Source organism: Pusillimonas minor (assembly GCF_014237865.1).
Lineage (GTDB): Bacteria > Pseudomonadota > Gammaproteobacteria > Burkholderiales > Burkholderiaceae_B > Neopusillimonas > Neopusillimonas minor.
Window position 1 is genome coordinate 1 of the sequence record NZ_JACJUU010000010.1, and the last position, 95,004, is coordinate 95,004.

A 95,004-nucleotide genomic window follows, 5' to 3' on the forward strand; every position below is an offset into this window, starting at 1 on the left:
CATGCTCTGTATCAGGCTGCTCGCGCCCATCACCCTGCACGCTGGTCGGGAAAAACGCGCAACTGGCAACCCATAGGCAGCGTCTGGCTGAATCCAGAAAAGGAAACGACCGTTATCCATGTGCATAGTGAACTAGAAGCAGCATGACTCATGTTCCAACTACATTGACAGACGCCGGTACATTTACGGCAATACTGCTTTTGCTACCAAGTTTCCCGGTAAAACACTGGCCGACTTCAACGGCAAAAAAGTACGTGTACTGGCCTCGCGCATTGAGCGCAAAGGCGCCGAGCTTATGGGGGCTACCGCCGTACCCGTTGACTTTAGCGAAATTGTGACCGCACTGCAGCAAGGCACCATTGACGGCATTAAAAGCTCTCCCCCGGCATTTACGTCGCTTAAGCTGTACAACATTGTCGACAATGTAACCGCCACAGAAGACGGCGTTATGGGCGAAGTAATGCTGGTAAGCAAGGTATGGTGGGACACCCTGCCTAAAGACCTGCAAAAAATCCTGAAAGAGGAAGCCATTGCCCTTGAGCCCGAACTGTACGACTTCGTTTTGCAAGACCAGGCCAATGCTTACAAACTTTGGGCAGAGCAGGGCGGTACCGTTTATAAATTGCCCGAGCAAGAACGCACCGAGCTGCTGGGTAAAATGAAAGCCGCCACCATTGAACTGATGAACGAAAACAAGGCCACCGCCGAAGCCATGAACATGACGCTTAAGGTGGCTGACCGGGTTAAATAATGCATTAACAAGCAGGTGGTTAAAGCAAATTCCGGCAGCGAGCCTAAAGGCCTGCTGCCGGAATTTGCTTTGGTTCTCTGCATGCGCGGTCATATGCCGACGTAACCAATAGGCAAATAGGTTTCCGGCTTACAATGGCCCATGTCTATCTTGCGAGCTTATTGACTAGTCTGCGCATTAGAATAGCCGCAGCACTCCGTCCGTCAAATACTTTCTTTGTCATGCTACCCAATCTGATCATAGCACTTTATGTGCTGCTTCCTATCACTCTGCTAACTAGTTACTCCCTGCCCAGTGGTGTGTTTTATGCTCTTGTTGCGTCCTGTTTGGCGTTGCTGGTGCAAATGCGTTTTGCCGGCGCTGCCCAGCAAACCTACCGTTACCGGTGGCTTATTGCCAGCTACAGCGTGTTGTTTCTAGCCGTGGCGGCGTCGTCTATTTATTACGGTGACTGGGCTGGGGCAAACAGCGAAGGAGCATTGCGATTATTTCTGGGGCTGTGGCTACTGATATTGACGCTACCGCATATTGATCAAATTAAATTACAAAATGCTTTATGGGGCCTGCTTGCGGCAGGCTTGGTTGCAGTTGGGATTCTTTCTTGGTTGATAGTTAGCACCGATGTAAGACCGTCAACTCCTGGGAGGATCCTTACCACTTATACAAGTATTATGCTGTTGTTAGGTGCGATTTCGGTGTTTTCATTGAAGTGGGATTTAACGGCAAGCTCGAAATTAGAGAAAGCAATCAAAATACTCATTGCGCTCGGTACTTTTATTTCGTTTCTCTTCTCCGATACGAGAACCGGGCTGTTGGGGTTGCCTATATTTGTACTAATAGCGTTAATTCTGTTCGTTGGCATAAAGAAGCCAAAACAAGTGGTTCTATTATTCAGCCTTTTAGTAGCATTATTAACCGTGGCAGTAAGTTCCAATGACTCACTACGCTCGCGCATAGCTCAAGGGATTCACGAGGTTGAAACTTGCCATTTAGAGGAAGGGCCGCACTACAGCTCAATGTGCATACGATTGCAGTTGTGGCGCTCGGCAATCGATGCTGGTGTGAATCATCCGTGGCTTGGTTTAGGAGACGGTGGGCGATACCCAGAGTATTTACAAACGGTTGCTGCAAAGAAAGGCTTGGTGGCACAAGGTGTAATTGCTGAAGGTTTTGGTGAGCCTCACAATGACTTGTTGCTGTATTTCGCTGGGTTTGGACTGCCAGGAATGATTGGTCTGCTGTTGGCCTACCTTGTGCCAGTATTTTATTTTCTACCTCGGTTGCTAAATGTTGATTCTAGTCCGAAAGCGAAGGCAGCTGCTGCTATGGGTTTAGCGGTTTGCTTGGGATTCTTGCTATTTGGACTAACGGAAACCATGTTTAGACGAATGAATACCGTTGGATTTTACGTCGCTTTAGTTGCATTGTTTATGACTTTGTCAGGTGATAAGGTCGAATACAGTAACTCTTCGCGGCAACGGTCCGGAGGCCGTGAGACGGTTTAATGTACGTTAGAGTGCTAGCAGTTATTCATACAAATTGAATAGTTCGACTGACTTCTTAGGTTTTTATAGTCGTTGCCTTTGCGTTAGGCCGAACAAGTCATTAAATAAGAGTGTTTGCTAAGAAATTGAATTTTTATGTCACATGCTAACGGTTCCTGCACGCAAGCCACACTTAATCAGCGTCGTCATACAGATGTAAAGGAACCGAAAATTACCATAGCTCTGCCGGTGTTCAATGGTGGGCAAGACTTGAAGCTAGCTGTCTGCTCAGTTTTGTGGCAAACCTTTGAAGACTGGCGTTTGTTAATACTTGACGACGGGTCCACAGATCACGCCCTGGATGCAATTGCAAATTTGAATGACCCTAGAATAGTCATAATTCGTGACGGATTAAATAAGGGGATATCGGCCAGGCTTAATCAGGCGATCAGCTTGGCGGACAGCGAATATTTCGCGAGAATGGATGCTGACGATATTTGTCATCCGGAGCGGTTGGAAAAGCAGATCAATTTCTTAGAAGCTAATAAGAGCGTGGATTTGTTGGCAACGAAATGTATAACAATAAATGAGAGCGAAGAAATAATAGGTTATATAAGTCCGCCAATTGCACACGATGAGATTTGTCGGCGCCCTTGGCGCGGGTTCTATATGCCGCATCCCACCTGGATGGGGAGGCTGTCTTGGTTCAAGAGAAACAAATATAAAGAACCGGCGCCTTATTGTTGCGAAGATAACGAGTTATTGTTGCGAGCGAGTCAAGAAAGTGTTTACTGCGCATTACCTGAAGCTCTGTTGGCATATAGAGTGAGAAGTGTAACGCCATACAAAAAATTACTTAGAACTAGACTCTCAATGTTGAGAACGCAAATTTCATATTTTTATAAGCGAAGTGACCTTAGTTGCTTGTTGCTTTCGAGCATTACTGCCTTAGCTAAGATAATAAAAGATATTCATCTTTTTAGATGTGCAGTATTTGTGGCCGGGAGGCGTCCTTCGGAAAACGGCTCTAAGAATATTGAGTGGAAAAATCTGATAGTTAAGCTAAAAAAAGGTGAGGCTCCGAAAAATTAACAGTTTTATATGATTTGAAATTTACCTTAATTTTTAATTTTTTAATTAATATTGGAATCCTCAAGAAAGAAGTCGCTGCTGTTTATGGCCACCAATCTCGCGGGAAAGGGGGCGGCTGCATTTGCTCAAATATATTCCATATTTGTGTTCACAAATATTCACTCTGCACGAGAAGCGTCGCTGTTGTTCGTGCTTCTGGGTTATGCAATATGGATACAAGTTTTTGAATTTGGCTTTTCGCAAGCGTTACAGAACAGGCGTAATACACGGGATATAACATCATCAGATGCTTATCTTTTTGCGTTTGCTCATTACCTTCTGGTGATGCTGGTTGCTATTGGCATTTACCTCTTTTCTGGCCCCACTGACCTTCTCTTTCCGGGCGCGACAGGTCATGCCGAGCTTGCCGCATTTTCGCTAGGCATAGCGTTAATGCTTTTGGCTACAAACAATTTGCTGGTTCAACGGCTTATGTTGGTACAAGGCTTGGGGCACGTAGCCAATCTATTATTGTTTCTGCAGGCTGTGCTATCAATTTCCGGGTTGTATATTTATTCTAGTTATTGGGAGCCTAAGTTAAGTCGATCAATTTTGGTCTATTTACTGCCACCATTGATTGTGTATTTTCCAGTCTTGATCAGTTGCTCGGTACGAGCGCTGCCTAGTTTTAGGTTCATCAAGCCAAAAATCAAGCTAATGCTCAAAGACTCGTTTCTATATTGGGGGCTTGGTGTTTTGTCTTCGATTTTTCTTGGTGCGGATTACATATTTGTTGCGCACTTCCTCCCTGCCGAAGAGGCTGTCGCTTATCACTTTTCTGTAAGATTTTTCTTTATTTCTTATGTGGCATATTTTGCTTATATTCAGCATCAGGCAAAATTTATAACTAGGGCCTCGCTAACTGGTCGTAATGAAATTAAAAGAGCTGTTTTTGAGTCTATTTTGATAGGGCTGATTTCGGTGTTGTTGGTCGCGATAAGCGTCTTTAGCCTCGACTATTATGGTATCTTTCATTATGTAACAAACCAGGTGGTACTGGTTAATACTATTTTTTTTGCTGCCACTTTTTACTTTTCAATTAGAGTTTTTAGAGATATTGGGTTGGTGGTGCTGTTGAATATGGGTATGAAAATTGCCTTATATAAGTTGTATGCTTTTGAGGTCTTTTTTGGTATTCCTATGTTATATCTCTTGACTAAAGAGCTATCTGGGCTTGGGATTTTTATTGCAATGGGGTTGACCGTGCTGATTAGTACCGTGGGAATATATTATTCGCTTCACTTGCTATTGAATAAAAAGTTTAGTGCAGATACGTCTGCACTAGTTGAGTAATGTGAGGCAGGAAGTGTATTTGCTAACTATTGTAACTGTTTGTTATAACGATGTGGCGCGACTAAAGAAGACGGTAAATAGTTTGCACCTTTTTTACGGCGATATGCGCTATGAACATGTAGTAATGGATGGTGGCTCAACCGATATCCCGCATTCTTTGTTAAGCAAGCTTAGGCAGCATAAAAACTTTAAGTTCTATAGTGGCAAGGATGCCGGAATTTATGATGCGATGAACAAGGGTGCAATGATGGCCTCGGGTGAGTATCTGTTATTCCTTAATTGTGGCGACATGATCGCCGCAGCTCCGGAGGGTTTGGCGGCTATCCTCACTGAAAAAGTTGCATTCCTTAAGTCAGACATTGCAGCATTTCCGTATGCTTTGGATGGCCATTCTCCTGCGGTTGGCGTTACCGTTTCTCCACGTCTATCTATACATAAGTTGCCAACATCTCATCAGGGTATGATATTTAAGCGTGGCTTTGTGTTAGACGAACCGTATTGCACTAAGTATAAAATTGCCGGCGACTATGATTTGTACTTGCGTGCTGATCAGTCGAAAATTTTAGTGTTGAACACAGAGTGGCCTTTGTGCGTATTAGAGGCGCACGGCGTCGCTTCTGGGAACCCCTATTTGGCTTATAAAGAGTACTTGGCAATTGCGCGCTCACGATTGAGAGGCCTAGAAAGGGTGCTAGCTGTGGCTCGGATTATTGTGCGAGGTTGCCTGGCTGTGGTAGCAAAAACGTTACTGCCAAGAAGATGGGTAGATAAAGTAAGAGGAAGGTCATGAATTTCGAGAAGTTTTCAAAATATGAAGTAAGTTGGCCTTCAGCACTTGTTTATATAATTATTATTAAACTTTTCGGTGCATTTTTCGCAACTGAAGTTTTCTCTAGATTCTCACCTTTGATTGATGCAAATTATTATTTGCAGGGTTTCTATTACGATGATGCTGCGCTCAGAACGCGATTAATTCAGCATATCGTTGGTTTATTGAGTTACACGGGTGGTGATTTTTTTTCCCACTTTATGTTCGGCCTGGTTTCTTCAGTAGGAATTTTTTACTTCTATTTTTCTGGTGGTCGTGGCTGGCTAGTAATGAGTGCACTGCTTTTTCCAAGTGCTCTAATTTGGACATCAATAATTAGTAAGGAAGCAATATATTTTGGATTTTTTTCGCTTTCTTTAGTTATCTGGTCTCGGTTCTGTATTGATAAGTTATCGCGGATAGATTATTTTTTGTTGGCTATTGCTGTAGTCGTATGTGGCTTGCTCAGGCCCCACTACACAGTTGCAATTTTCTGGCTGTTTGGTAGTGCCTTTTTGCTAAAAAAAATTGGATGGAAATCGGCGTTTATTTTGGCAGCCACTATGGCGGTATTTGCTGTTTGCGTTTATTTTACCGTGTGGGATTCTTTGCTGTTGCGCGGGTTTGGGGGTATCGAGCCTACGGCTCGTTCAAGTCGATTTGAGGAGTTTGGCATTTCGCAAGATACGGGCAGCGGATTTGAGCGTTATAAGAGCTTAGTACCTTTGGGTGTGCTGTATGGCGTGGTTGGGCCCATGCCTGGCGAGGTTGTTAATCGAATCGAATTTGCGCCATTCTTTGTTGAAGGTGTTTTAATCATGTTTGCACCTTTGTTAGCAATGTTGCTGGTGCGTAAACTCAACGTCAATTTTAAGTTAAGGTATTTCTTGTATTTTGTTATATGTATCATTCCTTGCTGTTTGTTGTTAATGGTTTTACACGCGCCCTTTGGGCTGATGAATCCTGGTTCGGCGGTTCGTTGGCGAGTGAACTTTGAAGCGGCATTTTATCTTGCGCCCATGCTGCTTTATCTTCAATTTAAGGATGCCCCGTCGTCGTGAAGATACTGCACTTTCATCCAGATGGTCGAATGGCTGCGAAATTCGTAGACCCGCTCGTTGATGCCGAGCGTAAGTTTGGTTTCACGGCAAGGTTAATCACGTCGATTCGCTCATCAAAGACGAGTGATCAAGCGATTCCTTATGATCTCTCCCTTCGAAACTTGCTGTTGTTGCCAGTTTCTTTCTTTAGGATATGCGGTGTAATTTTAAAATATCGTCCTGATATTTTAATTAGTCATAACACTAAATCTTCGATTTTGCCTCTGTTTGCTGGGTGGCTGCTAAGGGTCAAATCTCGAGTTTATTATAACCATGGTGTGCCGTATATTGGTTACCAAGGCGTATTAAGGGTAATTTTAAGGCTATTCGAGCGCGTTAATTGTTTTCTGGCGACGGATGTCGTTACGATCTCGGGCGATATGGTTAGCTTGCTAAAAAATGTGAGTTCCAGTATATCGCCTAAAGTTATAAATAATGGGTCCGCTTGTGGGTTGGATTTGAGCGTTTATTCACCGCTAATATATAAAAACTCTTCTTGGAGGGCTGATAATAATATTAAGGACGCAGACTTGGTCGTGGTCTTTGTGGGCAGGCCCGAAAGACGCAAGGGTTTCGAGTTGGCCTTGCGAATCTGGGTAGAGAACTTTAAAAGCCCGCATTTTAAATTGGTTTTGTGCGGTCCAGATGTTTCAGATGTATTGAAGTATTTGCCTAAGGTGCCTTCTAATATTTTGTGTAAAGGTTTTGTTGACAATATTCCCGAAGTGTTGTCGGCCTCGGATGTTTTAATACTGCCTAGCTTGCACGAGGGGCTTTCTTACGCATGTATGGAGGCCCAGGCTTGTGGGGCTGTTGTTGTTGCAAACAAAATCGATGGTGTGCGTTCGATAGTGCAGGACGGTGTTTCAGGTTACTTGGTTGAGAATAACTTGGCTGCTGCGTATGTGAAAATAATTAATAATATTAATGATAATAGAAAATCTATGTCGGTGGTTAAAAATAACGCATATATTAGCGTTCAAAAATATGCCAGGGAAAGTTTCATTTCTTTTTATTTAGATTATATTTCGACGCTTAGTGGGAAAAGGCGCCGATCCTGATGTTGGTCGTATTATTATGAAAAAATTTTATAAATCATTTTCGGTCGCTGGGTTTGGTTTGCTGCGTCAGCGTCATCTAGAGCAACTCGAGAAAATTGAGGCCGATGCGATAGGGCTTCTTCGTGAGCTCGCGGTTCGTCACGGTGCTTCAATATCCAATATAAAGTCGCAACTTGGGCAAGACCTTTTTGCTTTGTTCCAGTTGGGCTGGAAGCGAAATGGTTTTTTTGTGGAATTTGGAGCGACAGATGGCGTGTTGCTTAGCAACACTTATCTTCTAGAGAAAGACTTTGGCTGGACGGGGATACTGTCCGAGCCGGCAAAAGTTTGGCACAACGATCTACAACAAAACAGGACTGCTAGTCTAGACTTTGATTGTGTGTGGGTGGAAACGGGTAAAGAAATGCAGTTCTCGGTTGTCGAGGATGCTGAGCTCTCTACCTTAAAGGATTATGTTGGGTCCGATAGCCATTCGGCGTCGCGTAAGGCTGCATTAACGGACACGGTGCGTACGGTGTCCTTGTGCGATTTGCTTGAGCGACATAATGCCCCAAAGTCAATCGATTATTTGTCAGTAGATACCGAGGGCAGCGAGTACGAAATTCTTAGGGCGTTTGACTTCCAGCGTTACACCGTATCGGTGATAACCTGCGAGCACAATTTTATGCCTAACCGTGAGAAAGTTCACGCGCTATTGGTTTCTAATGGCTTTGTTAGAGTGTACGAGGGGCTTTCGAGGTGGGATGATTGGTACATCAACACGCAGCATTTTAATGGGTGATCTTGCGGTCTCGCGTTTGGCCGTATAATTGTTCAACTTCGAACAAATAAAAAAGCTTGTTACACTCCTTGCCCAGTTGGAATATAGGCTTTCTTTATTGCATAAGCGCGCTTGCCGATCGTGATACGGCACGGCGGTAGCGTGTCTAAAGCGGTGCGCTGCTAACCCGACAAACTTGATATTTTGCCAAGCCGCCAAGCCCAACAGCAAGAAGACACCACGTTTCGTGTGCTTCGCATTTTAGAGCAGCAGCCCGAACTTAGTCAGCGTGAGCTGGCCAAGCAGTTGGGTGTGAGCGCCAGCGGTGTGAATTATTGTCTTAAAGCGCTAGTTGAAAAAGGCTGGGTAAAAGTACAAAACTTTTCTCAATCTAAAAATAAGTTGGGCTATGCATACGTTCTTACGCCTTCGGGCGTGGCGCACAGGGCTGGCCTTACGGGTAGGTTTTTGAAACGTAAAATGCAGGAATACGAAGCCCTAAGGGCAGAGATTGAGGCGCTTAAGTCTGAGCCCAGTGTGGCACAGCTGGCAGAGGGCGCTAAACAACATGATTAATATTGTTCCCGTTATTCTTTGCGGTGGTTCGGGTACGCGCCTTTGGCCGCTTTCGCGTGCGGGTTTCCCTAAGCAGTTCCTATGCCTCACCGGTAACAATAGCCTGTTTCAGCAGGCTGCGCAGCGGCTTTCTGGTTTAGGGCAAACGCACCGACTGTCTCCGCTGTTGTTGGTCTGTAATGAAGAACACCGCTTCTTAGCAGCGGAACAATTGCGCGAAGCGGGCTTGGCGCTAGGTGCTGCCTTACTCGAGCCTATTGGGCGAAATACTGCCCCGGCGCTGACTTTAGCCGCTTTGTCGGCCCTGCAAAGTGGGCAAGACCCCGTCATGGTTGTGACCCCCGCCGATCAGGCTATTACTGATGATCATTCCTTTACAGAAGCGATTGGTTTGGCTGTTGCCAGGGCCGCCCAAGATGAGATTGTGATTTTAGGTATAACGCCCGACCGTCCCGAAACGGGTTACGGTTATATCCATGCCGTACCCGCGCAAACGCCACACTCGGATGGCGGACAGCAAAGCGTTCTTCAAGTTCAGCGTTTTGTTGAAAAGCCTGACGCAGAAACCGCTCAGAGTTACCTTGAGAAAGGTGGCTACTATTGGAATGCGGGCATGTTTGTGCTGAAAGCTTCGGTTTGGTTAAAGGCCTTAACGCAGTTTCGGCCTGATATTTTACGGGCCACAGAAGAGGCTTGGGAGCAGGGCAGTGCAGATGGGGCATTTGTTCGCCCACATAAAGACTTGTTCGATACTATTCCGGCCGAGTCCATTGACTATGCGGTAATTGAGCATTGCCCTGGTACGGTACCAATAAGTATGGTACCCCTTAACGCGGGTTGGAGTGACTTGGGTGCTTGGGATGCGGTTTGGAATGTGTTGCCCAAAGATGAAAATGGCAACGCATATGCGGGCGATGTGTTAACGGCCAATAGTCGCAATACACTTGTCCACGCAAGCAGCCGCTTGGTTGGGGTGGTGGGTGTTGACGACCTTATTGTGGTAGAAACGCCCGACGCAGTATTGGTGGCGCATCGCAATCAAAGTCAGCAAGTAAAAAACATTGTTAATCAACTAGATGCCCAGGGTCGCGAAGAGCATACCTTGCATCGCAAGGTGCACCGCCCCTGGGGGTGGTACGACAGTGTGGATGAAGGTGGCCGTTTTAAAGTAAAGCGTATACAAGTGAATCCAAAAGCCAGCTTAAGCTTGCAAAAGCATCATCACCGGGCAGAGCATTGGGTGGTGGTAAGTGGTACCGCCGAAATTACTTGCGGCGAACAAATTGTGCTGCTTACCGAGAACCAGTCCACTTACATTCCGTTGGGCGAGGTGCATCGGCTGGCCAACCCCGGCAATATTCCACTAGAAATCATCGAAGTACAGTCAGGTAGCTACTTGGGTGAAGACGATATCGTCCGTTTGGAAGACGATTATGGGCGTGGTAAAGAATGAGCATCCCAGCGAAAATTTATGTTGCCGGTCATCGTGGCATGGTCGGTTCGGCCATTGTTCGCCAGTTGTTGGCCTCTGGCCACCCGGCCGAGCGTATTGTGACCCGCAGCCATGCGGAGTTGGACCTTACAGACCAGGCTGCAGTGCGTGCTTTCTTTGCTGTTGAACAACCTGATCAGGTTTACTTGGCTGCGGCTAAAGTGGGCGGCATCCATGCCAATAACACTTATCCTGCCGAATTCATTTATCAGAACTTGATGATGCAGGCTAACGTTATTGATACGGCCTTTCGAAACGGGGTGAAAAAGCTGTTGTTTCTTGGCTCTAGTTGCATTTATCCCAAGATGGCTCCACAACCCATGCGTGAAGACGCTTTGCTCACCGGCACCCTGGAGTCCACCAACGAGCCGTACGCCATCGCTAAAATTGCCGGCATAAAGCTATGCGAAAGCTATAACCGTCAGTACGGCAATAGCCACGGGGTGGACTACCGCAGCGTTATGCCTACCAATCTTTATGGTCCGGGTGATAACTATCACCCGGAGAACTCCCACGTAATTCCTGCTTTGATCCGTCGCTTCCATGAGGGCAGGGTCAACAATTCACCTACAGTGATCATCTGGGGTACAGGTACCCCACGTCGCGAATTTCTGTATGTCGACGATATGGCCGCCGCCTGCGTGCATGTCATGAGCCTGCCCAAGGTCAGCTACGAGCAGCATACTCAGCCTATGCTCAGTCACATCAACGTGGGTTGCGGGCACGACATCACTATCAGGGAGTTAGCCGAAACGATTGCCGGGGTTATTGGTTACCAAGGCGAAATCCAATTCGATCCTGACAGGCCCGACGGCACCCCGAGAAAACTTATGGATAGCGCCCGTCTCCATGCGTTAGGCTGGGAAGGGCAGGTAGGGTTAGAGGTGGGATTAGAAATGGCCTACCACGACTTTTTAGCCCGTTGTGCAGAAGATAATTGAAGGAAGAGCAGTGTCTACTTTACCCAGAGTTGCCCTAATTACCGGTATTACAGGCCAAGATGGCTCGTATCTCGCTGAGTTTTTGCTAGAAAAAGGCTACATTGTTCACGGCATTAAGCGTCGCGCCAGCTCATTTAACACCCAACGGGTGGATCACATTTATCAAGATCCGCACGTTGATAATGCTCGGTTTAAGCTGCATTATGGCGATTTAAGTGATACCAGTAATCTCGTACGCATTATCCAGGAGACTCAGCCTGATGAGATCTATAACCTAGGCGCCCAAAGCCATGTGGCCGTGTCGTTTGAGGCCCCCGAGTACACCGCCGACGTGGACGCGATTGGCACCTTGCGCCTGCTTGAGGCTATCCGCATCCTTGGTCTGGAAAAGAAAACTCGCTTCTATCAGGCCTCTACCTCCGAGCTGTATGGCCTCGTACAGGAAACTCCGCAGAAGGAAACCACCCCTTTCTATCCACGCAGCCCCTACGCCGTAGCGAAGCTGTACGCCTACTGGATTGTGGTGAACTACCGCGAAGCCTATGGCCTGTATGCCTGTAACGGGATTCTATTCAACCACGAAAGTCCGCGCCGTGGCGAAACCTTCGTCACCCGCAAAATTACCCGGGGCTTGGCCAATATTGCTCAGGGGCTCGAAGCATGCCTGTACATGGGTAACCTCGACGCCCTGCGCGACTGGGGTCACGCGAAAGATTACGTACGCATGCAATGGATGATGTTGCAGCAAGACCAACCCGAAGATTTTGTTATTGCTACAGGCCATCAGTACAGCGTAAGGCAGTTTATTGACTGGACTGCGGCCGAACTAGGTGTCACCTTGCAGTTTCAGGGTGAAGGGGTAAACGAGGTTGCTGTGGTTACTCATATCCAAGGAGACAAGGCGCCGGCACTCAAGTTGGGACAAGTAATAGTTAAGGTTGACCCACGCTACTTTCGACCTACCGAGGTGGAAACTCTGCTGGGTGACCCAGGCAAAGCAAAGCAAAAACTTGGTTGGGAGCCGGAAATCACAGTTCAGGAAATGTGCAGCGAGATGGTTGCCCACGATCTAGAAGCAGCCAGAAGGCACGCTTTGCTAAAGCAGCACGGCTACAAAGTTCAGGTGAGTCTCGAGTAGGGTGCGGCGCAATGCTGCGGCAGAAAACACTCTTTCAATCGATTGCCAGTCTATGGGGCCACCTACAAAGGCGCCGCCAGATCCAGTTTTTTATGCTCCTGGTGATGATGCTGCTGTCCTCTATGGCGGAAATGCTTAGCATAGGGGCAGTTGTTCCCTTCCTGAGTGCGTTAGTCAATCCCGAGAAGGTTTTCAACCATGTTTCGGCGCGGTCGTTTATCGTCCTCTTCAGCATTGACCGTCCGCAGGATATATTGTTTCCGTTAACTGCCATTTTCTGTGTGGCTGCGCTTGTCGCTGGGCTTTTTCGGTTGGCGCTTTTGTACGCAATTACACGGTTTTCTTTTATGGTTGGTGCTGATTTCAGTATTGATGTTTACCGTCGTACGCTCTACCAACCATATTCGGTTCACAGTCGCCGAAACAGCAGCGAAATCATTAACGGCATCACGGGCAAAGTCGCGATGTTGGTTGGCAGTGTTCTTATGCCGCTACTGACGTTGACCAGCTCGACCATTTTGTTGGTAGGTGTGTTGTGGATGCTGCTGCTGATCGACCCTGTAATTGCGCTCGTTGCCGGGTCAAGTTTCGGATTTCTTTACGTGATTACGGCATTGATTTCGCGGCGCAGTCTGCGTGAGAACAGCGAATGCATTGCGCGCGAGTCTACGCGCGTGATCAAGGCGTTACAGGAGGGGTTGGGCGGCATCCGCGACGTGTTGGTTGATGGGACGCAGGAGGCTTATTGCGTCATCTATCGCAATGCAGATTTGCCATTGCGCCGTGCCCAGGGGCGTAATGCTTTTGTCAGCGCCAGTCCGCGCTACATCATGGAGATGCTTGGCATGATCATGATCGCTGTGCTGGCTTATAACATGGCCCAGAGCGAAGGCGGCGTGGGTGCTGCGCTGCCTGTACTGGGTGCGTTGGCGCTAGGTGCGCAGCGCCTGTTGCCAGTGTTGCAGCAGGGCTACAATGCACTTGCCACGATTTTCGGCGCAGAGGCATCGATGCGCGATGGGCTAGAATTACTTGCCCAACCAATGCCCAAGCAATTCGGCGACAAACTTGCTCCACCTTTGCCCTTTACTCGCGCCATCCGACTAGAGGGCATTAGCTTTCGTTACTCTGCTGATAGTGCCTGGATCTTACGCGATGTGAATCTCGAAATCCCCAAAGGCAAGCGGGTGGGCTTTGTAGGCACTACCGGCGCCGGCAAGAGCACTCTACTGGACATGTTGATGTCTCTGCTGACGCCGAGTGAGGGTGTGATGCTTATCGATGGGCAGGCTGTTGGCGAGCATAACTATCGCAATTGGCAGGCGCATATCGCGCATGTGCCGCAGAGCATTTATCTGTCTGACAGCAGTGTCGCAGAAAATATCGCTTTCGGGTTGCCGCGTAAGGAGATTGATCCGGAGCGTGTGCGTCAGGCTGCGAAACAGGCCCAGATCGACGACGTTATTGAAAGCTTGCCTGAGAAGTACCAGACTACGGTGGGCGAGCGCGGCGTGCGTATGTCTGGTGGGCAGCGCCAACGTATTGGCATTGCGCGAGCGCTTTACAAGCGTGCAGATGTGATTATTTTTGATGAAGCCACTAGCGCACTTGATAACGAAACAGAGAACGCAGTCATGCAGGCCATAGATTCGTTGAGTCCGGACTTAACCATTCTGATCGTAGCGCACAGAACTACCACACTACAGAAGTGCGACTTCATTGTCGAGATCGACAATGGTCGTATATTGCGAATTGGCTCGTACCAAGAAATTGCTAACGATTCACAGGCATAAGAATGCTAAATAATTCCTCCATCCTGGTGACAGGCGGAACCGGATCCTTCGGGCATACCTTTGTGCCCATGACGCTTGCCAAATACAACCCTCGTCGTCTGGTGATTTTTTCGCGCGACGAAATGAAGCAGTGGGAGATGGCGAAGCTTTATGGTGATGACGAACGGGTGCGTTTTTTCATCGGCGATGTGCGAGATAAGGACAGACTGGTGCGTGCCCTCGACGGCATTGACTATGTTGTTCATGCTGCGGCGACCAAGATCGTGCCCACGGCAGAATACAACCCATTTGAGTGCATAAAAACCAACATTATCGGTGCAATGAATTTGATCGATGCCTGCATTGACAGCCGCGTCAAAAGAGTGATTGCGCTCTCCACTGATAAGGCTAGCAGCCCGGCCAACCTTTACGGTGCTACCAAGCTAGCATCCGATAAGCTTTTTGTTGCTGGTAATTCCTACGCGGGTGGACACGACACCCGATTTGCCGTTGTGCGCTATGGCAACGTGATGGGCTCACGTGGTTCTGTTATTCCGTTTTTTGCTAGTCTGGCCAGTAAGCGCAGCCTGCCAATCACCGACGAGCGTATGACCCGTTTCATGATTACCCTCGAGCAGGGGGTGGAACTCGTGTGGCACGCTTTTGAGGATATGGTCGGTGGTGAGATTTACGTAAAGAAAATTCCGTCTATGAATATTCTAGACATCGCACGTGCTATCGCGCCAGATGCCAAACATGAAATCATCGGCATTCGTCCCGGCGAAAAGCTTCATGAGCAGATGATCGGCATCGAAGATGCGCTCTATTCATACGAGTATGCCCGCCACTTCAAGATCCTGCCGGCCATTCATGGCTGGAGCAATGATCCCGCTCGCATTAAAGATGGCGTGCGGGTCGGCCCGGACTTCACCTATTGCTCGGACAATAACTCTGAGTGGATGGGCGTGGAGACTCTGCGGCGCTGGATCGAGCAGAACAGAACGAAGATTGGTGCCATCTAAGCCATGATTCCCTACGGCCGTCAAGATATTACCCAGGATGACATCGACGCCGTTGTCGCCGTCTTGCGATCGAATTTCCTCACGCAGGGTCCGCAGGTGCCACGCTTTGAGGCGAAGCTGGCGGCCTATTGCGGCGGTGCCTATGCCGTGGCTGTGAACAGTGCTACCTCGGCCCTGCACGTCGCCTGCTTAGCCCTAGGTCTTGGCGAAGGCGACTGGCTATGGACCACGCCGAATACTTTCGTGGCTTCGGCCAATTGCGCGCTCTATTGCGGCGCGCAGGTCGATTTTGTCGATATCGACCCGCATAGCTGGAACATGTGTCCGCAGGCGCTGGCGAAGAAGTTGGCGGTGGCGGAGAAGGCAGGCAGGTTGCCAAGAATCGTCGTGCCGGTGCACCTGTGCGGCACCTCGTGCGACATGCTGGCGATCCACGAGCTCGGCCAGCGCTACGGCTTCAAGATCATCGAGGATGCTTCGCATGCGATCGGTGCGCGCTACCGCGGTGAGCCTGTGGGCAATTGCCGCCATAGCGACATCACCGTGTTCAGCTTCCATCCAGTGAAGATCGTCACCACGGCCGAGGGCGGCGCCACGCTGACCAATCGGGCGGACCTGGCCGAGAAGATGGCCCTGTTGCGAAGCCACGGCATCACGCGCGACCCCAGGCTGATGAGCAAAGCGCCGGATGGCCCTTGGTATTACGAGCAGGTAGGCCTCGGCTTCAACTATCGCATGACCGAGCTGCATGCGGTGCTGGGCGTAAGCCAGATGGACCGGCTGGACGAGTACGTTTCCCGCCGTCACGAAATCGCCACCCGCTACGACGAGCTGTTGGCGGGGCTGCCCCTGCGCATTCAGCAGCGCGCCGACTACTCGGCGCTGCATCTGTACGTGATCCGCCTCAATCTCGAAGAGATAAAGAAGTCGCACCGCGAAGTGTTCGTCGCCCTGCGCGAGCGCGGTGTTGGCGTGAACCTGCATTACATCCCTGTGCATACCCAGCCCTACTATCGTGCGATGGGTTTTGCCGAGGGTGATTTTCCCGAGGCCGAGCGCTATTACAGCGAAGCGATCAGCCTGCCCATGTACCCCGGCCTCACCGAAGCGGATTTGCTCAAGGTGGCCGGCGCACTGAAGGAAGCGATCCAGGGATGAACGCCGACCCGCAAGCCATGGCCGTAGGCAGCGGCGCCCAGCGCCTGGCGCTGGGCACGGTGCAGTTCGGCGTGCCCTATGGCGTGGCCAACACCGGCGGCCAGGTGCCACTGGAAACGGCGCGGGCCATGGTGCAATTCGCCCGCACGAACGGTATCGATACTCTGGACACGGCTATCGGCTACGGCGAGAGCGAGCAGGTGCTGGGCAGCATCGGCATGGAGGACCTCAAGGTGGTGAGCAAGCTGCTGCCGCTCCCGGCCTCCGTCGCCGATGCCCACGCCTGGGCGTTGAGCAAAGCCGAAGCCTCACTGGCGCGCCTCGGCGTAAAGCAACTGCACGGTCTGCTGCTGCACCGGTCTTCCGACCTGTCCGGCCCGCAGGGCGCAGCACTTTACGCCGCCATGCGTGAATTGCAGCAAGCAGGCAAGGTTCGCAAGATCGGCATGTCGATCTACGCATCCACCGAGCTTGACGCGTATTACGGCACTTATGCCTTCGACCTGATCCAGGCGCCGTTCAATCTAATAGATTATCGTCTCGCTAGCAGCGGTTGGCTCAGCCGCTTGAAGGAGCAGGGTTGCGAGGTGCATGTGCGCTCCGCCTTCCTGCAAGGCCTGCTGCTGATGCCTCGCAACGCCATTCCCGCCAAATTCGCGCCGTGGAGTGCGCTGTGGGACCGCTGGCATGCCTGGCTCGCCGAGCATGATACGGACGCGGTGCGGGCCTGTCTAGCCTATCCGCTGTCCTTTCCGGAAATCGATCGCGTCGTAGTGGGTGCGCTCGATGTGACCCAGTTGCGGCAAATCACACTGGCTGTTGGAGACGCACTCGCCGCTTCTCTTCCTGACCTTGCCTGCGAAGATGAGCATCTGATCAACCCTGCCAAATGGCTGGCTCTGTAAGGCCGCAACACCCCGCAACACGATCAACCTTTACGAGAGATAAATATGGGTACTGGCCAAGACCTCTGGCAACGCGCCAAGCAAATCATCCCGGGCGGCAACATGCTGCTGTCGAAACGTGCAGAGATGTTCCTGCCCGACCTGTGGCCGGCGTACTACAGCAAGGCCAAGGGCTGTAAGGTGTGGGACCTGGACGGCAAGGAGTACACCGACATGTGCATCATGGGAATCGGCACAAACACGCTTGGTTATGGCCATGAGGAAGTTGACGCCGCCGTGCTGGCCAATGTGCAGGCGGGCAACATGTCCACGCTGAATGCGCCCGAGGAGGTCTATCTCGCCGAGAAGCTGATCGAGATGCACTCCTGGGCAGACATGGCGCGCTTCGCGCGTTCCGGGGGCGAAGCCAATGCGATTGCCATCCGCATCGCGCGCGCCGCTTCGGGCAAGGATAAGGTCGCCATCTGCGGCTACCACGGCTGGCACGATTGGTATCTGGCCGCCAACCTGGGCGACGACAATCACCTTGCCGGCCACCTGCTGCCAGGCCTGGATCCAAAGGGCGTGCCGCAGAACCTGCGCGGCACGGTCTACCCTTTCAACTACAATAATTACGCTGAGCTGGAAGCGATCGTAGCTGAGCACGATATCGGCGTTATCAAGATGGAAGTAATGCGTAACCAGGGCCCGCAGGATAACTTTCTGCAGAAAGTTCGCGACCTGGCGACGCGGCGTGGCATCGTGCTGATTTTCGACGAGTGCACCTCGGGCTTCCGCCAGACTTTTGGGGGCATCCACAAGATGTACGGCGTCGAGCCGGACATGGCGATGTTCGGAAAGGCGATGGGTAACGGCTACGCAGTTACAGCCACCATCGGCCGACGCGAGATCATGCAGAGCGCGCAGTCCACCTTCATCAGCAGCACGTTCTGGACCGAGCGCATCGGTTCGACCGCGGCACTCAAGACGCTGGAAGTGATGGAGCGCGAGAGGTCGTGGGAGCGCATTACCGCAATCGGGACGGGGATCATGACGCGATGGCAGAAGTTGGGCGAAAAACACGGCCTGAAGGTGAATGTGGCCGGCCTGCCGGCCATCTGCGCCTTCGGCTTTGAGAGCCCCAACGCGCTGGCCTACAAGACCCTTATTACCCAGGAAATGCTTGCCAAGGGTTACCTCGCCAGCAACCTGATCTTCTCCAGCCTGGCGCATACCCCGGAGATCGTAGACGGCTATTTCGAGGTGCTCGATCCTATTTTTGCACTAATCAAGCAATGCGAAGAAGGGCGCGACGTGTTGTCCCTGCTCAATGGCCCGGTGTGCCACGCCGGCTTCAAGCGTCTAAACTAGAGCGAGCGTAAAGCCTGCATGCCGCCTGAGACTACCTCCCGCATCCTGTTTGTTTGCGCCGCCAGCAACGAGATCGGCTTCGGCCATTTGGGCCGTTGCCTGGCACTGGCGGCACATTGGCGCAAGCGACGGGCTGATGTGAGCTTCCTGGTATTCGGCAGTTCAACAGCGCAGACGCGGGTGGATAAAGCCGGTTTCGGCTGCGTGCTGCTGGACGAAGCGGCAATGGTAGAGATGAACTGGCCACAGGCCGCGGATATCCGGACAGACGCGATCATTGCGGACCTGCTGTATCCGGGCTTTTTCAGCGCGAGCAGGCCAGCGGCACTGTTCGGACGACTGCGTGAGATGGCGCGTCGTTTGGTGGCGATCGACGTGCTCGGCGAAGAGTCGATCGTGCGGCAACTGCCTGAATTGGACGCCGACATCGTCATCAGCCCCTACGTGGCGCCGCTGGCGGATGTGCAGCAAGCACGCTGGCGCCTACTGGAAGGCGCTTCTTATGCAATGCTGGCACCGGAATACGTCGCCCTGCCGACACGGCAGCAGCGCGTAAACGCGAATCGCTTGCTTGTGAGTTGTGGCGGTGGAGATCCGAAAGGCTACACCGTGGATGTGTTGCGAGGCCTGGAGGAAGTGCCTGAGCGCCTGGAAGTCCGTGTGGTGGTCGGCCCGATGTTCGGTGGCGAACTACGTGCGGAGATCGAAGGCCTCGCGGCGCAATCGAAGCATGCCGTCGAACTGCTGACCGCCCCGTCCACGTTGCTTGATGAAATGCTTTGGTGCGACCTGGCGATCAGCGCGAGCGGCCTGACGAAGTACGAATTGGCGGCAAGTGCCACGCCCGCCCTGATGTTCTCGATCGACGCCTATCATGACGATGTCAATCGCCCGTTCGCGCAAATGGGCACGGTGGTGGATCTGGGCATCGGCGTCGAGCCGCAGGCGGTGGCACGCGAGGCACAACGATTGTTGAATGACGTGGCCCTGCGCGCGGATATGGCCGCGCGTGGCGCCTCGATGGTGGATGGGATGGGCGCGCAGCGCCTGGTTGACGAGATCGAGAAGGAGTTATCTTGCTGAAAAATGAATTGAATATAGGCGGCACGCTTGTGGGCGGCGCCGCGGCTCCTTACGTGATCGCGGAAGTCGGATCGAACTTCGACAAGAACCTTGACAAGGCTCGTAAGCTGATTGATGTAGCTAAGGAGGTCGGCGCCGACGCGGTCAAGTTCCAGCTTTTCCGTGCCGACACACTCTATCCGAACCGCGACGGCTTGTACGACATCTTCAAATCCATTGAACTGGATGCCGAGTGGGTGCCGCTGCTTGACAAGCACGCGCGTGAGCAGGGGCTGCACTTCATGGCCTCAGCCTTTGATATGGCCTCGGTTGACGTGCTCGAAGCGGTGGATACGCCGGCGCATAAGGTGGCATCCTCAGAAACCACCAACCTCGGTTTCTTGCATAAGCTAGCGTCGACCGGAAAGCCTATAATCATTTCAACCGGCATGTGCGATATGGTGGATGTCGAAGAGGCAGTGAACGCCTGTCTTGGCGCCGGCAATAATCAGGTTGTTCTGCTGCAATGCGGCGCTATGTATCCCTTGCCCAACGAACAGGTCAACCTTCGGGTGATTCAGTCTCTGGCGCGACGCTTCAACTGCCCGGTCGGTTTTTCCGATCACACACTGGGGCAAGTAGCGGCAACTACCGCCGTGGGCCTGGGCGCCACCGTGTTCGAGAAGCACTACACGCTGGACAAGAAGGGCGCGGGCCCTGACCACTTCTACGCCCTTGAGCCGGACGAGCTGAAATCCTACATCGCCGCCATCCGCGAAGCGCACGAAGCCCTCGGCTCAGGAGAGAAGCAGATGCTGCCCAAGGAGCGTGAACTGGGCCGCCGCGAAGGCCTGTACCTGGCGCGCAACATGGCCAAGGGCGAAACCATCACCCCCGCCGACATCGTCGTCAAGCGCCCCGCGGTCGGCCTGCGTGCCCGCTACGCGAGCGCGGTGGTCGGCGCCACGCTGACGCAAGCGGTGGAGAAGGACCAGCCGCTGAACTGGGATGCGCTGAGCTTCGGAGGCGCCAAGTGAGCGCGCAGAACCCCAACCACGCCACCGACGAGTGGAACAAGGAAATCCAGCGCGAGAAAAAGGAGCGCAAGTATCCGAAGTGGCCCAACGAGGTGATGCTGAAGATCCTCTTCGGGGGTAGCGACTACCTGAAGGCCCCGTTTCGGCCCCAGCCTGAGTGGCGCGTGCTCGACGTAGGCTGCGGCTTCGCCAACAACCTCGTGCCTTTCGCCGACATCGGCTGCGAATGCCACGGCGTGGACCTCACGCCGGAGATGGCGGCCACCGTCCAGGAGATCATGGACGATCGCGGCTACAAGACCAAGATCCAGGCCGGCAGCAACCGCGCCCTACCCTACCCGGATGCGCATTTCGACCTGCTGCTCTCGGTCAACACCCTGCATTACGAAGGCACGGAAGAGAATTTCCTGGCCGCGCTGCGCGAGTTCCGCCGCGTGCTCAAGCCGGGCGGCGGCCTATATATTTCCACGGTGGGCCCCGAGCATGAGATCTATCGCCGTGCCGAGGTGCTGGGCGGCCATCGCTACCGCGTGCGCGATTTCGATTTCCGCACCGGCGAGCAATTTTTCTTCTGCGATACCGAGCGTTACCTGCAGCACTACTGCGAGCAGGTGTTCGAGACCGTGGAAACCGGCCGCGTGACGGAAAAGCTGATTAAGCTGCCGCTCGACTTTCTCGTCGCGCTTTGCCGCTGAGCACAGGCACACGATGAGCAAACCCCTGGTGATCTTTGGTTCTGCTGAAATGGCGGAACTGGCGAAGTTCTATTTCGAGCACGACAGCAGCCGCAAGGTCGTCGCGTTCACGGTGGACGACGCCTACGTCAAGGAAGACCAGTTCCAGGGCCTGCCGTTGGTACCGTTCAGCGAAGTGGCCAGGCGCTACCCGGCCGACGCCTATGACATGCACGTGGCGCTGTCGTACGCCAAGCTGAACCGCCTGCGCCAGGAGAAGTACGAGCAGGCCAAGGCGGCCGGCTACACGCTGGCCTCCTACGTGTGCAGCAAGTCCGCCACTTGGCCGGACCTGGCGATCGGCGACAACTGCTTCATCCTGGAGAACCAGACCATCCAGCCGACCGTGCGCATCGGCAACAACGTGATGATCTGGTCGGGCAACCATCTGGGCCACGGCACCGAGATCGGCGACCATACCTACATCGCCTCGCACGTGGTGATTTCGGGCCACTGCAAGATCGGGCAGCGCAATTTCTTCGGTGTAAACTCAACCTTGCGCGACTTCTGCAACATCGGCGATGACTGCTTCATCGCGATGGGCGCTTCGGTGGCGCGCGACATGCCCAGCGGCTCGGTCGCGCTCGCGCCGCAGGCCGAGGTTTACGAGGCGGACGACCGCCGCGCCAAGGCGCTCAAGCGCATGTATTTCAAGATCTAGTGAATGACGGGAGACGCATCATGTCCAGCGAGAAGGACTTCGGCTACACCATGGAAACCAAGGCAAGCGCGCAGCAGCTTGCCCATCGTGAGCTGCTTTACCAGATGTTCAAGGACCGGCCCATGCCGGACGACCAGTTGCTCATCTGTCCGGGGCTGTTCATGCGCAGTTCCGCGCTGGCGAAGATCCTGTTCGTCAACGAGGCCTACCAGCTGATCCTGAACCAGCCGGGCATCATCGTCGAGTTCGGTACCTGGTGGGGCCAGAACCTGGTGCTGTTCGAGAACTTGCGCGCGATCTACGAGCCCTTCAACCAGAGCCGCCGCGTGATCGGCTTCGACACCTTCCAGGGCTACCCGGAAATTTCCGACAAGGACCGCGGCAGCGAGACCATCAAGATTGGCGGCTACAAGGTGGCGGAGAACTACCGCGAGTACCTGGAGAACCTGATCGACTACCACGAGAAGAACAACGTTCTCGCGGCGGTGAAGAAGCACGAGCTGGTGCAGGGCGACGTGAGCAAGACCGCGCCCGCCTACTTCGCCAAGAACGACGACGTAATCATTGCGCTGGCCTACTTCGACATGGCTCTGTACGAGCCCACCAAGGCCGCGCTGGAGGCGATCAAGCCGCACCTGGTACCCGGCAGCGTGGTGATGCTGGATGAGCTGAACAACAAGGACTACCCCGGCGAGACGCGCGCGTTCAAGGAAGTGTTCAAGGGCATGAAGTACCGCGTGAAGAAGTCGCAGTTCATGACCGACCGCACCTTCATCATCCTCGAGTAAGGCGAATATGCAGGACAGGAAGGTGCAACAGTGGCGCAAGCTGGGCATGGTGATCCGGCCCGACAAGCGCCTGTTCTGGGCGCAGACGCATTGCATGGTGCCGACACCGCAAAGCCTGGGCAATGGCCTGGTGCGCGTGTTCTTCTCCGGCCGCGATGGACTGAATCGCTCGCACATCGGCCATGCGACCGTGGATTTGAACCAGGACGGCCGCGTCGTCGACTACACGGCCGAACCGGTGCTGGCCCCCGGCGCGCTGGGCTGTTTTGATGACAACGGCGTCACGCCCTCCTGCGTGGTCGACCTGCCGAATGGTGAACTGGGCCTGTACTACATCGGCTGGAACCCGGGCTCGACGGTGCGCATGCACATCTTCGGCGGCCTGGCGATCAGCAAGGACGGCGGCAAGAGCTTCGAGCGCTGGTCGCGCGCGCCCATCCTTGAGCGCAATCGCACCGACCCTTACCTGAACACCGCCCCCTGGGTGGTGAGCGATGGCGACGGCTACCGCATCTTCTACGTCTCCGGCCACGAATGGCTGCACAAGGACCTGCCGCGCTACAACATCAAGACCGGTACCTCGAAAGACGGCAAGAACTGGGTACGCGAGGGCCATGTGTGCCTGGACTTTCGCGACGAGACCGAGCACGCGCTGGCACGACCCTACGTGGTGAAGGAGGATGGCCTGTGGCGCATGTGGTTCTCGTACAAGAGCACCGACTACCGCATCGGCTACGCCGAATCGCGCGACGGCCTCACCTGGGAACGCCTGGATCACCTCGCCGGCATCGAGGTGAGCCCCTCCGGCTTCGACAGCGAAATGGTCGAGTACGGCGCGGTGGTGCGGCACGACGGGCGGCGCTTCATGTTCTACAACGGCAACAACTACGGTGTCGAGGGCATCGGACTGGCGGTGGAGGAATGACGCGAGTGGCGATCATGCAGCCCACCTATCTGCCCTGGAGCGGATACTTCGGGCTGATGCAGTCCGTCGACGTATTCGTGCTGCTCGACTCGGTGCAGTTCGCGCGCCGCTCCTGGCAGCAGCGCAACCAGATCAAGACCGCGAACGGCGCGCAGTGGCTCTCGGTCCCGGTGCAATCCAAGGGCAAGCGTGACCAGTTGATCTGCGAAGTGGAACTGGACAAGAGCTCGGGCTTCGCCGCCACGCATCGCCGCAGCATCGAGATGAGCTACGCAAAGACACCGTACTTCAGGCAATACGCGGACACACTGCTGCCCCTGCTGGACAATAGCAGCCCCCTGCTTGCCGACATGACCATCGCCCTGATCCTGCAACTGAAGGCGCAACTTGGCATAGAAACCCGGGTGATGCGCGCCAGCGAGCTGGACGGTAGCGGTGCCAAGGCTGACCTGCTGGCCTCGCTGTGCAGGCAGATCAGCGCCACCGCCTACGTCTCCCCGCCGGGCTCGAAGGGCTATCTGGATGAATCGGATGCTTTCGAGCAGATCGGCGTGCCGGTGCAATATTTCGAATTCAAGCATCCGCAATACCCGCAACCCTTCGGTGAGTTTCTTCCCTATATGTCCATCATCGACATGCTCTTCAACTGCGGCGAACGCAGTTCCGCCCTAATCCAGGGCGCAAGCGAGGTACTGCAATGAAACGTCTGGCCATCATTCCCGCGCGCGGCGGTTCCAAGCGCATTCCGAACAAGAACATCCGCGATTTCTGCGGCCAGCCGATGATCACGCATGTGCTCGGCGTGGCGCGCGCAAGCGGCCTGTTCGCGAAGGTTCACGTATCCACGGAAAGCGAGAGCATCCGCGACGTGGCGGCGCAGTTCGGCTTTCCGCCCGACTTCCCCCGCCCCGCCGAACTGGCCGACGACCATACGCCCATCATGCCCGTGCTGCGCCACGCGGCGCAGGAGTACGCGAAGCGCGGCGAGCGCTTCGACGAAGTCTGGCTGCTGATGGCTTGCGCGCCGCTGATCCACGCCAAGGACTTGAGCAGCGCGGCCAGCTTGTTCCAGCAGGCCGGCAGCGAGCAGCCCCTGCTGGCGGTTTCCGAATATCCCGCCCCGATCGAATGGGCCTTCAGTCGCGGCGAAAATGGCGCGCTCACCCCGGTGCAGGCCGGCATGTTCGCGGTGCGTTCGCAGGATCTGGAGAAGCGCTATTTCGATGCAGGCAGCTTCGCGGTGTTTCCCGCCTCGCGCGTGCTGGAGTCGCAAGGCGCCGGTTCCGACAGCGGCTTCATCGGCTACGTGCTGCCCAAGGGTACGGCCATCGATATCGACGATGAGCAGGACTGGCAACTGGCCGAGGCGATCTATCGCGTCAAGGCCGCCCGCGCCGCCGCTTAAGGAAACCTCATGAAGATCGTTGCCACCATCGAAGCGCGCATGACCTCCTCGCGCCTGCCCGGCAAGGTGATGTTGCCGGCGCTGGATCGCCCCATGCTCGCGCATCTCACCAGCCGCCTGAAGGCCGCCCCCTCGATCGACGAGATCGTGCTGGCCACCACGGTGAATGCCACCGACGACGTGCTGGTCGAGTTTGCCAAGCAGGACGGCATCAAGGTATTCCGCGGCAGCGAAGAGGACGTGATGTCGCGCGTGATCGGCGCCGCCGAATCGGCCCAGGCCGACGTGGTGGTGGAGATCACCGGGGACTGCCCGATCATCGATCCGGATCTGGTCGAGCAGACTATCCGCGTGTTCAAGCGCAACGAGAAGGCCGTGTATTGCGCCAACTCCTTCATCAGCAGCTATCCGGACGGCATGGATACGCAGGTGATGACGCTGGAGGCGCTGAAGAAGTCCTTCTCGATGACCGACGATCCGCTCGACCGTGAACACGTGTCGCGCCACATCGTGCAGAACCCGCAGCTGTTTCCCCACGTCTACCTGATCGCGCCGCCCTCGCTGCACTGGCCCGGCCTGGGCCTGACGCTGGATGAGCCGGGCGACTACGAACTGATCCGCACCCTGATCGAAAACCTCGGCAAGGATAATCCCCTGTTCGGCTGCGGCGACGTGATCCGCTTCCTGCGCGCCAATCCGCAGGTACTGAAGATCAACGACATGGTGCAGCGCAAGGACGCGCGCCCGACGTGAAGCACAAAGTCCTCCTGATCGGCCTGGGCCAGGTAGCCATGGGTTACGACTTCGACACCACGGATCCCGGTGTCATGTCCACCCACGCGCGCGCTTTCGCCAATCACGAGGATTTTGAATTGGCCGGCGGCGTCGATCCCGATGCAGGCGCTTGCGCGAGATTCCGGCAGCGCTACGGCGGCTGGGCCGGCGCGGACATGGCCGAAGGCTTGCGCACCTTGAGCCCCGATGTGGTGGTGGTCGCTTCGCCCACGCAATATCACGCCGAAGCCGTGCAGATGGCCCTGCGCCACGCGAAGCCGAAACTGATCCTGTGCGAAAAGCCCCTCTCCTATTCGCTGGAGGATGCTCGCGCGATGGTGGCCGCCTGCCGCGAAGCCGGCTGCCTGCTCTACGTGAACTACCTGCGCCGTGTCGAGCCGGGCGTGCTGGAAGTCAAGCGACGCCTGCAAAGCGGCACGATCGCCACCCCGCTCAAGGGTGTACTCTGGTACACCAAGGGCCTGCTGCATAACGGTTCGCACTTCTCCAACCTGCTTGAGTTCTGGCTCGGCCCGGTGGAGAAATTCAGCGTGATCAACGCCGGCCGCCCCTTTGGCGAAGCCGACTTCGAACCGGATGTTCAGGTAAAGTTTGCGGCAGGCGAGGTCACCTTCCTGGCGGCACGGGAAGAGCATTTTTCGCATCACGAAATACAGCTGGTCGCGCCGAACGGCTGCCTGCGCTACGAGCAGGGCGGCGGCAAGATACTCTGGCAGGGCGCGGCGCGCGACCCCGACTTTCCCGAATACACGGTGCTGTCCCTTCCCGGAGAAAGAATCGCCACCGAAGGCGCAAAGCTTCAGTGGCACGTGACCGACCACGTGAGCGCCTGCCTGCGTGGCCAGAGTTCGAGTTTGTGCAGCGGCGATGACGCGCTGCGTACCCTGAAATCACTTTTGGAAATGAAGGCGGCACTATGAGCAAGCAAAGTGAGAACGACACCCTGGCCATCCTCGGCGGCCCCAAGCTGATCAACCACACTTTCGGCCGCTACAACCCGCTCGGCCCGGAAGAAGTCGAGGCCGCCAAGAAAGTGGTCGAGAGCGGCGTGCTCTCGCAGTTCCTCGGCTGCTGGGACCCGGACTTCTTCGGCGGCCCCAAGGTGCAGGAGTTCGAGCGCCAGTGCGAGAGCTACTTCGGCGTCAAGCATGCCGTTACCTTCAACTCGTGGACCTCGGGCCTAGTGGCGGCCGTCGGCGCCATCGGCATCGAGCCGGGTGACGAGGTGATCGTCAGCCCCTGGACCATGGCCGCCAGCGCTACCGCCATTCTGCACTGGAACGCGATTCCTGTGTTTGCCGACATTGAGACGGAGACGTTCTGTCTGGATCCAGTCTCGGTCGAGAGGAGTATAAGTGAGCAGACGCGCGCGATCATGTCCGTGGATATTGCCGGCCATTCGGCCGACATGGACGCGCTACGCAAGATTGCCGACAAGCACAAGCTGAGGATCATCTCCGACACCGCCCAGGCGCCCGGCGCCAGGTACAAGGGCAAGTTCGCCGGCACCCTGGCCGACATCGGTGGCTACAGCCTGAACTATCACAAGCACGTGCATACCGGCGAAGGCGGCATTGCCGTCACCGACGATGACGATTTCGCCGACCGCCTGCGCCTGATCCGCAACCACGCCGAAGTGGTGGTGGAGGACAAGGGCGTGACCAACCTGAGCAACATGATCGGCCACAACTTCCGCCTCGGTGAAATCGAGTGCGCGATGGGCATCGAGCAGCTCAAGAAGCTGGACAGGATGGTGAAGTCGCGCCAGCGCATCGCCCAGAAGCTCGACGCCGGCCTGGCCGGCTTGCGCGGCCTGCGCACGCCGGTGGTCAAACCCGACTGCACCCACGTCTACTACGTCTACTCGATGTCCGTGGACGTCGTGGCCCTGGGCATCAACCGCCAGCGCCTGCACCAGGCCCTGCTCGCGGAAGGCGTGCCGGCACTCGGCGCGAGCTACCAGAACCTGCACATGCTGCCGATGTACCAGAAGAAGATGGCCTACGGCAGCAAGGGCTTCCCGTGGACCTCGGAAATCTGCAAGCGCGAAGTCAGCTACGCCAAGGGCATCTGCCCGGTGGCCGAGCGCCTGCACGAGGCCGAGTTCCTCGGCTTCGGCATCTGCTCGCATGAGTATAAGGACGAGGAGGTGGACATGATCATCGCCGCCTTCCGCAAGGTGTGGCGCAACCTGGAGGCGCTGCGGTGATCCACCAGCTTGCCGACGGCTACCACGTACGCGGCCTGCGCGAAAGCGACCTGGCCGGCCCCTACCCTTCCTGGTTCGAGGACCAGGAGGTGTGCAAGTACAACTCCCACGGCAAGTTCTTCCGCAACGCCCAGTGGTTCCGCGAGTTCTACGACGGCCTGAACCGCGAGGACCAGGTGGTGTGGGCGATCTGCCACCAGGACGACGGCCATATCGGCAACGTCAGCCTGCAAAGCATCTCCGGCATCAACCGCAACGCGGAATACGCCATCCTGATCGGCAACCGCAATCACTGGCGCAAGTCGGCCGGGCTCAATGCCTCACTGGCGCTGCTGCGCCACGGCTTTGAAAAGCTCAACCTCGAACGCATCTACTGCGGTACCGCCTCCGGCAATATGGGCATGCAGCGCCTGGCCCTGCGCATGGGCATGATCGAAGAGGGGCGGCGGCGCAAGCACCTGTTCCTCGATGGTGGCTGGCAGGACATGGTCGAGTTCGGCGTGCTGCGCGACGATTTCCTGGGCATGCAGAGTTCCGCGAAATGATAGGCGTGGTAGGCCATGATGCCGGCGCGATGGAGATCATCTCCAGCCATATCCGCCGCCAGGGGCTGGATTGCGGCTTCTGCCTCGAAGGCGCGGCCGTGAATGTGGTCGCGCGCAAGCTCGGCACCGTGCCGCTGCTGCCGCTGGAGGCCCTGGTGGAGCAGTGCGAGTGGCTGCTGTGCGGCACCAGCTTTCTCTCCGACCTGGAGTGGCGCGCCATCGGCCTGGCACGGCGGGCCGGCAAGCGCTGCGTGGTGGTGCTCGACCATTGGGTCAACTACCGCCAGCGCTTCACGCGTCACGGCCAGTGGCACTGGCCCGACGAGGTGTGGGTAGGAGACGAGACCGCCGCCCGCATCGCGCAAGAAGACCTGCCAGACCTCAAGCAAACCCTGGTGCCGAACGCCTACTTCATGGACATCCAGGACGAGATCAAGGCCATCCCGATGCCGCCGCGCGCGCCTGGGGCCGGACTCAACATTCTCTATGTCTGCGAGCCGCTGCGCGACGACGGCGTCGCCCTGTATGGCGACGAGCGCTACTGGGGCTATACCGAGGAGGAGGCGTTGACTTACTTTCTCTCTCACGTGCGCCTGCTCGCCGACGAGATCAACCGCATCGTGGTGCGCCCCCATCCCCAGGAACCCCTGGGCAAGTACGACTGGGCCGCCACGCAGTTCGACCTGCCGCTCATCTGCGGCGAAAAAAAGACCTTGCTCGAACAGATCGCCGCCTGCGACATCGTCGCCGGCTGCGCCACCATGGCCATGGTGGTGGGCCTGCTGGCCGGCAAGCGCGTGGTCAGCTGCATTCCGCCGGGCGGCAAAACCGTACCCCTTCCGCAACGCGAGATCGAGGACATGTTGCGCCTGATCCTCGTTAGCCAAACGCAACACTAAGTTTTTATCGGAGTAGCTGCAATGCTCAAGCACTGTAAGGCCTGTAACCTGCCTGAAACCTACGAGACCATCGAGTTCGACGAGGAAGGTGTCTGCAACATCTGCCGCCAGAAGGAATTCAAGGACACCGCGATCGACTGGAACGCCCGCAAGGAACAGCTCGTCAAGCTGGTCGAGCAGTATCGCGGCAAGTATGCCTACGATTGCATCGTGCCCTTCTCGGGCGGCAAGGACAGCACCTTCACCCTGCTCTACCTGATGAAGGAATTCAAGATCAAGCCGCTGGTGGTGCAGTTCAACCACGGCTTCATGCGCCAGGGCCTGCTCAAGAACAACGAGCGCACTTTCCGCAAGCTGGGTGTGGACGTGATCAGCTTCACGCCCAACTGGCAGGTGGTCAAACGTCTGATGCTGGAGGCTTTGGTACGCAAGGGTGATTTCTGCTGGCACTGCCACACCGGCATCTACTCCTACCCCATGCACCTGGCGATCCAGCAGCAGGTGCCGCTGATCTTCTGGGGCGAGCCCTCCTCCGAATACACCGCCTACTACGATTACCGCGACGATGAAGTCGAGGAAGTCGACGAGGAAAAGTTCAACCGCTCCACCAACCTGGGCATCACCGCCGAGGACATGGCCGGCATGATCTCGGGCGATTTCGATTTTGATCCGCGCGACCTCAAGCCCTTCTCCTATCCGCCGATGCGCGACTTGAAGAAACTGGGCTACCGCTCCGTGTGCCTGGGCTCCTATATCCCCTGGGACGTGAAGAAGCAGGTCGGCATCATCCAGACTGAACTGGGCTGGCAGGGCGACCAGGTCGAGGGTATGCCGTGGAGCGAGTACCCCTACGAGAAGATCGAGTGCCACCTGCAAGGCGTGCGCGACTACATCAAGTATCTCAAGCGTGGCTACGGCCGTGTCACCCAGATGACCGCGCTGGACCTGCGCAACAAGCGCATCACCCAGGAAAAAGCACGCGAGCTGATCGACGAGTACGAAGGCCGCAAGCCGCCCTCGCTGGTGCTCTTCCTCGAATACCTCGGCATCACCGAAGACGAGTTCAACGCTATCGTCGCCAAGACGGTGGTGCCGCCTTACGAGCCCAACTTCAACGCCGAGTTCGCGCCCAAGACCGCGGACTTCAGCAACTGGTATCGCGAGCCGGAAGACAACCGCGGCATCCGCCGCAAGGTCGTTCCGATCGTGAAGGCCTAAGCCCAGGTCTGCACAGGCAACCTGATCATGATCGGCATCCTCGATATAGGCATGGGCAACCTGCGCTCGGTGCATAACGCCGTTTACCAGAACGGCTTCGACCCGGTGGTGGTCCATGCCGCGGCCGAGTTTGACGATCTGACCCATCTGATCCTCCCCGGCGTGGGCAACTTCAGTGCGGCCGTGCCGGAGATCGACACACGCCAGCTGCGTCAGCCCATCCTCACCTTTGTGGCCAGCGGGCGGCCGCTGCTCGGCACCTGCCTGGGCATGCAGCTGCTGATGGGCGTGGGCGAGGAAGACGGCATCCACGCCGGCCTGGGCCTGATCCCCGGCCGGGTAACGCGCTTGGCGGGCGAAGGCCTGCGCGTGCCGCACGTGGGCTGGAACGTGCTCAACATGACGCGCCCCCACCCCATCTACGAGGGCATCAAGAAGGGCCGCGATTTTTACTTCGTGCACAGCTACGCGGCTGTGTGCGAAGACGGGAACGACCTGCTCGGCAGTACCGAATACGGCGGCCCGGTAACGGCGGTGATTGGCCGCGCCAATGTGGTCGGCATCCAGTTCCACCCGGAGAAGAGCCAGGTGAACGGCTTGCGCATGATCGAGAATTTTTGCAACTGGGACGGCCGGTGCTGAAGCGCCGCATCATCCCCGTGCAGTTGCTGGTGAACGGCCGCCTGGTCAAGACCCGGCAATTTGCCGACTGGCGCGACGTCGGCGACCCGGTCAAGAGCTCGGCCGTGTACAACTCGCAATACGCCGACGAACTGATTTTCCTCAACATCGCACGCGACCGCGCCTCCGTGCAGCCGCTGGCCGAGCTGATGCAGAAGGTCTCGCAGGAATGCTTCATGCCGCTTGCCGTGGGCGGCGGCATCCACACGCTTCAAGACGCTGCTTACCTGATTCAGAACGGCGCGGACAAGGTCGTCATCAACAGCGCGGCCTACAGGGATCGTGAAGCGATCAGCCGCATCGCCGATCGCTTCGGCACGCAGGCGGTGGTCGTGGGCATTGATGCAAAACGTGAGGGCGCGGGCTACGCGGCGGTATCTGCCAGCGCCAGCCGGCATGAGCCTGTCCCTCTTGATGAGCACATCCGCGCCTGCGAAGCCGCCGGCGCCGGCGAGTTCCTGATCCAGTCGGTTGACCAGGACGGTACGATGGAAGGTTTCGACCTGCCCCTGCTGCGCCTGGCCTGCGCTGTGGCTAAGGTGCCGGTGATCGGCTGCGGTGGCTCCGGCCACTACAACCACCTCAAGGAGGCCTTCCTTGAAACGGAGGTCAGCGCACTGGCCTGCGGCAGCCTGTTCAATTTCTCCGACAGCAACCCGCTGCGCGCCAAGGCGTTTCTCAGCAACTACGGCCTGCAATTCAAGGTCGTCTGAACCCCATGATTCTCGACAAAACCCTGCAAACCCCGCGCCTGAGTCTGCGCATGATGAGCGCGGCCGATGCCAGCGAGGCCTACCTCGGCTGGATGCGCGACCCGGTGGTGAACCAGTATCTGGAAAGCCGCTTTTCCGTGCCCGCAAGCACACAGGACCTAGTCCGCTTCATCGAGTACGTCAACGCCAGCTCCGACAGCCTGTTGCTCGGCATCTTCCTGCGCGAGGACGGCAGCCATATCGGCAACATCAAAATCGGCCCGGTGGTTACGCGCCATGCGCGTGCGGAACTGGGCTACCTGATCGGTGACCGCAATGCCTGGGGCAAGGGCTATGGCAGCGAAGCGATCCGCGAAGTGGCCCGTTACGGTATCGAGGAACTAGGCATGGCGAAAATTACTGCAGGTATCTACGAAACGAACATTGGCTCGGCGAAGGCGCTTCTCAAGGCGGGCTTTAAGCTTGAGGCGACTATTTCATCACACGTCATCTGTAATGGTCGGCGCCTTGCCTCACAGCTATACGGTCTGGATGCGCCGGTGCGCACGTGAGCGCAGCAGGTAAGATGGTCCACGATATTGGTTACACCGTAAGAATGTCCATAAATAACATCCATTGGAAGCGTCATGCAGTGCTGATGCATGGCATGCCGGTACCAGCATAGAAGAGCCTAAACCATGTTTTCGAATATTTCACAGAAAGTGATGTGGCGCTTGCGCCGATTGGCTAACCTGCCCGTCTTACTTCGCTTCCGTGCACACAACCGCAATGTGTTCGGCGCCGGCAGCAACCGGGGTGGCGACGCCCCCATCATGCTGATGGAGCTGAACACTATGCACTCGGCGCACATCGCCTATGCCTATCTCGCCGACGAAATGGCAAAAAGTCGTGGCGCTCAGATCAAGGCTTACGCACCGCGCGCGCTCAAGGGTATCAAGCAGAAACTGTCCTTCCGTCTTAAGGCCCTCTTGGGGTGGGCGCATTTCGGCACCTACAAGTCTTTCGGGGCAAACGAATTCCTTGAGATCAATCTTACGGGCGACCAACGTGAGCGCGCGAGGCTTCTGTATGAAGAGACCCTGCCGCGTCTGCAAAGTACACGTGACGTGGAAGACATGCATATCAAGGGCGTATGGATCGGCGATCTGGTATACGACACTTATCTGATGTCTCAGCTCAAGCCCACCATTAATCCGGCAGGAGAGGACTTCAAGCAGTTTCTGCTGGAGTCCCTTGAGCTCTATACCTTCTGGGATGATTACCTCAACGAACACAACGTGTGTGGCGTCAACGTCAGCCACTGTGTGTACAATCTGGCCATCCCTCTGCGCCTGGCCGTGTACCGGGATATTCCGGCTTTCCAGGCCAATGTAACGCACGTCTACCGCCTGAGCCGTGACAATCTCTTTGCCTACAACGACTTCTTCCATTTTCGTGAGCGCTTCGCCGAACTCCCTGAGGACGTGCGCGAAGCAGGCCTCGCCTTGGCACAGCGGCGCATCCAGCGGCGCTTCTCCGGAGAGGTGGGCGTGGATATGGCCTACTCAACAAAGTCAGCTTATGTGGCGCCCAAACACTCGCGCCTGCTGAGGGCATCGGACAAGAAGAAGATCCTCATCGCCACGCACTGTTTCTTTGATAGCCCGCACAGCTACGGAAAGAACATCTTTCCCGATTTTTATGAGTGGCTGGAGTTTCTGGGCAAGATGACTGAATGTACTGACTATGATTGGTATGTGAAGACTCACCCCGATTTCCTGCCCGGGACTAAGGAAATCATTGACAGCTTCGTTGCGCGCTATCCCAAGTTTACCTTGCTGCCAGCAGACGCTTCACACCACCAGATCATCGCCGAGGGCATTAACTTTGCCCTTACCTCGTACGGCACGATCGCGTTTGAGTACGCGGCCTTGGGCATCCCGGTTATAAACGCGTCGATGAACAACCCGCACATCGCTTATGATTTCAACCTGCACCCGCCAGACCCGGACACCTACCGTAGTATGTTGCTCGATCTGGATAAGCTTGACTTTCACATCGATACGCGCCAAGTCTACGAATACTATTTTATGCGACACATTTATAACACTGAGGATATCTTCTTCGAGGACTACGAAAAATTTATTCAAGATATCGGCGGCTACAACGCGCAATTCACTTACTTGGCGTACAAAAAGTGGCTCGCTGAGTGGACACCAAATAGGCATGAGAAGATTGTGAGCGCATTGCACTCATTCGTGGCATCTGGCAAGTTCCGCATGGACTACACGTTCTACGGCCAGGAGTTTTCGGTGGTATCTCTCGGAGACAAGTAATGATCGCAGTAATCCTCGCCGGTGGCTTAGGTACCCGTATCTCCGAAGAGACGCATTTAAAGCCCAAGCCGATGATAGAGATAGGCGGCAAGCCCATTCTTTGGCACATCATGAAGACCTACTCGGCCCATGGGGTTAACAACTTCATAATCTGCTGCGGTTACAAGGGCTACTTGATCAAGGAGTACTTTGCCAACTACTTTCTGCACATGTCCGACGTCACTTTTGACATGCATAACAACCAGATGGAAGTGCACCAACGTAAGGCTGAGCCGTGGCGCGTCACCCTTGTCGACACCGGCGACGGTACGATGACCGGTGGGCGCTTGAAGCGCGTGGCTGATTACCTGAAGAATGAAGAATTATTCTGTTTCACTTATGGCGACGGCCTCTCAGATTTGGACATCTCTGGTGAGATCGCTTTCCATAAGCAACACGGCAAGCTCGCGACAGTTACTGCAGTGCAGCCCCCCGGTCGCTACGGCGCGCTTAGTATGCAGGACGATGCTGTGACCGGTTTCACAGAAAAGCCACGTGGCGATGGCGCACGTATCAACGGCGGGTTCTTCATTCTCTCGCCCAAGTGCCTCGACCTAATCGCTGATGACAAGACCAGTTGGGAGGGCGAACCCCTTTCAGAGCTCGCCGTCCGGGGCGAGCTAATGGCTTTCCATCACGACGGATTTTGGCAGCCTATGGACACTCTACGCGAGAAGAACTTGCTTGAAGAGTTGTGGGCCTCAGGCAAGGCGCCTTGGAAGGTTTGGCAATGAATCGTGATTTCTGGCGTGGCAAAAAAGTTTTCGTGACCGGGCATACTGGCTTTAAGGGTGGGTGGCTTTCGCTTTGGCTCACCGATATGGGCGCGCAGGTATATGGCTATGCCCTAGCGCCGGCAACTACGCCAAATTTGTTTACGACAGCGAAGATCGCTAATCGTCTGGCCGCCAGCACGATTGCAGACATCCGCGATGCCGCAACCCTGCAGATAGCGTTGCAGGCGGCACAGCCGGAGATCGTTTTTCACCTTGCTGCTCAACCGCTGGTACGCCACTCCTATCAGGCGCCGGTCGAGACCTACGCAGTCAATGTCATGGGCACGGTCAATTTGTTTGAGGCGGTGCGTAACGTTGCCAGTGTGCGTTCGGTGGTGAATGTCACCACCGACAAATGTTACGATAATCGCGAAAGGAAGGAGCCTTACGCCGAGGAGGACGCGCTCGGCGGTTACGACCCTTATTCCAGCAGTAAGGCGTGCTCCGAATTGGTTACCTCGGCTTACCGAAGCTCTTTCATGGAGTCACTCTCCGTTGGCCTCGCCAGCGCGCGTGCTGGCAATGTAATAGGTGGCGGAGATTGGTCGAACGATAGGCTCTTGCCGGACTTTCTGCGTGCTATTGATATGGGCAAGACCCTTGTGGTCCGTTATCCTGGTGCGGTACGCCCTTGGCAGCATGTGCTGGAACCGCTATCTGGTTATTTGTGCGTTGCTGAGCGCATGGCTGTCGATGCGCATTTCGCCCAGGCTTGGAATTTCGGTCCGGACGAAAAGGACGCGCGGTCCGTAGGGTGGATCGTTGACAAGTTGTGTCGTAGTATTCCGGGCGCCGCCTGGCAACGAGAGACGGCGCCGCAGCCGCACGAAGCGGGTACGCTTAAGCTTGATAGCGCCAAAGCCCATAAAATGCTTGGTTGGCGGCCACGTTGGTGCCTAGATACCGCGCTGGATCAAACTGTGGCCTGGCATCAGGCTTGGAGGGGCGGCGACGACATGCGGGCCTTCAGCCTTGCACAAGTGCGTGAATACCTAGAGACGCCCGTACAATGAGTGCGCGTTTCGATATTGCTGCTACAGCATTGCCCGGCCTAAACGTGCTGACACGTACGCATATTGGTGACAGTCGGGGTTGGTTTGAACGCATATTCTGCGTCGAAGAGTTGCAAGAGGTGCTGGGCAAGCGCAGCGTAGTACAGATCAACCGTACCCTGACGCTACAGAGGGGCAGCGTGCGCGGCATGCATTTCCAGCATGCGCCAAGTGCCGAGATGAAGTTCGTCTCTTGTCTGCATGGCGAAGTCTTCGATGTGGCCGTGGACCTGCGTCCGGAGTCAGCCACTTTTTTGCAATGGCATGCCGAGTTGCTGAGCGCCCACAACCGCAAGACGCTGGCGATCCCCGAGGGATTCGCCCACGGTTTCCAGACCCTTACAGACAATTGTGAAATGTTTTATCTCCATACTGCCGCCTATAACCCCTCTGCTGAAGATGGGCTGAGCCCGAAGGACCCAGCGCTGGCCATTGCGTGGCCACTGCCGCTGACCGAGCTGTCCGCGCGCGATGCCGGCCATCCTATGATTGCTGCCGGTTTCAGGGGGGTGCGGCTATGAAATGCCGCCACTGTGCAAATGAGCTCAACCTGCTGTTGGTTGATTTGGGCAGCGCACCGCCATCAAACTCCTATCTGACCGAGCGTGCACTGCATGCGCCCGAGAAGTGGTTCCCGCTGCGTGTGTTGGTGTGTGATCAATGCTGGTTGGCCCAGACTGAAGATTTTGCTCAGGCTGATGAGTTGTTCGATGCCGACTACGCCTACTTCAGTGGCTTCTCCGCCAGTTGGTTGGCGCATGCTGAGCGCTACGTCACCGATATGACGGCTTTGTTGGGTTTAAATGCGAATTCTCATGTGGTTGAAATTGCTGCCAATGACGGCTATTTGCTTCAGTATGTTCTGGCGCGCGGGATCCCGTGCGCCGGCGTTGAACCGACTGCCAGTACCGCGGCGGCGGCGCGTTCCAAGGGCATTCCTATTATCAAGGAGTTCTTCGGTGTGTCTCTTGCGCAACAAATGGCAAGTCAGGGTAAGCAGGCCGACTTGATGGTGGCTAACAATGTTCTGGCGCATGTGCCAGACATCAACGATTTCGTGGCTGGCTTTGCCGTTTTGCTCAAAGATGATGGCGTAGCGACCTTCGAGTTCCCGCACTTGCTGAAATTGCTCGCGGAGGCCCAGTTCGACACCATTTATCACGAGCACTTTTCCTATCTTTCCCTAACCGCTGTGCAACGTATCTTCCGCGCTAATGGGCTGGAGGTGTTTCGTGTTGATGAGCTAAACACGCATGGCGGTAGTCTGCGCGTGTTTGCCCAGCGAAGCGATATGGGAGTGCGTGCCATCGAAGCTAGCGTCGCCGCCGTGCTGGAGCAGGAAGTCGCAGCCGGCATGCTACAGGCCGGGTACTATCGGGATTTTCAGGCTCGTGCGGACCGTATTAAGCATGAGTTAATGCACTTCCTGATTAACGCGGAGCGTGCGGGCAAGACTGTTGCTGCCTATGGGGCAGCCGCTAAGGGCAATACCCTGCTCAACTACGCGGGCATCCGTCCAGATCTTGTGGCCTTCGTGGTGGACCGTAATCCGGCCAAACAGGGGAAGTACATGCCGGGCAGCCGAATTCCCATCGTTAATGAGAACACGCTTAAGGCGTCGAAGCCCGATTACGTTCTAATTCTTCCATGGAATCTCAGGACCGAGCTTGCACAGCAGTTGGCCTACACCAAGGGTTGGGGCGGTAAGCTCGTCACCGCTGTGCCGAATCTCCAGATCGTATGAAGAAGCGTATCCTGCTCACAGGTGCAACTGGATTTGTTGGCCGACAAATTTTTGCCGCGCTTTGCAAGGCAGACATCGACTTGATTTTGGTAGTCCGCGACAGTAGCGAGTCGCGCTTACTGCAGGCCGGTGTGGCGGACATTGTGCGCACTGCGGATCTCTTTAAAGAAAGCGTCGAGTGGTGGGCCGCCGCCTGCCAAGGCGTGGATATAGTGATACACGCCGCTTGGTATGCCGAGCCGGGTGTGTATATGCAGTCACCGAAGAATCTGGATTGCCTTGCCGGGACATTGAACTTGGCGGCCGGATGCGCGCGGGCTGACGTGCGACGCTTCATCGGTATCGGCTCTTGTTCAGAGTACGATATGAGGGGCGGCCATCTTTCGATCGACACACCTTTACGCCCCGTCACGCCGTATGGGGGAGCTAAGGCTGCAGCCTTCTTGGCCTTGTCTACAATATTGCCGCAGCAAGGCGTCGAATTCGTTTGGGCGCGGCTTTTCTATCTCTATGGCGAAGGTGAGGATGTGCGTCGCTTGGTGCCTTATTTGCGCGCTCGTCTATCCGCTGGTGAACCGGTAGAGCTGACTAGCGGTACGCAAATCCGCGATTATCTTGATGTTGTCGATGCCGGTGCGCAGATTGCGTCGCTTGCATTGGGAACGGTGACTGGATCTGTCAACATTTGCTCCGGACATGCGCAGACCGTGCGAGAGCTAGCCGAGCGGATTGCCGACGAATACGGTCGCCGCGATTTGCTGCGGTTCGGGGCGCGTGCTGACAATCATTTCGATCCGCCCTGCGTGGTCGGCATACGGAGTGCAGCATGCTGAGGCCGCTCTATGAACAAACCAATTATCCGGTATTCCAGAATCGCATGTACGATTCTGCGCAGGAAGGCAAGGACTGTCCCAAGGGCGATATTCGTCTGGTTGAGGATGGAGCGACCGGGCTCGTATACAACGTCGCTTTCCGCCCTGAGTTGATGAGCTACGATGGTAACTACCAGAATGAACAGGGCGTGAGCAGCTATTTTCGCCAGCATCTTGAGGCGGTGGCCGACATCGTCGACTGTTATCTCGGGCGTCAACATCTAGTCGAAGTTGGCTGCGGCAAGGGCTTCTTCCTTGAACTACTACTCCGGCGGGGTAGCGAGATTACCGGGTTCGACGAAACCTATGAGGGTTCGAATCCACGAGTACGTCGTCAGTACTATGGCCCTGGCGTTATTGATCGGGCCGAGGGTTTGGTGCTACGTCATGTGCTCGAGCATGTGCAGGATCCCTTTTATTTCCTGCAATTGCTGCGCGACGCGAATGGCGGTAGTGGCCGTATCTATATCGAGGTCCCGTGTTTTGATTGGATTTGCAAGCGTAAGGCCTGGTTCGACATCTTCTACGAACATGTGAATTATTTCCGTCTTGCCGATTTTCGCCGTATGTTCGGCCAGATTCTCGATTGCGGCCACCTCTTTGGCGGTCAATATCTCTATGTGGTGGCGGAGCTTTCTTCCTTGCGTTCACCGGTCTATGACGCTGCTGATCCGGTCTGTTTCCCAGCCGATTTTACGATTAAGGTAGATGTGCCGATCGCCGCAGGCAATCGTAGTGTCGTTTGGGGGGGGGCTTCCAAGGGAGTTATCTTCACGCTGCTGAAGGCCAGGGCCGGTTATGTGGTGGATGCCGTTATCGACATCAATCCGGCCAAGCAGGGCAAGTATTTGGCTGCTACTGGAATACAGGTATGTTCGCCGGAGCAGGTGCTGCCGCAGTTGCCGAAGGGCTCCACCGTATTTGTTATGAATTCGAATTACTTGGATGAGATTAAGAGAATGTCCAACAATGCATACCACTATATCGGAATAGATAATGAGTGATTTTGATAAAGAAGTTGCTGCGCGCATTGCTGCAGTGGCGAGTAACAAGGAGCTGCGGGCAGCCTCCCAAGAGTTTTTGTTGAAGACTATCGAGGCCCGCTACTCTTATAACTTCGCGTGGCAGGGCCGTCCGATTATTCAGTATCCGCAGGATATAGTGGCCATGCAGGAATTGATATGGCAAGTAAAGCCCGATCTCATTATCGAGACAGGCATTGCCCATGGCGGCTCGCTAATCTTAAGTGCTTCCATGCTAGCGCAGCTTGACCTCTGCGAAGCGATTGAATTGGGAGAAAAATTCGATCCGCGCGTATCGAGACGCAAGGTGCTGGGGGTAGATATCGATATCCGCGCTCACAATCGTGCCGCCATCGAAGCGCATCCGATGGCTTCGCGCATTCAGATGATTCAGGGGTCGAGCATTGCGTCTGAAGTCGTGACACACGTGAAGGCCGTTGCTGCTAATTACAAGCGGATCATGGTCTGTCTCGATAGCAACCATACGCATGACCATGTGCTGGGCGAGCTCGAGGCGTACGCACCACTGACCAGCATGGGCAGCTATTGCGTCGTGTTCGACAGCGTTGTTGAAGATATGCCGAAGGAAATGAGTTTTGATCGTCCATGGGGGCCAGGGAATAACCCTAAGACCGCTGTCTGGAAGTATCTTGAAACGCACAAGGAGTTTGAAATCGATAGGACCGTTCAGGACAAGCTGCTGGTTACGGTAGCTCCAGATGGATATCTGAAGCGCGTCCGTTGAGCGGGCTGCAGCGCAGAAGTTCGATGGGTAGCGGGAACTCCACCATGAATGCACCTTTGATCACCATTGGCATGCCGCTGTTCAATAGTGAGGCAACCGTGGTTGCTGCGATCGAATCCGTTCTCCGTCAAACCTTAACGGATTTTGAACTGGTCATTTCCGACAATTGCTCTACAGATGGGACCAGCGAGATCTGTAGGCGCTATGCGGACCAGGACGCTCGTATCCGTTACACTAGGCAGACAGACAATATCGGTGCGAGTCCTAATTTCCGGTATGTTTTGGAGCAGGCAAGAGGTAGATACTTTACTTGGGCTGCAGCAGATGATGTTCGATCCCTCGATTTCCTTGAGGTCAACGTCCATTTCTTGGAGCGAAACTCGGATTACGTTGCCTCGACCAGCCCTAATTGCTTTGAAGGGCAGGAGCACGAAAGAGGGGCTTGGATAAGCTTCGCCATATGCGGCGATTTCGAGGATCGCGTCATGCAATTCTTGGACAATTGCTGGCAGTCGCACGCGATTTTCTACAGCGTGATACGTACCAGTGCCATTCGTAAGTGCGGTTTTCTAGGTGAGCATTTCCTGGGGTTTGACTGGGCTGTAGACCTTTTTCTTACACGGCAAGGCCTGATCAATCGCACCTCGTGCGGCCAGTTGATTCTCGGGCGCAAGGGCATGAGTAACAGCGGCAATCCGTGGCGGACATTTCGCAAAAGTTTGCTAGCTTGGCCCCTGCCGTTTTACCACTTCAGTTTTTATGCTTGGCGCCTGACTGTTGGCTGTGCTTGGCGTTGGCGCGTTAAGTTGCTTGCGCGCTTGCTGAGGTTGAATGCTCAGTCCGCTTACTACCAGTTGTATGCCGAACTGTTTCCCTATTACCTAAAGTATTTCAGACCCTGGATCAAGCGGACGTAAGTTTATGATATTGCCGTTTTTGAAGACACGTATTGTCAGAGCGCTGATGCGGGCACAAGCGCCGTCGAAAGAGATGCTTGAGCGCAGTATGTTGCTGCATGCAAGCTTGCTGGACAACGCAAATTTGTCCAAGCCGGTGTTGCGGTCGCTTCATGCCGCCGAATACAGGGTGTTTTCCCAGTGGGGAGAGGACGGTATTGTTGCTTGGCTGGTCGAGCAACTGGAAGGAATTCCGCGCAGCTTTGTCGAGTTTGGTGTGGAGGACTACCAGGAGTCGAATACTCGTTATCTGCTTCAGTCGCGCAACTGGCGTGGCCTAGTCATTGATGGCTCTTCCGAAAACGTCGCCGAAATACGCCGACAGGACTTTTGCTGGCGCCACGAGTTGACAACGGTCTGTGCATTCATTGACCGCGATAACATCAATGCTTTGATCGGCAACAACGGGTTCAAGGGTGACATTGGGCTATTGAGCGTCGATATCGATGGAAATGATTACTGGGTATGGCAGGCGATTGATGTCATCAGCCCGGCCATCGTGGTGTGCGAATACAACGCCGTGCTGGGCGACCGTCTTGCATTGACGGTGCCCTATAAGTCAGATTTCCGGCGTTCGGTTGCTCACCACTCCTGCTTGTATTTCGGTGCGTCCATTCGAGCCATGATCCAGTTAGGGGAACAGAAGAGATACACTTTCGTCGGCACCACTTCGACCGGCTGCAATGCTTTTTTTGTGAGGAATGATTATGCCCCTCGCATCACATCGAGACTCGATTATGTCTCGATGTTTCCGTCTAGCATTCGGGAAGCCAGAGATCAGACCGGGGCATTGCAATACACTTCCGGAACGGAGCGGGCAGATGTGATTGCCGGCCTTCCCTTCGTCGAGGTCGAAACCGGCCATATCACAACGCTTGCTGCGCATCGCATGTTGTACTCTCCCGCGTGGGCCGCTGGGAATCCAGTTGCACAGCCGGTCAGTGTCGAGAATGTGTCTAAATGACAAAGCGCGCCCTTATCATTGGCGTTTCTGGGCAGGATGGCGCCTATCTGTCGCATCTGCTATTACACAAGGGTTATGAAATTCACGGTACTTCGCGCGATATCGAACGGGCTGACCTAAGTCGGCTTGATCAGTTGGGGGTTCGCGACAGCATCCGCTTGCATTCAGCAAATCTTATAGAGTATCGCAGCATTCTTGAGGTGTTGCGGGCCACTGAGCCCGACGAGATCTACAATTTATCGGCCCAGTCCTCCGTCGCCTTGTCCTTCGAGCAGCCTATCGAAACCTTGAACAGCATCGTGACCGCAACATTGCAGTTGCTGGAGGCAATTCGTCTGGTCGGAGGGAAACCTCGTTTGTACAATTCGTCGTCCAGCGAGATGTATGGCAGCACTGAGGGTGGTGGCCGCGCCAATGAAGACATGCCTTTTCGTCCTCGCAGCCCCTACGGCGTTTCAAAGGCTGCCGCGCATTGGTTGGTGGAGAGTTATCGCAAGTCCTATGGCATCTACGCATGCTCTGGCATCCTCTTTAATCACGAGTCTCCGCTGCGACCTGAGCGCTTTGTTACGCGGAAGATCGTGCGCAGCGCCGTTGACATTGCCCGTGGTGGTAAGCGCCGCTTGCGGCTTGGGAATTTAGACGTCGTGCGCGACTGGGGCTGGGCTCCGGATTATGTAGATGGCATGTGGCGAATGCTTCAGCAGGATACAGCGAGAGACTTCGTATTGGCCACGGGTGAGCCCTTTAGCCTCAGGGAGTTCACCGAGGCAGCTTTTGCCCAGCTTGACCTTGATTGGGAGAGGTACGTTGATTTCGATAGCCAGTTGCTGCGTCCTTACGATGTTCAATGCACTGTCGGTGACCCGTCGCGGGCAAACACTGAGCTGCGCTGGTGTGCAACAACGAAAGGGTCGCAGCTCTTGAGAAAATTGGTAAAAGCAGAAATCGCTCGGTGCGAGGCTGCTGAAAGAAATGAAGGGCAAAGTATTGAAAGTCTATTTTGATGGGCAGATATTCATTGAGCAGGTTGTCGGCGGCATCAGCCGTTACTACGCGAGTCTTGCCGAAGCATTGAATAACACGCCAGGGGTGCAAGCGCGCATCATTGCGCCGTTTCATCGTAACGAACATCTTGATAAGTTGAAAGGTAAAGCCGAGATTGGCATGCGCTTCCCGCCGCACTGGCGCGTTGGTCGCATCAGCTGGGTGATGCTGCGTGCCAGCTCGCCAGCTATCGCTCGGTTCGGTCGACCTGACATTGTCCACGAAACCTACTACGCTGATCGACCGTACCTTACACATGCACGTAAACGCGTGGCTACTGTGTATGACATGATTCATGAGCTTTATTTTCCGGGTAGCGAAACTGCAGAGAGGAAGAAGCGGACGCTTGCGCGCTGTGACCACGTCATGTGTATCTCGCACAACACGCAAAAGGATTTGTGCGAGATGTACGGTTTCCCTATCGAACGTACCAGCGTGACGCATCTATCGTACAAGGACTTCGGTGCTTATGCCGATGTGGAGCCTCCCCCGTCGCTGCGGGGTGCGCCCTATTTTCTTTTTGTCGGAAATCGCAGCGGTTATAAGAATTTTTCGTTGTTGCTTGAAGCGTTCGCGTCTGACTTCAGGTTGCGCAGTGATTTCCGCATTGTGACTATAGGCGGTGGTGCATTCAGTACCGAAGAGCTGGCTCTGTGCGCGCGATTGAATCTAGCGTCAACACAGGTTGTGCAGGTGTCAGGTGGTGATGACGTGCTGGGATCTGCTTACGCGCATGCAACCGCTTTTGTTTACCCGTCTTTGTACGAAGGCTTCGGTATTCCGCCCCTTGAGGCTATGTCCGTTGATTGTCCAGTATTGTCAAGCAATACTTCGTCTCTGCCTGAAGTGGTCGGCGACGCAGCTTTGCTTTTCGACCCGAGGGACGTAGAAGCCTTGCGTGCAGCAATGCTTCGGGTTGCAGATTCTGAGGTGCTACGTTCTGAGCTTTCCGAGCGTGGAAAGCGCCGCTGCCTCGAGTTTACTTGGCAACGCTGTGCTAGCAGCACGTTGGCTGCCTACCGCCTTATTTTGTGATGTGGATATGACGAACACTTTGATTAGCGTCATTATCCCGACCTGGAATCGCGCGTACACCATTGAGGCGGCTATTCGCAGCGTCCTGCAGCAAACTATGCCAGTACACGAGGTACTGATTTGCGATGACGGATCCAGCGACGACACGCGCCAGCGCGTCGAGGCAATTGCTGCCGATGCTCCCTGCGTGATTTGGCTCCCCGGACCGCGTGGCGGGCGACCGGCAGTTCCCAGAAATCGAGGCATTGCCGCAGCCCAAGGCGAGTGGATTGCCTTTCTGGACAGCGACGATACATGGTTACCTAACAAGCTTGAACGCCAGCTTGCAGAAGCCAGGGCGCAGAACGTTGACGCCGTTTGCTGCAATGCTTGGCGTATTACCCCGGGCAGCGAATCTCGGGCTGTGTTGATGTCATGCACGGACTTGCGCGTCACCACAAGTGGTCTGATGCGTCGGAACCTCATCCCGTGCAGTTCGGTTTTATTACGCCGACATTTGTTCGCACAAGCCAAGGGCTTTCCGGAGTCGACAAGACTTAAGGTCGGCGAGGACTACGCATTATGGCTGCGCATTGCTACTCAAACTGATTTTGCTTATATCGGTGAGCCGCTGATGGTCTATATGGATGATGCTGCAAATAGCGTGCGCGCTGATTCGCTGGATGGATGGTCGGAACGCCTTGCTGTATTCGGTGATTTCTGCGCGTGGGCAACCGAACGCAAGACCGTTCCGGTAGCTTTGCTCCTGCGTGCGCGCGCCGAAATTTTGCGTGCTCTGATACGACGTCCTTTATCTCAGGCGCTAGCTTTTTGTAAGACCGGTATTTCCAACCTTGTTAGATAGAACTCGAGTTTTCATGCAAACCAAGAGAGTCGTTTCCCGCTTGAATGGTGGGCTGGGTAATCAGATGTTTCAATACGCCTTCGGCCGAACATTGGCTGATAGGATGAATGCCCGTTTTTACATTGAGATTGGCAAGCTCGATAGTGACCCCTTGCGCTCGTATGCATTGTCCGGGTTCTGTATTTCAGCCGAAAGGATGGACACGGGCACACTGAGGCGAGAGGTTCTGTGGCCGGACGGGTTACTACGACGGCTTCGCTGGCTGCCGACTCTCCCTGGTTGTTTGAGTTATCTGGCAGAAAAAAGCTTTGTCTTCGATCCTCGTGCTGCGGCGACTAACCATAGCGTGTGCGCTGACGGCTACTGGCAATCACCCAAGTATTTCGAGGGTCATGAAATTATCTTGCTTCGAGAGTTCCAGTTGGCAGCACCTATGACGGCAGTGCGGCAGGAGACCGCGGCTCGAATTAAAGGGGTGAACGCAGTCTCTGTCCATGTGCGCCGAGGCGACTATGTGGCTAATGCCCATACTCAAGCGTTTCATGGTCTGTGTTCCCCGAGCTGGTACGAGGCTGCAATGCAAGAGATGGCTCTGCATGTTGATCAGCCTTATTTCTTCGTTTTCAGCGACGACACCGGGTGGTCCCGCGAGAACATTCGCAGCGAGTGGCCAATGCATTTCATTGAAGTCCAGCCGGATGGTCGTGATTTCGAGGATATGCATCTAATTTCCTTGTGTCAGCACCACATCATAGCCAACAGCTCGTTTAGTTGGTGGGGAGCCTGGCTTAATCAAAAGCCGGGTAAACGTGTCATTGCGCCAGCAAAATGGTTCAATCAGGCAGCGCACGATACAAGGGACCTGCTTCCGTCGGCGTGGCAGCGACTTTGACTCTTCAGCAAGACGGGAAAAGATCTGAACAAAGTTACATAATGACTAAAGTCGGACTGACTCAGGGCATGTCAAAGCGCTTGGGCTGGATATCGACGGTCAGAGCTTGATTGCTATCATAGTGCGTTGAACTCGCGCATCCACTGTATTCGATTGCAAGTAAGTCAATGCCAAAGGTCCTTATCACCTCGCCAACATATCCCCCTTTCAATAGTGGGCTCGGCAATGCTGCTGCTCAGCAGGCCGCTTGCTTGGCCCGAGCCGGGCACGAGGTGGTCGTGGCTACAGGGGGGGGGCAACGTCGCTCCTGCGACGTGGAGGGCGTACGGGTTGAGACTTTTGCTTTGACCGGAGCGAGTTGCTGGCTTCAGCCCATCCGGGGCGATGTGGCTGCCTATGCTGATTTTCTGGTTCGCAATGACTGGGATTTTGTGCTGCTGAATGCGTGGCAAAACTGGGCAACTGACCTTGCGTTGCTAAATCTCGGCCGTATTCCTGGGCGGAAGTTCGTCTATAGTCATTGTATTTCCACAAACGTCTTTTACGTCCAACAGCCAATTCGCTCCCTTATTCGCTTTCTTGCTTGGAGGCCTTATTGGTACAACATGACGCGAGTGTTGCGGGAGTTGGATGGCGTTATATTCCTCGCCGATAGTGGCAGTGACTCTCGATTCGATGATCTTCGACGGGCGACCAAAGTTGGGGCAACTTGTTACGTGGTTCCGAATGCACTGTCACCAACCGCTGTGAAGTCCCTTAATAAACGCCCATTAACATTCCTTGAGCGTGATCGCCTAATAGCGGTGGGGTCGTATCAATGGCAAAAGGGTTTCGACTTTGTGCTGCGAGCTTACTCTGCATCGAATGCCTGTAACGTGATTCCATTACATTTCTTTGGGCAAGAGCATAGCGATTTCAGCGAACAACTGCGCCGAAAGGCGAGGGCGTTGGGGGTTCATTCTGGTTATATTTTTTTTCATGCGGGGGTGTCGGGTGATGCCTTACAAGCTGAGTACGCTCAAGCAAAACTTGTTTTGTCAGGGTCACATACAGAATGTCAGCCACTTGCTTTGTTAGATGCAAGTGCAAGTGCAACACCTTTCGTCGCTCGTGCCACAGGATGTATTGATGAAATGGCTGGGGGCTTAGCAATAAAAAGCTGGAGTGAGATGGCCAAGCAAATAGATAAATTTGTTGAAAATTTAGAGCATTGGCAGAGTTACAGCCAAATCGCCCGGACGGTTGCGGAGACGGTATATCATCCAGATGCAGTAACTCAGAAACTCCTTGCTGTGCTGGAAAGCAGGGCGTTGGCTACCCATTGACGCCTGAGTGCCAGGGACTACTACACGATAATTAGGTTTGATCGCCTCAAGACAGTTTTTGTAAAGAAACAGGTGAAATCTGGACCTTAACCGGTTTGCTAAGTAGTTCTATCAGCACCATGGCGCGCTGCTCGCCGTCGGTCATTTGGTATACGCCGGCAAGGCCGGCAAAGGCCCCGTCAGTAATCTGAACTTCTTCACCAGGGTTAAACAAAGGGGCAGGGGCTTGTTGGATTAGCGCCTCTTGCTTGCGTAAAGCCTCGACCAAGGCATCATCGACTTTTTGAGGGTCGGAGCCAAAGGTAACCAGGCGGCTTACTCCCCTTGTCGATCGTATGGGTGCCCAGCTTTGGGCTGTGTGCCCATGCCCTAGCTGTATAAATAAATAACGGGGGAATAAGGGTTCTGTGCAAATGGTAATTTGGCCCTTTTTTAGCTTTTCTACATTAATAAGGGGTAAGTAGCAGGCGTAGCCCTGTAGCTGTAGGTGTTGCAGAGCAAGGCTCTCTTGGCGTGGTTTGGTATGGACCAGATACCAGTGCATCAATATCTCCGTCCGGTACTTAAAGGCGTATTGTAAGTTCGGTGGTGTCAGTGGTGGGTTGGTATTCGGGCACCCATTCTTTTAACAGGTCTCGCACGCCCCCATCTTCAAAATGGGTGCTGGTATGGGTTCCGGCCATTGTGCATACAAATAACTCAAATTCATTCTGCACGGGCCTGGCTTGCGCAATACGCAGTTTGTCGTGGTGTGTGGGTAGCGTGTTCTCGCTGTCTGCCAGCAGCTCTTCGTACAGTTTCTCGCCCGGACGTAGGCCGGTAAATTCAATGGTTATGTCGCCCTTTGTATGGCCCGACAACCTGATCATGTTTTTGGCCAGGTCAACAATTCTTATCGGCTCACCCATGTCCAGTACAAAAATTTCCCCCCCTTTCCCCATGGTGGCCGCTTGCAGAACTAATTGTGCTGCTTCGGGTATAGACATGAAGTAGCGGGTGATCTCGGGGTGGGTAACGGTAACGGGGCCACCGCCGGCAATTTGTTCTTGAAATTTGGGTATTACGCTGCCGGTGCTGCCCAGTACATTACCAAAGCGCACCATTTGAAAACAGGTAGTGCCATTGCCTTGGCGCTGCAACACCTCGCAGGCCATTTCTGCCATGCGTTTGGTGGCCCCCATTACATTGGTGGGGTTAACGGCTTTATCGGTAGAAATCAGCACAAACCGTTCGGCCTTTACACGTAAGGCATGTTGGCCCACTAGCCAGGTGCCCAGCACATTGGTGCGCACGGCTTGCCACGCGTTGTGTTCTTCCATTAGGGGCACATGCTTGTACGCGGCGGCATGGAACACGACCTGGGGTTGCCATTCGTCAAAAATAACCTGCAGGCGATGGTTGTCTTTAACGTCGCCGGCCAAAGCCACAATGGCAGTGTTGGGGCTGTTTACTTTAAACCATTGGTCTATGGTGTAAAGGGCAAACTCACTGGCGTCTAGCAGCACAATAACGGCTGGGTCGAAGCGGGCCAGTTGGCGGCACAGTTCGCTGCCTATCGACCCCCCGGCACCCGTAACCAGCAGGCGTTTGCCTTGCAGCATGTGGGCGACGTTGCCGGTGTCAATGTCTACCGTAGCGCGGCCCAGCAGGTCTTCTATTTTTACCGGGCGCATGGCGTTAATGGCCACGCGTCCGCTCATTAGCTCGTTCAGGCCGGGTACGGTAAATAGCTGGGCTTTGGCCTGGCTAACGGCCTGGGTAATATGCTGTAAAACCTCGCGGGTGGCCGATGTCGACGCCAGTATGGCGTGTTTGGCTTCCCAACGCGTCAGGGTTTGTTCAAGGGCATCGGTACCGCCCTCTACCCGGCAGCCCGAAACCTCTAGCCCCCATTTATTGCGGTCGTCGTCTACCAAAGCGACAACGTGCCAGTCGGGGCTGCGTTCTAGTTCGCGCACAAGCATGGCGCCCGCCGTGCCGGCCCCAATAACCACCACAGGCTTGCCTTGGCCGTGCCGGGGGTTGTACAGGCGGTGTTCTTTGTACATGCGCCAGGCAATGCGGCCACCCCCCATCAGCAGTAGCAGCAATATGGGGTACAACAACACAATAGACCGCGGCACCGTAACATGCTGTGGGGCAAGCGACGCCATAACCAGCAACACAATGGCAGAACTAGCCACGGCTTTAAGCACCCGGCGCAGGTCTGGAATGCTGGCAAAAATCCACATACCCCGGTAAAGACCGGCCCATTTGCAGGCAATGGCCTGGGTAAACAGCAGCGGCACCAGCCCTAGCCACAGGGTCTTTTCGTAACCGTAGGGCCATTCAAAATTAAAGCGCAGCAAAAAGGCGCCTAGCCAGGCGGCAACAACACACAGCAGGTCAAACAATAAAACAAGGGTAGAGCGCAACGATTTCATGGGTGCTGGGCGGGCATGGTGTGGGTAGGTTGGGTAGTGCCGGGCTCGGGTAGCCCGGCGCCAAGACGCCAGGCGGCTATAACCAGCGGCACATAGGCAATAGCCAATGCGGTTATGCCGTTAATGTATTGCAGTGCCGTGGCAGTGGCCAGTGGTAAAAGCCATAGCAGGTTAATGGCAATAACGGCCAGGGTAACGGGTTTGTGGCTGCCTAGTTTGCGCGATGCGTATTGGTACGCGTGGCTGCGGTGGGCCTGGTATACCTTTTGTTTGCGCGCCAGCCGGCGCAGCAAGGTTAGGGTGGCGTCTACAACAAACACACCCAGCAAAATTAGCCAGCTGTAAAACAGGTTGGGGTCTATATGGCCGGCCTGCAGGCTAAGCCCAGCCAGGGTAATGCCTAAAAAGCCACTGCCTGCGTCGCCCATAAAAATTTTTGCAGGCGGGAAGTTCCACACTAAAAACCCCAGCACACTACAGGTTAAAAGTAACGGTAGCCACAACATTTGGGTGTGGCCCAGCAGGGCGTATAGCAAAGCGCCACCGCCGGCCACGCATAGGGCCTCGGCCCCGGCCAGGCCGTCAATGCCGTCCATGAAGTTGTACAGGTTTAGCAGCCACACAATATATAACGCACCAGGCAGCCAGCCCCAGGCGCCCAGGTTTAACGGGGTATTAAAAATGTTAAACGTAGGTAAGCCGTTAAAGGCCCAAAGCAGGCATAGCGCCCCCGCAAAATGGCCTACCAGCCGCCAGCGGGCAGGCAGGGGGGTGTGGTCGTCTATAAAGCCGGTAATGGCCACCAGCAGCCCGGCGCCCAATAGCCCGATTAGGGCGGGCGTTAGGCCGTTGTTGCTTAGCGCCATGGCAGTCGCAAAAACGGTAAATACCAGCACAAAAGCCACGCCGCCACCGCGCGGCGTGGGTTGCGTGTGCGAGCTGCGTTCGTTGGGGATATCCAGCACATTACGGCTTAGGGCATAGCGCCGCAACAGGCCGGTTAGCGCCCACGCCGTCAGGGCGGCTAAAACAAGGGTTAGCGTCATGGTGCCGATTCTAGGGCGTTATCTGGTGGGCTAAATGTGGTTACCCAATGCGTGGTAGACGCATCGTGCGGGCCTGTTTTTGGTGTTTGGTGCAAAAAAGTGTGGGTAATGTGGCCGGCCAGGGCCTTGCCATACTCCACCCCCCACTGATCAAACGGGTTAATGTTCCAGAACACTGCCTGGGTAAACACTTTGTGCTCGTACAGGGCCAGTAACGCGCCCAGGGTATAGGGCGAAAGCTGGGGCAGCACAACCAGGTTAGACGGCCGCCCGCCCGGGTGGGTACAGTGTTTGGCCAGGGCCTGGGCGCGTTCGGCCGTTAGGCCGCGGGCCAGGCCTTCTTCGTAGGCTTGTGCCTGGGTTTTGCCGCTTAGCAGGGCCTCGCGTTGGGCCAGGCAGTTGGCCAGCAGGCGGGTGTGGTGCTCGGGCCAGACGTGGTCGGCATGTTGGCACACAATAAAGTCCGCCGGGGCGCCGTCGCTGCCTTGGTGCAGCCACTGAAAAAACGTATGCTGGGCGTCGGTGCCGGGCATGCCCCATACGGCGGGGCCGGTGGCCATGGCCACGGGGTTGCCGTTTAGGTCTACCGACTTGCCTAACGATTCCATTTCCAGCTGCTGCAAATAGGGTACCAGGTAACCTAGCCTGAAGTCGTAGGGGGCAATGTTTAACGACCCGTAACCCAAAATGCTGCGGTTAATCACGCCTGCCAGTGCCATTTGCACGGGGGCGTTGCTGGCAAATGGGGCGTGGGCAAAATGGTGGTCCATCGCGGCGGCCCCGGCGTGCAGGCCGGCTACGGCCTCTATGCCTACGGCCAGGGCAATGGTTAGCCCAACCGAAGACCACAACGAAAACCGCCCGCCCACCCAGTCCCATAGTTTAAATATGCGGCTGGGGTGCGCGCCCCAGGCTTGGGCCACGTCGGGCTTGGCGGTAATGGCCACAATGTGCTGGTAGGGGTCGGCAATGCCGGCGCCTTTTAACCATTCGATGGCGCGCTGGGCGTTTTGCAGGGTTTCGCTGGTGGTAAACGACTTGGACGCGACCACAACCAGGGTGTCGCGCGGGTCTAGCCCGGCCATGGCGCCGGCCATGGCGTGGCCGTCGATATTGGCGGCAAAGCGCACGTTGCGCCATGTGCCCGCGTAACCAAAAGCGCCTACGGCCAGGCGCACGCCCCAGTCGCTGCCGCCAATGCCAATGTGTATCACATTGCGCCAACGGCGCTCGGCGTCGGCCAGGCGCACAAAGTCGGTAACGCGCTGGCGCTCTTCGGCCACGTCGCGAATGGGGGCGGCGGCCCGCAGGGCGGTGTGCCAAGCCGCGCGGCCTTCGGTGGGGTTGGCAATGCCGCCCTGCAGCAAGGCGTTGCGCCGCTCGGCAAACTGGTGGTGGTTTAGCAAGGCCTGTGCAGCGGCCGCAATGTCGTCAGACCAGCGCTGCGCGCTGACGTCCAGCGTTATCCCGGCGGCCGGAATTAAGCGCAAACTGTCTTTTGACAGTTGCGTTTGCTGAACGGCGCGTTCCAGGTTTTGCCAGAGGGTGGTGTGCATGGGCGTGTGGCTTTCAGGCTAAAGACACAGTAAAAAAGCCCGCACTTTGCGAGCTTTTTAGTTTGGCTGGGGTGTCGCTGATAATGTGCATCTACCCATCGTTGTTAGGACGTTGTTTCATGGCGGTCTCCTGGAAAGATAGCCTCTGCTTAAGTAGACAACAGGTTGATCTAGCTGTCAAGAGTGGTGCTGTGGCTTGACGACGGTGCGTGCAAGGCTTGGATCGCGAGGGCGCTTCGTGTTATTTCAAGTACTTCGGTTGGGTCTCCGGCGTCTTTTGAGTCTTTGACGATCTCGAGGATACGCGTGGAAAGTATGTATGCCTGTTCGGTACGGTGCAAGAAGTTGTATGCGAACATCATCGTTTCTAGTACTGAAATATCTTGTTGCAGAGGGGTTTTATCTAGAAAAGCCTCTAATTTGATGAGGCTGCGGCTTAGCAGAGACTCGATTTTATGCGTTTCATCGTTGGGAGGGCCTTTGAATTTTGCAAGGTATTCGGTTGAGTAATAAACAATATTGTTGTCTATTTTGTAGTCGGCGCCTTGGTGGTCAAAGCTTTCTACGGTGGCGTCAATCGCCAAGGCAAGTGACTCAAGTTGTGCGCTATTGTCGGTCGATTGTTGGGATTGCTTCCAGTATTGGTAACCCAAAAGTTTTGGTAGTAGGGGGGCGATGTGTTCGTGGTCCGTTCTTGGGAGCTCGTCGGGCCAGGATTGTTGGTTGGCATATTTGTTGGCAACTAATTTTGCCTGTTCTGCAGTATTTTTGAACAGGGCAATAGCCTCGGAGGTTTTGCCGAGTTTGGCACAAGCTTGTGCCAGCCGAAACCAAACCAGTAAAAAATTCGGATAGCTTTCGCGAAGCTTCACGTAAATTGCTTCGGCCGATATGACGTGTTGTGGGGAGTCGGTTGACAGCAGGCAAAGCGCTTCGTTCATTTTTGCGTAAAACTGGTACAAGCCAAGCCCTTTTTCTGGCGTCAGTTTGCTTGATGCTTCATGCTGTAATGAAAGAAAATATGCGGCAGCCTCAAGGCATTGCTCCTTTCCTTTTGTGCGATCGGTTTCAATTGAATTAAGCGCTTGTTCGCGCAGTTTTCGGCCTTGAACGTATTGGTCACGGAAGGCCGTCGGGATGCCAAGGGCAGTGAAGCGATTTAGGACTTCGTCGTCTGAAGGGACTGATTCGATTTTTCCGGTCGTGTCGGTCAAGCTTGCAGGGGCGTGGGCCGAGGCGTAAATAGTGTCAGCGTATACGGCGCAGGCATCAGTGAATTGTTTGAGTACTTTTAAGTGGGGCTGAACCAGTGCGCTGTTATGCAGAGTGCTGATGCCGGATTTCCCGGTGCGAACAGAATAGCCAAATCGGTGGTCAATTTCCCCCCAGGCATCTGCGAATACAGATCTGATTTGTATTTCGACTGGAAGCTGATGGTTTGTTTCGTTTGCCCCAGTGGTTTTGAGTTTCGCTTTGTGGGTGCTGCGTGAAACAATGTGAACGCTTGAGTAGCCTTCTGGTGATTGCCGATATGTAGCTGTGACGTTCTCGGACGAAAGCGTACCTTTTAACTCAGTTAGAAATGGGTCGTGCTCAAGAGCGTTAGTGTAAACAATGACCTCGTCCAGGCGGTTTTGTTCGAAAGGGTTAGGTTCGACCGCTTGTTCGTGTTTGATGAGTAGTAAAACTTGTCTGAGGACGGAAGGGATTTCGTGACGAAAGAGTGTGATTAATCTAAGTCCAAGTACGTCAGTTATTGAGGCAAGGCCGTATTGTGGTTTTTCCTTTACCTTTCTGTGTACTTTTTCAACCAGTTTTGCTTCGCTTTTAACGCGAAACTTGTAGGCGTAGCACGTCGCGGTGATACCGCAGCTTGAAAATGCGTTAATTATGTGTTTTTCGCAGTCTTTCCCCGCTGATTCCAACCGTAAGGCGTTATGCTCAAGAAGGTGTGTCATTTGCGGCCTGGTTAATAGCAAATAAAGGTAATAATTATTACATGCTACTGGTCAGGCGACCATGGCGGTTTTACTCTCGTTTGATATATTTTTGAGTGCATTGCAACAGGCCGCTTCGACGCATTCAATAGACACCGATTGTATGTCGATTGTGCCCTGGGGTGGGGTCACGGCGCGGGTGTTTGGGCGCTGCCAGAACCATTCGGGGTTGGGCTCGTTAAACAAGCCCACGTAGGGGGTGCCGGTATTTTGCGCAATATGCGACGGCCCGCAGTCGTTGGCCACAATAAGCTTGGCGTTCAGGCACAGGTCGGCAATCTCGGCCAGGGGGCGGCTAACCATCAGGCGCAAATGGGGGGTGTTGATTTGCTGTAGTTGGGCCAGTTCGCTAGTTTCGGCGGGGCCCAAAATACAGGTAAAGGTGGTGTTTGGCCCCAGGTGGTGCTGCAGGCGCTGGGCCAGCGCGGTGTAGTTGGCAATGCCCCAGCGCTTGAAGGCGCCCGCGCCGCCGCCCACCATAAAGACGACATCGGTGTGTTCGACGGGGGTGTTTTTTTGGCTGGCCAGCCAGGCCATGCTGTGGCGCGCGGCCTGGCCGGTGTCAAAGGGGTGCAACTGGCCAAGCAGTTGCAGGTTGGCCAGGCCAATGTATTGGTTAATGTCTTTGGGCAGGCGGTGCGTCCATAAAAAATCGGTGGCGCGTTTGTTTTTAAAGCCTAGCCGCACCGGTATGCGTTTAATGGCGCCTAGCAGGCTGTACAGTTCGCTGCTGTGGTGCAGGGCAATGATAATTTCGGTGTCTTTGGCAATGCTGCGGTACTTTTGCGCGGCCATGGTGGCGTGTACAAACTGGTGTACCCAGGGCAGCTGGGTGTAATAGTTGCCCACCGGGTCGTGAGCAACCACGGTTACCCGGTGGTTGGGGTATTGCTGGTGCAGCTGGTACAGCAAGGGGTAGCCCACCAGCTGGTCGCCCAGGGCGTGCATGCTTCGAATAAAAACAACAATGCCGGCCATGGTGTTTACGCGTGTTGCAGGTGCAAAATGTAGGTTCCGGCGGCGCTGGCGGTGTCTACGGGCAGCAGGGTGGTGCGGCTGCGCAGGCGGCTAAAAAATCCAGGTTTGTGTTCGTCTAGCAAGTAAAGCCGGGCCTGGGCGGTTGTGCGCGCCAGTACATCGCTTAGGTCAAGGCCGTCTTTCCAGTTTTCAAACACAATGTAGGTGCTAAGGCCGGCGGGCAGGGCGGTGGCAATGGCTGTTAGTACTTGCTTTTCGTAGCCTTCTACGTCAATTTTAATGGTGCCATTGCGTGCGCCGCGGGTGTGCAGGTCGTTAAACAGCTGGCCCAGTTTTTCGGTAGCGGGCTCAACTTGCACGTCAAAAATGTCGTAATTTTTGGGGTCAAATGCGCTGTAGCGGTCTTTGCCGGCCAGCAGGGCATCGTCGTATTCGTTGTCGGCCGACTTTATAAATGCCCCGCCCCAGTTGTGGGCCGGTACGTATAGCTGCAGGGTGCGCTTGGTTAGCCGTTTGTACAGGCTGTTGGCCCATTTTTGTTTGCGGTGTTCGCGGCGGGTTTTGGTGTAGGCAAACTGCAGCAACGGGTTGTTTGGGGTGTTGTGGGGCTTGGGCATGGGTAAACCGGGGTTGGCGCCCCGGCAATGGTGCCCAAGGCGTTGTTACAAAATATATTGTTAATTATAACGGGGCAGCCCGGCCCCGGGGGCCGCTGGCTATAATGGCCAGGCCATTCTTTTGGCTGCTTGTGCTGGCGGTTACAGCAGTGGTGGCCCAGTTCAGTACAAGTAAGAACAAGGAATAAACAATGAAATCGCGCAGCAAGATGCAGAAGCTTTCGGGGGCGCGCGTGGCGTCGCGGGCGCGTTTGGTTTCGGGGGTGCCTGCGGGCCGAAGGCCATGGGCCGGTGTTTGGCTTGTGCCGTTTATGCTGGCGTTGTCGGCCTGTACCGGCCCCGTCACGGGCGACGACATCACCCCGGCCGGGGTGATCGAGGCCATTGCCGACACCCCCAAGCGGGCCGCCACCGCTGCCGAGCAGCAGGCGGTTTTAACAACGTTGTCGTCGGTGCCGGGGGCGGTGTCGGTGCAGGTTAATGCCCTGCAGGTGCAAGACAGCACTGGCCCGGTACGCGCGTTTTGTGCGCGGGCCGACGGCCTGGGCGAGCGCGCTCAGGTGCAGGCCCCATCCGGTCTTTTGTCGGGTTTGACGTCAGGCTTAAACCAGCCGGCCACGCCGCCTGCCAATGTGTCGGGCATGCTTAAAACGGTCGAAGGCAAAGACTTTGCGTTCGATTTTCGCTTCGGTACGTTTGCAGCCCAGCGCTGCGAGGCAATGGGGTTTAGTTTGCCGTGGTAAGTGCATCTGGCAGTGATTTTTTAGCGTCGTAGTGGCAAGTGGCGGTTGTGGTGGGTCTTGGTTGTTAACAAGCATCATTAACATAATTTTGCGCTTTAACATGGCTTTTGTTATTGTGCGTTATTAGCGTTAATTTGGCGTTGCCGCCGTGCCACTATTTATTAAACTTATTACGCAATATCTGCACCAGGTATTGGGGCTAACAGGTCTGCAGGCTCAGCCTTGGGCGGGTAGTGGCCAACTGCCTTACTATTTGCAAGATGCATTCGAGCTCTGGACGATGGATTTGCTCGGGCATGGTGTGATCTTGGCTGCCGAGAAAAGACTCGCCAAGCCGTCAGTGGGTAATATTCAACGTCAGGTCGACACGATCGGGTCGTTGGCTGGTAGACGGGTTGTGTATGTGGCTACTGCGCTGGCGTCGTACGAGCGCAAACGGTTAATCGAACAGAAAGTGCCTTTTATTGTGCCGGGCAACCAGTTGTATTTGCCCGATTTGGGCATTGATTTGCGGGAGTATTTTCGAAAGCGACAATCAGATGCCGAGCTCTTGCTTAGCCCGTCGACTCAAGCCTTGCTTATTCGTGGGTTGTTACGCTCCACCTGGTCGTCGCGCTGGTACCCGTCAGAAACTATGATCGAACTGGGTTATACGGCGATGACGCTCTCGCGTGCGGTGCGCGAGCTGAATGCGAGTGGGCTTGCTTCAGTTGATCGAGATGGGCGCCGTACCTATTTGGAAATGTCTGATACAGCCCGCGCGACTTGGGAGCGGGCGCGCCCTCTTATGCGTAATCCGGTTAAGCGCACGGTCTGGACGTTGACAACGGCCAACTTGGCCGGTTTGCCGGCAAGGCTCGCGGGGCAAAGTGCATTGGCCCAGTACACGCTCATATCCCCGCCGCAAATACCTGTTTATGCAGTTCATATGGCGGCTTGGCGGGATTTTGGTCGGCAGTTGGTGCCAGTACCAGAGCCTATGCCAGGCGCCACAGAGTGGCAGCTTTGGAGTTACAGCCCTTTTCTTCAAGAAGACAGCAAGACGGTTGATGTGTTGTCTTTGATTTTAAGTTTGCAAGACAGCGCTGATGACCGCCTTCAACTTGCAATTGATGAACTGACGGAGCAGTTGCCATGTTGAGGGAAAAATCGCTACACATATGCGGCAATTTATTGATGCGGTGTCTTCTGATGATTCTTTAGACCCTAACGCCATAGGCGTGCGGGGTAGTAAAGCCGACATACTGACCCGTATCGCAAGCGCGTACAATCTGGACGGTTCTTAAGTAATTGGCGTTAGGGCGTCTTCACATCATGATTCTTGTCACCGGCGGTGCCGGTTTTATTGGTAGTAACTTTGTCCTGGATTGGCTGGCGGTTAACGACGAGCCTGTGGTTAACCTCGATGCGCTAACCTACGCGGGTAACCGGGCTAATCTGGCGTCGTTGCACGCCGACCCGCGCCATATTTTTGTGCAGGGCGATATTGCCGATACGGCGCTGGTGGCGCAGTTGTTGGCTACCCACCAACCGCGTGCGGTGGTGCATTTTGCAGCCGAATCGCATGTTGACCGTTCCATTGCCGGGCCCGAGGCCTTTGTGCAAACCAATGTGGTGGGCACGTTTCGCTTGCTGGAAGCGGTACGCGCGTATTGGCAGGGGCTCGATGCTGCCGGGCAGGCCGCGTTCCGGTTTTTGCACGTGTCTACCGACGAGGTGTACGGCACGTTGTCGCCCACCGCGCCGGCGTTTACCGAAGACCACCCCCACGCGCCCAACAGCCCGTATGCGGCCAGCAAGGCCGGGTCCGACCACCTGGTTCGGGCCTGGCACCATACCTATGGTTTGCCGGTGGTGACCACCAATTGCTCTAACAATTACGGGCCGTACCAGTACCCCGAAAAGCTCATTCCGCTGTGTATTCAGCGGGCGTTGACGGGGCAGCCGTTACCCATTTACGGCGACGGGCAGCAAGTGCGCGACTGGTTGTTTGTGTCTGACCACTGCGCGGCCGTGCGGCGTGTGTTGGAAGCGGGCGAGCTGGGCCGGGTGTACAACGTGGGCGGCTGGAATGAAAAGGCGAACTTGTCGGTGGTGAATACGCTGTGTAACGTGCTTGACGAGTTGCAGCCCCGCGCCGACGGCGTGTCGTACGCGGCGCAAGTTGCCTTCGTCACCGACCGCCCCGGCCACGACCGCCGCTACGCCATAGACGCCACCCGCATCGAGCGCGAACTGGGCTGGCGACCGGCCGAAACCTTCGAAACCGGCATCCGCAAAACGGTGCAATGGTACCTGGACAACACCGCCTGGGTCGCCGACCTGGCCGCCCGGGCGTGATGTTTAAATCAGTTCCGCTGCAGCTCTAAGGCGTTCAGCTGTTGTCGGTAGGCCGCCGATTTCCAGGGCATCTGCGAAATCGATGGGGCTGGCCTCAGGTTTTTTGCGTCGCGCTCGCATTCTTTTGAATGCGGCAATAGCATTGACCGGGTTGAGATCCCATTGGTTAATGATGAAAGTATCTGGGTCAACCGCCTCAAGTCCAAAAGGTGCAAGCACATCGGATGGGAAATCTTGAAGGTTGCTGGTAACGATACAGTCAACGTGCCCGGCCATTAGTAATCCAGGCCAAGATCGCGCGCGTTGTCGGCCATGCGTTCAAGGGCAGCAGCTTGGTCTGCATGCATTTTTTTGGCGTAAGCCAAGAGGTCTTCAAGTGCTATACGACGATGTGATCCAACTTTTCGATGTGGCAGTTTGCCGGCTTCGATTTCTTTAATCACAAAAGGCCGCGATACGTTCAGGAAGTTAGCTGCCTCAACAGTTGTGAACTCTTGCTCAGTCGGCATCATGACAATTGGCCGACCTTCGCTCATGGCGCCAAGCAATTGGCCGATTAATTTAAGCGCCGCAGGTGGAACATCGACCGTAGGATGTTCGCCCGTATCGGTTGTGAGAGTAATAGACGCCGCGCGCGAGTGATCCAGCGCAGCCATGATGCAACGTTGAGCGACGCGAACCATTTCTTTGTCTTTAGGGCTTAGCAAGGGTGGCGAGACCTCACGTGTTCGATCGAGGGTACGCATGATTTGACCTCCTGGGGCGCATGAACTGCTGACGATTGGTTATTGCTTACCTTAAGATTGTATGCGCAAGCGCAATAAATGCAATAAACGATGCAAAAGTATCTGCATGCTAATAGAAACACGGAAAAACGGTGCAATGGTACCTGGACAACACCGCCTGGGTGGCCGACCTGGCCGCCCGGGCGTGATGTTATTGTCACAACAAATATTGTTTCTATAAAAACACATCGTTATACTGACCTTATGTGTTATCGAAACATTGGGGGTAAGCCATGACTGCAGTTGCAAAGCGCGATGCGCCGGTTTCCGACGATCGTGGGACGTTAGCCAAAATGGTCATGTCGTTGCTCGATCACTGGAAGCTGGGCACCGAAGACCAGGCCGCTTTATTGGGCCTTGCTGCCAGCAATCGGGCGGCGTTGGCGCGCTACCGAAAGGGCGAGGCCATTGGTTCTAGTCGGGACCAATACGAACGTGTGGGACATTTGCTGGGTATTCATAAAAGCCTGCGATTGCTTTTTCCGCATAATCGCGACCTGGCCTACCGCTGGATGACGACGCGCAATAAAGCGTTCGATAACCGTACCCCCATCGAGGTCATTAAAGATTGGGGGTTTGCGGGGCTGCTGATGGTGCGTGCCTATCTTGACCGTGCCCGGGGCGTATAGGCAGGGCCGCCGCATGAGCGCCGTCTTTGACCACCTGACATTGCTCGATGTTCATGAAGACGTGTTCAGGAACGTGGTGTCGTTGAGGCAGTCGCAAGACTTGTTCGATGACCTGACAGATGACCCGGCGGGGTGGGCGCTGGCCCAAAATATCGAGGCCGAGGTCAAGCCACCCCCGTACCTGTCATCGGTGCCGGTTATTGATCGGCCCTTCGAAGACGCGGTCTGGTTTAACGCAATTCAGTGGCCGTTTTTGCATTGGCGTGCAAGCCGCTTTTCAGATGGCTCGTTTGGCGTTTGGTATGGTTCGCAGTCGGTTGCGACAACTGTGCACGAATCTGTCTGGCACTGGTACGGTGGCTTGCTGGCCGACGCGGGTTTTCAGCACGAGTCGGTGGTGGCCGAGCGCAAGGTGTTTGTTGTGGCCTGCGACGCAGCACTTATCGACCTTCGGCCGGTAACGCCCGAGCACCCTGGTTTGGTGCACCCCACCGATTACGCATTACCGCAGTCGGTGGGTGAACGGATGCACCGGGAAGGGCACCCCGGGTTGTTGACGCGATCTGCCCACGACCCGAAGGGCACAAATATTGTGGTGTTCAATGCCAGGGTCTTGTCTAACCCCCGGCATTTACACTACCTGACCTACCGCCTTGCCGATGGTCTTGTACATATCGAGAAAGACCCCGGTGTGCCTTGCATGACGATCGAGGCCACGGCGTTAGGCGACGGCCTCAACCGCCACCCGTAAGACGTTGACGTCAGGCGGCCGGGAGCGGGAAATGGCCGTCGACCAAAAAATGCGCTAGCGGGTACGTGTACAGACCTGGCTCGTCAAGCCGTTTGAAAGCGGTATGTGTGGCTGTAACCTCGCAAAACCAGGCCTCTTTGTACAAGGGCTGCGTGTTGCCAAAGGCCTGTGGGGTGAAAAGTGCAATGCAAGTTCCGCCCTCAGGGTCTCGTGCTGACATGTATTCAAAGGCTTCAACACCGGCCAATCGCATGTCGGCGCCAAGTTGTTGGCTTTCTTCGTAGCGGGTGGGGTGGGTAAGTACGCCAGCATATTGCGTGAAGGGTGGATGCTGTAGCCTGACCCCCTGTTGCGTTTTGTAGCTGGCGCCAAACATCGTGTGTTGTGACTGCAGCTTGGGGTTTGGTGGTGGCGCATCGATAGAATGCCAGAATACAAACCGGTAGTATGCCGCTTCGGCCAGGGCGGTTTCGACACGGGTAGCGCCGTAAAACAGACTGGGTTCGTGGCGCTGACCAAAACGTGAGCCCCACGGCAGAGGCGGGTAGCGAAACGGCGTTCGCAACAAATAATGCAAGGCCTGGCTGCCCTGGGGGTAGGGCGGCTTGGTCTTTTCAAGCAGGTCTTCCAAAATGCCCTGCTCTTCAAGCGTGTCGACGTAATTGCGCGTGGCAATTTGCTCTTGGCTTTCGACCAGGCGGTGCAGGGTGCCGTGTATGGGGCCAATGTGTGTGGCGCCGTTGCATTGCGCCCAAATCATTAAACTTTACCCCTGATACTGTCGACAAATTGCAAAACCGTAACCAGACCCTGAACCGTTTTGATCTGTTGGGCGGGTATGCCGCCGGTTGCCCAGTTAGGCGAAGTCATGAAATGATGCGCCCAGGCCGGGTCGCCGCCGGTAAGGGCATACAAGGCCCTGGCTAACCGGACAAGTAATAATGCCAGTTCACCCTGTTTTGATTTGGGGTCGAGCTCCCCGTTGCCCTTTAAGCGACTGACGGCTGTGCGATGCATGCCAATGACATCGGCCAGATGCGACTGGTTAAGGCCCAGTTGTTGAGCGGCGTTGATGACCGCCTTGGCTAAAACGGTGTCAGGGGTAACTTGCGGTTGGCGATGTGCAGACATAACCACCCTTTGGTTGTGATATTTGCACTTAGTCTATATTAATTGTGCATCTAGCACAATTGGTGTAACCCGCTGGCTAGCGCACGGGCGGGTGCTTGGGCAGGCGCCGGACCAGGATGTTTTCGGTGACGACCTTGTCCCAGACGCGGTGGACGGGGGCAAGCAGTTTGGTGGGGCGGGCAACGGGCTGGTTGATGGGGGCGGTTTCGGCGGCCGGGTCGCAGGCCCAGACGGGGTTGGGCGTTAACGCCCACAAGCGGAAGATGTCTTGTTCGACAAAGCCTTCCCAGTGGTCGGCGCTTGTCCAGACCGGGTATTGGGTTTTAACCAGGTTGTGGCAGGCCGCGTTGGTAATAAAGTACCCGCGCGACTGGCGCACCGTACCGTAAGGCCGCATCATTTTGAAGGGTGTGCTGCCAATGTCGCGGCGTTGGCTGCGGTAGGCCTGGGCCACATGCGTTAACTGCACCACGACCGGTTCGTACGAGCCAAACAGGTGCTCGAGGCTTTCGCCGGATTTTGTGTCTAGCAATTGCACCAGCGCATCGCTGACATCGGCGTCTTCTTCAAGAATGACGGCGCCGGGCAGGTGGTGGTTAAGAATATGCCGGTAAACATTTAAATGGCTAAGCGCCACCGAAACGTTGGTGGGCGTCAGAACGTCACCGTATTCGGACTTGTTTTTTTGCGCATTGACATACGACCCAAGGTTGCGTTCGGTGATGTTGCCGCGTTCGACCATGGGAAAAAATGTAACACGCAAACCCTTGGCTTCGAGGCGAGCGCGTATGGGCTCGCGGTGCGCGGCCTCGTCGGAAGAGCTCAGAACAAAGCAGGGTAGCTGGTACGACATGGTGTCGGTGCCCGTCGGGTTTTGTTACGGTTTTAGGGGTATTGTAATCCTTTGTGCGTGATTGTCGCAGAAAGTTCCCCGAAAATCGCCCGGCCAGATGGCCTGTGGGCGTCTGGCTGGCGGTATAAAATTTTTTTTGGCGTGTTTATTGTTATTTTTTTATGGTTTTTACCTGACGCGCGCGTTTATCTTTCAGGAACAAAAATGTCTATAGGTGTTTTCACATTGTGATAATTACCAGAATAGTCATAATGCGCGTAGTTTGTCACACCCGTGGCGGGCGAATCCACTTAAGGACACCATAGATGAGAACAGAAAAAAAGCTGTGGCGGTGCAAGGGGTTGGTTGTTGGGGCGGGCGCTGTAATGTTGCAGGCGTTATTGGGCGCGCAAATGGCATGGGGGCAAATGCAGTCGGCATCTGCCCCCGCTTTTTTCCCCGACGGGGTATGGGAAATTCAGGCTGCCGATTACGTCAGCGCGACCGATTTCCTGATTGGCGACACGGCATTGCTTGATGTTGCCGACGGCACGCAGGCGACGCTGGCCGGGCGCATTGGCAATGCACTTGGCTCGCTCGATGGCCTGATCAAGCTGGGGGGCGGCGCGCTGACACTAACCGGCGACAACAGCTACCGGGGGGTGACGCGCGTGTTGCAAGGCGGGCTGGTGGTTGGCGTTAACGGGGCGGTGGGGCCGGGCATACAAGCCAATACGGGTGCCACGCTAACCTATGCGCCCGGCGTTACGGTGGCCAGCAATGTGCAGTTCGACGCCATCGACATGACCACGCAGCCTGTGCCGCCGGTGTATCGGGTGAATGATCCTGCGCGTAGTGCTGCGGTCAGTTGGCATGTCGACAGCGGTCAGGCGACACATGACGGCATTGTGTCGGGCGCGGCTGCCTTCGAGAAAACCGGAAACGGCCGCTTGGTTTTGGCCAAAGATGCCTTGGGCTATACCGGCGCGGCCGTGGTGCGGGCGGGCACCCTGGCCGTTAACGATTGGTTTGGCGGGTCGGTGCAGGTGGCGTCGGGTGGCCGGTTGGAAGGCACCGGCTCGATTGCGTCGGTGTGGGTGCGCGATGGTGCAACCCTGGCGCCCGGGGCCAGTATTGGCGTGCTGCGCGTGCCGGGCAATGTGCGTTTCGACGAAGGGTCAACGCTGTCTATCGAGGTCGAGGCCGATGGCCGGCACGACGTGCTGGCTGTGGGCGGCCAGGCCGTGTTGGCCGGCAACGTTCAGGCCCTGGCGGGCGCGGGCGACTGGAAGCCGTCAACCTCGTATCGGTTTTTGACGGCCGACGGCGGGTTTGATGACACCCGGTTCGACGGCGTCACCAGCAATCTGGCGTTTTTGACGCCGCTGCTGGCCTACGATGAAACGTCGGTGTCTTTGACGCTGGCCCGAAACGATGTTGCGCTGGGCGACCCGGCGGTTACTGACGACGAAGACGCCGTGGCCGACATTATTGATGCGCCGCCTGACGGCGTGCCCGGTGTAAAAGACTTGCCTCAGGTGTACGACGCCATTGTCGTGTTGGACCGCGATGGCGCACGCAGCGCGTATCGTCAGTTGGCGGGGGCATGGCCGGCCACGGTGCGCGCAGGTGCGCTGGACGACAGCCGGTTTGTGCGCGAAGCGGTAATCGGTAGCCGGGCGTGGGGGGAGCGTGGCAACAAAGTGTGGTCCAGCGCGTATGGTGCGCAGGGCTCCGGGCGGGCCGCGGGTAGCGTCGGTGATTTTCATCGGTCGTTGCGCGGCTTTACGGTGGGCGTCCGGCATTTGGTCAACCACCTGACGGAAGTGGGTGTGTTTGCAGGGGCCGACACACGCCATATGCGGCAAACGGCGGCGCCCGATGGCACACTGGTTTTGGCGCCTTCGGGGGGTGACGACCTTCCGGGTGGCCCAAATAGCGGTGCGTCGGCCGATTCGGTTGGCAATGCCGTAATTCGTGGCGGTGGTGCCGACACGCGCATTAATAGTCTGCATGTCGGGGCCGACGTGGGCGCAGTGCGCGGCCCGGTGCAGGTTGACGCCGGTTTTTCGGTGGCCTGGCATACGTTTAAAACGTCGCGTTCCCTTGAAATCGGCCGCTGGCGTGATGCCCTGCGTAGCGTTTCAAACAGCCGAAGCATGCAGATTTTTGGTCGACTGGCGTTGCTGGCGGGCTTGTCGCCCTTTACGGGGTTGTCTCCGTTTATAGAGGTGGCGCTGGTGCACAGTACAACTAACGCCCACACCGAACAAGGCGGTGCAGGCGCGCTGAGTTACGCACGCGCTCAAGACTGGGCCGCGTTCAGCGTGTTGGGGTTGAAGGCGTCGCATGCGTTTAAAACGGTAGGCGGTTTGGGTATGTTGCAGGCCGAACTGGCCTGGCGCTATGCGTATGCCGACCGCCACTTTAAGTCGCGGCAGTCGTTTCGTGATAGTGCGCGCGGCACGACGTTTACGTCGCACGGCCATGGCATTGCCGCGCACGCCCTTAAAGCTGCGTTCACGGTGTCGACCCCGGTGGGCAAGCACAGCGTGCTGCAGGCTGGTTATTCGGGGCTGCTGTCACCCGGCCGGCGCGACCATGGCTTTAACCTTAAGTTTCGGCACTATTTTTAAAGTGTAAAGGCAACTGTCGGGGAGCGGGGCGCTAAAGGTGTTGTCCGCGAGGGTACGTGCGCCTTCTGCCCTCGGATATGCGAGGTTGCATGCTCGCTGGGCGGGCGATCTTTTGATTGCTCTGTGTTCCAGTCGTGTATAGCCCGAAATCCGGAACCCGAAACACAGCGCGTTCGTCGCATGTTTTGCCCCGGCAATTGCCGGGGTTTTGCTATTATGGAAGCCATTATCGAATTTGCCGAGTATTCGTCATGCAGACCGCCGCCCCACAAGACCTGACCTGGACCGATGCCTTTTTGGTGGGTTTCGACCCGATGGACGTTACCCATCGCGAATTCGTGGATATTCTTGGCGCCCTGCTAAAGGCCGACGACGATCAGATACTGGGGCATTTGCAGGCGCTTGTCGAGCATAGCGAACGCCACTTTTCGCAAGAAGAGCACTACATGAACAGCACCGCGTTTCCCGCGCGCGAATGTCACACTAACGAACACAATGCCGTGCTGGGGTCGATGCGAGAGGTTGCTGCGTACCTGCAAAACGGGGGCGACCCGTCTGAAGCCCGGCGCCTGGCAGCCGAACTGGCGCGCTGGTTTCCCAGCCACACCGACTACCTCGATGCTTCTTTGGCGCAGTGGGTGGCAAAAAAGCAGTTAGGTGCGGTACCTATTGTGGTGCGCCGGGGCATGGCCAACCACGACGCCGATTAGCCTAGAACAAAGACACATGCCCGGGCTGAATAAGCTGTATCCAGCGGTCGCGCAGCATGTCCAGGTAGCTTTCCGGGGCCAGCGTGCCCGGGTAAAAACCCAGGGCCCACGCGTCGTTCATGGTCACCAGGGCGGTTTCGCCGTTTTCTAAAATACCCACGTCCAGGGCGTAAGCAATGGGGGCGTCGAAAGCCAGGTCTGACACCATTCGTGCCACGGTATTGCGTTCGGGCGCCGGGGCAGAATCCAGCCCTTTGTCGTAGCGGGCCGCGCCCTTGATCATCCCGCGGTGCACGTAAAACCGCCATTCGCTTTGCCACGACACGGGTGGCGCATACCAAACCGGAAAATCGTTGGGCAGGTTGCGCAGCAGCTCAACATCGCTGCGGGCCGCCAGCTCGGTGGGCGGCGCGTTGTAGTTTTCGGTGGTCAGCCGGTCAATTTGCTTGACCTCTTCCATGCCGTAGACCCCGCCCCTAAAAGCCTTGGTAGACACGGCAGGTTTCACAAACCATTCACCCTCGGCGGGCAAGTCGCCCTTACGGCAGGCTTTAATGTCGCGATGCAGCCATTTTTGCAAACGTTTGGGGTAGTTAAGCGCAGCAGGCACCTTGATACCCGTCACCATCATGGCTTGCCGCATGAATTCGACCGAACCCACTGGCGTTGCGCCCTGCTTGAATGCCGCCGCCGCGCCCTCCAGCTGGTCGAGCGTCGCTCGCGCATGCGGCCAGTTACGTGTCATGCAAGTTGAAATGCAGGTAAGTATTTCAACGGAGCTGGGGTTATCGGGCGTGGCCTGAACGACAAATCTGCGAAGCATGGCAAGAAAGGAAGGGGTTAAGTGAACGACGGGGTTTAGTTCATGCCGAGTTTACCGTGAATTGTGTTTGACCGAGTGTCTGCAATACCGGTACAAAGCCGTGTCAATTAGGGGCATTGCCAGTGTTGCGCATGGCGGTTGTACAGGCCGTCGCACAGGTTCTTACCGCTGCGGCTGCCTTAGTCGCTCGTTTGTAATGCCGGTGCAGCGGGTAGATAGTTTTGACCTGCGCAGCATTGCTGAGTATGCACCGCCAAGCGTACGCTGTTCGTTGACGAAATTCCTTTTTTGTATCTAGTATAGATACAGGATATAATAATGATCAAAAGCTTCCGCCACAAAGGTATTCAGTTATTTTTTGAAACGGGCTCCAAAGCAAAAATTCAGGCGACTCATGCGGCAAAGCTTCAGCGGCAGCTTATGGCGTTGAGTCGAGCAGCATGCCCAGACGATATGGATGTGCCGGGTTGGCGGTTGCATCCATTGCGCGGGCTTGAGTTTCAAGGCCAATGGTCGATTTGGGTAAATGGCAATTGGCGACTTGTGTTTATGTTCGATGGGCAAGATGCCATTGTGGTTGATTACTGTGACTATCATTAAAGTGTCGGGTAAATAATATGCAGATGCATAATCCACCTCATCCGGGCAGTATTCTTAAAGACGATGTGCTGCCTGAACTAGGCCTTACGGTGACTCAGGCCGCCGGCCAGCTTGGTGTGTCGCGTGTTCAGTTTTCGCGCTTTATTAATGGGCGCGCCGGCGTAACTCCCGACCTTGCGTTGCGGCTATCGAAATGGATCCCCGCGCCCAGTGCCATTATGTGGTTGCAAATGCAGGCCGATTACGACCTGTGGCAAGCCGAGCACTCCGGCCGAACATTTGACGTTCAGCCCGCACGCACAAGCCTTTGACGCCTACCCTTTTCTTGTGCGCTTTGCTATGGTTACACCCTGAACAAAACAACAATCGATATTGAAGGGTGGGAGATGGATTCACGTAAGGCAATTGATACCAGCGCCGTTGGCATCATGACGGTGCTGTGCATGATTTGGGCGTTTCAGCAAATTGCCATCAAGGCGGCAGGGCCCGATATTGCGCCTATTCTTCAAATTGCCTTCCGGTCGGGTATTGCCATTGTCCTGGTGGGCTTGCTTATGCTCTGGCAACGCGTGCCGGTGTCGTTTGCCGACGGCACGTGGCGCCCGGGGTTGTTGGTGGGTTTTTTGTTTGCCCTCGAGTTCTTGCTGATGGGCGAAGGCCTGCGTTACACCACGGCCTCGCACATGACGGTGTTCTTGTATACCGCGCCTTTTTTCGCCGCCATTGGGCTGCATTGGCGCTTGCCCGAAGAACGGCTGGCGCCTGCCCAATGGGTAGGCATTCTGGTCGCTTTTATTGGCGTGGCAGTGGCGTTTTTTGGCCCCGACAACAGCGACAACCCCCGTCAGGCCGCCGACATGCTGTGGGGTGACTTTTTAGGCTTGCTGGCCGGCGCTGCCTGGGGGGCGACCACCGTGGTCATCCGGTGCTCGAAGTTGTCGAACACACCGGCTACGCTGACCTTGATGTACCAATTGGTGGGGGCGTTTGTCTTGTTGCTGGTGGCTGCCGTGGCATTGGGCCAGGCCAGTGTTAACCCAACGCCTGTTGCCATTGGCAGCGTCCTGTTCCAAGGCATTGTGGTCTCATTCATTACCTTCCTGACCTGGTTCTGGCTGCTACGAAAATACCTTGCTTCTCGCCTTGGCGTCTTCTCGTTCATGACCCCGATGTTCGGCGTTATCTTTGGTGTGTGGCTGCTGAACGAACCCCTGGACACCAGCTTCCTTATTGGCGCGCTGCTCGTGGGTATTGGTATCGTCACCGTCAGCGGCTACGGCTGGTTTGTGCAAGTACTTAAAAAGCGGGCCTAGTTCACAGTGATTTGCGTCGCTGCATTGTTTGCTGCGTGCTCAATTTCACGATAGTCCATAGCGTGCTGGCCAGTGGTGCCAGCGTTTTGTTTTTTTGCCGTGCGAGCATGACGCGACGGTGTCTGATTGGCCTGGGACAAACGACCGCTAATCCGGGCAGCCCGGTTTCGGGGACAGCCAGGCTGGGCACAACATTTATGCCCAAACCGGCGCGAACCATCTCGAAGCCTGTCGTCACATGGCCAACCTCTTGTACCACTTGGTGTCGGACGTCCTGCCGACTTAGCACTTCGTCGATCAGGCGGCGGCTGCCCGAGGCTCGGTCTAGCAAAATAAGATCTGAGCCAGATAAGTCGGACCATCCGGGCGTCTTGTGACGGCCATTTTTAGGGCGAACCAGGGGGTGGTTTTCAGGGCAAACGACCACAAACGGGTCGGTTAGAAGGGTTTCGCAATCGAGCTCTCGCATGGTCGCCGAGTCGGGCTCAACGATAATGCCGAAATCGACCTCACCCGTCAGGATGCTGTTCAGGACATTTTCTTGAATGCGATCGAGCAATATCACGTGCAGCCCGGGTTCTTGTTGGGCACAAAGTGCAAGGCAGTGTGGCATGAGTGCCGCCGACAATGTGGGGCTGCTGGCTAGTCGAACTTTGCCTACGCGGTTGTGTGCCCAGCTATGCAGTTCATTCAGGGTATTTTCAAGCTCATCGATCCAGCGAGGCAGGCGTTGGGCCAAAATTTGCCCCGCTTGGGTCAGTTGCACATCGCGGGTGGTGCGATCGAACAGGCGCAGGTCTAGTTGGTATTCGAGTTCGTTGATGGCGCGACTAACTGCCGGCTGTGTTAACCCAACGAGTTCGCCGGCTCTGCTGAAGTTGCGTTCGGCCGCCACAGCGCGGAAAACCTGCAACTGTTTAAGACTAATGTTCATCCATGCTCAGTATTAATTTATGCAAAAATATTATAAATAGATCAGATAAATTAATTTCATTATTTTTTGAAAGTGGCGTTCAATAGCGTCATGAAACGCGCTCCCTTTCTTCCCGATAATTACACGTTATTGTTGGCTGTAACCGTGGTGTTGGCCAGTTTGCTGCCGGCGTCCGGATTGTTTGCAGTCGTCCTGAAATACGTCACAACAGCAGCAATTGCACTGTTGTTTTTTTTGCATGGCGCTAAATTGCCGCGTCAGGCAATTATTGATGGGCTGACACACTGGCGCTTGCACGCATTGATTTTGAGTTGTACGTTTGTTTTTTTCCCCTTGATGGGGTTCATTCTGCGCCCGGTGCTATTGCCGTTGGTCGGTTCAGAGCTTTATTTGGGTGTGTTGTATCTGTGCATGCTGCCGGCAACGGTCCAGTCTGCGGTCGCACTGACCGGTATTGCGGGGGGTAATGTGCCCGCCGCTGTCTGTAGTGCCTCGGTCTCGACGCTGCTGGGTATCTTGATTACGCCGTTTTTAGTTAATGGTCTGATTACGCCAACGACCGGTACAGGCTCGCCAATAGACTCCGTCATTAATATCTTCTTGCAGCTTATGTTGCCTTTCCTGGCCGGGCATTTTTTGCGCCCATATTTTGACAGCGCGTTTCGTAAGGCCGGGAAGGCGTTGTCTTTTGTAGATCGTGGCTCGATATTGCTGGTTATTTACAGCGCTTTCAGTGCGGCCGTGGTTGGGGGAATCTGGCAGCAGGTCTCCTTTGCAATGGTGGTAAGTCTGGTTGCAATAAGCCTGATATTTTTGTTCTTGGCGATGCTGTTTGTGTTTGGGCTAGCAAAGGCTTTTGGGTTTAGCCACGAAGATCAGGTAACTGCATTGTTTGGGGGTGCCCAGAAAAGTCTGGCCAGTGGCGTGCCGATGTCGCAGGTACTGTTTGTGCCGTCGGTCGCCGGGGTCATGGTTTTACCGTTGATGATCTTTCATCTGCTGCAGCTAGTGGTTAGCTCGGCTTTAGCCCAACGCTGGCATCGCCAGCGCAAAGGGCTATAGCGCACAAGATGTTAATTTCAACTTTTTTGGGGGTGCCATGACGGCCGACTGGAAGCAGCTAAGTGTTGCCGAGATCGAGCGGCACTACGACCAAGGGCTATATGCCGCCAATACGCGTGAGGTAAATCAGTGGTACACACAGCAAAGTAGACGTGATGGATACGCCGATACAGTATCCATTTTAAGTAGATGTAGCGCCGGTGTAATACTGCCCCACCGGAGGTGCGGGACGAAAAGCTGGACTCCTTAGGAGATCATTTGTATTCGTCCGCACCTCCCGAGCAAAAGATGGTATTGGGGATACGCCTACCATTTGTGTTGGTCTTCGCTAGCCTTAGCCCCACGCCGGGCGCCACAAAAATATCTCGCATCAAACCTGCGGGTGTTCGCGTGTAGCGCGACCGGTGTCAGTAAGATGAATCAACCGGCTATTCCGGCCGGATATTCGATCTTGGGAAATAAATCAGAAGTGATTTCATTATGAATCAATTTTGATTTAATATATGGCATTGAAAAAGCGATTTAAACGCCCCTTCATGCAATACGTCAAGAAAGCGCCCCGGCCGCTTCAGCTTGTTATTGCTGACGAAATTGAGCGAATTTCTGACGCTCCCGAAACAGGTCAACTTAAAGCAGGCGATTTGGCGGGGATGCGTGTACATAAATTCCGTTTTAACCGACAAGAGTTTCTGTTGGCTTATGAGTGGCAATGCGACCCCCAGGCTGGGGGCGATCTGATTTTTTATCAAATCGGACCGCATGAAAATTTTTACGATGATTTAAAGAGATACTTAAGGCACGGGATTACGTCCGGAGAGTTGCATGAACCCATACCCTACCGCTGAAACATTGTTTGAGGCTTTGAGTCTATTGTCGCCAACTGAGCGTGAGCGTTTCTTTTCGCTGCTGGCCAGGCGGGCATTTGGCGACGAAGACTACACCTACGAGCAAACTTTCGGCGATTTGGATGAGGCCTCGTTTTCGGCCCAAGAGGCAGCAGACTACCTTGAGGTGTCATTGCCGACGTTGCGTCGGTATGTGCAAAGCGGGCGGCTGGCCCCGGCGCGGGTGGTGGGGCGCAGCCAGATGTTTGCCACGACCACTTTGCAGCGCTTCAAGCAAGCGCTGCGTATGGTTAAGTAATTATTCGGTAGCTTCGGCGTTTTCGGCGTCGGCGCTTAGTGGTTTCATGCGGCTGGCCACCAGCAGGCCTACTTCAAACAGCAGGCATAAGGGTACGGCCAGCATGAACTGGCTGATGACGTCGGGTGGCGTTACGATGGCGGCAATAACGAAAGCGCCCACAATAACGTAGCCGCGCGCACTGCGCAGCTTATCTACTGTAGTAATGCCCGTTTTAACCAGCAGTACCACGGCAATGGGTACCTCGAAGGTCAGGCCAAAGGCCATGAACATGGTGATGACAAAGCTGACGTAGGCTTCGATGTCGGGCGCGGGGGTGACCGATTCGGGAGAAAAGCCGGCAATGAATTCGAAGACGGTTTTGAAGACGACAAAATAGCAGAACGCCATACCCAGCAAGAACAGCAGGGTACTGGACAAAATAAGGGGCAGGGCCAGGCGTTGCTCGTGTTTGTACAGCCCCGGGGCTACAAACGCCCAGGCCTGGTACAGCACCACGGGCAGGGCAATAACAAACGCCGCAAGCAGCGTTACTTTTATTGGCACCATAAAGGGCGTAATTACCCCGGTGGCGATCATGTTGGTACCGGTGGGCAACGACGCCAGCATGGGCTGGGCCAGCGCGTCGTAAATGGCCGATGCGCCCGGGTACAAGAACAGTGCAATAAACACGACCAGAATCGCGCCGACGGCGCGAATCAGGCGGGTGCGTAATTCGATGAGGTGCGAAACAAAGGTGTCGGCGCTGCTGTCTTCAGTGGTCACGGCGTTGTTCCGGTGTTGCTGTTGGATGAGGCGGCGGGCGCTGCCGTTGCGCGCTTGGTGTCTTCTGGTGCGCTGGTGCTTGCAGGCGTATTGGGCGAAGCAGTGGCGCTGTCTTGAGCCTGAGGCTTTTGTGCTTGGCCTGATGCGCCGCTATTACCACTGGCATTGTTTGCCGGCGATGTATTGTCGGCAAGCGTTTTATTGTGGGCTTCGTTGGTCGCTGCGTCGGGCTCGTAGCCGTCAAAGTCAACCAACGAGCTTTGCAACGACTTGCCGGCGTTTTCGACGGCGTCGCGGGCGGCTTGCATGGGGTCTTGAATGGTGCGCGAGGCATCTTCAATAGACGCTTTTACCGACGAGGCCGCTTCGGTAAACTGGTTTTTGACGTCGTTTAGGTCGCCCGCGTCCATTTCGCGCTTGATGTCGGTTTTGACATCGTTGACGTAACGCTGGGCACGCCCAAGCAAGTGGCCCAATGTGCGGGCCACTTTGGGCAGGCGTTCGGGGCCGATGACGACCAGGGCAACAATGCCGATGATCATCAGTTCGGTAAAACTGATATCAAACATGACGGTTAACCGTTAAGGGTTGGGAAACACCGCAGACCCTGCAGATTAGGCGTCTTTCTTTTCTTTGGCCTGAACGTCGATGGTGTCGCCATCGATAGACTTTTGTGTGACGGATTCTGTCTTTTTGCCTTCTTCGGCGGCATCACCCATGCCTTTTTTAAACCCTTTGACGGCGCCGCCAAGGTCTTCACCCATGTTGCGCAGTTTTTTGGTGCCAAAAACCAGGGCGACGATGACCAGAACGATAAGCCAGTGCCAAATGCTGAAACTACCCATGTTGCTCTCCGTGCGGTGTAAACCGCGAATGTGTGTGGTGTAAGTGTTGTAGTTATGTGTGTATGTTGTGCGGGCTACGCGGCAGGTGCAACGCGTTGCGCCCAGGGGCGCGGGCCCCCAATAATATGAAAGTGCAGGTGCCCGACCTCTTGGCCGCCGTCGGCGCCGCTATTGGCCACCACGCGGAAACCGCCATCGGGCCCGGGCCGGCAACCGTTGTCGGCCGCAATTTTGGGGATGGCCGCCATCATTCTACCCAACCAGCCGGCATCGGCTTCGGTGATGTCTTGCATAGACGTGACATGGTGCTTGGGGATGACCAGCAAGTGCACCGGAGCGGCTGGGTTGATGTCGTGAAACACGAGCATTTCTTCGTTTTCGAAGACCTTCTTGGAAGGAATTTCGCCGGCGGCGATTTTGCAAAACAGGCAGGTGCTCATGAGTGTTGCTGAAAAATCTGTTTTAAAACCCGGGGTGGGGCATACGTTAAAGCCTAAGGCCAGGTTGACGCCAGGTTAACGTGCCGCCCGCCAAAACTTGAGTGTATACGATTGCTCTTTTTACCACAGCTAGGGTATGCGATAGGGCGTAAAGGTACTGCATAGGCCGGTGATGTGCGGCTGGCCGTTGCGGTGGGTAATCTGCGACCCAGATAACCCGCTTATTCGCTTCGCGCGGCTTTCTCGGCAATGCCCGAGGTGCCTTCGCGCCGGGCCAGTTCGTTCAACACGTCTTCGGGCCGCAGGCCATAGTGCGCCAGCGCCACCAGGCTGTGAAACCACAGGTCGGCGGTTTCGTAGATGATCTTTTCGCGTGACTCGTCTTTGGCGGCCATGACCAGTTCGGTGGCTTCTTCGCCAATTTTTTTCAGGAACGCGTCGGGGCCCTTGGACAGCAGGCGGGCGCTGTAAGACGCCGCCGGGTCACCCCCGTTCTTGGGCAGGCGGCTTTCCAGGGTGTCGGCCAGTCGGGCCAAAATATCGTTTGCTGTATTCATGACATGTTGTTCCAGAGCTATCGGAATGGCGCGTGGACTTGGCGCGGGCGTTTTTAATGCCGTGGCCCCTGCGCGTAGGTTAGGTTAACCCTTGCCGTGTGACTATGACTTGCTGTAGCAGTGGGCCGAGTCGCTAATGCGCCAGGAATTATTTGTAAATATGTTCCGGGTCTTTCAGGACGGGTTCGATGCTGTTCCAGACGGCGTCGTTGGGGGCGCTGTTGGGCGCTGCCCGTTGACCTGCGGCTGCAGCCGGCGCCGACAATACGTTGCCGACCCCAATCGCCTGGCCCTGGTTGTCGTCAAGCCGCCGGTAAAAGCAGCTTTCACGGCCGGTGTGGCAGGCAATGCCGCCGTCTTGCTTGACCTTCAACAAGAGCACGTCGGCGTCGCAATCCAGGCGTATTTCGCGCAGGTGCTGCACGTGGCCGGACGCTTCGCCTTTGCGCCACAGGCGCCCGCGTGAACGCGACCAGTACACCGCGCGGCCCGTGCGAACCGTTTCGGCCAGGGACTCGGCGTTCATCCAGGCCACCATCAAGATAACGCCAGTGTCAGCGTCTTGCGCAATGGCGGGAATCAAGCCTTTCTCGTCGAATTTGACGTCGGAAATCCAGGAGTTCATGTCAGATAAAGTGCTGCGTGATCAAAGTTGTACAAGGCGTTGACGGGTGCGGGTGACATCGCGACGGCAGTGAGGTGCCTATGCCTTGGGGCCTTGCGCAGATACACCGGCAGGCGGCGACACAAGGCGCCGTGCCTATAATCGCACCGGAATACCGTGTTGCGCCATCAGGGTTTTGGCTTCGCGCACGGTATGGTCGCCAAAGTGGAAAATACTGGCCGCCAGAACGGCGCTGGCACGACCGGTGGTGACGCCGTCGACCAGATGCTGCAGGTTGCCTACACCGCCCGACGCAATCACCGGCACCGGTACCGCGTCGGATACCGCACGGGTCAGTTCAAGGTCGAAGCCAGACTTCGTGCCGTCGCGGTCCATGCTGGTAAGCAGGATTTCGCCCGCCCCGTAAGCGGCCATTTTTTCGGCCCACTGTACGGCGTCGATGCCTGTGGCCTTGCGGCCCCCGTGCGTAAAAATTTCCCAGCGTGGAGGTTCACCCTCGGCAGACACGCGGCGTGCGTCGATAGCGACCACAATGCATTGCGAACCGTGATAATTGGCCGCTTCGCGGACCAGTTCGGGGTTGCTGACGGCGGCGCTGTTGATAGACACCTTGTCGGCACCGGCATTAAGCAGGCGCTGGATATCGGCCACCTGGCGCACCCCCCCACCGACGGTGAGCGGAATGAACACTTGCGACGCGACGGCCTCGATAATGGGCAGGATCAGGTCGCGGTTGTCGCTGGTGGCGGTAATGTCTAAGAAGGTCAGCTCGTCGGCGCCCTGTTCGTTGTACCGACGGGCGATCTCAACCGGGTCGCCGGCGTCGACCAGGCCCACGAAATTAACACCTTTGACCACACGGCCGGCGGTGACGTCGAGGCAGGGAATAATGCGTCGAGTCAGGCCGCTATCGGCCGGTGTGCCTGCGGCGGCCTTGGCGTTGTTGCCGGCACGGGCCGGCTCGACGGGCTCGGGCGTTGCGGTCATTCTGTCTCGCCGTTCAGTTCGTCGGCCAGGGCTTGCGCCGCGCCGAAGTCGAGCGTGCCTTCGTAGATGCTGCGGCCCAAAATAGCGCCCTCAACGCCTTCCTCTTCGACGGCGCACAGGGCTTCGATGTCTTTCAGGTCGGTGACGCCGCCCGAAGCAATAATAGGAATGCTGACGGCCTGGGCCAGCTTGACGGTGGCTTCGATGTTAACGCCCGACAACATGCCGTCGCGGCCAATATCGGTGTAGATAATCGATTCGCAACCGTAGTCTTCGAACTTGCGGGCAATGTCGTAAACGTCGTGGCGGGTCAGTTTGCTCCAGCCGTCGGTGGCGACTTTGCCGTCACGCGCGTCGAGGCCGACAATGATGCTGCCCGGGAAGGCGCTGCAGGCATCGCGCAAGAAGCCTGGGTCTTTGACTGCGGCGGTGCCGATAATGACATACGTAATGCCAATGTCCAGGTAGCTTTCGATGGTGTTCAGGTCGCGAATACCGCCGCCAATTTGCACGGGGATTTCGTCATCCATGGCGCGCAAAATAGATTTGATTGCGGTCAGGTTTTTTGGGGTGCCCGCCACAGCACCGTTCAGGTCAACCAGGTGCAGGCGCCGAGCCCCCTGGTCGAGCCATTCGGTGGCCATGGCGGCCGGGTCTTCCGAGAAGATGGTGGCGTCGGCGAGGTCGCCCTGGCGCAAGCGTACGCACTGTCCGTCTTTAAGGTCGATAGCGGGGATGAGAAGCATGATCTGAGTCAGTCAATCAAAAGAAAGGGTGGGAAGTTGGCGTAACCGCTTATGGGTTCCAGTCGACAAAATTACGATACAGACGCAGACCGGGGTCGGCGCTTTTTTCGGGGTGAAACTGCACAGCAAAAATGTTATCGGCAGCGACGGCGCAGGTAAAGGTCAAACCGTAGTGCGTTTGGCCTACGGTCAGGGCCGGGTCGGCCGGTTGCGCGTAGTAGCTGTGCACAAAATAAAAGTGGGTGCCGTCCTCAATGCCTTGCCACAGCGGGTGGGAGCGGGTGTGTTGTACCCGGTTCCAGCCCATGTGGGGTACCTTGAGCAGCTCGTGGGCCTGGTCGCCGTGCTGGCGCGATGAAGCAAACTGCGGGCCCTGAAATTTTTTGACTTGGCCGGGGAACAGACCCAGGCATGGTGTATTGCCTTCTTCGCTGGTGTCGAACAGCATTTGTTCGCCCACACACACGCCCAGCAGGGGCTTTGATCGGGCGGCTTGCAATACCGCATCGCGCAAGCCCGATTCGTTCAGGGTGCGCATGCAGTCGGGCATGGCGCCCTGCCCGGGGAACACAACGCGTGACGCGGCGGCGATGTCGGCGGCGTTACGGCAGATGCGTACGTCGGCATCGGGCGCGGCTGCTTGCAGGGCGCGGGCAACCGAGTGGAAGTTGCCCATGCCGTAATCAACAATGGCGATGGTATTCACGATGCTTACAGAACGCCCTTGGTGGAAGGAATGACGTCGGTGGCGCGCGGGTCGATTTCAGTCGCCATGCGCAGGGCGCGGCCGAACGCCTTGAAGACGGTTTCGCACTGGTGGTGCGAATTGGTGCCGCGCAGGTTGTCGATGTGTAGCGTGACCAGGGCGTGGTTGACGAAACCCTGGAAAAACTCTTGTGTCAGGTCGACGTCGAATTGCCCAATGTGCGAGCGCGTGAAGGGTACATGGAGTTCTAGCCCGGGGCGACCGGAAAAGTCGATGACGACGCGCGACAGGGCTTCGTCGAGCGGTACATAGGCGTGGCCGTAGCGGCGCAGGCCCTTTTTGTCGCCGACCGCGGCGGCAAAGGCTTGCCCCAGGGCAATGCCGACGTCTTCGACACTGTGGTGGTCGTCGATGTGCGTGTCGCCGTCGCAATGGATATTGAGGTCGATCAGGCCATGGCGGGCGATCTGGTCGAGCATGTGGTCGAGGAAAGGCACACCGGTGTTGATGCTCTGGCGGCCGGTGCCGTCGAGGTTGATGGACACGCGGATACGAGTCTCGTTGGTGTTGCGGGTGATTTCGGCGGTACGCATAATAATCTGTATAACTGGGGCTTGCGCCCCAAAAAGCTAGGTGTTGGCGGCGTCAAGCCGGTATTCGGCGCTAGCGGCGTGGGCTTGCAGACCTTCGCCGTAGGCCAGCGTGGCGGCAATTTTGCCCAGTGTTTGCGCACCCTGGTGCGAAACCTGGATAAGGCTGCTGCGTTTCTGGAAATCATACACCCCCAGCGGCGATGAGAACCGTGCCGTGCGGGATGTGGGTAGAACGTGGTTGGGGCCGGCGCAATAGTCGCCTAGCGATTCGGAGCTGAAACGGCCCATGAAGATAGCGCCGGCATGCCGGATGTTTTCGGCGACGGCGTGGGCATTTTCGGTAGAGATTTCGAGGTGTTCGGGTGCGATGTCGTTGGCGATGGCACAGGCTTCGTCGATATCTTTGACCAGGATAAGCGCGCCGCGGTTAGTCAGGCTGGTACGAATGATGTCGGCGCGCGGCATGGAGGGCAACAGACGATTGATTTCGCGTTCGACCTCATCCAGGTACTGGGCGTCGGGGCACAGCAAAATCGATTGCGCCAGTTCGTCGTGCTCGGCTTGCGAGAACAAGTCCATGGCGACCCAATGGGCCGGGGTGGTGCCGTCGGCGATGATTAATATTTCGCTGGGGCCGGCAATCATGTCGATACCGACCGTGCCGAAAACGCGGCGCTTGGCGGCAGCCACATAGGCATTGCCCGGGCCGACAATTTTGTCGACAGCGGCGATGCTTTGCGTGCCGTAAGCCAGTGCGCCTACGGCCTGCGCACCGCCAATCGCCCAGGCGCGGTCGACCCCGGCGATGGCCGCTGCGGCCAGCACAATGGGGTTGCGCACCCCGCCCGGGGTGGGGGTAACCATGACGACCTCGGCCACACCGGCAACCTTGGCGGGAATGGCGTTCATGAGCACCGAAGACGGATACGCGGCTTTACCGCCGGGGACATACAGCCCGACGCGGTCAAGCGGCGTTATTTTTTGGCCCAGCACGGTGCCGTCGGCTTCGGTGTACGACCAGCTTTGGGTGCGCTGGTGCTCGTGGTAGGTGCGTACGCGCTCGGCGGCGGCCTCGAGGGCGGCGCGTTGGTCGGCCGGCAGGCCGTTAAGCGCAGCTTGCCATTCGGACTTGGGGATTTCGAGCGCGGCAACCGACTCGGCCTGAACACGGTCGAACCGATGGGTGTAGTCGAGCAGGGCCGTATCGCCATGTTCTTGAACCTGACGCAGGATGTCGGCCGTGGCGCGTTCGATGGACTCGTCTTGCGAGGCATCGAAGGCCAGCAACTGGCGCAACGTGGCAGCGAAATTTTCTGAGGCAGAACTAAGGCGTTTGATGGACAACATGGTGACCCTGACAGCAAGAATTAAGCTAATACTATGACAAAAAAGGAGAATGGGGTCAAAGCGGCGGGTTGCAAGCAAGCCCGCCGGTGGGGGAAACCGTGGTTTATTTGTCGGCCGAGGCGCGTTCGAAGGCGTCGAGTAGCGGTTGAAGGTCGGCGGCGCGGGTTTTAAGCGAGGCCTGGTTGACGATAAGACGTGAGGAAATATCGACGATTTCTTCGACTTCGACCAGGTTGTTGGCCTTTAAGGTGCCGCCGGTAGACACCAGGTCGACAATGGCGTCGGCCAGGCCCACCAGCGGGGCGAGCTCCATAGAGCCGTACAGCTTGATCAGGTCGACATAAACGCCTTTGCGCGCGAAGTGTTCGCGGGCGGCTTGCACATATTTGGTGGCTACGCGAAGGCGCGAGCCTTGTGAAACCGCGGCCTGGTAATCGAAGCCCTGGCGCACGGCTACGCACAGGCGGCATTTGGCGATGTTCAGGTCAATAGGCTGATACAGCCCGCCCGGATGCTGGGCGGCATGTTCGAACAAGACGTCTTTGCCGGCAATACCGAAGTCGGCTGCGCCGTATTGCACATAGGTGGGCACGTCGGACGCCCGCACGATGATAAGACGCAGCCCCGGGTCGCTGGTGGGCAGAATCAGCTTGCGCGATGATTCGGGGCTTTCGGTCACGTGCACGCCGGCCGCCTCGAGCAGGGGCAGGGTTTCTTCAAAAATGCGGCCTTTGGATAAGGCCAGTGTCAGGGGCGCGGTGGCAGCGGCGGGGCTCATGCGGGTTCCTGTTTGAGGCGTTGGATATCGGCGCCGATAAGGCGCAGTTTTTCTTCCATGTGTTCGTAGCCGCGGTCAAGGTGGTAAATGCGTTCGACCGTGGTTTGGCCGCTGGCGGCCAGGCCGGCAATGACCAGGCTGGCAGACGCGCGCAGGTCGGTGGCCATGACAGTGGCGCCAGACAGTTCGGGCACGCCGGTGACGACGGCGGTGTGGCCGTCGATGTCGATTTGCGCACCCATGCGGCGCAGTTCTTGCACGTGCATGAAGCGGTTTTCGAAGATGTTTTCGGCGATGACGGCGGTGCCTTCGGCCATGGTGTTAAGCGCCATGAGCTGGGCTTGCATGTCGGTGGGGAAGGCGGGGTATTCGTAGGTGCGGAAGCTGACGGCTTTGGGCCGCTTGTTCATTTGGCCGCGAATCCAGTCGGGGCCGCATTCGATGCTTAACCCGGCTTCGCGCAGCTTGTCGAGGACGGCGCCGAGGGTATCGGGTGCAGCCTGGCGCAGGGTGATGTCGCCGCCGGTGGCACCCACTGCGCACAAGAAAGTGCCGGCTTCGATGCGGTCGGCCACGATGGTGTGTTCGGCGCCGTGCAGGCGCTCGACGCCTTCGATGACGATGCGGTCGGTGCCGTGGCCCTGGATACGTGCCCCCATTTTGATGAGCAGTTCGGCCAGGTCGGTGATTTCGGGTTCGCGCGCGGCGTTTTCAAGAATGGTGCGGCCTTCGGCCAGCACGGCCGCCATCATCAGGTTCTCGGTGCCGGTAACGGTGACCATGTCGGTGCGAATGGTCGCGCCTTTAAGGCGTTTGGCCTTGGCAATGACAAAGCCGTGTTCGATGCGGATCTCGGCGCCCATGGCCGTGAGACCCTTGATGTGCTGGTCGACAGGGCGTTGGCCGATGGCGCAACCGCCGGGCAGGCTGACCTTGGCTTCGCCAAAGCGTGCCAGCAGCGGGCCAAGCACCAAAATAGAGGCCCGCATGGTTTTGACCAGCTCGTAGGGGGCTTCGAGGCTGGTGACGTTACCGGCATTCAGCGTAAGCTGGGCCGGGCCGTCCCAGTGGTGCTGTACGCCCATTTGCTGCAGCAGTCGCAAGGTGGTGCTGATGTCTTTGAGGGACGGCACATTGCGTAGCTGAACCGGGTCGGCCGTGAGCAGGCTGGCACACAGGATGGGCAGGGCTGCGTTTTTGGCGCCCGAGATGACGACTTCGCCGTGCAGGCGGTTGCCGCCGGTAATTAGAAGCTTATCCATTCGGGTTTGCGTTGTATTCGGCCGGGGTCAGGGTGCGCATAGACAGCGCGTGGATTTCGCTTTTCATGCGGTCGCCCAGGGCTTTGTAAACCAGCTGGTGACGCGCAATCAGGCGTTTGCCTTCGAATTCGGGGCTGACAATAATGGCTTCGAAGTGCGAACCATCGCCTTGAACGTCGATGAATTCGCAGTTCAGGTTGTCGTTGATGTATTGGCGTACTTCTTGTGGGGTAGGCAACATAGGGTTAGTTCCGCAGTTTGTAGCCCGCGGCCAGCAGGCGCAGTGTATATACGGCAAGTACGGCAAATACACCGGCCACAACGGCCAGGCTGGTCCAGGGCGAGACGTCGGATACAGAGAAGAACCCGTATCGGAAACCGTCGATCGTGTAGAAAATAGGATTGTAGTGCGAGACGGCCTGCCAGAAAGGCGGCAGGCTATGAATGGAGTAGAACACACCCGACAAGAACGTGGCGGGCAAAATAAGAAAGTTCTGGAACGCCGCGAGCTGGTCGAATTTTTCGGACCACAGGCCGGCAATAATGCCCAGCGTGCCCATAATGCCGCAAGACATCACGGCAAACACCAACACCCAAAGCAGGTTGGCCGGAGCCAGGGGCACGAAGAACATGGCGACCAGCCACACGCACAGCCCGACAGCCAGGCCACGGAAGATGGCCGCAATGAGGTAGGCCGTGAAGAATTCGCGGTGAGAAATGGGCGGCAGCAGTACAAAGACCAGGTTGCCCGTAATACGGCTTTGAATTAGCGACGAAGACGGGTTGGCAAAGGCGTTTTGCAACATGCTCATCATCATGAGCCCGGGGATAAGAAACGCGGTGTAGGGCAAGCTGTCGTACACCTTGACGCGGTCTTCGAGCACGTGGGCGAAAACCAGCAGGTACAGCAGGGCGGTTAATACCGGCGCAGCAATGGTCTGGAAGGCCACCTTCCAGAAGCGCATGACTTCTTTCCAGAGCAGGGTCGGAAAGCCCGAACCCAGATCGCTGCGGGGCTTGAGTATGGGTGTGGTCATAACACCCCCAGTGCGTCTTCGCTGTTCATGATACGTACAAAGGCGTCTTCGAGGTCGGTGCCGCCAAAGCGGGCAAGCAGGGCCTGGGTGGTGTCGAGCGCGACGATGCGCCCGCGTTTCAGCATGGCAATGCGTCCGCACAAGGCTTCGGCTTCTTCCAGGTAGTGCGTGGTCAGCAAAATGGTGTGACCTTCTTTGTTAAGCCGCGAGATGAATTCCCACAGGGTGCGGCGTAGGTCGACGTCGACGCCGGCGGTGGGTTCGTCGAGGATGATGACCGGCGGGCGATGTACCAGCGCTTGCGCCACCAGAACGCGGCGTTTCATGCCACCCGACAGCGCGCGCATATTGGTGTTGGCCTTGTCGGACAGCCCCAGGTTATGCAAGATTTCGTCGATCCAGGCGTCGTTTTTGTGCAGACCAAAATAGCCCGACTGCAGGCGCAGGGTTTCGCGCACGGTAAAGAACGGGTCGTAGACAAGTTCTTGCGGGACGACGCCCAACGAACGGCGTGCTTCTTTGTAGTCGGTGATGACGTCGTGCCCACACACGCTGGCGCTGCCGGCCGTGGCGCGTGCCAGGCCCGACAAAATGGAAATTAGCGTGGTTTTGCCGGCACCGTTGGGGCCCAGCAGGCCAAAGAACTCGCCCGGTTCGATAGTCAGGCTGACGTCGTTGAGGGCCTGGAAGCCGGGTTGGCCGCCGGCGCCGCGACGCAACAGCCCGCGCAACCCGCCGCTGCGGGGCGGGTAGATTTTAGAAACGTGTTCGAGAGAAAGAGCGGACATAGACACAAAAAAAGTGATGGGGCCCCAAGGGCCCCCGAAGCTTACCGCGTTTTAGCGCTGGTTGCGCTGGTTGAGCGCATTGATAAGCCCGTCGATACCGTTTTGCGCAATTTGCTGCGCAAACTGGTTGCGGTAGTTCTGGATGAGCCAGATGCCTTCGACGTTCAGGTCGTAAATGCGCCAGCCTTCTGCCGCCTTTTCAAGGCGGTAGTCGACGCCAATGACTGGGCCATTGCTTTGCGACATGGTGGTACGAACAACGACGTCGTCGGCAGTCGGGTCGCCCCGGAAGGGCAATGGCGTAATCGAGGAGACGTTGTCGGCTTGTTGCAAGGCGCCGCTGTAGGTACGGATAAGCGTGCCTTTAAAAGCGTTGACCAGGTCGGTTTGTTGCTGCGGCGTAGCCTGGCGCCAGTAGCGACCGGCGGCTAGCCGGGTGGTCTTTTCGAAATTGACGTACGGCAGAATGTATTGGTTGACCAGTTCGTTGATGCGGGCGATGTTGCCGTTTTTGGCTTCGGGCTCTTTTTTAAGGGCCTGAAGGGCGTTGTCGGCCACGGTTTGAACGAAGTCGTTGGGTGGCGCTTTGGTGTTGACGGGCTGCTGGGCAGCCACCGATGTGTTGGCGACGGCCAGGCCCATACCCAGCAGGCCGATGCCCGCCAGGCGGCTGATACGGTTGACCAATGTGTGCAACAGGTTAGACATAAAACGTTTCCTTACTGGCTTGCAGGCGTTGTGGCTGCAGGTGCGGGGGCGTCATCATCGTCGATGCTGTAGTCGGGAACGGCCAGCCCTTGTTCGTCTTTGGGCAGGCCACGGCGCGTGGTGTGGTCGGCGTCGGCGTAACGGCCTTCGACCAGTGCCTTGCGGCGCTGAATGTAGGCGTCGCGAATGAAGCTGTAGCGGTCGAGCGCGATTTCGTCGACGAGGCGGTCGGCTGGCAGCAGGCTGGCGCGCAGGTCGATAACGGCCAGCGCCAAGATGCTGTTACGCACCGGGATGTTGTCGATGGCGAAAATGGGCGAGTAGGGCGGGGAGATGTCGATAGCGAACCAGGCAGCGGTGCTGATGCCGTCGCGTACGGAACTGGAGCCCAGGAACGGCAGAACAACATAAGGGCCAGACTGGAAGCCCCAGACGCCCAGGGTAACGCCGAAGTCGTTGACGATGCGGCGCGAACCGTTCATGGAGGCGACGTCGATACAGCCGCCCAGACCCATGGTGGAGTTGAACAGGACGCGGCCGAACATATTAATGCCGTCGTGCGCGCGACCTTGCAGGAAGCTGTTGATGGATGACCAGACGTCTTGCAGGTTGTTGAAAATGCCGTTGACACAGGTGCGGGCCGGTTTGGGTACGACGGTTTCGTAGCCGGTGGCAATGGGCTTGAGCACGGCGCGGTCGACCGTGTCGTTGAACGCGAACATGCTGCGGTTGTAGCTTTCCCATGGGTCGTCGGGCGTGGGGTTGGCGACGTGGGCACAGCCCGAAATGACGGCGCTAAGGGCCAGGACAGAAGCCACTTTGCCGATGCGCCGGCCGGCGATTTTTTCGAAGATCTTGTTCATTATGGTTTCTTTCGGTTGGATTGCGCGCTTAGGGCGCCGTCGGGTCAGTTGGCCGGCTGGGCAGATTCGCCGTCGCTGCCTTTGTCACTGGCTGAACTATACAAAAATTTACTGATTAATTCTTCTAGAACAACCGCGCTTTGGGTGTACTGGATGGTGCTGCCCTGGGCGAGCATTTTTTCTTCGCCGCCGGGGGTAAGGCCAACGTATTGTTCGCCCAGCAGGCCCGACGTTAATATGGACGCGGACGAGTCGGTGGGGAATTCGAATTGCGATTCGATGTCGAGGGTGACGACGGCCTGATAGCGTTCGTTGTCGAACGACAAAGCGGCCACACGGCCAACAACCACACCACTGCTTTTTACCGGGGCACGCACTTTAAGGCCGCCCAGGTTGTCGAAGTAGGCTTGTACTTTGTAGGTGGGCGCAAACGAAAATGAACTGAGGTTGCCGGCACGCAAGGCCAGAAACACCAGGGCAATAACGCCCAGCAGAACAAAAAGGCCAACCCAGAAATCGGTTTTTTCACGCGTCATGATGGATCCGTTAATTGCTGAACATGAGGGCGGTAAGCAGGAAGTCGAGGCCCAGGACGACCAGGGCGCCGCTGACGACGGTACGGGTGGTGGCGCGGGCGACCCCTTCGGGGGTGGCCTTGGCTGTCCAGCCTTCGTACAGTGCGATCAGGGTAACGGCTACGCCGAAAATAAGGCTTTTAATGACGCCGTTGGCGACATCTTTGAAGACATCGACGCCGTCTTGCATTTGCGACCAGAAAGCGCCGGCGTCGATGCCAATAAGCAGTACGCCCACCACCCAGCCGCCAATGATGCCCACCATGGAAAACACGGCGGCCAGAACGGGCATGGCGATGACGCCGCCCCAGAAGCGGGGCACCATCACGCGGCGGATGGGGTCGACGGCCATGACTTCCATGGCGGCCAGTTGTTCGCCGGCTTTCATGAGGCCGATTTCGGCGGTGAGCGAGGTGCCGGCGCGGCCGGCAAACAGCAGTGCGGTAATGACCGGGCCGAGTTCGCGCGTTAGCGACAGTGCCACCAGCAGGCCCAGGGCTTCTTCGGAACCGTAGCGGTTAAGGGTGTAATACCCCTGCAGGCCAAGCACGAAACCAACAAACAGGCCCGAGACGGCAATAATAAGCAACGAGTAGTTGCCGATAAAGTGCACTTGCTGCGAGACCAGGCCGAAGCGTTTAAAGGCCCCGCCACTGCGCGCCAGAATTGCCATGAACAAACGGGTAAAGGCCCCCAGCGCGACGATGGATTCGCGGATGTGGCGACCGATGCTGCTGACGAAGGCGGTAAGACTCATGAGCGCCCTTGCGTGTCGAGCCAGTGTTTGAATGCCGGCGTTTCGGGGTAGTGGAAGGCGATGGGGCCGTCGGGCTGGCCTTTAAGAAACTGCACGATGTACGGGTCGGTAGATTGTTCCATTTGCCGGGGCGTGCCGTTGGCCAGCAGTTTGCCCTGACCCACGATGTAAACCTGGTCGGCAATGGCGAACGAGTCGGCCACGTCGTGCGTGATAAGAATGGACGCACAATTAAGGCGGTCGGTCAGGTCGCGGATAAGGCGCGCGGTAATGCCCAGCGAAATGGGGTCGAGCCCGGCGAAGGGTTCGTCGTACAGGATGAGTTCGGGTTCGAGGACGATGGCGCGGGCCAGGGCCACGCGGCGGGCCATCCCGCCCGAGATCTCTGAAATTTTAAGGTGCGCTGCCGCACGCAGCCCGACAGCGTTGAGCTTGTCGAGCACCTTTTCGGTGACTTCTTTTTCGGGCAGCTGCAGGTGTTCGCGCAGCGGAAACGCTACGTTTTCGAAAACGTTAAGGTCGGTGAACAATGCGCCTTGCTGGAACAATACGCCCATGCGCTGGCGCAACTGCTGAAGCTGCTCGAGGGTGGTGTCGGCCAGGTTTTGCCCAAAGGCATGAATGGCGCCTTTTTGCGCAAAAATTTGCCCCGTGGCGGCGCGCAGCAAGGTGGTTTTGCCCGAGCCCGAACCGCCCATCATGGCCACGACCTGCCCTCGACCCACTGAGATGTCGATTTCTTTGAGGACGGTGAAGTCGCCGTAACCCAGGGCGACGTTGTCGAACCGCAAGAGTTCGCCAGAGGGCGCAACGTTGGAAGCCATAGACCCGATTAAAAAAGTTTAACTACGGATTGTAGCTGATGAAGCGCCATCGGCTACGCCGAAAGACGTAGCCGATGGTGGTTTGACCCGCGTAATACGCTGTTAACGGGGCAGTGTGGTGACGCCCATGAGGTATTCGTCGACGGCGCGAGCGCATTGACGGCCCTCGCGAATAGCCCAGACGACCAGCGATTGCCCGCGACGCATGTCGCCGGCGGCAAAGACCTTGTCGACGCTGGTGGCGTAGTTTTCGGTATTGGCTTTGGCGTTGCCGCGGTTGTCGATGTCGACGCCAAAGGCTTTGAGCATGCCTTGAACGGGCGAGACAAAGCCCATGGCCAGCAAGACCAGGTCGGCCTGAAGCTCGAACTGCGAACCTTCGACTTCGCGCATTTTCATTTGGCCGGTGGCTTTGTCTTTAAACCATTCGACGCGCACAGCGACCAATTTTTCGACCTTGCCGCCTTTGCCTTCGAAGGTTTTTGTGGACACGGCCCAGTCGCGCTCGCAACCCTCTTCTTGGGACGAAGAAGTGCGCAGCTTGAGCGGCCAGTAGGGCCACACGACGGCTTTGTCTTCGGACTCGGGCGGTTTGGGCATGAGTTCGAATTGGGTGACCGAGGCTGCGCCCTGGCGGTTGCTGGTGCCGACGCAGTCGGAGCCGGTGTCGCCGCCACCGATAACGATGACGTGTTTGCCCTTGGCCGAAAGCTGCTTGGCAATGCGGTCGCCCGCGTTGGCCTTGTTCTGCTGGGTCAGGAACTCCATGGCGAAATGGATGCCCTTCAGGTCGCGGCCGGGGATGGGCAGGTCGCGTGGAGTTTCGGCGCCGCCGGAAAGCACGATGGCGTCGAACTCTTCTTTGAGCGATTCGGGCGTACGAACGGTGACGCCATCTTCGGCGTCGGTCTCGGCGCCAATATAAGTAGACGTCATGAACTCGACGCCTTCGGCTTCGAGTTGGGCGACGCGACGATCGATATTGGATTTTTCGAGCTTGAAGTCGGGGATGCCGTAGCGCAGCAGGCCGCCGACTCGGTTGTTCTTTTCGAATACCGTGACCGAATGGCCGGCGCGCGCCAGTTGCTGGGCACAGGCCAGGCCGGCTGGGCCAGAGCCGACAACCGCGACTTTTTTACCGGTTTTACGGGTGGGCGGTTGTGGGGTTACCCAGCCTTCGTGCCAGCCTTTGTCGATGATGGCGTGCTCGATGGACTTGATGCCGACCGGGTCGTTGTTGATGTTCAGGGTGCAGGCGGCCTCGCAGGGGGCGGGGCAGATGCGGCCGGTGAACTCGGGGAAGTTGTTGGTCGAGTGCAGGACATCGAGCGCTTTTTCCCAGTGCTGGCGGTATACCAGATCGTTCCAGTCGGGGATGATGTTGTTGACCGGACAGCCGTTGTTGCAAAACGGGATGCCGCAGTCCATGCAGCGCGCACCCTGTTGTTTGGCTTCGTCGTCGGTAAGGGTAACGACGAACTCTTTCCAGTGTTTCAGGCGCTCGACGGGGGCCTCGTAAGACTCGTCGACGCGTGCAAATTCAAGAAAACCAGTAATTTTGCCCATTGTCTTTTCCTCAGGCAGCGATTTGTTCGGGGTTGGCGGCTTGCCACAGTTCTTTCAGCGCGCGGCGGTACTCTTTTGGCATGACCTTGACGAAGTTGCCGCGGGCGCGGGGCCAGTCGCTGAGCAAATCGCGCGACAGGAAACTGCCGGTGTAGCGGTAGTGGTTTTCGATCAGGCGACGCAAGATTGTGTCGTCGGTTTCGCGCTCGCCGCCGCGGGTTTGGCTGTGCCAGACTTCGATCTGGCCGGCTTCGGCTTGCTGTGCATGTGCCAGCACGGGTTCGAGGTCGACCATGGCCATATTGCAGCGTTTGGCAAAGCTGTGATCAGGGTCGTAGACGTAAGCCACGCCGCCCGACATGCCGGCGCCGAAGTTGCGGCCCGTTTCGCCCAGCACCACGACCGTACCGCCAGTCATGTATTCGCAGCCGTGGTCGCCTGTGCCTTCGACAACTGCTGTGGCGCCCGAGTTACGCACGGCGAAACGTTCGCCAGCCACGCCGTTGAAGTAGGCTTCGCCGGCCAGCGCGCCGTACAGCACGGTGTTGCCTGCAATGATGTGGTCGGGGCCCATGCCGCGGAAGTCGTTGGGCGAGCGCACGATGATGCGACCGCCCGACAAGCCCTTGCCGACGTAGTCGTTGCCTTCGCCAACCAGGTCGAGCGTAATGCCATGGGCCAGGAAGGCGCCAAAGCTTTGGCCGGCTGTGCCATTGCACTGGATGTGGATGGTGTCGTCGGGCAGACCGTCGTGGCCGTATTTGGCGGCCACCATACCGGACAGCATGGCGCCGACGGTACGGTTGCGGTTGCGCACCGGGGTAATGAACGAGACCTTTTCGCCCTTTTCGATGGCGGGTTTGGCCCGTTCGATAAGCGTGTGGTCGAGCGCCTTGTCGAGGCCGTGATCTTGCGATTCGGTGTGGAACAAGGGGTGGGTGGACGGCACCTGATGGAAAACCTTGGAGAAGTCGAGCCCTTTGGCTTTCCAGTGCTCGATGGCCGAGCTCATGTTGAGCAGGTCGGCGCGGCCGACCAGTTCGTCGAACGTGCGAACGCCCAGTTGTGCCATGATTTCGCGGACTTCTTCAGCAACAAAGAAGAAGTAGTTGACGACGTGTTCTGGTTTGCCCGAGAACTTCTTGCGCAAGACCGGGTCTTGGGTGGCAACGCCGACCGGGCAGGTGTTGAGGTGGCATTTGCGCATCATGATGCAGCCTTCGACTACCAGCGGTGCTGTGGCAAAGCCGAATTCGTCGGCACCCAGCAGGGCACCGATGACGACGTCGCGACCGGTTTTCATTTGGCCGTCGGCCTGAACGCGAATGCGCGAGCGCAGGTTGTTGAGCACCAGCGTTTGCTGGGTTTCGGCCAGGCCCAGTTCCCAGGGCGAACCGGCATGCTTGATGGACGACAGGGGCGACGCGCCGGTGCCGCCGTCGTGGCCGGCGATAACGACGTGGTCGGCCTTGGCTTTTGAAACGCCGGTGGCGATGGTGCCAACACCCACTTCAGAGACCAGCTTGACCGAAATGGATGCGGTCGGGTTCACGTTTTTAAGGTCGTGAATGAGCTGGGCCAGGTCTTCGATGGAGTAGATGTCGTGGTGTGGCGGTGGCGAAATAAGGCCGACGCCGGGCACCGAAAAACGCAGTTTGGCAATGTACTCGGACACTTTGTGGCCGGGCAGCTGGCCGCCTTCGCCGGGCTTGGCGCCTTGCGCCATTTTGATCTGGATCTGGTCGGCGCTGGTGAGGTATTCGGCCGTCACCCCGAAACGGCCCGACGCGACCTGCTTGATGCGTGAGCGCAGGGAGTCGCCCGCCATGAGCGGGATGTCGGCTTCGATCAGGTCTTTGCCCAGGAACGAGGCCAGGGTGTCGCCCTTTTTGATGGGGCTCTTGCCGGTGGCCATTTCGGCGCGGTAGCGCAATTGGTCTTCGCCGCCTTCGCCGGTGTTCGATTTGCCGCCGATGCGGTTCATGGCAATGGCCAGTACCGAGTGGGCTTCGGTAGAGATGGAGCCCAGCGACATGGCGCCGGTGGCAAAACGCTTGACGATTTCTTTGGCAGGTTCGACTTCGGACAGCGGGATGGCCTTGGCCGGATCAACCTTGAACTCGAACAGGCCGCGCAAGGTCATGTGACGACGGGATTGGTCGTTGATGAGCTGTGCGTATTCTTTGTACGTGTTGTAGTTGTTGGTGCGGGTGGAATGCTGGAGCTTGGCGATCGAGTCCGGGTTCCAGAGGTGTTCTTCGCCGCGGATGCGGTAGGCGTATTCGCCGCCCGCATCAAGGTCGTGCGCCAGGACGGGGTCGTCGCTGAAGGCGGCTTTGTGCAGGCGCAGTGCCTCTTCGGCGACTTCGAAAATACCAATGCCTTCGATGTTGCTGGGCGTGCCAAAGAAGTACTTGTTGACCAGGGCCGAGCTGAGGCCGACGGCTTCGAAGATTTGGGCGCCGCAGTACGACATGTACGTGGAGATGCCCATTTTGGACATGACCTTGTTCAGCCCTTTGCCGATGGCCTTGATGTAGTTTTTGGTGACCGTGTCGGGGTCGCCCAGCGTGGCCAGGGTTTCGAGGGCCAGGTAGGGGTGGACGGCCTCGGCGCCGTAGCCGGCCAGCAATGCAAAGTGGTGTACTTCGCGTACCGAACCGCTTTCGACGACCAGGCCGGTGTTGGTGCGCAGGCCTTCGCGGATAAGGTGCTGGTGCACGGCCGATGTGGCCAGCAAGGCCGGGATGGCGACGTGGTCGGCGTCAACCTTGCGGTCGGTGATGATAAGCACGTTGTAGCCGCTGCGTACGGCGTCGGCTGCGTTGGCGCACAAGGCGGCCACACAGGCTTCGATGCCTTCGGCGCCCCATTCAACCGGGTAGGTAATGCTTAGTTCGTGGCTGCGGAACTTGCCCGACGTGATCTTTTCGATGTTGCGGATTTGTTCGATGGCTGCGAAGTCGAGTACAGGCTGTGCGACTTCGAGGCGCAGCGGCGGGTTGACGTTGTTGATGTCGAGCAGGTTGGGCTTGGGCCCGATAAACGACACCAGCGACATGACCAGCTGTTCGCGGATGGGGTCGATGGGCGGGTTGGTAACCTGGGCAAACAGCTGGCGGAAGTAGTTGTAGAAGGCCTTGGGGCGGTTGGATAACACGGCCAGCGGCGCGTCGTTGCCCATCGAGCCTGTACCTTCTTCGCCGTTTTGTGCCATGGGCTGCAGCACGAACTTGACGTCTTCTTGTGTCCAGCCAAAGGCCTGCTGGCGGTCGAGCAAGGGGGTGACGGACGGTTCGGCCGAGCTGAATTTGGGCGCGGGGAGCGATTCGAGTTTGACGCGCAGGCGTTCGATCCATTGACGGTAGGGGCGCGAGTTGGCCAGACGCGATTTGATTTCGTCGTCGCCGATGATGCGACCTTGTTCGAGGTCGATGAGGAACATTTTGCCGGGCTGCAGGCGCCATTTCTTGACGATGCGGTGCTCGGGAATAGTAAGAGTGCCGGCTTCGGAGGCCATGACGACGAGGTCGTCGTCGGTGACGAGGTAGCGGGCGGGGCGCAAGCCGTTGCGGTCGAGCAAGGCGCCGATTTGGCGGCCGTCGGTGAAAGCCATGGCGGCGGGGCCGTCCCAGGGTTCCATCATGGCGGCATGGTATTCGTAGAAAGCGCGGCGGCTTTCGTCCATGTCGGCGTGCTGTTCCCAGGCTTCGGGGATCATCATCATCATGGCGTGGGCCAGCGAGTAGCCCGACATGACCAGCAGTTCGAGGCAGTTGTCGAAGGTGGCGGTGTCGGACTGGCCTTCGTAGACGATGGGGTAAAGCTTTTTGAGGTCGTCGCCCAGGACTGCCGACTGCATGACGCCTTCGCGGGCGCGCAGCCAGTTGAAATTGCCCTTTACGGTGTTGATTTCGCCGTTGTGGGCGATCATGCGGTAAGGGTGGGCAAGCGGCCAGGCCGGGAAGGTGTTGGTGGAGAAGCGCTGGTGGACCAGCGATAGCGCAGACACGGCGCGGGTGTCGGCCAGGTCGCGGTAATAAATGCCGACCTGGTTGGCCAGCAGCAGGCCTTTGTACACTACGGTGCGTACCGAAATAGAGGGTACGAAATATTCTTGCCCGTGCGCCAGCTTCATGCGGTTGATGGCGTGGCTGGCTGTTTTACGAATGACGTACAGTTTGCGCTCGAGGGCGTCGGGCACCATGATGTCGGGGCCGCGGCCAATGAATAGCTGGCGGATGACCGGTTCGACGGCGCGCACGGTGGGCGACATGGGCATGTCGGTGTCGATGGGAACGTCGCGCCAGCCCAGGACAACCTGGCCTTCGTCGCGCACCGCGCGTTCAAGCTCGGTTTGGCAGGCCAGGCGCGAGGCGGTTTCTTTGGGCAAAAACACCATGGCGACGCCGTATTCGCCGGGCGGCGGCAGGGTAATGCCCTGGGTCGCCATCTCTTCGCGGTAAAGCGCGTCGGGGATTTGGATAAGAATACCGGCCCCGTCACCCATAAGTTCGTCGGCACCGACGGCGCCGCGGTGGTCGAGGTTTTCGAGGATTTTCAGGCCTTGCTGAATAATGGCATGGCTTTTTTTACCTTTGATGTGGGCGACAAAGCCCACGCCACAGGCGTCGTGTTCGTTTTGCGGGTTGTACAGGCCTTGTGCGGCGGGCAGGCCGATGCGCGATGCATCGATGGCCACTTCCCGGGCAACCGGTTGGGCAGGGTGTTGTGACATGGTTGGGCTCCTAGAGGGCTGCGCACCTGATGTTGTGTACGGGTTTACGCGCAATATTCCCGTGATGGCGTATAAATTAATGGGTTTGGCTTGTGCTGACAAGCGCTAATAATTGGGGTCCGTCCCTAATTATTTATTTGCGTGGCCTGTTTTTCAATAATTGGGGACAGTCTTAATTGGCTGTTATGCAACGCTAAATTTTTACCCTGTCTACGGCATGGGTTTAGGGGGCGTAGATGGCTTTGCACAAAACCAGTGCAAAAAAAACGCCCCGTTTTGGGGCGTTACAGACTGTTGATAAACCCCCTGTTTTTTGCAGCGGGGTTTATTTTTTTGTCTGTTAGATCATCGCAGGTCGTTTTGTCGTTAAAGCCAGCAATGAGCGCAGCGCGTTGATTTGCGCGCC

99 protein-coding genes are annotated in these 95,004 nt (G+C 56.5%); 62 read left to right on the forward strand and 37 right to left on the reverse strand.

The window, feature by feature from the left end:
* Nucleotides 1–181 precede the first annotated feature (181 nt).
* The 49 genes from GTU67_RS11645 (at nucleotide 182) to GTU67_RS11885 (ending at nucleotide 48,042) form a co-directional block, all read left to right on the forward strand.
* Nucleotides 182–751, forward strand: coding sequence for a TRAP transporter substrate-binding protein (locus GTU67_RS11645; RefSeq protein ID WP_346727021.1), 570 nt, complete (start codon nucleotides 182–184; stop codon nucleotides 749–751).
* Nucleotides 752–885: 134 nt separating this feature from the next.
* Nucleotides 886–2,256, forward strand: a complete 1,371-nt coding sequence (locus tag GTU67_RS11650; RefSeq protein ID WP_185780240.1) for an O-antigen ligase family protein — start codon at nucleotides 886–888, stop codon at nucleotides 2,254–2,256.
* Between the two features lie 135 nt (nucleotides 2,257–2,391).
* Nucleotides 2,392–3,327, forward strand: a complete 936-nt coding sequence (locus tag GTU67_RS11655) for a glycosyltransferase family 2 protein (protein ID WP_185780241.1) — start codon at nucleotides 2,392–2,394, stop codon at nucleotides 3,325–3,327.
* 84 nt (nucleotides 3,328–3,411) lie between these two features.
* Nucleotides 3,412–4,659 (forward strand): hypothetical protein, encoded by a 1,248-nt coding sequence (locus GTU67_RS11660; RefSeq protein WP_185780242.1) that lies wholly within the window; start codon nucleotides 3,412–3,414, stop codon nucleotides 4,657–4,659.
* Between the two features lie 19 nt (nucleotides 4,660–4,678).
* On the forward strand, nucleotides 4,679–5,449 hold the full coding sequence (locus tag GTU67_RS11665; RefSeq protein WP_185780243.1) for a glycosyltransferase: 771 nt from the start codon (nucleotides 4,679–4,681) through the stop codon (nucleotides 5,447–5,449).
* Nucleotides 5,446–6,528 carry a hypothetical protein gene (locus GTU67_RS11670; RefSeq protein WP_185780244.1) on the forward strand — a complete coding sequence of 361 codons (1,083 nt, stop codon included), beginning with the start codon at nucleotides 5,446–5,448 and terminating at the stop codon, nucleotides 6,526–6,528. The genes GTU67_RS11665 and GTU67_RS11670 overlap by 4 nt, the downstream gene beginning before the upstream one ends.
* Nucleotides 6,525–7,628, forward strand: a complete 1,104-nt coding sequence (locus tag GTU67_RS11675) for a glycosyltransferase (RefSeq protein WP_185780245.1) — start codon at nucleotides 6,525–6,527, stop codon at nucleotides 7,626–7,628. The genes GTU67_RS11670 and GTU67_RS11675 overlap by 4 nt, the downstream gene beginning before the upstream one ends.
* Nucleotides 7,606–8,409, forward strand: coding sequence for an FkbM family methyltransferase (locus GTU67_RS11680; RefSeq protein ID WP_185780246.1), 804 nt, complete (start codon nucleotides 7,606–7,608; stop codon nucleotides 8,407–8,409). The genes GTU67_RS11675 and GTU67_RS11680 overlap by 23 nt, the downstream gene beginning before the upstream one ends.
* A gap of 183 nt (nucleotides 8,410–8,592) precedes the next feature.
* A complete protein-coding gene (locus GTU67_RS11685; RefSeq protein WP_185780247.1) occupies nucleotides 8,593–8,964 on the forward strand; it encodes a MarR family EPS-associated transcriptional regulator in 372 nt (123 codons plus the stop codon).
* Entirely contained in the window at nucleotides 8,957–10,417 is a 1,461-nt protein-coding gene (locus GTU67_RS11690; RefSeq protein WP_185780248.1) for a mannose-1-phosphate guanylyltransferase/mannose-6-phosphate isomerase, read from the forward strand. Before GTU67_RS11685 ends, GTU67_RS11690 begins: the two co-directional genes overlap by 8 nt.
* Nucleotides 10,414–11,397 (forward strand): GDP-L-fucose synthase, encoded by a 984-nt coding sequence (gene fcl / locus GTU67_RS11695; RefSeq protein ID WP_185780249.1) that lies wholly within the window; start codon nucleotides 10,414–10,416, stop codon nucleotides 11,395–11,397. The genes GTU67_RS11690 and fcl overlap by 4 nt, the downstream gene beginning before the upstream one ends.
* A 10-nt stretch (nucleotides 11,398–11,407) precedes the next feature.
* Nucleotides 11,408–12,535 (forward strand): GDP-mannose 4,6-dehydratase, encoded by a 1,128-nt coding sequence (gene gmd / locus GTU67_RS11700; protein ID WP_185780250.1) that lies wholly within the window; start codon nucleotides 11,408–11,410, stop codon nucleotides 12,533–12,535.
* Between the two features lie 11 nt (nucleotides 12,536–12,546).
* Complete coding sequence (locus GTU67_RS11705; protein ID WP_185780251.1) at nucleotides 12,547–14,328, forward strand: ABC transporter ATP-binding protein; 1,782 nt, start codon at nucleotides 12,547–12,549, stop codon at nucleotides 14,326–14,328.
* A gap of 2 nt (nucleotides 14,329–14,330) precedes the next feature.
* Nucleotides 14,331–15,329 carry a UDP-N-acetylglucosamine 4,6-dehydratase (inverting) gene (gene pseB / locus GTU67_RS11710; RefSeq protein ID WP_185780252.1) on the forward strand — a complete coding sequence of 333 codons (999 nt, stop codon included), beginning with the start codon at nucleotides 14,331–14,333 and terminating at the stop codon, nucleotides 15,327–15,329.
* A 3-nt stretch (nucleotides 15,330–15,332) separates the two neighbouring features.
* A complete protein-coding gene (pseC, locus tag GTU67_RS11715) occupies nucleotides 15,333–16,487 on the forward strand; it encodes a UDP-4-amino-4,6-dideoxy-N-acetyl-beta-L-altrosamine transaminase (RefSeq protein WP_185780253.1) in 1,155 nt (384 codons plus the stop codon).
* Nucleotides 16,484–17,392, forward strand: a complete 909-nt coding sequence (locus tag GTU67_RS11720) for an aldo/keto reductase (RefSeq protein WP_185780254.1) — start codon at nucleotides 16,484–16,486, stop codon at nucleotides 17,390–17,392. The genes pseC and GTU67_RS11720 overlap by 4 nt, the downstream gene beginning before the upstream one ends.
* A gap of 45 nt (nucleotides 17,393–17,437) precedes the next feature.
* A complete protein-coding gene (locus GTU67_RS11725) occupies nucleotides 17,438–18,742 on the forward strand; it encodes an aminotransferase class III-fold pyridoxal phosphate-dependent enzyme (protein ID WP_185780255.1) in 1,305 nt (434 codons plus the stop codon).
* An 18-nt stretch (nucleotides 18,743–18,760) separates the two neighbouring features.
* Complete coding sequence (locus tag GTU67_RS11730; RefSeq protein WP_185780256.1) at nucleotides 18,761–19,825, forward strand: PseG/SpsG family protein; 1,065 nt, start codon at nucleotides 18,761–18,763, stop codon at nucleotides 19,823–19,825.
* Nucleotides 19,819–20,841 carry an N-acetylneuraminate synthase family protein gene (locus GTU67_RS11735; RefSeq protein WP_185780257.1) on the forward strand — a complete coding sequence of 341 codons (1,023 nt, stop codon included), beginning with the start codon at nucleotides 19,819–19,821 and terminating at the stop codon, nucleotides 20,839–20,841. The genes GTU67_RS11730 and GTU67_RS11735 overlap by 7 nt, the downstream gene beginning before the upstream one ends.
* Complete coding sequence (locus tag GTU67_RS11740; RefSeq protein ID WP_185780258.1) at nucleotides 20,838–21,536, forward strand: methyltransferase domain-containing protein; 699 nt, start codon at nucleotides 20,838–20,840, stop codon at nucleotides 21,534–21,536. The genes GTU67_RS11735 and GTU67_RS11740 overlap by 4 nt, the downstream gene beginning before the upstream one ends.
* A 13-nt stretch (nucleotides 21,537–21,549) precedes the next feature.
* Nucleotides 21,550–22,236, forward strand: coding sequence for an acetyltransferase (locus GTU67_RS11745; protein WP_185780259.1), 687 nt, complete (start codon nucleotides 21,550–21,552; stop codon nucleotides 22,234–22,236).
* 20 nt (nucleotides 22,237–22,256) lie between these two features.
* Nucleotides 22,257–23,024, forward strand: coding sequence for a TylF/MycF/NovP-related O-methyltransferase (locus GTU67_RS11750; protein ID WP_185780260.1), 768 nt, complete (start codon nucleotides 22,257–22,259; stop codon nucleotides 23,022–23,024).
* 7 nt (nucleotides 23,025–23,031) lie between these two features.
* Complete coding sequence (locus GTU67_RS11755) at nucleotides 23,032–23,949, forward strand: glycoside hydrolase family protein (RefSeq protein WP_185780261.1); 918 nt, start codon at nucleotides 23,032–23,034, stop codon at nucleotides 23,947–23,949.
* A 14-nt stretch (nucleotides 23,950–23,963) separates the two neighbouring features.
* Nucleotides 23,964–24,650, forward strand: coding sequence for a WbqC family protein (locus GTU67_RS11760; protein WP_249417700.1), 687 nt, complete (start codon nucleotides 23,964–23,966; stop codon nucleotides 24,648–24,650).
* Nucleotides 24,647–25,354: an acylneuraminate cytidylyltransferase family protein gene (locus GTU67_RS11765; RefSeq protein ID WP_185780263.1), complete on the forward strand. Its 708-nt coding sequence runs from the start codon at nucleotides 24,647–24,649 to the stop codon at nucleotides 25,352–25,354. Before GTU67_RS11760 ends, GTU67_RS11765 begins: the two co-directional genes overlap by 4 nt.
* Nucleotides 25,355–25,363: 9 nt before the next feature.
* Nucleotides 25,364–26,107, forward strand: coding sequence for a cytidylyltransferase domain-containing protein (locus GTU67_RS11770; RefSeq protein ID WP_185780264.1), 744 nt, complete (start codon nucleotides 25,364–25,366; stop codon nucleotides 26,105–26,107).
* A complete protein-coding gene (locus tag GTU67_RS11775; protein ID WP_185780265.1) occupies nucleotides 26,104–27,069 on the forward strand; it encodes a Gfo/Idh/MocA family oxidoreductase in 966 nt (321 codons plus the stop codon). The genes GTU67_RS11770 and GTU67_RS11775 overlap by 4 nt, the downstream gene beginning before the upstream one ends.
* Nucleotides 27,066–28,358, forward strand: a complete 1,293-nt coding sequence (locus GTU67_RS11780) for a DegT/DnrJ/EryC1/StrS family aminotransferase (protein ID WP_185780266.1) — start codon at nucleotides 27,066–27,068, stop codon at nucleotides 28,356–28,358. Before GTU67_RS11775 ends, GTU67_RS11780 begins: the two co-directional genes overlap by 4 nt.
* Nucleotides 28,355–28,903: a GNAT family N-acetyltransferase gene (locus tag GTU67_RS11785; protein WP_185780267.1), complete on the forward strand. Its 549-nt coding sequence runs from the start codon at nucleotides 28,355–28,357 to the stop codon at nucleotides 28,901–28,903. Before GTU67_RS11780 ends, GTU67_RS11785 begins: the two co-directional genes overlap by 4 nt.
* Nucleotides 28,900–29,802, forward strand: a complete 903-nt coding sequence (locus GTU67_RS11790) for a glycosyltransferase family protein (RefSeq protein ID WP_185780268.1) — start codon at nucleotides 28,900–28,902, stop codon at nucleotides 29,800–29,802. Before GTU67_RS11785 ends, GTU67_RS11790 begins: the two co-directional genes overlap by 4 nt.
* Nucleotides 29,803–29,823: 21 nt before the next feature.
* Entirely contained in the window at nucleotides 29,824–31,020 is a 1,197-nt protein-coding gene (locus tag GTU67_RS11795) for an N-acetyl sugar amidotransferase (RefSeq protein ID WP_185780269.1), read from the forward strand.
* A gap of 27 nt (nucleotides 31,021–31,047) precedes the next feature.
* Nucleotides 31,048–31,662 carry an imidazole glycerol phosphate synthase subunit HisH gene (hisH, locus tag GTU67_RS11800; RefSeq protein WP_185780270.1) on the forward strand — a complete coding sequence of 205 codons (615 nt, stop codon included), beginning with the start codon at nucleotides 31,048–31,050 and terminating at the stop codon, nucleotides 31,660–31,662.
* On the forward strand, nucleotides 31,656–32,414 hold the full coding sequence (locus GTU67_RS11805) for an imidazole glycerol phosphate synthase cyclase subunit (protein ID WP_185780271.1): 759 nt from the start codon (nucleotides 31,656–31,658) through the stop codon (nucleotides 32,412–32,414). Before hisH (GTU67_RS11800) ends, GTU67_RS11805 begins: the two co-directional genes overlap by 7 nt.
* A gap of 5 nt (nucleotides 32,415–32,419) precedes the next feature.
* A complete protein-coding gene (locus GTU67_RS11810) occupies nucleotides 32,420–32,965 on the forward strand; it encodes a GNAT family N-acetyltransferase (RefSeq protein ID WP_185780272.1) in 546 nt (181 codons plus the stop codon).
* Between the two features lie 126 nt (nucleotides 32,966–33,091).
* On the forward strand, nucleotides 33,092–34,729 hold the full coding sequence (locus tag GTU67_RS11815) for a hypothetical protein (RefSeq protein WP_221893359.1): 1,638 nt from the start codon (nucleotides 33,092–33,094) through the stop codon (nucleotides 34,727–34,729).
* Nucleotides 34,729–35,502, forward strand: a complete 774-nt coding sequence (gene rfbF / locus GTU67_RS11820) for a glucose-1-phosphate cytidylyltransferase (RefSeq protein ID WP_185780273.1) — start codon at nucleotides 34,729–34,731, stop codon at nucleotides 35,500–35,502. Before GTU67_RS11815 ends, rfbF begins: the two co-directional genes overlap by 1 nt.
* Nucleotides 35,499–36,557, forward strand: a complete 1,059-nt coding sequence (gene rfbG, locus GTU67_RS11825) for a CDP-glucose 4,6-dehydratase (protein WP_185780274.1) — start codon at nucleotides 35,499–35,501, stop codon at nucleotides 36,555–36,557. Before rfbF ends, rfbG begins: the two co-directional genes overlap by 4 nt.
* A complete protein-coding gene (locus tag GTU67_RS11830; RefSeq protein WP_185780275.1) occupies nucleotides 36,554–37,117 on the forward strand; it encodes a dTDP-4-dehydrorhamnose 3,5-epimerase family protein in 564 nt (187 codons plus the stop codon). The genes rfbG and GTU67_RS11830 overlap by 4 nt, the downstream gene beginning before the upstream one ends.
* Nucleotides 37,114–38,340, forward strand: coding sequence for a class I SAM-dependent methyltransferase (locus GTU67_RS11835; RefSeq protein WP_185780276.1), 1,227 nt, complete (start codon nucleotides 37,114–37,116; stop codon nucleotides 38,338–38,340). The genes GTU67_RS11830 and GTU67_RS11835 overlap by 4 nt, the downstream gene beginning before the upstream one ends.
* Complete coding sequence (locus GTU67_RS11840) at nucleotides 38,337–39,173, forward strand: NAD-dependent epimerase/dehydratase family protein (protein ID WP_185780277.1); 837 nt, start codon at nucleotides 38,337–38,339, stop codon at nucleotides 39,171–39,173. Before GTU67_RS11835 ends, GTU67_RS11840 begins: the two co-directional genes overlap by 4 nt.
* Nucleotides 39,167–40,216, forward strand: coding sequence for a class I SAM-dependent methyltransferase (locus tag GTU67_RS11845; protein WP_221893360.1), 1,050 nt, complete (start codon nucleotides 39,167–39,169; stop codon nucleotides 40,214–40,216). The genes GTU67_RS11840 and GTU67_RS11845 overlap by 7 nt, the downstream gene beginning before the upstream one ends.
* Entirely contained in the window at nucleotides 40,209–40,979 is a 771-nt protein-coding gene (locus tag GTU67_RS11850; RefSeq protein WP_185780278.1) for a cephalosporin hydroxylase family protein, read from the forward strand. The genes GTU67_RS11845 and GTU67_RS11850 overlap by 8 nt, the downstream gene beginning before the upstream one ends.
* Before the next feature lie 44 nt (nucleotides 40,980–41,023).
* Nucleotides 41,024–41,896 carry a glycosyltransferase family 2 protein gene (locus GTU67_RS11855; RefSeq protein WP_185780279.1) on the forward strand — a complete coding sequence of 291 codons (873 nt, stop codon included), beginning with the start codon at nucleotides 41,024–41,026 and terminating at the stop codon, nucleotides 41,894–41,896.
* A gap of 19 nt (nucleotides 41,897–41,915) precedes the next feature.
* On the forward strand, nucleotides 41,916–42,899 hold the full coding sequence (locus GTU67_RS11860) for a hypothetical protein (protein WP_185780280.1): 984 nt from the start codon (nucleotides 41,916–41,918) through the stop codon (nucleotides 42,897–42,899).
* Complete coding sequence (locus tag GTU67_RS11865) at nucleotides 42,896–43,906, forward strand: GDP-mannose 4,6-dehydratase (protein ID WP_185780281.1); 1,011 nt, start codon at nucleotides 42,896–42,898, stop codon at nucleotides 43,904–43,906. Before GTU67_RS11860 ends, GTU67_RS11865 begins: the two co-directional genes overlap by 4 nt.
* Nucleotides 43,875–44,981 (forward strand): glycosyltransferase family 4 protein, encoded by a 1,107-nt coding sequence (locus tag GTU67_RS11870; RefSeq protein WP_185780282.1) that lies wholly within the window; start codon nucleotides 43,875–43,877, stop codon nucleotides 44,979–44,981. The genes GTU67_RS11865 and GTU67_RS11870 overlap by 32 nt, the downstream gene beginning before the upstream one ends.
* Nucleotides 44,982–44,988: 7 nt before the next feature.
* Nucleotides 44,989–45,825: a glycosyltransferase family 2 protein gene (locus GTU67_RS11875; protein ID WP_185780283.1), complete on the forward strand. Its 837-nt coding sequence runs from the start codon at nucleotides 44,989–44,991 to the stop codon at nucleotides 45,823–45,825.
* A 13-nt stretch (nucleotides 45,826–45,838) separates the two neighbouring features.
* Entirely contained in the window at nucleotides 45,839–46,717 is an 879-nt protein-coding gene (locus tag GTU67_RS11880; RefSeq protein WP_185780284.1) for an alpha-1,2-fucosyltransferase, read from the forward strand.
* Nucleotides 46,718–46,884: 167 nt separating this feature from the next.
* Nucleotides 46,885–48,042, forward strand: a complete 1,158-nt coding sequence (locus GTU67_RS11885; protein ID WP_185780285.1) for a glycosyltransferase family 4 protein — start codon at nucleotides 46,885–46,887, stop codon at nucleotides 48,040–48,042.
* Between the two features lie 46 nt (nucleotides 48,043–48,088).
* Here the strand turns inward: GTU67_RS11885 and rfaH are convergent, their stop codons facing one another.
* The 7 genes from rfaH to GTU67_RS11920 form a co-directional block, all read right to left on the reverse strand.
* Complete coding sequence (gene rfaH / locus GTU67_RS11890) at nucleotides 48,089–48,586, reverse strand: transcription/translation regulatory transformer protein RfaH (protein ID WP_185780286.1); 498 nt, start codon at nucleotides 48,584–48,586, stop codon at nucleotides 48,089–48,091.
* A 19-nt stretch (nucleotides 48,587–48,605) separates the two neighbouring features.
* Entirely contained in the window at nucleotides 48,606–50,465 is a 1,860-nt protein-coding gene (locus tag GTU67_RS11895; protein ID WP_185780287.1) for a polysaccharide biosynthesis protein, read from the reverse strand.
* Nucleotides 50,462–51,511: an MraY family glycosyltransferase gene (locus tag GTU67_RS11900; protein ID WP_185780288.1), complete on the reverse strand. Its 1,050-nt coding sequence runs from the start codon at nucleotides 51,509–51,511 to the stop codon at nucleotides 50,462–50,464. Before GTU67_RS11900 ends, GTU67_RS11895 begins: the two co-directional genes overlap by 4 nt.
* Complete coding sequence (gene pgi, locus GTU67_RS11905) at nucleotides 51,508–53,067, reverse strand: glucose-6-phosphate isomerase (protein WP_185780289.1); 1,560 nt, start codon at nucleotides 53,065–53,067, stop codon at nucleotides 51,508–51,510. The genes GTU67_RS11900 and pgi overlap by 4 nt, the downstream gene beginning before the upstream one ends.
* Nucleotides 53,068–53,237: 170 nt before the next feature.
* Nucleotides 53,238–55,025 carry a RelA/SpoT domain-containing protein gene (locus GTU67_RS11910; RefSeq protein WP_185780290.1) on the reverse strand — a complete coding sequence of 596 codons (1,788 nt, stop codon included), beginning with the start codon at nucleotides 55,023–55,025 and terminating at the stop codon, nucleotides 53,238–53,240.
* A gap of 51 nt (nucleotides 55,026–55,076) precedes the next feature.
* On the reverse strand, nucleotides 55,077–56,042 hold the full coding sequence (locus GTU67_RS11915; protein ID WP_185780291.1) for a glycosyltransferase family 9 protein: 966 nt from the start codon (nucleotides 56,040–56,042) through the stop codon (nucleotides 55,077–55,079).
* 5 nt (nucleotides 56,043–56,047) lie between these two features.
* Nucleotides 56,048–56,659, reverse strand: a complete 612-nt coding sequence (locus GTU67_RS11920) for a hypothetical protein (RefSeq protein ID WP_185780292.1) — start codon at nucleotides 56,657–56,659, stop codon at nucleotides 56,048–56,050.
* A 191-nt stretch (nucleotides 56,660–56,850) separates the two neighbouring features.
* On the opposite strand from GTU67_RS11920, the gene GTU67_RS11925 reads away from it, so the two are divergent.
* From GTU67_RS11925 to rfbB, 3 genes are all read left to right on the forward strand, one after another.
* Complete coding sequence (locus GTU67_RS11925; RefSeq protein WP_185780293.1) at nucleotides 56,851–57,402, forward strand: hypothetical protein; 552 nt, start codon at nucleotides 56,851–56,853, stop codon at nucleotides 57,400–57,402.
* A gap of 253 nt (nucleotides 57,403–57,655) precedes the next feature.
* Nucleotides 57,656–58,543 carry a hypothetical protein gene (locus tag GTU67_RS11930; protein WP_249417693.1) on the forward strand — a complete coding sequence of 296 codons (888 nt, stop codon included), beginning with the start codon at nucleotides 57,656–57,658 and terminating at the stop codon, nucleotides 58,541–58,543.
* A 173-nt stretch (nucleotides 58,544–58,716) separates the two neighbouring features.
* On the forward strand, nucleotides 58,717–59,742 hold the full coding sequence (rfbB, locus tag GTU67_RS11935; protein WP_221893361.1) for a dTDP-glucose 4,6-dehydratase: 1,026 nt from the start codon (nucleotides 58,717–58,719) through the stop codon (nucleotides 59,740–59,742).
* Between the two features lie 3 nt (nucleotides 59,743–59,745).
* On the opposite strand, the gene GTU67_RS11940 is transcribed toward rfbB, so the two are convergent.
* Together GTU67_RS11940 and GTU67_RS11945 are read right to left on the reverse strand one after the other, a co-directional pair.
* Entirely contained in the window at nucleotides 59,746–60,018 is a 273-nt protein-coding gene (locus tag GTU67_RS11940) for a VapC50 family PIN domain-containing toxin (RefSeq protein WP_185780295.1), read from the reverse strand.
* Entirely contained in the window at nucleotides 60,018–60,488 is a 471-nt protein-coding gene (locus GTU67_RS11945; RefSeq protein WP_185780296.1) for a helix-turn-helix domain-containing protein, read from the reverse strand. Before GTU67_RS11945 ends, GTU67_RS11940 begins: the two co-directional genes overlap by 1 nt.
* Before the next feature lie 272 nt (nucleotides 60,489–60,760).
* On the opposite strand from GTU67_RS11945, the gene GTU67_RS11950 reads away from it, so the two are divergent.
* Together GTU67_RS11950 and GTU67_RS11955 are read left to right on the forward strand one after the other, a co-directional pair.
* The gene (locus GTU67_RS11950) at nucleotides 60,761–61,156 is read left to right on the forward strand and encodes an MbcA/ParS/Xre antitoxin family protein (protein ID WP_185780297.1); all 396 of its coding nucleotides are present in this window, start codon (nucleotides 60,761–60,763) and stop codon (nucleotides 61,154–61,156) included.
* 13 nt (nucleotides 61,157–61,169) lie between these two features.
* Nucleotides 61,170–61,907: an RES family NAD+ phosphorylase gene (locus GTU67_RS11955; RefSeq protein ID WP_185780298.1), complete on the forward strand. Its 738-nt coding sequence runs from the start codon at nucleotides 61,170–61,172 to the stop codon at nucleotides 61,905–61,907.
* A 10-nt stretch (nucleotides 61,908–61,917) separates the two neighbouring features.
* Here GTU67_RS11955 and GTU67_RS11960 read toward each other — a convergent pair whose 3' ends face one another.
* From GTU67_RS11960 to GTU67_RS11970, 3 genes are all read right to left on the reverse strand, one after another.
* Nucleotides 61,918–62,667, reverse strand: coding sequence for an RES family NAD+ phosphorylase (locus GTU67_RS11960; RefSeq protein ID WP_185780299.1), 750 nt, complete (start codon nucleotides 62,665–62,667; stop codon nucleotides 61,918–61,920).
* Nucleotides 62,667–63,038 (reverse strand): MbcA/ParS/Xre antitoxin family protein, encoded by a 372-nt coding sequence (locus tag GTU67_RS11965; RefSeq protein WP_185780300.1) that lies wholly within the window; start codon nucleotides 63,036–63,038, stop codon nucleotides 62,667–62,669. Before GTU67_RS11965 ends, GTU67_RS11960 begins: the two co-directional genes overlap by 1 nt.
* Before the next feature lie 76 nt (nucleotides 63,039–63,114).
* Nucleotides 63,115–63,891 (reverse strand): glycosyltransferase family 25 protein, encoded by a 777-nt coding sequence (locus GTU67_RS11970; RefSeq protein WP_185780301.1) that lies wholly within the window; start codon nucleotides 63,889–63,891, stop codon nucleotides 63,115–63,117.
* 305 nt (nucleotides 63,892–64,196) lie between these two features.
* Between GTU67_RS11970 and GTU67_RS11975 the strand changes: the two genes are divergently transcribed.
* Together GTU67_RS11975 and GTU67_RS11980 are read left to right on the forward strand one after the other, a co-directional pair.
* A complete protein-coding gene (locus GTU67_RS11975) occupies nucleotides 64,197–66,506 on the forward strand; it encodes an autotransporter outer membrane beta-barrel domain-containing protein (RefSeq protein WP_185780302.1) in 2,310 nt (769 codons plus the stop codon).
* A gap of 251 nt (nucleotides 66,507–66,757) precedes the next feature.
* The gene (locus tag GTU67_RS11980) at nucleotides 66,758–67,216 is read left to right on the forward strand and encodes a hemerythrin domain-containing protein (RefSeq protein WP_185780303.1); all 459 of its coding nucleotides are present in this window, start codon (nucleotides 66,758–66,760) and stop codon (nucleotides 67,214–67,216) included.
* 1 nt (nucleotide 67,217) lies between these two features.
* On the opposite strand, the gene GTU67_RS11985 is transcribed toward GTU67_RS11980, so the two are convergent.
* Entirely contained in the window at nucleotides 67,218–67,961 is a 744-nt protein-coding gene (locus GTU67_RS11985; RefSeq protein ID WP_185780304.1) for an ATP-grasp domain-containing protein, read from the reverse strand.
* A gap of 396 nt (nucleotides 67,962–68,357) precedes the next feature.
* On the opposite strand from GTU67_RS11985, the gene GTU67_RS11990 reads away from it, so the two are divergent.
* The 3 genes from GTU67_RS11990 to GTU67_RS12000 all read left to right on the forward strand — a co-directional run bounded on the left by GTU67_RS11990 (nucleotide 68,358) and on the right by GTU67_RS12000 (nucleotide 69,952).
* Nucleotides 68,358–68,639 (forward strand): type II toxin-antitoxin system RelE/ParE family toxin, encoded by a 282-nt coding sequence (locus tag GTU67_RS11990; protein ID WP_185780305.1) that lies wholly within the window; start codon nucleotides 68,358–68,360, stop codon nucleotides 68,637–68,639.
* A 17-nt stretch (nucleotides 68,640–68,656) separates the two neighbouring features.
* The gene (locus GTU67_RS11995; RefSeq protein ID WP_185780306.1) at nucleotides 68,657–68,950 is read left to right on the forward strand and encodes a HigA family addiction module antitoxin; all 294 of its coding nucleotides are present in this window, start codon (nucleotides 68,657–68,659) and stop codon (nucleotides 68,948–68,950) included.
* Between the two features lie 75 nt (nucleotides 68,951–69,025).
* Nucleotides 69,026–69,952 carry a DMT family transporter gene (locus GTU67_RS12000; protein ID WP_185780307.1) on the forward strand — a complete coding sequence of 309 codons (927 nt, stop codon included), beginning with the start codon at nucleotides 69,026–69,028 and terminating at the stop codon, nucleotides 69,950–69,952.
* A 1-nt stretch (nucleotide 69,953) separates the two neighbouring features.
* On the opposite strand, the gene GTU67_RS12005 is transcribed toward GTU67_RS12000, so the two are convergent.
* Complete coding sequence (locus tag GTU67_RS12005; protein WP_185780308.1) at nucleotides 69,954–70,886, reverse strand: LysR family transcriptional regulator; 933 nt, start codon at nucleotides 70,884–70,886, stop codon at nucleotides 69,954–69,956.
* A 90-nt stretch (nucleotides 70,887–70,976) separates the two neighbouring features.
* Between GTU67_RS12005 and GTU67_RS12010 the strand changes: the two genes are divergently transcribed.
* The 3 genes from GTU67_RS12010 (at nucleotide 70,977) to GTU67_RS12020 (ending at nucleotide 73,091) form a co-directional block, all read left to right on the forward strand.
* Nucleotides 70,977–71,948, forward strand: a complete 972-nt coding sequence (locus GTU67_RS12010) for a bile acid:sodium symporter family protein (protein ID WP_185780309.1) — start codon at nucleotides 70,977–70,979, stop codon at nucleotides 71,946–71,948.
* Nucleotides 71,949–72,451: 503 nt separating this feature from the next.
* Entirely contained in the window at nucleotides 72,452–72,793 is a 342-nt protein-coding gene (locus GTU67_RS12015; protein WP_249417694.1) for a type II toxin-antitoxin system RelE/ParE family toxin, read from the forward strand.
* Nucleotides 72,771–73,091 (forward strand): helix-turn-helix domain-containing protein, encoded by a 321-nt coding sequence (locus GTU67_RS12020; RefSeq protein WP_185780310.1) that lies wholly within the window; start codon nucleotides 72,771–72,773, stop codon nucleotides 73,089–73,091. The genes GTU67_RS12015 and GTU67_RS12020 overlap by 23 nt, the downstream gene beginning before the upstream one ends.
* Here GTU67_RS12020 and tatC read toward each other — a convergent pair whose 3' ends face one another.
* The 23 genes from tatC to GTU67_RS12135 all read right to left on the reverse strand — a co-directional run bounded on the left by tatC (nucleotide 73,092) and on the right by GTU67_RS12135 (nucleotide 94,598).
* Complete coding sequence (gene tatC, locus GTU67_RS12025; RefSeq protein WP_185780311.1) at nucleotides 73,092–73,856, reverse strand: twin-arginine translocase subunit TatC; 765 nt, start codon at nucleotides 73,854–73,856, stop codon at nucleotides 73,092–73,094.
* Complete coding sequence (tatB, locus tag GTU67_RS12030; protein ID WP_185780312.1) at nucleotides 73,853–74,425, reverse strand: Sec-independent protein translocase protein TatB; 573 nt, start codon at nucleotides 74,423–74,425, stop codon at nucleotides 73,853–73,855. Before tatB ends, tatC begins: the two co-directional genes overlap by 4 nt.
* A gap of 45 nt (nucleotides 74,426–74,470) precedes the next feature.
* Entirely contained in the window at nucleotides 74,471–74,701 is a 231-nt protein-coding gene (gene tatA / locus GTU67_RS12035) for a Sec-independent protein translocase subunit TatA (RefSeq protein ID WP_185780313.1), read from the reverse strand.
* 74 nt (nucleotides 74,702–74,775) lie between these two features.
* Nucleotides 74,776–75,141 carry a histidine triad nucleotide-binding protein gene (locus GTU67_RS12040; RefSeq protein ID WP_185780314.1) on the reverse strand — a complete coding sequence of 122 codons (366 nt, stop codon included), beginning with the start codon at nucleotides 75,139–75,141 and terminating at the stop codon, nucleotides 74,776–74,778.
* 221 nt (nucleotides 75,142–75,362) lie between these two features.
* Nucleotides 75,363–75,698: a phosphoribosyl-ATP diphosphatase gene (locus GTU67_RS12045; RefSeq protein WP_185780315.1), complete on the reverse strand. Its 336-nt coding sequence runs from the start codon at nucleotides 75,696–75,698 to the stop codon at nucleotides 75,363–75,365.
* 148 nt (nucleotides 75,699–75,846) lie between these two features.
* Nucleotides 75,847–76,323: a phosphoribosyl-AMP cyclohydrolase gene (gene hisI / locus GTU67_RS12050; protein ID WP_185780316.1), complete on the reverse strand. Its 477-nt coding sequence runs from the start codon at nucleotides 76,321–76,323 to the stop codon at nucleotides 75,847–75,849.
* A gap of 135 nt (nucleotides 76,324–76,458) precedes the next feature.
* A complete protein-coding gene (gene hisF, locus GTU67_RS12055; protein ID WP_249417695.1) occupies nucleotides 76,459–77,310 on the reverse strand; it encodes an imidazole glycerol phosphate synthase subunit HisF in 852 nt (283 codons plus the stop codon).
* A complete protein-coding gene (hisA, locus tag GTU67_RS12060) occupies nucleotides 77,307–78,056 on the reverse strand; it encodes a 1-(5-phosphoribosyl)-5-[(5-phosphoribosylamino)methylideneamino]imidazole-4-carboxamide isomerase (protein ID WP_185780317.1) in 750 nt (249 codons plus the stop codon). The genes hisF and hisA overlap by 4 nt, the downstream gene beginning before the upstream one ends.
* Before the next feature lie 49 nt (nucleotides 78,057–78,105).
* Nucleotides 78,106–78,762: an imidazole glycerol phosphate synthase subunit HisH gene (gene hisH / locus GTU67_RS12065; protein ID WP_123659615.1), complete on the reverse strand. Its 657-nt coding sequence runs from the start codon at nucleotides 78,760–78,762 to the stop codon at nucleotides 78,106–78,108.
* Between the two features lie 5 nt (nucleotides 78,763–78,767).
* On the reverse strand, nucleotides 78,768–79,355 hold the full coding sequence (hisB, locus tag GTU67_RS12070; protein ID WP_185780318.1) for an imidazoleglycerol-phosphate dehydratase HisB: 588 nt from the start codon (nucleotides 79,353–79,355) through the stop codon (nucleotides 78,768–78,770).
* 36 nt (nucleotides 79,356–79,391) lie between these two features.
* Nucleotides 79,392–80,702 carry a histidinol dehydrogenase gene (hisD, locus tag GTU67_RS12075; RefSeq protein ID WP_185780319.1) on the reverse strand — a complete coding sequence of 437 codons (1,311 nt, stop codon included), beginning with the start codon at nucleotides 80,700–80,702 and terminating at the stop codon, nucleotides 79,392–79,394.
* A gap of 103 nt (nucleotides 80,703–80,805) precedes the next feature.
* Entirely contained in the window at nucleotides 80,806–81,480 is a 675-nt protein-coding gene (hisG, locus tag GTU67_RS12080) for an ATP phosphoribosyltransferase (RefSeq protein ID WP_185780320.1), read from the reverse strand.
* Nucleotides 81,477–82,742, reverse strand: coding sequence for a UDP-N-acetylglucosamine 1-carboxyvinyltransferase (murA, locus tag GTU67_RS12085; RefSeq protein WP_185780321.1), 1,266 nt, complete (start codon nucleotides 82,740–82,742; stop codon nucleotides 81,477–81,479). Before murA ends, hisG begins: the two co-directional genes overlap by 4 nt.
* Nucleotides 82,735–82,983 (reverse strand): BolA family protein, encoded by a 249-nt coding sequence (locus GTU67_RS12090; RefSeq protein WP_093969988.1) that lies wholly within the window; start codon nucleotides 82,981–82,983, stop codon nucleotides 82,735–82,737. The genes murA and GTU67_RS12090 overlap by 8 nt, the downstream gene beginning before the upstream one ends.
* 4 nt (nucleotides 82,984–82,987) lie before the next feature.
* The gene (locus tag GTU67_RS12095; RefSeq protein ID WP_185780322.1) at nucleotides 82,988–83,779 is read right to left on the reverse strand and encodes an ABC transporter permease; all 792 of its coding nucleotides are present in this window, start codon (nucleotides 83,777–83,779) and stop codon (nucleotides 82,988–82,990) included.
* Nucleotides 83,776–84,567, reverse strand: coding sequence for an ABC transporter ATP-binding protein (locus GTU67_RS12100; RefSeq protein ID WP_185780323.1), 792 nt, complete (start codon nucleotides 84,565–84,567; stop codon nucleotides 83,776–83,778). The genes GTU67_RS12095 and GTU67_RS12100 overlap by 4 nt, the downstream gene beginning before the upstream one ends.
* Nucleotides 84,568–84,618: 51 nt before the next feature.
* Complete coding sequence (locus GTU67_RS12105) at nucleotides 84,619–85,266, reverse strand: MlaC/ttg2D family ABC transporter substrate-binding protein (RefSeq protein ID WP_430459013.1); 648 nt, start codon at nucleotides 85,264–85,266, stop codon at nucleotides 84,619–84,621.
* A 20-nt stretch (nucleotides 85,267–85,286) separates the two neighbouring features.
* Entirely contained in the window at nucleotides 85,287–86,138 is an 852-nt protein-coding gene (locus tag GTU67_RS12110) for an MlaA family lipoprotein (RefSeq protein ID WP_123659621.1), read from the reverse strand.
* A gap of 44 nt (nucleotides 86,139–86,182) precedes the next feature.
* A complete protein-coding gene (mlaD, locus tag GTU67_RS12115; protein WP_185780325.1) occupies nucleotides 86,183–86,674 on the reverse strand; it encodes an outer membrane lipid asymmetry maintenance protein MlaD in 492 nt (163 codons plus the stop codon).
* Nucleotides 86,675–86,684: 10 nt separating this feature from the next.
* Nucleotides 86,685–87,470, reverse strand: a complete 786-nt coding sequence (mlaE, locus tag GTU67_RS12120) for a lipid asymmetry maintenance ABC transporter permease subunit MlaE (protein ID WP_185780326.1) — start codon at nucleotides 87,468–87,470, stop codon at nucleotides 86,685–86,687.
* Nucleotides 87,467–88,294: an ABC transporter ATP-binding protein gene (locus tag GTU67_RS12125; RefSeq protein ID WP_185780327.1), complete on the reverse strand. Its 828-nt coding sequence runs from the start codon at nucleotides 88,292–88,294 to the stop codon at nucleotides 87,467–87,469. The genes mlaE and GTU67_RS12125 overlap by 4 nt, the downstream gene beginning before the upstream one ends.
* Nucleotides 88,295–88,396: 102 nt before the next feature.
* On the reverse strand, nucleotides 88,397–89,860 hold the full coding sequence (locus GTU67_RS12130) for a glutamate synthase subunit beta (protein ID WP_185780328.1): 1,464 nt from the start codon (nucleotides 89,858–89,860) through the stop codon (nucleotides 88,397–88,399).
* 10 nt (nucleotides 89,861–89,870) lie between these two features.
* Nucleotides 89,871–94,598, reverse strand: a complete 4,728-nt coding sequence (locus GTU67_RS12135; protein WP_185780329.1) for a glutamate synthase-related protein — start codon at nucleotides 94,596–94,598, stop codon at nucleotides 89,871–89,873.
* Between the last annotated feature and the right edge of the window lie 406 nt (nucleotides 94,599–95,004).

What these genes read in the sequence shown, in the direction of transcription:
- GTU67_RS11815 (WP_221893359.1), top strand. Translation starts at nt 33,092, where the DNA reads ATGTTTTCGAATATTTCACAGAAAGTGATGTGGCGCTTGCGCCGATTG.
- GTU67_RS11840 (WP_185780277.1), top strand. Translation starts at nt 38,337, where the DNA reads ATGAAGAAGCGTATCCTGCTCACAGGTGCAACTGGATTTGTTGGCCGA.
- GTU67_RS11650 (WP_185780240.1), top strand. Translation starts at nt 886, where the DNA reads ATGGCCCATGTCTATCTTGCGAGCTTATTGACTAGTCTGCGCATTAGA.
- GTU67_RS11750 (WP_185780260.1), top strand. Translation starts at nt 22,257, where the DNA reads ATGTCCAGCGAGAAGGACTTCGGCTACACCATGGAAACCAAGGCAAGC.
- hisG (WP_185780320.1), bottom strand. Translation starts at nt 81,480, where the DNA reads ATGAGCCCCGCCGCTGCCACCGCGCCCCTGACACTGGCCTTATCCAAA.
- GTU67_RS12135 (WP_185780329.1), bottom strand. Translation starts at nt 94,598, where the DNA reads ATGTCACAACACCCTGCCCAACCGGTTGCCCGGGAAGTGGCCATCGAT.
- GTU67_RS11875 (WP_185780283.1), top strand. Translation starts at nt 44,989, where the DNA reads ATGACGAACACTTTGATTAGCGTCATTATCCCGACCTGGAATCGCGCG.
- pseC (WP_185780253.1), top strand. Translation starts at nt 15,333, where the DNA reads ATGATTCCCTACGGCCGTCAAGATATTACCCAGGATGACATCGACGCC.
- GTU67_RS12110 (WP_123659621.1), bottom strand. Translation starts at nt 86,138, where the DNA reads ATGAACAAGATCTTCGAAAAAATCGCCGGCCGGCGCATCGGCAAAGTG.
- hisF (WP_249417695.1), bottom strand. Translation starts at nt 77,310, where the DNA reads ATGACCGCAACGCCCGAGCCCGTCGAGCCGGCCCGTGCCGGCAACAAC.
- GTU67_RS11945 (WP_185780296.1), bottom strand. Translation starts at nt 60,488, where the DNA reads ATGCGTACCCTCGATCGAACACGTGAGGTCTCGCCACCCTTGCTAAGC.
- GTU67_RS11765 (WP_185780263.1), top strand. Translation starts at nt 24,647, where the DNA reads ATGAAACGTCTGGCCATCATTCCCGCGCGCGGCGGTTCCAAGCGCATT.
- GTU67_RS11835 (WP_185780276.1), top strand. Translation starts at nt 37,114, where the DNA reads ATGAAATGCCGCCACTGTGCAAATGAGCTCAACCTGCTGTTGGTTGAT.
- GTU67_RS11865 (WP_185780281.1), top strand. Translation starts at nt 42,896, where the DNA reads ATGACAAAGCGCGCCCTTATCATTGGCGTTTCTGGGCAGGATGGCGCC.
- GTU67_RS11910 (WP_185780290.1), bottom strand. Translation starts at nt 55,025, where the DNA reads ATGACACACCTTCTTGAGCATAACGCCTTACGGTTGGAATCAGCGGGG.
- GTU67_RS11795 (WP_185780269.1), top strand. Translation starts at nt 29,824, where the DNA reads ATGCTCAAGCACTGTAAGGCCTGTAACCTGCCTGAAACCTACGAGACC.
- GTU67_RS11940 (WP_185780295.1), bottom strand. Translation starts at nt 60,018, where the DNA reads ATGGCCGGGCACGTTGACTGTATCGTTACCAGCAACCTTCAAGATTTC.
- pseB (WP_185780252.1), top strand. Translation starts at nt 14,331, where the DNA reads ATGCTAAATAATTCCTCCATCCTGGTGACAGGCGGAACCGGATCCTTC.
- rfbF (WP_185780273.1), top strand. Translation starts at nt 34,729, where the DNA reads ATGATCGCAGTAATCCTCGCCGGTGGCTTAGGTACCCGTATCTCCGAA.
- GTU67_RS11925 (WP_185780293.1), top strand. Translation starts at nt 56,851, where the DNA reads ATGAAATCGCGCAGCAAGATGCAGAAGCTTTCGGGGGCGCGCGTGGCG.
- GTU67_RS11985 (WP_185780304.1), bottom strand. Translation starts at nt 67,961, where the DNA reads ATGACACGTAACTGGCCGCATGCGCGAGCGACGCTCGACCAGCTGGAG.
- GTU67_RS11705 (WP_185780251.1), top strand. Translation starts at nt 12,547, where the DNA reads ATGCTGCGGCAGAAAACACTCTTTCAATCGATTGCCAGTCTATGGGGC.
- mlaD (WP_185780325.1), bottom strand. Translation starts at nt 86,674, where the DNA reads ATGACGCGTGAAAAAACCGATTTCTGGGTTGGCCTTTTTGTTCTGCTG.
- GTU67_RS11810 (WP_185780272.1), top strand. Translation starts at nt 32,420, where the DNA reads ATGATTCTCGACAAAACCCTGCAAACCCCGCGCCTGAGTCTGCGCATG.
- GTU67_RS11870 (WP_185780282.1), top strand. Translation starts at nt 43,875, where the DNA reads ATGAAGGGCAAAGTATTGAAAGTCTATTTTGATGGGCAGATATTCATT.
- hisD (WP_185780319.1), bottom strand. Translation starts at nt 80,702, where the DNA reads ATGTTGTCCATCAAACGCCTTAGTTCTGCCTCAGAAAATTTCGCTGCC.
- GTU67_RS11980 (WP_185780303.1), top strand. Translation starts at nt 66,758, where the DNA reads ATGCAGACCGCCGCCCCACAAGACCTGACCTGGACCGATGCCTTTTTG.
- mlaE (WP_185780326.1), bottom strand. Translation starts at nt 87,470, where the DNA reads ATGAGTCTTACCGCCTTCGTCAGCAGCATCGGTCGCCACATCCGCGAA.
- GTU67_RS11850 (WP_185780278.1), top strand. Translation starts at nt 40,209, where the DNA reads ATGAGTGATTTTGATAAAGAAGTTGCTGCGCGCATTGCTGCAGTGGCG.
- GTU67_RS11655 (WP_185780241.1), top strand. Translation starts at nt 2,392, where the DNA reads ATGTCACATGCTAACGGTTCCTGCACGCAAGCCACACTTAATCAGCGT.
- GTU67_RS11965 (WP_185780300.1), bottom strand. Translation starts at nt 63,038, where the DNA reads ATGTCTGCACATCGCCAACCGCAAGTTACCCCTGACACCGTTTTAGCC.
- rfaH (WP_185780286.1), bottom strand. Translation starts at nt 48,586, where the DNA reads ATGCACTGGTATCTGGTCCATACCAAACCACGCCAAGAGAGCCTTGCT.
- GTU67_RS11670 (WP_185780244.1), top strand. Translation starts at nt 5,446, where the DNA reads ATGAATTTCGAGAAGTTTTCAAAATATGAAGTAAGTTGGCCTTCAGCA.
- rfbG (WP_185780274.1), top strand. Translation starts at nt 35,499, where the DNA reads ATGAATCGTGATTTCTGGCGTGGCAAAAAAGTTTTCGTGACCGGGCAT.
- hisI (WP_185780316.1), bottom strand. Translation starts at nt 76,323, where the DNA reads ATGAACTCCTGGATTTCCGACGTCAAATTCGACGAGAAAGGCTTGATT.
- GTU67_RS11790 (WP_185780268.1), top strand. Translation starts at nt 28,900, where the DNA reads ATGATAGGCGTGGTAGGCCATGATGCCGGCGCGATGGAGATCATCTCC.
- pgi (WP_185780289.1), bottom strand. Translation starts at nt 53,067, where the DNA reads ATGCACACCACCCTCTGGCAAAACCTGGAACGCGCCGTTCAGCAAACG.
- GTU67_RS11660 (WP_185780242.1), top strand. Translation starts at nt 3,412, where the DNA reads ATGGCCACCAATCTCGCGGGAAAGGGGGCGGCTGCATTTGCTCAAATA.
- GTU67_RS12130 (WP_185780328.1), bottom strand. Translation starts at nt 89,860, where the DNA reads ATGGGCAAAATTACTGGTTTTCTTGAATTTGCACGCGTCGACGAGTCT.
- GTU67_RS11995 (WP_185780306.1), top strand. Translation starts at nt 68,657, where the DNA reads ATGCAGATGCATAATCCACCTCATCCGGGCAGTATTCTTAAAGACGAT.
- murA (WP_185780321.1), bottom strand. Translation starts at nt 82,742, where the DNA reads ATGGATAAGCTTCTAATTACCGGCGGCAACCGCCTGCACGGCGAAGTC.
- GTU67_RS11855 (WP_185780279.1), top strand. Translation starts at nt 41,024, where the DNA reads ATGAATGCACCTTTGATCACCATTGGCATGCCGCTGTTCAATAGTGAG.
- GTU67_RS12100 (WP_185780323.1), bottom strand. Translation starts at nt 84,567, where the DNA reads ATGTCCGCTCTTTCTCTCGAACACGTTTCTAAAATCTACCCGCCCCGC.
- GTU67_RS11885 (WP_185780285.1), top strand. Translation starts at nt 46,885, where the DNA reads ATGCCAAAGGTCCTTATCACCTCGCCAACATATCCCCCTTTCAATAGT.
- GTU67_RS11770 (WP_185780264.1), top strand. Translation starts at nt 25,364, where the DNA reads ATGAAGATCGTTGCCACCATCGAAGCGCGCATGACCTCCTCGCGCCTG.
- GTU67_RS11975 (WP_185780302.1), top strand. Translation starts at nt 64,197, where the DNA reads ATGAGAACAGAAAAAAAGCTGTGGCGGTGCAAGGGGTTGGTTGTTGGG.
- GTU67_RS12125 (WP_185780327.1), bottom strand. Translation starts at nt 88,294, where the DNA reads ATGGCTTCCAACGTTGCGCCCTCTGGCGAACTCTTGCGGTTCGACAAC.
- GTU67_RS11990 (WP_185780305.1), top strand. Translation starts at nt 68,358, where the DNA reads ATGATCAAAAGCTTCCGCCACAAAGGTATTCAGTTATTTTTTGAAACG.
- GTU67_RS11950 (WP_185780297.1), top strand. Translation starts at nt 60,761, where the DNA reads ATGACTGCAGTTGCAAAGCGCGATGCGCCGGTTTCCGACGATCGTGGG.
- GTU67_RS11730 (WP_185780256.1), top strand. Translation starts at nt 18,761, where the DNA reads ATGCCGCCTGAGACTACCTCCCGCATCCTGTTTGTTTGCGCCGCCAGC.
- GTU67_RS11725 (WP_185780255.1), top strand. Translation starts at nt 17,438, where the DNA reads ATGGGTACTGGCCAAGACCTCTGGCAACGCGCCAAGCAAATCATCCCG.
- tatB (WP_185780312.1), bottom strand. Translation starts at nt 74,425, where the DNA reads ATGTTTGATATCAGTTTTACCGAACTGATGATCATCGGCATTGTTGCC.
- GTU67_RS11960 (WP_185780299.1), bottom strand. Translation starts at nt 62,667, where the DNA reads ATGATTTGGGCGCAATGCAACGGCGCCACACACATTGGCCCCATACAC.
- GTU67_RS11755 (WP_185780261.1), top strand. Translation starts at nt 23,032, where the DNA reads ATGCAGGACAGGAAGGTGCAACAGTGGCGCAAGCTGGGCATGGTGATC.
- GTU67_RS12020 (WP_185780310.1), top strand. Translation starts at nt 72,771, where the DNA reads ATGAACCCATACCCTACCGCTGAAACATTGTTTGAGGCTTTGAGTCTA.
- GTU67_RS12045 (WP_185780315.1), bottom strand. Translation starts at nt 75,698, where the DNA reads ATGAATACAGCAAACGATATTTTGGCCCGACTGGCCGACACCCTGGAA.
- GTU67_RS12010 (WP_185780309.1), top strand. Translation starts at nt 70,977, where the DNA reads ATGAAACGCGCTCCCTTTCTTCCCGATAATTACACGTTATTGTTGGCT.
- GTU67_RS11900 (WP_185780288.1), bottom strand. Translation starts at nt 51,511, where the DNA reads ATGACGCTAACCCTTGTTTTAGCCGCCCTGACGGCGTGGGCGCTAACC.
- GTU67_RS11920 (WP_185780292.1), bottom strand. Translation starts at nt 56,659, where the DNA reads ATGCCCAAGCCCCACAACACCCCAAACAACCCGTTGCTGCAGTTTGCC.
- GTU67_RS11745 (WP_185780259.1), top strand. Translation starts at nt 21,550, where the DNA reads ATGAGCAAACCCCTGGTGATCTTTGGTTCTGCTGAAATGGCGGAACTG.
- GTU67_RS11760 (WP_249417700.1), top strand. Translation starts at nt 23,964, where the DNA reads ATGCAGCCCACCTATCTGCCCTGGAGCGGATACTTCGGGCTGATGCAG.
- GTU67_RS11830 (WP_185780275.1), top strand. Translation starts at nt 36,554, where the DNA reads ATGAGTGCGCGTTTCGATATTGCTGCTACAGCATTGCCCGGCCTAAAC.
- hisA (WP_185780317.1), bottom strand. Translation starts at nt 78,056, where the DNA reads ATGCTTCTCATCCCCGCTATCGACCTTAAAGACGGACAGTGCGTACGC.
- GTU67_RS11690 (WP_185780248.1), top strand. Translation starts at nt 8,957, where the DNA reads ATGATTAATATTGTTCCCGTTATTCTTTGCGGTGGTTCGGGTACGCGC.
- GTU67_RS12015 (WP_249417694.1), top strand. Translation starts at nt 72,452, where the DNA reads ATGGCATTGAAAAAGCGATTTAAACGCCCCTTCATGCAATACGTCAAG.
- GTU67_RS11720 (WP_185780254.1), top strand. Translation starts at nt 16,484, where the DNA reads ATGAACGCCGACCCGCAAGCCATGGCCGTAGGCAGCGGCGCCCAGCGC.
- tatA (WP_185780313.1), bottom strand. Translation starts at nt 74,701, where the DNA reads ATGGGTAGTTTCAGCATTTGGCACTGGCTTATCGTTCTGGTCATCGTC.
- GTU67_RS11780 (WP_185780266.1), top strand. Translation starts at nt 27,066, where the DNA reads ATGAGCAAGCAAAGTGAGAACGACACCCTGGCCATCCTCGGCGGCCCC.
- GTU67_RS11915 (WP_185780291.1), bottom strand. Translation starts at nt 56,042, where the DNA reads ATGGCCGGCATTGTTGTTTTTATTCGAAGCATGCACGCCCTGGGCGAC.
- GTU67_RS11955 (WP_185780298.1), top strand. Translation starts at nt 61,170, where the DNA reads ATGAGCGCCGTCTTTGACCACCTGACATTGCTCGATGTTCATGAAGAC.
- GTU67_RS11895 (WP_185780287.1), bottom strand. Translation starts at nt 50,465, where the DNA reads ATGAAATCGTTGCGCTCTACCCTTGTTTTATTGTTTGACCTGCTGTGT.
- GTU67_RS11970 (WP_185780301.1), bottom strand. Translation starts at nt 63,891, where the DNA reads ATGTCGTACCAGCTACCCTGCTTTGTTCTGAGCTCTTCCGACGAGGCC.
- rfbB (WP_221893361.1), top strand. Translation starts at nt 58,717, where the DNA reads ATGATTCTTGTCACCGGCGGTGCCGGTTTTATTGGTAGTAACTTTGTC.
- hisH (WP_185780270.1), top strand. Translation starts at nt 31,048, where the DNA reads ATGATCGGCATCCTCGATATAGGCATGGGCAACCTGCGCTCGGTGCAT.
- GTU67_RS12000 (WP_185780307.1), top strand. Translation starts at nt 69,026, where the DNA reads ATGGATTCACGTAAGGCAATTGATACCAGCGCCGTTGGCATCATGACG.
- GTU67_RS12040 (WP_185780314.1), bottom strand. Translation starts at nt 75,141, where the DNA reads ATGAGCACCTGCCTGTTTTGCAAAATCGCCGCCGGCGAAATTCCTTCC.
- GTU67_RS11845 (WP_221893360.1), top strand. Translation starts at nt 39,167, where the DNA reads ATGCTGAGGCCGCTCTATGAACAAACCAATTATCCGGTATTCCAGAAT.
- hisB (WP_185780318.1), bottom strand. Translation starts at nt 79,355, where the DNA reads ATGCGTACCGCCGAAATCACCCGCAACACCAACGAGACTCGTATCCGC.
- GTU67_RS12095 (WP_185780322.1), bottom strand. Translation starts at nt 83,779, where the DNA reads ATGACCACACCCATACTCAAGCCCCGCAGCGATCTGGGTTCGGGCTTT.
- GTU67_RS11880 (WP_185780284.1), top strand. Translation starts at nt 45,839, where the DNA reads ATGCAAACCAAGAGAGTCGTTTCCCGCTTGAATGGTGGGCTGGGTAAT.
- fcl (WP_185780249.1), top strand. Translation starts at nt 10,414, where the DNA reads ATGAGCATCCCAGCGAAAATTTATGTTGCCGGTCATCGTGGCATGGTC.
- GTU67_RS12005 (WP_185780308.1), bottom strand. Translation starts at nt 70,886, where the DNA reads ATGAACATTAGTCTTAAACAGTTGCAGGTTTTCCGCGCTGTGGCGGCC.
- GTU67_RS12090 (WP_093969988.1), bottom strand. Translation starts at nt 82,983, where the DNA reads ATGTTGCCTACCCCACAAGAAGTACGCCAATACATCAACGACAACCTG.